This window comes from Streptomyces spinosisporus, from assembly GCF_022698145.1.
GTDB classification, from domain to species: domain Bacteria; phylum Actinomycetota; class Actinomycetes; order Streptomycetales; family Streptomycetaceae; genus Streptomyces; species Streptomyces spinosisporus.
In genome coordinates this window covers 228,400-338,786 of record NZ_JALDAX010000005.1, presented here as the reverse complement: position 1 = coordinate 338,786, position 110,387 = coordinate 228,400, and the positions used below count along the sequence as shown (strand labels likewise).

Below are 110,387 nucleotides of genomic sequence, written 5' to 3'. Positions count from 1 at the left end.
ACTCCTGGGCGCCGTTCGCGGTGTCGGTGAGGCGTTCCAGGGTGCCGACGTTGGACTCGTTGCCCGCGGCCGCGATGTAGAAGAGGACGAAGAGCAGGGAGAGTTCGCGGGGCTGGGCCGAGAAGATCGACGTACAGGCCACGTCCAGCAGGAACTTGGCCGAGGGCACGATCGCGTTGGCGTTCAGCCAGCTCTCGAAGGTCTGCTTGTCCCACTCGGCGGCCTTCGCCGCGGTCCAGGGCGCGTCCAGCGGGATCTGCTTGGCCATGTCGTCGAGGGAGGCCTGCACGATCGCCGCGTTGGCGAGACCGGCCGCGTCGATCGGCGGCACCGAGCCGAGGATGCCGTCGGTGGCGTACGGGGTCTTCTTGCCGTCCTTGTAGAGGAGGTTCTTGCCGGTGTTGTAGGTCGTGAAGGTCGCCACGCCCAGTGAGTCGGCGAGCGCCTTGATGCGGTCCTGGGTGGGGCCGATGAACTCGCCGCCGCCCTCGGTGACGCCGCCGTTGGCGAGCGGCAGGTTGACGACCCGGCCGCCGACCCGGTCGCGGGCCTCGAGGACGGCGACGGTCCTGCCGGCGGCCACCAGGTCGCGGGCCGCCGTCAGTCCGGCGAGCCCGCCGCCGACGATCGCGACGTCCACGGTCCGCGTGCTCGCCGCGGCCGCCGGGCCTGCCGCGGTGCCGGCGAGGGTGACGGCGCCCGCGGTGGCGGCGGCGCCGCCGAGCAGGGAACGCCGGGAGAGACCAAGGGGGTTGTGCTGTCTTTCGCGTGCCACGTGCATCCTCCGTGTGGAGAGAGTGTGGAGCCAGAAAGTGAGCAGTGTTCAGATTCTGGCCCCGAAAGGCGGCACGCTTCAACGCTCCCGTCACATCTGACGCATGGGCAACGGGAGCCGGGCAGCGACGGGTTGAGGGTTTCTACATCATCCGGGCGGCGACGGGTTGAGCGTTTCTACGTCACGCGGGCAGCCGGGACAGGGCGTCCCCGCGGCTCTTCACCACGGCCTTCGCGATCTTCTCGGCGTCGATCGCGATCTCGCGGAGATTGCCGCTGATCGGGTTGGTGTAGCCCTGGAAGTAGAGGCCGGGGGCGTTCTCCGGGGTGTGGGCGCCCCGGACGACCGGTCGGCCGCGGTCGTCCAGTACGCCGAGATGGCCGACGAGACCCTCAAGGCCGCGGACGTATCCGGTGGCGGCGATGACGGCGTCCGGCGAGATACGGCTGCTGTCGGCGAGGATCACCTTGCCGTCCTCGAAGCCGTCGACGGCGGCCACGATCTCGATGCGGCCCGCGCGCACCGCGTCGATGAGGCCGACGTCGAGCACCGGGATGGACCCTTCCTTGACCCTGCTGTACAGACCGGTGTCCGGGCGCGGCAGCCCGTGCGCCGACAGGTCCGGCACGCTGAGCTTCGCCACGGGCCGGGCGAGCCGGTCGACCAGGTGCACCGGCAGCCGCCGCACCAGGATGCTGGTGCGCTGTGCGGGCCATCCCGCGGTGGATCTGCGCACGATGTGCGGCACCGTCCGGACCGCCAGCCGCACCCGCGAGGCGCCGCCCTCCACCAGGTCGACGGCGATCTCCGCCCCGGTGTTGCCGACGCCGACGACCAGCACGTCGCGCCCGGCGTAGGGGCCTGCGTTGCGGTACTGACCGGCGTGCAGGAACTCGCCGCCGTAGGACTCCCGGCCGGGCCAGTCGGGAACGTACGGGGTGTGGTTGTGGCCGGTGGCCACGACGACGGCCGCGCCGGTCAGCTCCCGGCCCCCGGTGGCGTGCAGCAGCCAGCCGGAGCCGTCGGGTGCCTGCTCGACGCGTGAGACCTCGACGCCGGTGACGATCTCCAGCTCGTGGACCTCGGCGTACTTCTCCAGGTACCGCACCACGTCGTCCCGGGACACCCAGCGCCCGAAACGGCGCGGCATCGGCAGGCCGGGGAGGGCGGACAGGCGGCGGGTGGTGTGCAGGTGGAGGCGGTCGTAGTGGCCCCGCCAGGCCGAGCCGACCCGGTCGGACTTCTCCAGGACGACGGCACGTATGCCCCGGGCGCGCAGCGCGTGTGCGACGGCGAGCCCGCCGGGGCCGCCGCCGATGACGTGGACGGGGCGACCCGAGGGTCTTGCGGACGGTGTGGAGTCGGCCATGTGCGCGAGCGTAATCACGCACCAGGTTGATGGGTCTCGGTCAAGCCCGGAATTGGTTTCGGATTGATCACGTGTGTAGGAGGAGTGGGTGGGGCTTGTGACGTAGGCCACTTGGTTGTGGGGGTTCGAGGGTGGGGGTCTTCGCGCTGTGCGGTCGCGGGTGGCGTGCAGGGTTCCGGGATCGGCGTATCTGACGTACCGTCAGATTCATGGACTCGATCTGGCTCAGTGGCGCCGAGTGGCTGGCCGTGCTGCGCATCGGCCTCGGGTTGTGGTGGCTGGAGAGCTGGCGGCACAAGGACCGCAAGGCCTGGTTCGAGCGCGGGACCGGGATCCGGTGGGCGGCGTCGATCGCCGCGAAGCACCGCTGGAACGCCGTACGGTCCGGCTTCGAGGTGATGGTGGCGCCCCGGCCGCGCACCATGGCGTACGTCGTGGTGTACGCGGAGCTGGCGATCGGGCTGGGGCTCGTCGCCGGGTTCCTGACGCCGGTCGCCCTGGTGGGCGGGCTGCTGCTGAACGTCCTCTACTTCACGCTCATGATCCACGAGGTGGCCGAGCAGGGGCAGAACTCGATGATGGCGCTGATGTCGCTGGTCGGGCTGTTCGGCATGTCCTGGCAGAGCTGGTCGCTCGACGGCGCCCTGGGGCTCTTCGGATGAGCGGCCCCCGTTTCGACGTACCGGAGGCGGACGCCTTCACGCGGACGTACTGGGACGCGGCGGCCGGGGGCCGGCTGCTGATCCGCCGGTGCGGGGCGTGCGGGCGGGCCCATCACTACCCGCGGGAGTTCTGCCCGTACTGCTGGAGCGAGGACGTCGAGTGGGAACCGGCGAGCGGCCGGGCCGTGCTCTACACCTGGTCCGTGGTCCACCGCAACGACCTGCCGCCCTTCGGGGGGCGGACGCCGTACGTCGCCGCCGTGGTCGACCTCGCGGAGGGGCCGCGCATGATGACGGAGGTCGTTGAGGCACAGGAGAGCGGGCTGCGGGCGGGGATGGAGCTGGAGGTCGCGTTCCGGGAGGGGACGCCGGTGTTCCGCCCCCGCGAGTGACGCGGGCGCACGTACGGGCTTGAATGGGGCGATGGCCTCCACCGACGAACAGCACCTCGCCGCCCCCGTTCCCGAACTGCACGGCGACGGCATCCGGCTGCGCATGTGGGACGCGGACTCGGACGCCGATGTCGCGGACTGGCTGCGCGGGATCACGGACCCGGAGTTCCAGCGCTGGAACACCCCGCTCAAACCGGTCACCGACCTCGACAGCGCCCGGGAGTCCCTGCGCACGAAGGCGCGGGAGACCGTGGAGGGGACCTCGGTCACGTACTGCGTCGTCGACGCCACGAGCGGGGCGGTGCTGGGCAGCATCGGCCTCCAGGCCATCGAGCCCGTGCTGAGCGTCGGCCGCGTCGGCTACTGGGTGCTGCCCGAGGCCCGCGGCCGCCGCGTCGCCGTACGCGCCCTGAACCTGGCCTCCCGCTGGGCCCACACCCAACTGCGCCTGCACCGCCTGGAACTCGGCCACGCCCTCGGCCACGACGCCTCCTGCCGCGTCGCCGAGCTGTGCGGCTACCGCTACGAAGGCACCCTGCGGGGCGCGATGTTCGCGTCGGGCCGCCACGACGACTTCCGCGACGTCCACCTGCACGGACGGCTGGCCACGGATCCGGAGCCGTCGTAGGAGGGGCGGGAGTGGCCTGTTCCTGTTCCTACGGCCACAGTAGCTCGCGCGCCCAACCCCCGTCCGTACGGCGGTAGTTCAGCCGTACGTGGCGTCGGTCCGCGTCGCCCTGGAAGAACTCCACGGTGTGCGGGCGCAGGTGGTACAGGGTCCAGGAGGGGGCCGGGGCGTCCGGGTTCTGCCGGGCGCGGTCCCAGGCCGCCCGGGACTCCCGGGCCAACTCCTCCAGCGAGCCGAGGATTTCGCTCTGGCGGCCGGTCAGGGCGGCGGCCAGGGCGCCGGTGGAGCGGGCGTGCAGGTCGCGCCGGGACTCCTCGGACGGGGCGGCGGTGACCGGGCCGCGGACGCGGACCTGGCGGCCCAGGACCGGCCAGTAGAAGGCGAGGGCGGCATGCGGACGGACCGCCAGCTGCTCGCCCTTGCGGCTGGTCGCATGGGTCGCGAACGACCAGCCGTCCGCGTCCGCGCCGTGCAGCATCACGATCCGCACGTCCGGCAGGCCCGCCTCGTCGGCGGTCGCCAGCGACATGGTGTGCGGCTCGGGCTGGCCGGCCGCCACCGCCTCCGCGAACCAGGTGGTGAACAGGCCGAGGGGTTCGGCGGGGGCGGTCGCCGGGTCGAACGGCGGCAGCGCCGTCACCTCCGGGTCCCACACCCGCAGTGACCTCAGCAGCCCGTGCAGATCCTGTCCCATACCCCGATTGTCACGTGTGCCGCGGCTCAGACCGAGCCGAGGTCGGACGACAGCCACCGCTCGGGCCGCATCCGGACCACGACCTGCTCGCCACGCCGAAGGTGCGTTCGCAGTACGTTGATCTCCGGATCGCCGGGATACGTCGAGGAGAGGCGGGGGGTAACTGGTGCGGCGCCGACGGTGTTTCACGCGCCTGGCTCTCACCGGAGCCCTGCTGCTCGGTGCTCTCACCGCGTGCACCGGCGACGAGAAAGCGTTCTCCCTCTCCGCACCCGAGATCTTCTATGTTCCGACGAACGGCGGCAAGAAGGTCTTCCCGCTGCGTGTCGACGGCCCCGGCTCCTACGCCCCGGGCGCCCGGCGGCTGACCGTGGACGTCGAGGCCGGCTCGGAGGGCGCCGTGCGGCTGCGCGACGACAGCACGAACTGCCGGGGCAGTGCCACCCACGTCGTCTGCGAGGGTCCGGCCGCGCGCCTCCTCGGCCTCACCACGGACGCGTTCGCCCCGCTCCCGGCGAAGGGCAGCAAGCCCGGCGACACCGGGTACCTGCGCCTGACGTACGTCATGACGGACGGCGAGAAACTCACCGCGCGCACCCGGGTGGTCGTCGGCGAGCCGGTCCTCGAACTGCTGACTCCCGCCCCGGACAAGGGAGTTCGCCCCGGCGCCGAGGTGACGTACCCGGTGGTCGTCCGCAACACCGGCGACGTGACCGTGCGGGGGCTGGCGCTCGTCGTCAACGCCGGCGATCTCGCGTTCGTGCAGCGCCACGCCAACTGCCGGTACCCGGACCTGCAGCACGGCAGCCAGGCGGTGTGCAGCTTCCCTGGCGTGCGGATCGCGCCCGGAAAGAGCGTCGCCGTCCGGCCCGCCCTGCGCCTGCGCGCCTCCCGGACGACGATGTACGGCTCCTTCGGCCGCATGGTCTGGCCGCTGAAGGCAGGACCGGGACCGAACCAGACCGTCTCCGAGGGGGGCGAGCACGGGGACGGGCCCGCCCTGCGGGCCGAGGCCGTGAAGACGCCCCACGGCAGGTTCACCAAGGCGGGCGACTTCGTCGACGTCCGGCTCGCCACCGGCGCCGACTACGCGGTCTCCGGCGCCGACCTGCACGGCGACCCCGGCGACACCCGCAAGGTCGGCCTCACCGTCCGCAACAACGGCCCCGGCAACCCCGGCTACACCACCCGGCTCGTCTTCAGCCCGCCCCCCGGCACCGACGTCCTCAAAGAGCCCATGACGGAGATCGACGACGGCGTGTACGAGCCCTACTGCGACAACGACGGATACACGTACACCTGCGACGTCCAGGGCCTGGACCCGGGCAAGGCGCACACCTTCGAGTTCACCCTGCGGCTCGGCGAACCCTCCACCGGCAGCGTGCGCCTGGAGGACCAGACGTCCGGCCCCACCGCCTCGCCCGCTCCGGGCGGCGCATCCGGGCGGCACGATCCCGACGCGAGCAACGACAAGGCGTCGGTCGTCGTCACCGGGTGACGTCAGGACGGCGCCTCACCGCCCCAGCACCACCGTCCCCGAGGAGCAGAACCAGCCGCCCGTGCCGGACGCCACACCCAGCCTCGGCAACTGCCCGTCCGCGTCCCGCACTTGACGCGCCCCGGCCTCTCCCCGCAGCTGCCGTACCGCCTCCACCAGCAGGAACAGCCCCCGCATCCCGGGGTGCTGGGCGGACAGTCCGCCCCCGTCCGTGTTCACCGGCAGCTCGCCGCCCTCGACCCTGAGCCGCCCCTTCTCCACGAACGCCCCGCCCTCGCCCTTCGCGCAGAACCCCAGGTCCTCCAGCGTCACCAGCGTCATATAGGTGAAGGCGTCGTAGATCTGCGCGAAGTCCATCTCGCCGGGGCGCACGCCCGCCCGCTCGAACGCCAGCCGTCCGCTCACCGCCGCCGGGGACACCGTGAAGTCCTCCCACTGCGACATCGCGGCGTGCGAGACGTGCTCCCCGGTGCCGAGCACCCAGACGGGGGCGGTACGGCAGTCCCGTACGACCTCCTCGGCCGCGAGCAGCACCGCCGCCCCGCCGTCGGAACGGATGCAGCAGTGCAGCTTGGTGAAGGGGTCCGCGATCATCGGCCCCGACAGCACGTCGTCGACCGTGACCGGGTCGCGGAACATCGCGTCCGGGTTGAGGGCGGCGTTCGCCCGCGCCTGCACCGCGACCTCCGCCAACTGCTCGATCGTCGTGCCGTGTTCGATCATGTGGCGGCGGGCCGCCATGGCGTACTTGGCGATCAGCGTGTGGCCGTACGGCACCTCGAACTGGAGCGGGCCGCGGGCGCCGAAGGAGAGGTCGCCGGTGCGCCGGCCCGCCTTGATGTCGGCGCGGGCGGTGGAGCCGTAGACCAGCAGCACGGCGTTCGCGTGGCCCGCCGCTATCGCGTCCGCCGCGTGGGCCGCCATGACCTCCCAGGTGGAGCCGCCGACGGAGGTGGAGTCGACCCAGGTGGGGCGCAGGCCCAGATACTCGGCCACCTCGACCGGCGCCAGCGTGCCGAGCCCGGCGGAGGCGAAGCCGTCCACGACCTCGCGGCCGAGCCCCGCGTCCGCCAGCGCACGGCGGGCGGCCTGCGCGTGCAGGGTGTACGGCGTCGCGTCGTCCACCCGTCCGCAGTCCGACAGGGCCGCGCCGACCACGGCGACTTTCCGGCTCCCGCGACTCATGAGCGGCCTCCTGCCCCTGTGCATATCGCTCCGGCCCTCCTAATATGACGGACCGTCAGATCCGTAGGGAAGAGGGGGAGGGCCGCCATGGACGCCGGCTTCACCGCGGAGCAGGAGGAGATCCGCCGCACCCTGCGCGAACTGCTCCACAAACGCTGCGGGCCCCAGGAGTTGCGCGCCGCCCTCGACACCCCCGCCGGACACGACCCGGCGCTGTGGACCGCCCTCGCCGACCGGCTCGGCCTGCCCGGGCTCGCGGTGCCGGAGGAGTACGGCGGTGTCGGCTGCTCGGTGACCGAACTCGCCCTCGCGGCCGAGGAGACGGGCCGCGCGCTCGCGCCCTCCCCCTTCCTCGCCACCGCCGTCCTGGCCGCCCCCCTGATCCTCGCGCTCGGCACAAAGGCCCAGCGGGCCTCGCTCCTGCCTCGCATCGCCACCGGCGCCCTCACGGCCACGCTCGCGGCCCCCGGCACCGCGCTCGCCACCGCCCTCGCCCTGACCGGCGACAACGGCGGGGAGTGGGCGGGCGGCGGACGCGCCGGGGGCGTGCAGGCGCGGCGCGCGGGGGAGGGGTGGCGGCTGTACGGGCAGGCCGAGCAGGTGCTCGACGGGCACAGCGCCGGCCTCCTGCTGGTCGCCGCGCACACCGGGGGCTTCGCCCGCTCGCGGACCCTGCTCTTCCTCGTGCCGGGCGACGCGGACGGGGTCGTACGGACGCGGCAGACCGCGCTGGACGCCACCCGGTCCCAGGCGCGGGTCCAACTGCGCGATGTGGAGGCCGAGTTGCTGGGCGAGGACGGCGCCGACGTGCTCGGCGCGCTCGCCCGGGCCGGGGACACGGCCGCCGCCGTCCTCGCCTGCGAGGCCGTCGGAGCGGCCGACCGGGCGCTGGAGCGGACCGTGGGGTACGTGCGGCAGCGCGAGCAGTTCGGCCGCCCGATCGGCTCCTTCCAGGCGGTCAAGCACCGGCTGGCCGACGTGTACGTCCAACTGCAGGCGGCCCGGTCGGCCGCCTACTACGCAGCCTGGTCCACGGCCCACGACGAGCACGTGGGCCCCCTCGCCCTCGCCCAGTCGCTGGAGGCCCTGCGCACGGCCGCGGCCGAGGCCGTCCAACTGCACGGCGGCATCGGCTTCACCTGGGAACACGAGGCCCACCTGTACTTCAAGCGAGCGGCGGGCGACGACCTGCTCTTCGGGCCGGTGCACCGGTTGCGGGCGCATGCCGCGGATGGGGCGGGGCTGTTCGAGGGGCGGGAGGTGGCCGTGTGATCGGGGTGCGGGTGGTGCAGAAGGTTTCCTCGACGCGGGGTTTCGCGAAGGTCGCACCGCATGTCGTTCCGGGGCTCGACCGGGCCGTCCACCGGCTCACCCGCGGCAGGGTGCTGCTCAGCGCCCAGATGCTGCCGGGGGTCGTGCTCACCTCGACGGGGGCCAGGAGCGGGCTGCCGCGGCGTACGCCCCTCGCGTGCATGCCCGAGGACGGCGGCGACAGCTGGATCCTCGTGGGGTCCAACTTCGGGCGTACGGATCACCCGGCCTGGACCCACAACCTCCTCGCCCACCCCGACGCCGTCATCAGCCGGAAGGGCACGGACATCCCCGTACGGGCCCTCCTGCTGGAGGGCGAGGAACGGGCGGCCGTCTGGCAGCGGCTGCTCGTCTTCTGGCCGCCGTACGCCACCTACCAGGAGCGGGTGGAGCGGCAGCTGCGCGTCTTCCGGCTCACCCGGCGGCCGTCATAGCGCGTGCTGCGCCAGCAGGAACGCGCCGATGCCCAGCATCGCCGCCCCCGAGGTGCGGCTGACCGCACGGGCCGCGGTCGGGCGGGCGGCCAGCAGGGCGCGGGCCGTGACGCCGACGGTCAGATAGACGGCGGCGCAGCACGCCATGTGCAGCAGACCGAGTACGGCCGTCTGGGCGGCGACGGGCGGGTGCGTGCCCCGGGTGACCAGGAACTGGGGGAGCACCGAGAGGTAGAGCAGCAGGCCCTTGGGGTTGAGGCCGCTGATCGCGGCGCCGCGCAGGAAGAGGCCGCCGGAGCGCTGCGACGCGTCCGCCTCGGGGGCCATCGGGCGGCGCAGCACGCCCCAGCCCAGCCACACCAGATACCCGGCCCCCGCGACCGTCAGCGCCGTGAGCAGCCCGGACGAACTCGCCACCAGCACGGCGAGCCCCGCCACCGCCAGCGCGGTGTGCAGCGCGTACCCGGCGACCAGCCCACCCACCGCCCGCGACACGGAGCGCCCACGCACCCCGGCCGCGATCACATACGCCCAGTCGGCACCCGGCACGCACACCAGGAGCAGGTCGAGAGCGAGGAAGGAGAGCAGGGTTGCGGAGTTCATATGGGGGACATTAGGCGCGAACAGCCCGAAGGTGTTCCCGAAGTTTGCCCATGATCGCGTGATCGGTGGAAAAATCTGCCTCATGGACGACGTGGACAGGGAAATCCTTGCCGAGCTGCAGCAGGACGGGCGGCTGACCGTGACCGAGCTGGCCGCGCGGGTGCGGCTGAGTGTCTCTCCGTGCCACCGGCGGCTGCGGGAGCTGGAGCGCTCGGGCGCCATCAGCGGATACCGCGCCGTCGTCGACCCGACGGCCGTCGGGCTGAACTTCGAGGCCCTGGTCTTCGTCTCCATGCGGCAGGAGGACCGGGAGACGGTCGCCGAGTTCGAGCGGGCGCTCGGGCAGGTGGACGAGGTGCTGGAGGCGCAGCGGCTGTTCGGGGAGCCGGACTATCTGCTGCGGGTCGTCGCCGCCGACCTCGCCGCCTACCAGCGGCTCTACGACGAGCGGCTGGCCACGCTGCCGGGGGTGCAGCGGCTCACCTCCACCCTGGTGATGAAGCACGTGGTGAAGGACCGGCCGCTGCCGGCCCGGCGCAGCACGCGCTGATCCCCCAGCACGTGGTGCTCCATGCGACAGGCGGTGACCCACGGACGCTTCCGTGAATCACCGCCTGCCAGACAGGACTTGGGGGCCTGGGTACCGGAAAAAAGGGGGGCCTGCTACTTCGTCGGCTTCTTGCCGGTCACGCCGAGGTGGACCAACAGGGCCAGGTTGGGCTTGAGTTCGGCCTGCTTGACGCCCCAGGTCTGGAAGCCCTTCTGGTGCGAGGCGACCGCCGCGAGCATCGCGACCAGCGAACCGGCCACCGCGGCCGGGTTCACGTCCTTGTCGACGCGGCCCTTGGACTGGAGTTCGGCGACCGAATCCGCAAGGGAGTTGTTCACGGAGTTCAGGATCTTCATGCGGATCTTGTAGAACCGCTTGTCGCCCTCGGCCGCACCGAGGTCGACCACGCGCAGGATCGCGTCGTTCTTGCGCCAGAACTCCAGGAACCCGTCCACGAGTTCCTGTGCGGTCTGCCAGCCGGCCTTGCCGACCCAGGACCGCCCCTCGAGCAGCTCGGTCAACCCGGCGCCCTCGGTGGCCATTTGCTCGGCGATCTCCAGGACGGCGCCCTCGACGTCCGGGAAGTACTGGTAGAAGGTGGCGGGCGAAGTGCCCGCTTTCCGGGCGACATCGATGACTTTGACGTCCCGGTAGGGGGAGGAGCTGAGCATCTCGCTGAGGCAGTCGAGCAGCTTCTGCCGGGTCGCCTGCCCACGCCGGCCGGCCACGCGGCCGTCGACGGTACGCACTTGTCCTGTCATGTCGTCAGCTTACCGAGGGGTGATCGGAGCGCGATTCGGCCGACTGCAAATGGGGTGCATGAGCCGGCAGAGGCGGGTGCGCCGGGTCTGCGGACCGCGTGAGACGCCGTTAGTTTGGCGCCATGGCCGAAAACAGGGCATCCGCGTACGGAGAGGGCGTCCCCTGCTGGGTGGACGCGCAGCTCCCCGACGTCGAGGCGGGCAAGCGTTTCTACGGTGAACTCTTCGGGTGGACCTTCGAGGACCGGCCTGAGGTGGGCGGCGTATGGGCCTGTCTGGAGGGCGAGCGCGTGGCGGGCCTCGCGCGCAAGACGGACGGGCGGCTGCCCACCGTGTGGACCGTGTTCTTCGCGACCCCGGACGCCGAGGCGCTGGCCGACCGGATCCACGCCGAGGGCGGACAGGTCGTGACGGCACCCGTCCCGGTCGCGGACCTGGGCACCACCGCGCTGGTGACCGACCCGGAGGGCGCCGTCTTCGCCCTCTGGGAGCCGGACGGCCACCCCGGCTTCGGCCGACGGCACGAGACCGGCACCTTCGCCTGGGTCGAGCTGTACGCCCGCGACACCGAGGCCGCCAACGTCTTCTACGGCGAGCTCTTCCACGAGGCCCTGTTCGGGCCGGACGCCAGACCCGACTTCGGCCGGGCGCCCGTCTCGGACGTCTTTTCGGCCGAGATGCCGCCGCACTTCCTGGTCCACTTCGCGGTGGACGACTGCGTCGCGGCACTCGGTACCGTGAGCCATCTGGGCGGACGGATCCAGGCGCCACCATTCGAGACGTCGTACGGAAGGGTGGCCGTCGTCACCGACAATCAGGGGGCGTCGTTCGCACTATGGGAACGACTGGAACAGACCGAGCGATGAAACGTACCGTTTTGCGGTGAGACATCCCGACTCGACCCCGGGTTCGCAACCAGTGGCCGGGACAGGAAGAATCGGGGTGCGTGCCGCCAGGGCGGTGCGGTGGTGAGACGCTGCACGGGGTCGCGTGCAAAGGTGGGCGGCGCGGCCCGGACGGGGAGGTGGCAGGCAAGTGGTGGATCAGCTGACACAGCACGATCCGCGGCGTATCGGTCCGTTCGAGGTGCTGGGACGGCTCGGTGCCGGCGGCATGGGGCTGGTCTATCTCGCACGCTCGGCGTCCGGCCGGCGGGTGGCGATCAAGACGGTCCGTACGGAACTCGCCGAGGACCAGCTGTTCCGCGTCCGCTTCTCGCGCGAGGTCGAGGCCGCACGCGCGGTCTCCGGCTTCTACACGGCGGCCGTGGTCGACGCCGACGCCCGTGCCGCCGTGCCGTGGCTGGCCACCGCGTACGTGCCCGCGCCCTCCCTCGAGGAAATAGTGAACGAGTGCGGGCCGCTGCCGGCCCAGGCGGTGCGCTGGCTGGCGGCCGGCGTGGCCGAGGCGCTGCAGTCGATCCACGGCGCCGGGCTGGTCCACCGCGACCTCAAGCCGTCGAACGTCCTGGTCGTCGAGGACGGCCCCCGCGTCATCGACTTCGGCATCGCGTCCGGCGTCTCGAACACGCGTCTGACGATGACGAACGTGGCGGTGGGCACGCCCGCCTATATGTCCCCGGAGCAGGCCAAGGACTCCCGGAGTGTGACCGGCGCGAGCGACGTCTTCTCGCTCGGCTCGATGCTCGTCTTCGCCGCGACCGGACACCCGCCCTTCCACGGCGCCAACCCGGTCGAGACGGTCTTCATGCTGCTCAGGGAGGGCCCGGACCTGGAGGGGCTGCCGGAGGAGCTGCGCCCGCTGATCGAGTCCTGTATGCAGATGGAGGCCACCGCCCGCCCCAACCCGGCCGACCTCCAGGCCCAGCTCGCCCCGCATCTGTTCGGCTCCGGCTCCGACGACAGCGGTACGGCTTCGGCGTGGCTGCCCGAGCGGGCGGTGAGCCTGATCGAGGGGCGGCGCAACGGCCGTCCGGCGGCGAAGCCGGGACAGAGCGGCCGCAGCGGCGGCGGGCGCGCGCCCGTGCCGCCCCCGCCCTCGCACGACCCGGTGATCCCGGCACCCGTCGGCGTCCCCGACGCCGGCCCGGTCCGGCTGGCCGGCGCCCAGGTGCCCATCGGGCCCGGACCGCGCGTCTCCGACGTACGGGCGGCCGCCGTGAAGGCACCGCCGCCCGAGGCCGCCCTCGCCGCTTCCTGGTCCAAACCGCGCCCCGGCGTCAACGGCGCCGACCCCGTCGTGCTGCCCGCGTCCCCTCCGGAGGCCGCCGCGGGCTGGCGCCCCTGGCGCTTCCGTATGTCCAACGACGTCTGGGGCACCCCCTCGGTCGCCGGGGACCTCGTCTACGTCACCTCCTTCGAGGTCCACGCCCTGGACGTGGCCACCGGTCGGCGCCGCTTCAAGACGCGGGACGTGGCCTGGTCGATGGCGATCGCGGACGGCCGTATCCACGCCTCCGACGGGCCCACGCTGTTCGCCCTGGACTGCCGTGAGGGCGCGGATCTGTGGCGGCTGTCCACCGATGCCTGGGTGTACTCGCTGCACGCCGACCGCGGCACGGTCGTCACCGGCACCCGCGGCGGCGGCGTCCAGGCCTGGGAGGCCTCGGGCGGCCAGAAGCTGTGGGAGCTCACCGGCGCCCAGACCGACTTCGAGTCGCCGGAGGCCGGGCCCGCCGTCCACGAAGGCACCGTGTACGTCTGGCAGGACGCCCGGCTGCGCGCCCTGGACGCCCGCACCGGCGAGGAGCGCTGGTCCTACCCGATCGGCGACGCCGCCTCCTGCGGCGGGGTGCCGCTGCGGGTGACCCACGCACCCGACGGCTACGCCTACATCTGCGCGGGCAGCCGGGTCCTGGCGATCGACGTGGCGAGCGGCCATGTGAAGTGGCACTTCGAGGCGCCCGCGGTCTTCCTCAGCGCGCCCACCTTCGCGCCGGGCCCCGCGGTGACCGGCGGCGGCATCTATCTGGCCGACTACCTCGGCACGGTCTACGCCCTCGACGCCGCCGACGGCCGCGACCGCTGGCGCATCGCCACCGAGTCCCGGGCCTCGATCGAGCCGGTGCTGGTGGCGGCCGGGCATGTGCATGTGGGCAGCGGCAAGGGGCTCTACACCCTGGACGCGGTCACCGGCACGCCCAAGTGGCGCTTCCAGGCGGGCGGCGACATCGTGGGCGCCCCGGCGGTCGCGGAGGGCCGTATCCACTTCGGCTCGACGGACCATCTGCTCTACACGCTGAAGGCCGACGACGGGCGGCTGCGCTGGAAGCTCGCGACCGGCGGCGAGATCACCGGGTCGCCGGTGGTCCGCGACGGTGTCGTGTACGCCTGCAGCAAGGACCGGTGCGTGTACGCGCTGGACGCGGAGAAGGGCACGGGGACGGCCCGGACCACTTAGCCGCCGCGTGACGGCCGTCGCTACACCGGGTACGCGACGGATGTCACGCGGTGACATGACCGTGACAGGTGATCGATAGGGTCACGGCATGCATCTACGGGGGCGCAGTCTCAAATACACGGCAGTACTCGGTTTCGTGGTCCTCTCGCTGACGGGGTTCACCGGTCACGGTCACCACAGCAGCAGGGGCCACGGAAGCGGCGGGGGCGGCTGCAGCAGCTCCTCGCAGGACCACGACAGCTCGTCGTCGAGCGGCCACAACAGGTACTACGACGATGACGACTACGACGGCTACGACGATGACGACTCCTACGGCGGCAGCGGCTCCGGCGGCTCGTCCGTCTCCACGCCCAGCACCCCGTCCGGCCACGAGGACGGCACGGCACGGCTGGTGAGCTGCGCGACGGTGAAGGACCCGTACGCGACCATCGAGGTCACCAACCCGAACGCCGTCGAGAGCGGCTTCGACGTCCACATCGTCTTCGAGGACGCGGACGACATGACGGTCAACGGCACCATCAAGGAGGTCACCGTGCCGGCGAACGGCACGAAGACCTTCCGGATCCCGGTGGACAACGCCGAGGAGAGCGCGCCCGAGGTGGACCACTGCGACCTGGATCGGGTCGCGTCCTACCACTGGTGACCGACCGGGTCACCGTGTCCTGAATCCCGGACGGCGGGCGGTGAACAGTCCCGCCTGCCGTTCGTGCGGCAGATTGCCCAGCGCGATCAGGTGCGGCGCCTGGGCGAACCCGGCGGCGATCGCCTGCTCCTTGGCGGCCCACAGCGCTCGTACGGTTCCCTGCACACCCTCGGCCGGGTGTGCTGCGAGCACGGCGGCGCAGGAGGTCGCCGCCGCCAACGCCTCGCCGGGCGCGGTGAGTTCGGAGACGAGCCCGATGTCGTGGGCGCGCTGCGCGGAGATCCGCTCGGCCGTGCCCATCAGCATCATCCGCGCGACCTCGCCGTAGGGCATCCGCTGGGTCATGAGGACGGACTCGTAGGCGCTGACCATGCCGTAGGTGGTGTGCGGGTCGAAGAAGGCGGCGGTGGTGTCGGCGACGAGGAACTCGCTCTCGCCGAGCAGATAGAAGGCGCCTCCGCAGGCCATGCCCCGCACGGCGGCGATCACGGGCTTGAAGAGGTCGTTGGACTTCGGGCCGATCCTCAGGAGCGGATCGTCGCTCATGAAGGGGGAGCCGGGCTGCGGTACGACGGCGTCCCGGTCGAGGCCGGTGCTGAAGGCCCGCTCGCCCGCACCGGTCAGGACGATCGCCCGTACCGTGTCGTCGAACCTCAACTCGCGCCAGATTTCCTGCAGTTCGTCCCGCATGGTGAGGTCGATGGCGTTGAGGCGGGCGGGCCGGTCGAGGGTGACGACCGCGACGCCGGTGTCCTTGTCGGTGGCCAGGCGCACGGCGGTCGTCATGAGCGCTCCAGGACCCACTGCGGCAGACCGCCCTCGTGGAACACCACCTGCACCCTGGCGCCGATCCGGATGCGCTCGGGCGGCACGGAGTCCAGGCGGGCCCCGGCCTGGGCGACCAGGTTGCCGACGAGGCGGATGCGGGGGGCCTCGGCGAGTTCCACGACGACGACGTTGTACGGCGCCTGCTCGGCGTAGTCGGGCAGCAGGGGCGGGTGGGGCACGACGTAGGACCAGATGCGGCCCTGGCCCGAGACCCTGCGCCACTCGCTCGCGAAGGACTGGCAGTGGGGGCAGCAGGGGCGGGGCGGGAAGCGCAGCTCGCCGCAGGAGGCGCAGGCCTGGACGCGCAGTTCGCCCCGGCGTGCGTACTCCCAGAAGGGGGCGCCGTCGGCGTCGGTGACGGGGGAGAGCACCGTGGATCAACTCCTCAGGAGCAGTGCGGAGGTGGGGACGCCCTCGCCGGCGGTGACGAGGCAGGTGGCGGCGCCAGGGACCTGGGCGGTGCTGGTGCCGCGCAGCTGCTTGACGCCCTCGGTGATGAGGTTGAACCCGTGCACATAGGCCTCGCTGAGCCCGCCGCCCCCGGTGTTCAGCGGCAGCCGCCCGCCGATCTCCAGGGCGCCCTGCTCGGTGAACGCCCCGCCCTCGCCGCGGCCGCAGAAGCCGTAGCCCTCCAGGGAGAGCGGTATGAGCGCGGTGAACGCGTCGTAGATCTGGGCGACGTCCACGTCCTGCGGGGTGAGGTCGGCGTGCTTCCACAGGTGGCGGGCGGCGGTCCAGGCGGGGCCGGTGAGCGGGTCGTCGTTCCAGTAGTTGACCATGCCGTGGTGCTGGGCGGGCAGGCCCTGGGCGGCGGAGTGGACGTAGACGGGCGTGTGGCGGCAGTCGCGGGCCCGTTCCGCGGAGACGACCACGCAGGCCAGGGCGCCGTCCGTCTCCAGGCAGTTGTCGAACAGGCACAGCGGCTCGCTGATCCAGCGGGAGGTCATGTACATCTCGCGGGTCAGCGGGCGCTCGTACATGATCGCGGCGGGGTTCTGGTTGGCGCGGTTGCGGCAGGCGAGGGCCACGTTGAACAGGTGGTCGCGGGTGGCGCCGAACTCGTGCATGTAGCGGCGGGTGAGCATGGCGATCTCGTCGACGGGCCGCAGCAGGCCGTAGGGCCGGGTCCACTGGGCGGGCGTGGGGAGCTGGACGGTGGTGTTGCTCCAGGGGCGGGGGCCGCTGCCGCGTTTGCGCGAGCGCCAGGCGACGCCCACCGTCGCCTGACCGGTGGCGATGGCGGCGGCCAGGTGGGCGACGGTGGCGCACGAACCGCCGCCGCCGTAGCCGACCTTGCCGAAGTGGGTGAGGTCGCCGAAGCCGACGGCCTTCGCCAGCTCCACCTCGTCCGTGTCCTCCATGGTGTAGCTGGCGAGGGCGTCCACCTCGCCGGGGGCGATGCCGGCGTCGTCGAGGGCCGCGAGGACGGCGCGGCAGGCGAGCGTCCTCTCGTCGTCCGGGAGTTGTCGGGCAAACGTCGTCTGTCCGATGCCGACGATCGCGGTGGCGTCCTTGAGGCCGATGCCTGACGTCATGCTGCGCGCACCTCCGCATGCTGAAGCGGCTGCTGACAGGGCGTCAGGCTACAGCTAATCTGACGGGTAGTCAGCTAGTGGGTCTGGAGGCTGTGGTGCGCGGTGACTTGGAGTGGGGCAGCGTTCCGGAACTCGTCCGATCCGCGGCCGAACGGTACGCGGACGTCGAGGCGGTGGTGGAGGGGCGCACGAGGATCTCGTACGCCGAACTCGGCGCCCGCGTCGAACGCTCGGCGGCGGCCTGTATCGCCGACGGCGTCGCGCCGGGCGACCGGGTCGCCATCTGGGCCCCCAACTCGCTCGACTGGATCGTGGCGGCGCTCGGCGCGGTCTCGGCGGGGGCGGTGCTGGTGCCGCTGAACACGCGCTTCAAGGGCGGCGAGGCGGCCGACGTACTGCGCCGCAGCGGGGCGCGGCTGCTGTTCGTGACGGGCACCTTCCTCGGCACGTCGTACGTCGCCTCGCTGCGCCGCGAGATCGCCAAGGGGCCCGGGCTGCCCGCCCTTGAGCAGGTGGTGGTGCTGTCGGACGACGCGCCCGCCGACTTCCGCACCTGGAAGGACTTCCTCGCGGCCGGGGATTCGGTGAGCGGGGCGCAGGTGCGCTCGCGCGAGGCGGCGGTGCACGGCTCGCTGCCGTCGGACATCGTCTTCACCTCCGGCACGACGGGCCGCCCCAAGGGCGCCGTGATCACCCACGCGCAGACGCTCCGGGCGTACGAGATCTGGTGCGACCTCGCCGGACTCCGGCGCGGGGACCGCTATCTGATCGTGAACCCCTTCTTCCACACCTTCGGCTACAAGGCCGGGGTGCTGGCCTGTCTGATGCGCGGCGCGACGATGATCCCCCAGCCGGTCTTCAACATCGACACGGTGCTGGCCAACATCGCCTCGGAACGGGTGTCGGTGCTGCCGGGCCCGCCCACCCTGCACCAGTCCCTCCTGGACCACCCGGCCCGCGACAGCCACGACCTCTCGGCGCTGCGGCTGGTGGTGACGGGCGCCGCGGTGGTGCCCCTGCAGCTGGTGGAGCGGCTGCGCGGCGAGCTGGGCGTGGAGACGGTCCTGACGGCCTACGGCCTCTCGGAGGCCAGCGGCATCGTCACGATGTGCCGGCGCGGCGACGCCCCGGCGGTCATCGCCTCGACGTCCGGGCGGGCGATCCCGGGCACCGAGGTGCGCGTGGAGGCGCCGGTGGGCAGCCCCGGCGAGGTCCTGGTGCGCGGCTTCAACGTCATGCGGGGCTACTACGAGGACGAGGCGGCCACCGCCCAGACGCTGACGGAGGACGGCTGGCTGCGCACCGGGGACGTGGGCGTGCTCGACGAGGCCGGCAATCTGCGGATCACCGACCGCATCAAGGACATGTTCATCGTCGGCGGCTTCAACGCCTATCCGGCCGAGATAGAGCAACTCCTCGGCCTGCACCCCGCGGTGGCGGACGTCGCGGTCGTCGGTGTGCCGGACGCGCGGCTGGGCGAGGTGGGCCGGGCCTACGTGGTGCGCCGCCCGGACGCGGTGCTCACCGGCGACGACCTGATCGCCTGGGCACGGCGGGAGATGGCCAACTACAAGGTGCCCCGGCAGGTGGAGTTCCTGGCACAACTGCCGCGCAACGCCAGCGGCAAGGTGGTCAAGGGGGAGCTGCGGGGCCGCAGCCGCTAGCCGGGCCCGCCGTCGGGCCGGGCGCGGCGTCGGGCCGGGTGCGGACACACCACGACCGCGGCGGCTCCCCTCCGCGCCGCCGCGGTCGATCCCCGTGTCGGTGAGGCCTACTTGGCCGGCTTGAACGGCTCCGACGTGGCGTGCAGGTCCTTCGTCTCCAGGGGCTCGTCGGTGGCGTGCAGGTCGTCCGTCGTCACGGGCTGGTCCGTGGCGTGCAGGTCGTCGGGCTTCACCTCGCCGTCCGTGGTGCCCGTGGCGTGCAGGTCATCCGGCTCGAGCTTGTCGCTCATGGTCGTCAACTCCCCTTTGGTGCAGGTCACATGGATCGATGGGCGGGGCCCGCCCGGTCACTCCCCCGAGGGTGGCCGGACGGGCCCATCCGGGCCGCTCACCCTAGTTCGTGGGTGGCAGCCCCTCAGCAGTGACCCGTCTGCCCCCCGACGCGACGGATCGACTGCATCCAGCATGGCGCGAGGCGATAAACGAATGATGAACGCCTCGGCCGCTCGCTCAGGCAGCCCGTACGGGCGTCAGCAGCGCCCGGACCTCCTCGGCCTCGGGAGAGCCCAACTCCTCGTAGATGCTCATGGCTTCCTGCCAGCAGACCTGGGCCCGGCCGGTCTGGCCGATGCCGCCGAGGGCGCGGCCGAGGACGGTCAGGACGTTGCCCCGCCGCCATGCGCCGCCGATGCCGCGCAGCACCGTCAGCGCCATCTCGGCGCCCGCCGCGGCCTGCGCGGGACGCCGGGCGGCGAGATCCACCTCGGCCAGCCGGAACAGGCTCATGCCCTCCCACAGGCGCTGACGGCTGTCCCGGAACACCTCCAGGGCCTCGTGCAGCCGCTCGGCGGCGGAGTCCAGTTCGCCGCTCTGCGTGAGCGCCAGACCGAGCGCGTAGCGGGCGTTGGCGCCGCGCATGGTGTTGCCCATGGCGTCGTAGATGTCGATGCCCTCCTGGGCCAGCGCGACCGCGCTCGACGTGCGCCCGGTGGCGAGGTGGATACGGGAGAGGTTGCACAGGGCGCTGGCCTCGCCGGGCCGGTCCCCGAGGGTGCGGAAGTGCTCGATGGCCTGGGAGAGGTGCTCCTCGCCGTCCTGGTGGCGGTTCTGGTAGAGCGCGATGATGCCGAGGGCGTTGCTCGCCCAGCACACCGGCAGCAGGTCGCCCGCCTGCTGCGCGAGGAGCGTGGCGCGCTCGGCCTCCTGGCCCGCCTGCTCGAAACGGCCGCTGACGTGGTGGACGTTGACCAGGGTGGTCAGGGCGCGCGCCTCGGCCCGTGCGTCGCCGTGCCGGCGGGCCGACTCCAGCAGGGCCTTCGCGGTCGCCTCGTAGCCCTTTGAGTTGGCCCCCGACTCGGACAGGTCGTGCGCGGCCCACAGCAGGTCGATGGCGCGGGCGAGGGTCTCGGGGCGGGCCGCGGACTGCGCGACGCAGGACAGCAGGCAGACCGCCTCCGCGTACAGCCAGTCCTGCGCCTCGTGCCGGTCCGCGAAGTCGAGGCCCGGGTGGGCGGTCGGCTCCAGGTGGTCGACGAGGCGGTCGCCGGGGCGCTCCATCGCGTACACCCGGGCCGCCGTGGCCAGATAGAAGTCCAGCAGGCGGGACATCGCCGCGTCCCGTTCGCTCGGCGGCCACTCGTCGCGCTCGGCGCACGCACGCGCGTAGAGCCGGACCAGGTCGTGGTAGCGGTAGCGGCCGGGCGCCGCCGACTCCAGCAGGGAGGTGTCGACGAGGGACTCCAGCAGGTCCTCGGTCTCCTCCGGCGGCAGGTCGAGCACCGCCGCTGCCGCCGCGAGGGAGAGGTCCGGGCCGTCCGCGAGGCCGAGCAGGCGGAACGCCCGCGCCTGGGCCTGGTCCAGGGCGCCGTAGCCCAGTTCGAAGGTCGCCTTGACCGCGAGGTCGCCGGCCTGCAGCTCGTCCAGGCGGCGCCGCTCGTCGGCCAGTTTCGCGGCGAGCACCGAGACGGTCCAGGTGCGCCGGGCCGCGAGCCGGGAGGCCGCGATGCGGATCGCGAGCGGCAGGAAGCCGCACGCCGCCACGACGTCCAGCGCCGCCTCGCGCTCGGAGGCCACCCGTTCCTCGCCCACGATCCGGGTGAACAGCAGCAGCGCCTCGTCGGGTGACATCACGTCCAGGTCGACGAGGTGCGCGCCGGCCAGGTCGACCATGCGCACCCGCGATGTCACCAGGGCCGCGCAGCCCTCCGTGCCGGGCAGCAGCGGACGGACCTGTGCCGCGTCCCGCGCGTTGTCCAGCAGCACCAGCACCCGGCGCCCGTCCAGGACGGAGCGGTACAGCGCCGCGCGTTCCTCCAGGGAGTCCGGGATCGCCGAGTCCGCGGTGCCGAGTGCCCGCAGGAAGGACCCCAGGACCGTCTCGGGCTCCGCCGAACTCGCCCCGGCGCCCTGCAGGTCGACGTACAGCTGCCCGTCCGGGAACGCGGCCCGCGCCTGGTGGGCGACGTGCACCGCGAGCGTCGTCTTGCCGACGCCGCCGATGCCCGCCACGGCCGAGACGGCCATCACCCGGCCCTTGGCGGAGGCCAGCACCTCGCTCAGCTCGGTCACGAAGGACGAGCGGCCGGTGAAGTCCGGGACCGTGGCGGGGAGTTGGGCGGGGCGGACGGGGGTGGCGGCCGGTTCGGACTGCGGGGACGTGGGCTCGGCGAGGTGCGGGTCGGCCTGGAGGATCCGCTGCTGCAGCTCCCGCAGGCCCGGTCTCGGGTCCACCCCCAGCTCGTCGGCGAGCAGTTGCCTGGTGTCCGTGTACACGGCGAGCGCCTCGGCCTGCCGGCCGCTGCGGTACAGCGCCAGCATCAGCAGCTCGCGCAGCCGCTCGCGCAGGGGGTGCGCGGCGGTCAGGGCGGTCAGCTCCGAGACCGCCTCCGCGTGGCAGCCCTGCTCCAGGTCCATGTCGAGGCGGGATTCGAGGAGTTGCAGCCGCCACTCCTCCAGCCGCACCCGCTGCGCCTCGGCGTACGGACCGGGCACCCCGGCCAGCGCCTCGCCGTCCCACAGGGCGAGCGCTTCGGCGAGCGCCTCGCGGGCCCGGCACAGATCCCCGGCGCCCCGCGCCTTCTCCGCCTCGGCCGCCAGCTCCTGCGCGGCCACCAGGTCCAGCGCGCCCTCGCGCAGCCCGCGCACCGCGTAGCCGCCCGACTCGCTCACCAGGACCCCGGGGTCCAGCACCTTGCGCAGCCGGGAGGCGTACGTCCGCAGCGCGGCCAGCGCCTGCGACGGCGGCTCCTCGCCCCATACGGCGTCGATCAGTTCGGCCGCGGTCGCGGTGCGGCCCTCGCGCAGCAACAGGGCGGCGAGCAGGGCGCGTTGCTGCGGGGAGCCGGTGCTGATCGTCTCCTCGCCGCGCCGGGCCCGTACCGGACCGAGCACGGTGAAGCTCAGCGCGGCAGGCTCCGCCGAGGAGCCGGCACGCCTCTGCTCCGGCACTCGCGGTACACCGTCCATCGCCGTTCCCCTCAGACCAGTCGAGCAACTCCGTCAGTCTGCCTTGTCCATGGCCGATGCGTCAGCTGTGGAGAGCGCGCTCACAGCCAGACGCGCTGGATATCACAGGGCCCTCACCTGGTCTTCGCACACTTCCGGACAGACCCGAGCAACAAGATCCCCCCAACCGCATAGCTGACGGACCGTCAGATCAGCGCTACCGTGGCCGCCATGGACACCCAACCCAGCAACCAGGCCACGTTTCCCCTGATCATCTCCGTCGACGACCACACCGTTGAGCCGGCCGACGTCTGGAGCAGCCGGCTGCCGAAGAAGTACCAGGACACCGGGCCGCGCATCGTCCGCGCGCCGCTGAAGGAAATGACCTTCCTGGGCGGTCGGTTCAGGCCGGTCATGGGCAGGCCCGGCGACGACGGCCCCATCGGCGACTGGTGGGTCTACGAGGACCTGCACCGGCCCCTGACCCGCCTGGACACGGCGGTCGGCTACAGCAGGGACGACATCAAACTGGAGATCATCACCTACGAGCAGATGCGGCCCGGCTCCTTCGACGTGCCGCAGCGCCTGGCCGACATGGACGTCAACCACGTCCAGTCCGCCGTCTGCTTCCCGACCTTCCCGCGCTTCTGCGGCCAGACCTTCACCGAGGCCAAGGACCACGAGCTCGGGCTGCTGTGCGTGCAGGCGTACAACGACTGGATGGTGGAGGAGTGGTGCGGCCCCGACGCGCAGGGCCGGCTGATACCGCTCACGCTCATCCCGCTGTGGGACCCCGAACTCGCGGCGGCGGAGGTGCGGCGCAACGCGGCCCGCGGCGTCCGCGCGGTCGCCTTCTCCGAGATACCGCCCTACCTGGGCCTGCCCTCCATCCACGGCGACGACTGGGACCCTTTCCTCGCCGCCTGCGCGGAGACCGGCACGGTCGTCGCCATGCACATCGGCTCCAGCAGCCGTATGCCCTCGACCTCCAAGGACGCACCGCCCGCGGTCGGTTCCACGATCACCTTCGCCAACTGCTGCTTCTCCATGGTCGACTGGCTGATGAGCGGCAAGTTCGAGCGCTTCCCCGAACTCAAGGTGATGTACGCCGAGGGCCAGATCGGCTGGATCCCCTACATCCTGGAGCGCGCCGACGTCGTCTGGGAGGAGAACCGCGGCTGGGGCGGCGTCGCCGACAAGGTCCACCGACCTCCGTCCGAGCTGTTCGCCGAGCACGTCTACGGCTGCTTCTTCGACGACGCCTTCGGCCTGAAGAACCTCGACGCCATCGGCCTCGCCAACGTCCTGTACGAGACCGACTACCCGCACTCCGACTCCACCTGGCCCAAGTCCCGCGAGGTCGGCGAGGCACAGATGGGCCACCTGGCGCCGGACGTCGTGGAGCGGATCGTGCGGGGCAACGCCATCGACCTGCTCGGGCTCACCGAGGACGGGCTGTGGAGCGGGCCGCGGTGAGCGCCGGACTCGTGTACGGGATGCAGCTGCCCGTCCAGTCCCAGAGCACCATCTACGCCGAGGGCTGGGAGGACCGGGCCGGGCCCGCCGACCTGGTGGAGATCGCCCGCGCCGCCGAACGCGCCGGGTTCGACTACGTGGCCACCTGCGACCACGTCGCCATCCCGCACAGGCTCGCCTCCGCCATGAGCACCGTCTGGTACGACCCCGTGGCCACCCTCGGCTTCCTGGCGGGCGTCACCGAGCGGGTACGGCTGCTCAGCCATGTCGCGGTCGTGGGGCTGCGGCATCCGCTGATCAGCGCCAAGCAGTACGCGACGGTCGACCACCTCAGCTCGGGACGGCTGATCCTGGGCGTGGGCGCCGGGCATGTGAAGGAGGAGTTCGAGGTCCTCGGCGCCGACTTCGAGCGGCGCGGCGCCGTGCTCGACGAGTGCATCGACGCCCTGCGCGCCGCCCTCGGCCCGCAGGAGTTCCCCGAACACCACGGCAAGCTCTACGACTTCGAGGGGCTCGGCCAGCGACCGAGGCCGGCCCAGGAGAAGGTCCCGCTGTGGGTGGGCGGCTCCTCGCCCGCCGCCGTGCGCCGGGCCGCGCTCAAGGGCGACGGCTGGCTGCCCCAGGGCGACCCGCGCGACCGGCTGCCCGCCCAGATCGCCAAGCTGAAACGGCTGCGCGAGGAGGCCGGTGTCGAGGAGCCGATCACCGTCGGGGCCATCACCGAGCCCCTGTACGTCGGCAAGCCCGCCTGGGACGTCGGACGCCGCACCCTGACCGGCTCCCCGGAGCGGCTCGCCGAGTCCCTGCGGGCGTACCGTGCGATGGGCGTGGACCAGATCCAGGTGCGGTTCCGCAGCCGCGCCCGCAGTGAACTCATCGACCAGATCGCCGCGTTCGGCGCCGACGTGGCGCCCGACCTCTGAGGAGTACGGCATGGGCAAGCTGGACGGACGCGTCGTGATCGTCACCGGGGCGGCGCGCGGACAGGGGGAGCAGGAGGCCCGTCTGTTCGCGGTGGAGGGGGCCGAGGTCGTGGTCGCCGACGTCCTGGACGAGCAGGGCGGGGCGCTCGCCGAGGAACTGGGCGCCCGCTACGTCCACCTGGACGTGCGCCACGAGGACCAGTGGCAGTCGGCGGTGAACACCGTCAAGGACGCCCACGGCCGCATCGACGGCCTGGTCAACAACGCGGGCATCCTGCGCTTCAACTCCCTGCTCGACACGCCCCTCGACGAGTTCATGCAGGTCGTACAGGTCAACCAGGTCGGCTGCTTCCTCGGCATCAAGACCGTGGCGCCGGTGATGGAGGACGGCGGCACCATCGTCAACACCGCCTCCTACACGGCCGTGACCGGCATGGCGGCGGTGGGCTCCTACGCCGCCACCAAGCACGCCATCCTGGGCCTGACCCGCGTAGCCGCACTGGAACTCGCCGACCGGCGCATCCGGGTCAACGCGATGTGCCCCGGCGCCATCGACACCGCGATGTCCAACCCGGCCCAGCTGGACCCGACCGCGGACGCGGAGGGCATGAGCCGGGCGCTGGACGAGCTGTACCGCAAGCTCGTGCCGCTCGGCCGGATCGGGCGCCCGGAGGAGGTGGCCCGCCTCGCCCTCTTCCTCACCAGCGACGACTCCTCCTACATCACCGGGCAGCCGTTCGTGATCGACGGGGGCTGGCTGGCGGGGGTCTCGGTGATCTGACCCGTATCTGACTGGCCGTCAGCTATTGACGGTGCATGCGGGCGGTGCAACAGTTCGGCGGCAGAGAATCTGACGGTGCGTCAGGAACGTAGGGATGGTGACCCGCCTTGGAATTCGGGCTCTTTGTACAGGGATACGTGGGCAAGCGCGCCGAGACCGATCCGCTCGCCGAGCACAAGGCGCTGATGGAGGAGACCGAGTACGTCATCCAGGCGGACAAGTCCGGCTTCAAGTACGCCTGGGCCTCCGAGCACCACTTCCTGGAGGAGTACTCGCACCTCTCCGCGAACGACGTCTTCCTGGGCTATCTCGCGCACGCGACCGACCGGATCCATCTGGGCTCCGGCATCTTCAATCCGCTCGCCCAGGTCAACCACCCGGTGAAGGTGGCCGAGAAGGTCGCCATGCTCGACCACCTCACCGGCAACCGCTTCGAGTTCGGCAGCGGGCGCGGGGCCGGGTCGCACGAGATCCTCGGGTTCATACCGGGCGTGACCGACATGAACTACACCAAGGAGATCTGGGAGGAGACGATCGCCGAGTTCCCGAAGATGTGGCTCCAGGACGAGTACGCCGGCTTCCAGGGCAAGCACTGGCAGCTGCCGCCGCGCAAGGTCCTGCCGAAGCCGTACGGGAAGTCGCACCCCGCGATGTGGTACGCCGCCGGGTCGCCGCCCTCGTACGCGATGGCCGCGAAGAAGGGGCTCGGGGTCCTCGGCTTCAGCATCCAGAAGGTCTCCGACATGGAGTGGGTGCTGGAGCAGTACAAGACGGCCATCGTGAACGCCGAGCCCATCGGCGACTTCGTCAACGACAACGTCATGGTGACGACGACGGCGATCTGCGCGCCGACGCACGCGGAGGCCGTCGATATCGCGGTGCGGGGTGGGTTGCACTATCTGCCGTCCCTGGTGTTCCGGTACCACGACACCTTCCCGCGGCCCGAGGGTTTCCCGGTGTGGCCGGAGACGCTGCCCGAGTACAACGCGGAGTTCGTGGAGCTGCTGATCGAGGAGGAGCTGTTGATCTGCGGCGATCCGGACGAGGTGACGCGGCAGTGCAAGCGGTGGGAGCAGGCGGGGGCGGATCAGTTGAGCTTCGGGCTGCCGGTGGGGGTGCCGAAGGAGGAGACGTTGCAGACGATCCGGTTGATCGGGGAGCACGTGATTCCGAAGATCGATACGGATCCCGTGCATCGGACTTCGCGGTTCCGCCAGGCAGTCTGAGGGGGGTCACGTTCCATGCTTGATCACGTCATCAAAGGGGCGACGGTTGTTGACGGGACCGGGGCGCCCGGATTCGTCGCCGACGTCGGTATCCGGGACGGGCGGATCGCTGTTGTCGGGGCTGTCGCCGAGGAGGCGCGCAGTTCCGAGGACGCGTCGGGGATGGTCCTCGCCCCCGGGTTCGTCGACCCCCACACGCACTACGACGCCCAGCTCTTCTGGGATCCGTATGCCACGCCCTCCCTGAACCACGGAGTGACGACCGTGGCCGCGGGCAACTGCGGGTTCACGCTCGCGCCCTTGAATCCGTCCCGCCCCGAGGACGCCGACTACACGCGGCGGATGATGTCCCGGGTGGAGGGGATGTCGCTGGTGGCGCTGGAGGAGGGGGCGCCGTGGAGTTGGAATGCGTTCGGGGAGTATCTGGACGCCCTTGAGGGGCGGATCGCCGTCAACGCCGGGTTCATGGTGGGGCATTGCGCGCTGCGGCGGTATGTGATGGGGCCCGACGCCGTCGGTGGGCAGCCCAGTGAGGAGCAACTCGCCGAGATCGTACGGCTGTTGCACGAGGCCATGGATGCCGGTGCGTGGGGGTTCTCCACCACGCAGTCCTCCACCCATTCGGACGGCGACGGACAGCCCGTGGCCTCGCGGCATGCGAAACCCGCGGAGCTGCTCGCGCTCTCGCGGGCCGTCGGTGAGCACGAGGGCACGCAGATCGAGGCGATCGTCGCCGGCTGCCTGGACCAGTTCAGCGACGCGGAGATCGAGCTGTTCGCGGAGATGAGCGCCGCCGCCGGGCGGCCCCTGAACTGGAACGTGCTGACCATCGACGCGGCCGTCCCCGAGCGGGTGCCCCGGCAGCTGTTCGCGAGCGAGCGGGCGCGCAAGGCGGGCGGCCGGGTCGTCGCGCTGACCATGCCGATCCTCACGCCGATGAACATGTCGCTCGGCACGTTCTGCGCGCTGAACCTGATACCCGGCTGGGGCCCGATCCTCGCGCTGCCGGTCCCGGAGCGCATCGCCAAGCTGCGCGACGCCGACGTACGCGCCGAGATGCTGCGGCGCGCCGAGTCGAAGGAGGCGGGCGTCTTCCGGCGGCTCGCCAACTTCGGGCGGTACGTCATCGGCGACACCTACAGCGAGGCGAACGCCGGGCTGACCGGGCGGGTGGTACGTGACATAGCACAGGAGCGTGGCCAGGACCCCTTCCACTGCCTGGTCGAGATCTGCGCCGCCGACGATCTGCGTACGGTCCTGTGGCCGATGCCCACCGACAACGACCCGGCGTCCTGGGCGCTGCGGGCGGAGACCTGGCAGCACGAGGACGTGATGCTCGGCGGGTCCGACGCGGGCGCGCATCTGGACCGCATGTGTGGGGCGCCGTACACGACGCGCTTCCTCGGCGACTGTCTGCGCCGCCGCAAGCTGGTCGGTCTCGAACAGGCCGTCAAGATGCTCACCGACGACCCGGCGCAGCTGTTCGGGCTGCGCGAGCGCGGCCGTGTCCAGGAGGGCTTCCATGCGGACCTGGTGCTCTTCGACCCGGAGCGGATCGACGCGGGCCAGGCCACCCTGGTGCACGACCTGCCGGGTGACAGTCCGCGGCTCGACGCCAAGGCGATCGGGATACGGGCCGTGTGGGTCAACGGCACCGAGGCGATCCGGGACGACGTGGTGAGCGGTGCCGTACCGGGCAGGGTGCTCAGGTCCGGGCGGGACACGAGGACGGTGAGCACCCGGTGAGCGGAGCGGCCGACGGGCAGCGGCTGTTCGTCGGGGGTGCGTGGGTCGAGCCGGACGGCGGGCACTACGCCGTGGTCGACCCGGCGAGCGAGGAGACCGTCGGCTGGGCCCCGGAGGCCTCGCGGGATCAGGTGCACGCGGCGTGTGCCGCGGCCCGCGAGGCCTTCGGGCCGTGGTCGAGGACGTCACCGGAGGAGCGGGCGGCAGTGCTCGGCCGGGCGGCGGAGATCATCGGCAGCCGCTTCGGGCCCTACGCCGAGCTGGCGCAGGCGGAGACCGGTGCGACGACCGGGACGGCACGGGCGATGCAGGTCGGGGTGGGCATGGCCCGGTTCCGGCGGTACGCGCGCGTGGAGCCCGCCGAGTGGGCGGTCGCGCCGCAGATCAATGAAGCGGGGCCCATGGGCGAGGCCGGTGTGATGGGTGCGCTCGCCGTGCGCCAGCCGGTCGGCGTCGTCACCTGCATCACGTCGTACAACAACCCGTGGGCGAACCCGGCGGGCAAGATCGCCCCCGCGCTCGCCATGGGCAACACCGTGGTCGTGAAGCCGGCCCCGCAGGATCCGCTGTCGGTCTTCCGGATGGCGGAGGCCCTGGAGGCGGCGGGCGCGCCGCCGGGCGTGGTGAACGTGGTCTGCGGGCAGTCGGCGGAGGTCGGCGAGGCGGCGGTGGAGTCGCCCGACGTCGACATGGTGAGCTTCACCGGCTCCACGGCGGTCGGCCGGCGCATCGCCGAGGCGTGCGGCCGTGACATGAAACGCCAGTTGATGGAGCTGGGCGGCAAGGGGGCGGCGCTCGTCTTCGACGACGCGGACCTGGCGTCGGCGGTGGCGGGAATCGGCACCACCTTCTCCTTCTACAGCGGTCAGATCTGCACGGCCCCGACGCGGGTGCTCGCGCAGCGCGATGTGTACGACCGGCTCGTGGAGCAACTGGACGGTTATGCGCGCCGGTTGAAGGTCGGCGATCCCAGGGACAAGAACACCGCGGTCGGCCCGGTGATCTCCGCGGCGCACCGGGAGCGGGTGGAGTCGTACGTCGAACTGGGACGCAAGGAAGGCGCAGTGGCGGTCACCGGCGGCGAACGCCCGCCGCACGAGCACGGGTTCTACGTCGCACCGACCCTGCTCGCCGACTGCACCAACGAGATGCGCGTGGCCCGCGAGGAGATCTTCGGGCCCGTCGTCGTGGTCGTCCCCTTCGACGACGAGGACGAAGGCGTCGCCCTCGCCAACGACAGCGACTACGGCCTCATCGACTACGTCTGGTCCGGCGACGTCGCCCGCGCCTTCCGCGTGGCCCGGCAGCTGCGGTCCGGCGGGGTCGGCATCAACACCGTCGGCCGCAACATGGAGGCACCCTTCGGCGGCTTCAAGAAGAGCGGGGTGGGCAGGGACGTCGGCTCGTACGCCCTGCACGCGTACAGCGAGGTACAGGCGATCGTGTGGCCGGGGTGAAACGGGGCGCGCCGGGCGCGCACGCCCTTCCCGTCCTCGTCCGGCCTCAGTCCGCCAAGTCCACCCGCACCGTCAGCAGGCCCGCGCCGACCGTGCGTACGGCCAGGCTGTTCATGCGGGGCAGGGTGCGCAGGCGGGTCAGGGGGTCGTCGTCCGGGAGGAGGTGGGCGGTGCCGGTGTGCCAGTGGCCGTGCAGGCGGATGCGTACGTGCGGGTCGGCCTTGATGTTGCGCACGTACTGGGAGCGCTCGCCGAACTCGGAGACCAGCCAGAACGCGTCGCCGACCCGGCGCCCGCCGACCGGTGTGCGGCGGGGCAGGCCCGAGGTGCGGCCCGTCGTCTCCAGCAGGGTGTGACCCGGCAGGCGGCGCACGAGCGCGTTCAGCCGGCGCTGGAACGTCGTGACGAGGCGGTACTTGGTCTCCGAGTGGCGGGGCATGTTCGCGGTTCTCCTGTCGCGGGGACGTTGATGCCTTTCAATGTCTCCCATGCGCGTGGTGACCTGGAATCTGTGGTGGCGTTTCGGTCCCTGGGCCGAGCGGCAGAAGGCCGTCCTCGCCGTGCTGGAGGAGCTGCAGCCGGACGTCGTGGGGCTGCAGGAGGTGTGGTCCGCCGACGGCGAGAACCTCGCCGAGTGGCTGGCCGGCGAGCTCGGACTGCACTGGACCTGGGCCGCCTCGCCCGCCCCCGAGCGCTGGCAGCGGCGCATAGCCGAGCCGGGCGTCGAGATCGGCAACGCGGTGCTCAGCCGCTGGCCGGTCCTGCAGCGTGAGGTGCTGCGGCTGCCCGCCCCCGAGGAGCTCGACGACGGCCGCCTCGCCCTCTACGCCCGCCTGGACGCCCCCGGCCACCCGGTGCCCTTCTTCACCGCCCACCTGTCGTCGCCGCTGCACGTCTCCGCCGTACGTCGCACCCAGGTCACCGCTCTCGCCGAGTTCGTCGCCGCCCACCGCGGCGGCACCGCCTTCCCGCCCGTCGTCACCGGCGACTTCAACGCCTGGCCCGACTCCGACGAGATCCGCCTGTTCGGCGGGCTGCGCACCGCCCCCGTCGTCCCCGGCCAGGTCTTCTTCGACGCCTGGGACTACGCCGACCCGGCCGCCCCGTCGGTCACCTGGGACATCGCCAACCCCTACGTGCACCCGGGCCTCGGCCCGAGCCTGCGCATGGACTACATCCATGTCGGCGGCCCGGCCGGCCCCGACGGCATCGGCACGGTCCGCCACGCCCGCCGAGCGGGCGACGGCCCGGTCGACGGGGTGTGGCCCTCCGACCACGCGGCGGTCGTCGCGGACCTCACCTTCCGCTGACCGCACGGGACTTCAGCGCGTCGAGTGCGGTGAAAGTCAGGTGGCGCCGGGCACCCGCGCAGCGGTCAGGCGGCCGTCATGCTGATATTCGATCAGGAATCCCTCATCGACGACGAACACCCACACGTCGTCGCTTGTACAGAGGATGTCCTCCGCATGCTTGGCGGCACTACCCCCGGGCATCGCCACGGCAGGCACCCTGATATTCCCCCAGAAGACGACAACAAGGCTGTCCGCGGGCAGCCGGGACAGCCAGCCACCCATCACTACAGCGGCTTCCGGCTCATCCGCGGTAAAAACCTGCTCGGAGAAATCGGATCCGGCCCAGTCGATCCCGGTCCAGTCGGAGTGCGGGAATCTGTTCAGGCTTGCGTTCTCGAATTCATCGTTTTCCGAAGCGTCAAGGATCATCACCTGTCCACGCTCTTCCGGATCCAGACGCTCCAGGAGATCGTCCAGACGGGCCCTGGCGGTCCCGTATGCCTTGGACGTAGCCACTAGGTGTTCCCCTTCAGAATGCGCAACATGTCCGCCTCGGTTCCGTTCCAGCGAACGGCATATCTCTGGCCGCCTCTCCCCACAGCCACATTGATGTGCGGACCCTTAACTGGATCGTAGTCTATTCGGAACTGCTTCCACACGCCGTCAACGCGAGTTTCGAAGCCAACGACACGCCCGAAAGCGGCAGATTTACCCATACGCCCCTCGTAAGGCGTTCGAGTATGCGGATCTATGTCACCCAGGATCTCCAGCGCCTTATTCCTCGCCTGCTCATAGGAATCAAAAGGAACGTTGCCGTTGGGGTCCTTCCCGACTGTGATCTCCGGGATTCGTTTCGCCGCATCGTATTCCGGGGCCAGGCCCAGAGGATCGACCCAGATATGGGGATTTTGAACATAAGTTACCGGATTGAGTGCCGGTTCAAGCCCTAGCGGATCCGTACTGAAATATCGACCGGTAGCGGGATCGTAGTGCCGAAAGTAATTGTAGTGTAGGCCGGTCTCGGGGTCGTAGTATTGCCCCGGAAAGCGCAGGGGTGTGTAGGTGGTGCTGCCCGATGCCCAGGCTGTGGCGCCCCACAGCGTGCTCCGTGCGCGCCAGGCAATCTCGCCCTGCTCGTCAACGAGTTCAGTGGGCGTACCCACAAGGTCGGTGACGATGGCGAAGAAGCGTGAGTCGATCTCCGGCTGGCTCGAATCCGAGCCGATGATGCGCTCGGTTTGCGCGACGGGCTGCAGGCCCTGATGGTCCCAGGTAAGCGCAACGGGGTGGGCAAACTGCGCGTTCATGCTGGTCTCTTCGCACAGTGTTGTGCCGTCCCAGGTGAAGTCGACGCGTTCGGTGACGGTGCCATCCTCGTCGGCCATACGGACTTTCGCCGTGCGGCGGCCCAGCGGATCGTAGGTGTAGCACCACCGGGTGCCGTCCGGTGTGACCACCGAGGTCAGACGATCCTCTACGTCCCACTCGTAGCGCCATGTCTCCGGCTTACGAGAGAGCCGGGCCTTCTGCCGCAGAACGATGCGGCCCAGGGCATCATGTTCGTACCGGACATTCCCTGCGTGGGAGATGCGGGTGCCATCGTACGTCCGGCGGCCAGTGGCCTCACCGCCGAGGTGGGCTGTTGGCCAGGTTGCCGCGGTCTGGTTGCCCGTCGCGTCGTAGGCGTAAGTCTCCGTCCAGTTCGCCGCGTGCACGGCGGTTACCCTGCCTGGCGTTTCCACGTCGAAGTGACGCGGTCCGGTGAGCAGGTCGCCAACGGCGGCCAGAGCGCCGTCGGCGCGGTAGGTGTAGGTCCGGCGCTGGGCCACGCGGCCGCTTCGACCTGATACGCACTGGGCGGTCAAGCGCCCCAAGGGATCATAGGCGCGGGTGAGGGTGACCGACTCGCCCGCGCTGCAGGCCAGTTCGCGTCCTGCCTGGTCATAGCTGAAGTCCAGGCTTCGCCCCGACGTCATCAGTCGCGTGCGATGGCCTGCGGCGTCGTACGTCCAGTTGCTCTGGGCCCCGGTGGGCGTGGTCCGGCCTGTGCGGCGGCCCAACTCGTCGTAGGTGTAGGTCACCGTTCGGCCGTTGACCGTCTCCGAGAGCACACGTCCCAAGTCGTCGCGCACGAGGCAAAGGGTGGCGTCCGGGCCGACGGCGCCGACGAGTTGGCCCGCCGCGTCGTAGGCATATGTCGTGATCCGTCCGCCGGAGTTCTTGCGGGTCACCTGACCAAGCACGTCACGTTCGAGCCTGATGGTCTGGCCCAGAGCATCAGTACGGCTCATCAAGCGGCCGCCCCGGTCGTAGCCGTAACGGCGAGTACAGCCGTCGAAATCGGTTTCGCGAACCAGGTTGCCTGCCGCGTCGTAGTGATAGGACCATCTCAGTCCCTGCGGATTCGTGACTTCCCTCAGACGCAGCTCGCTGTCGTAGACGAACTCGTATCGGGCGCCGTCGGGTCCGATGCGCGCAGACAACAGGTCGAAGTATGTGTACTCGAAGCGTGATACGGCGCCCAAGGCATCGGTATGGCTCGTGCAGTTGCCGTCGCCGTCGTACTGCCACGACTCGGCAGTCCCGTCCGGGGCGACACGGCGCGTCGGCTTCCCTTCAGCGGTCCACTCCAACTGCGTCACATGGCCGAGCGGATCAACAAAGGCGACGAGCTGCCCGAACGTGTTCCGGTCATATCGGATCGTCGCACCGAGCGGGTCGGTGACGGATTCGGGGAGCCCCACAGGATTGCAGCGAATCTGCGTCGTGTGCCCGAGCGCGTCAACGAACGCGGTGATATGTCCGGCCGAGTTGTATGCGGCCCTGGTGACAGCTCCTGAGGGATCCGTGGCACGGACCAGATTGCCGCGTTCGTCGTACTCCCTTCGGTACACCGAGCCGTTCGTCTCGGTGATCGACGTCGGCAGTCCCAACTCGTTGTATTGAGCTCGAGTGGTTCGGCCGTCCGGGCGTATGACCATGGCCACGCGACCTTGCTCGTCGTAGCCGTACCGTGTCGTGCAGCCGAGTGGGTCGGTGGCGGCTACGAGTCGCGAGCTTTCGTCCCATTCCTGCGTCGTGACATTGCCCAGGGGGTCGGTCTCCCGGACCAGACGCAGGTGCTCGTTGTGTTCGTAAGTGCGGGTGTGGCCGAGGGAGTCGGTGACGTGGGTGGTGCTACTGGCGTCGTCGTAGGTCAGGGTGGAGGCCAGAGCGTTGCCGGTGCCACCGGTGGTGGTCACGCGGCCCCGGTCGTCGTACTCGTACCAGTAGAGGTTGGTGTTGCGGTCGGTCCAGGAGGTGATGCGGCCTTCGGTGTCGTAGGTGTACCGCATGGGCAGGCCGGAGGAGTTGAACTCCTGGGTCAGGTGGCCGTGTTCGTCGTAGCCGAAGGTGAGCAGGGTGGTACCGGGGCGGCTCGGGTGGGCCGGGTCCAGCAGGCGCAGGCCGGTGATGCGGGAGCGGGCCGGGTCGTGGTCCAGGGCGATGTGGTAGCCGCCCGAGTGCGTGACGGCAGTGGGGATGTCGCCCTCGGTGTAGACGATGGTGATGCGGTTGTTGTTGCGGTCGGTGATGTGCTGCAGCGGCAGGTCGACCGCTTCCTCGCCGGCCGCCGCGATGGGGGTGTGGAAGACGTAACTCAGGCCGCTGTCCGGGTCGGTGATGCGCACCGCGCCGTCGGTCTCGTCGTCCCAGGCCAGCATCAGCCGCGAGCCCGGCGTCACCGGGCGCACCGGATCGGTGGCCTCCGGGTCAAGGGGTGGGAAGCACAGGCGGGCGCCGTCCGCGGCCGCGAACACGAAGCCCTCGTCGTCGGCCTGGACGCGCTGGTCGAGGGTGGAGGCCCAGCTGGGGCCGAACCAGCCGCCCCACCGGTAGGAGGAGACGTGGGTGCGCTCCAGGATCAGCGGCAGCACGCCAGAGAGCCGGACGTCCACGAGGGGAAGCACCATGTCGCCGGTGGCCACGTCGATCGGGTCCCGGACGAACGTCTTGACCAGGTTGCGGATCGACGCGGGCAGCTTGTTGAAGCCCGGGTTCAGCCTCAGCCGCTCGAACGCCGCGCAGTCCAGCCCCATCGACTTGCTCAGCTTCGCCAGCGCCGCCGGACCCAGCGCCTTCAGCCCCTTGCCGAGCGCCTTGCCCAGCACCCCGAAGCCGACACCCAGCACCGCGCCCTCGGTGAGGATCCCGGCCAGCTTGCCCGGGTCCTTGAACGCCCCCGGATCCTTCAACAGGGTCTCGAAGGCGGAGAACGCCATGCCGCCCTTGGCCATCTTGGCCACCTCGGCGACCCCGCGGACCTCCTTGAGCGCCTGCAACGCCCGCTCGATGCCCCGGATGACCTCCATCACCCCGCGGATCACCGACCCGAGCGCGGTGCCCTCCTCCTCGATCCGCCCGACCAGCGCCACCACCTTCAGCGCCCGCTCGCCGGCCATCAGCGTGGAGGCCACCTCCGAGGCACCCGCGGTCAGGATCGACAGGGCCAGACCGGCGATCTCGAACTCGGCGATCTCCGCCAGCATCACCCCGATCTCGGACAGCAACTCGTGCGCCTTGTCCGCGAAGTCGTCCAGCGCCTTGGCGCCCTCGCGCAGCGCGTGGGCCATGTCCGTGGCCTGCTTGCGGGCCGTCCTGGCGCGCTTGGTGAACGCCTTGGCCGCCTTGCCCTGCCACTGCACACCGGCCAGCGACTTCCGGGCGGCCTCCGCCGCGTCGTCCAGACCGGTCGCCAGGTGCCGCCACTTCTTGGCGATCTCGCGGACCCCGTCCGGGTCCACCGCCGGATCGGTGATGCCCAAGAACTCCAGACCGCTGGCGACACTGTCGCCGAACATGTGGTTGAACTTGTTGACGTAGTGCAAAGGGTTGAGATCGACCATGACGCCGCCGCTCAGCCCTTCTTTTCCTGCGCCGCGGCCGCGATCAGCACATCCAGCAGATCGAACGCGGCGGAGACGTCACCCATCAGCTTCGCCTCCGCCTCCCACTCCTCCTCCAGGGCCTTGGTCAGCTTGACCAGGGTGGTCATGCCTTTCTCGATCTCACCCTTCGCGCCCAGCAGCGACCCCAACGCACCCAACGCCCCCAGGTCATGCGACTGCGCCCGGAACTCCTGCAACGGTTTCGCCGTGTGATGCCCCACCCCACGCAGCCCCGACGCCGCCTTGTGCATCGACGTCGCTTCCTTCTTCAGGTCCGACACGCCACTCAGCCCCCGTACTTCACCCTGTGCACATGCCAACCCCACGACACTAGGCAGAGCACGCATAACACAGGTAATGGGGACGCCAAGGGAGGGCAAATGTCGCTGCTCCTGAACCCCGTCAGGCTGGAGACCTAGCCACGCCCCAAGAAGATCGGGTTGGTGAACGCCGCCAGTGCCCCCGGTAGCGGTCCCGCCGCTGTCTCGTGTCTCAACTCCGCGCGTACGTAGGCCGCGTACGACGGAGTCGTCTGCCACTCCACCGTGCCCGAGCCCCCGACCGGTAGGGGATCGGAGGTGAGCAGGACGCCCTGGTCGGTGACGAGGCGGATGGTGCAGCGGGGGGCGCCGGTGGCTTCCACGCGGACCGTGACGGGGGTGTCGGGGGCGACCTCCAGGCGTTCGCCGATGCCCGCGTGCTGCCCCCTTCCGCCGGTCGCGGTGAAGGTGAGCGAGACGTTCTTGGACTCGGCGACGTAGGAGCGGCCCGCGCGGATGCCGTCCTGGATGGCCTCGCGGGTCAGGTCCTCGGCGAGGACGACGGTCTGCGGCAGCCCGACCGCGTCCGGGTCCCGGTGCGCGTCGCTGTTGCCCATGGCGGGCAGCCACTCCTCGCGCCCCTCGCGCACGGTCGCGACCAGCAGGTTGTCCCACTCCGCGAGTGTCACCTCGTCGTCGGGCGTGTACGGGCCGTTCCACACCTCCACCGCGTCCGCCTCGCCGAACCCGAACTTCCATCCACAGCCGATGCAGGTGGCGTGCGGGTGGGCGGGGACGACCAGGCCGCCGGCCCGGCGGATCTGGCGGGCGTACTTGGCCCAGCGGTTGTCGCGGGCCCGGTAGCGCCAGTCGACGAAGGTGCCGGGCTCGGTGCCGAGCGCGACGACATGGCCGTTGCGGGTGGTGATCTCCTCGCCCAGCATGATCAGCAGGTCGTCGCCCGCCTCGGAGGCCCAGTGCGCATGGGCCGAATGCGTGTTGTGGTCCGAGGAGTTGATGAAGTCAAGCCCGGCGGCCCGGGCGAGCGCGGCGATCTCCGCCGGGGTGCGGCGCCCGTCGGAGTACCAGGAGTGCAGATGGCAGTCGCCGCGGTACCAGGCGCGACCCCGCCCCTTGGCCCGCTCCGGCGGGTAGACGGGCGCCGGCGTCCTGCCGGGCTCCCCGTACGTCAGCGTGACGGTGAGCTCGTACGACAGCCCCTGCGGGGCGACCGTGTACGGCCCCAGCGCCACGTACCAGGTGCCCTCCCGCACCGGCCCGGGCACATAGCCCGGCGTCGCGTCGTCCGCGCGGATGAAGAACTCCGAGCGCGCGCCGCCCGACCAGCCGCGAAAGCCCCGGCCGCCGAGATCGGTGCCGCGCTCGTCGAAGATGCCGATGTCGAGGGCGTTGCCCTGGGTGCCGGCCGGGACGGACGGCTTGTCGTAGGTGTAGGCGACCTTGATCTCCCGTACGCCGGAGGGGACTTCGACGGGTACGTACACGAAGTCCGGCGAACCGGTGGGCAGGGTGCCGCGAATCGTCCTGGTCTGCTGGTCCTGGCCGTCGGCCGCCGCGAAGCTCACGCTTCCCAACGTAAGCGCGGCGGCCGCGCCCGTCACGAACAGAGCGCGTCGTCCGATGCCATGGGCGTCCTCACACATGCGAGCCACCTTTGTGTCCGGGTGTGAACTTCCGTGAAAGGGGAGGGAATCGGGGCCCGACGATATGGCATGTACATGGATGCGGGTCCAGGGGCGCGACGGTTCTTCCGGTGTGATCGGTCGCTGTGATCGGCGCTGTGATCGGTCGCTGTGATCCGTGAAAACGAGGCCGACTGGTCGGTATGGACATTTGAGGGGGTGCCGGGTAGAGAAGGGCCATGCGTATCGCTGTCACGATCTTCCTCACTGACGAGACCGTCGCCCCCGTCCGACTCGCCCGTGAGCTGGAACAGCGCGGCTTCGCGGGCCTGTATCTGCCCGAGCACACCCACATCCCGGTGGAGCGCGCGACGCCGTACCCGGCGGGCGGCGAGCTGCCGCCCGAGTACGGCCGCACCCTCGACCCCTTCGTCGCGCTCGGCCAGGCCGCCGCGGTCACCGAGCGGCTCGGCCTCGGTACCGGCATCACGCTGGTCGCCCAGCACGACCCGATCGCCCTCGCCAAGCAGATCGCGACCCTCGACCACCTCTCCGGCGGCCGCTTCACGCTCGGCCTCGGCTTCGGCTGGAACGTCGAGGAGGCCGCCGACCACGGCGTCGAGTGGCGTACCCGGCGCGACCTGGTCAAGGACCGCATGGCGCTGATGCGCGCCCTGTGGTCGGAGGAACCGACCGCCTACGAGGGCGAGTTCGGCAGTGTGCGGGCCTCCCACGCCCACCCCAAACCGGCCCAGAAGCCGCGCGGCCCGGTCACCGGCCCGCGCACCCTCGTCGGCGGGGCGGCAGGCCCCAAGCTCTTCTCCCACATCTGCGCCTACGCCGACGGCTGGATGCCGATCGGCGGGCGCGGCCTCACCGAGTCGCTGCCGGTGCTGCGGGCGAACTGGGCGGACGCGGGCCGCGACCCCGATGCCCTCCAGATCGTCCCGTACGCCGTCTACCCCAGCTCCGGCAAGCTCGCGCACTACGCGGACCTGGGCATCGAGGAGGTCGTGGTCCAGCTGCCGCCGGCCGGGGAGGCGGAGGTCCTCCGGGTGCTTCAGGGGTACGAGGCCTTCCTGGGCTGACCTCTCGGCGCCTTCCCGGGCTGACCTCTCGGCCCTGATCAGCTCGACCGTATGCTCGAAGGATGACGACTTCCGTGAGCTCCGGAACCGGCTCTTCCGACCGCCCCGGCGGCACCGGCCCGACCGGGAACTCCATGCGTCGTGCGCTCAAACGCGCCCGGGACGGTGTGGCGCTCGACGTCGCCGAGGCGGCTGTTCTGCTCCAGGCGCGCGGCGCGGACCTGACCGACCTCGCCGCGTCCGCCGCCCGGGTCCGTGACGCGGGCCTCGAGGCGGCGGGCCGGCCCGGTGTCATCACGTACTCCAAGAGCGTCTTCATCCCCCTGACCCGGCTGTGCCGAGACAAGTGCCACTACTGCACCTTCGTCACCGTGCCCGGCAAGCTGCGCCGGGCCGGGCACGGGATGTTCATGTCGCCGGACGAGGTCCTCGACATCGCCCGCAAGGGCGCCGCGCTGGGCTGCAAGGAAGCCCTGATCACCCTCGGCGACAAGCCCGAGGAGCGGTGGCCCGAGGCCCGCGAGTGGCTCGACGCGCACGGCTACGACGACACCATCGCCTACGTCCGCGCCATCTCGATCCGCATCCTGGAGGAGACCGGGCTGCTGCCCCACCTCAACCCGGGCGTCATGTCCTGGACGGACTTCCAGCGGCTCAAGCCCGTCGCCCCGAGCATGGGCATGATGCTGGAGACGACCGCGACCCGCCTGTGGTCCGAGCCCGGCGGCCCGCACTACGGCTCACCGGACAAGGAACCGGCCGTACGGCTGCGGGTGCTGGAGGACGCCGGCCGCTCCTCGGTCCCCTTCACCTCCGGCATCCTCATCGGCATCGGCGAGACGTACGAGGAGCGGGCGGAGTCGCTGTTCGCGCTGCGGAAGATCTCGCGGGCGTACCACGGCATCCAGGAGCTGATCATCCAGAACTTCCGCGCCAAGCCGGACACCGCGATGCGCGGCATGCCGGACGCGGAACTGGACGAGCTGGTGGCGACGGTCGCCGTCGCCCGGCACATCATGGGGCCGTCCGCCTGCCTCCAGGCCCCGCCGAACCTCGTCGACGCCGAGTACGAGCGGCTGATCGGCGCCGGCATCGACGACTGGGGCGGGGTGTCCCCGCTGACCATCGACCACGTCAACCCCGAACGCCCCTGGCCGCAGATCGAGGAGCTCACCGAGCGCTCCGCGGCGGCCGGCTTCGAGCTACGTGAACGCCTGTGCGTCTACCCGGAGTTCGTGACCCGCGGCGAGCCCTGGCTGGACCCGCGGCTGCGCCCGCACGTCGGCGCCCTGGCCGATCCGGAGACGGGCCTCGCCCGCCCGGACGCGGTCGTCGAGGGCCACCCCTGGCAGGAACCGGAGGAGGTCTTCGTCCCCTCCGGCCGTACCGACCTGCACACGGCCATCGACACCGAGGGCCGCACCTCCGACCGCCGCGACGACTTCGACGAGGTCTACGGCGACTGGGCCGAACTGCGCGCGGCGGCCGCCCCCGGGATGGTGCCGCAGCGCATCGACACGGACGTACGGGCGGCGCTGGCGACGGCGGCCGACGACCCGACCCGCCTCACCGACGACGAGGCCCTCGCCCTGCTGCACGCGGACGGCCCGGCCCTGGACGCGCTCACCCGCATCGCGGACGACGTGCGCAAGTCGGCCGTCGGCGACGACGTGACGTACATCGTCACCCGCAACATCAACTTCACCAACGTCTGCTACACCGGCTGCCGCTTCTGCGCCTTTGCCCAGCGCCGCACCGACGCCGACGCCTACACCCTTTCCCTGGAGCAGGTCGCCGACCGCGCCCAGCAGGCCTGGGACGTGGGCGCGGTGGAGGTGTGCATGCAGGGCGGCATCCACCCCGACCTGCCCGGCACGGCGTACTTCGACATCGCGAAGGCGGTCAAGGAGCGCGTGCCCGGCATGCATGTGCACGCCTTCTCCCCGATGGAGGTCGTCAACGGCGCGACCCGCACCGGCATGTCGATCCGCGAGTGGCTGAGCGCCGCCAAGGAGGCGGGCCTCGACACCATCCCGGGTACGGCGGCCGAGATCCTCGACGACGAGGTCCGCTGGATCCTGACCAAGGGCAAACTGCCCACCGCCACCTGGATCGAGGTGGTCACGACGGCCCACGAGCTGGGCATCCGCTCGTCCTCGACGATGATGTACGGCCATGTCGACCAGCCCCGGCACTGGCTCGGCCATCTGCGCACCCTGGCCGGCATCCAGCAACGCACCGGCGGCTTCACCGAGTTCGTGACCCTGCCCTTCATCCACACCAACGCCCCGGTCTACCTGGCGGGCATCGCCCGCCCCGGCCCCACCATGCGCGACAACCGCGCCGTGACGGCGATGGCCCGCCTGCTGCTGCACCCGCACATCCCCAACATCCAGACCAGCTGGGTCAAGCTCGGCACCGAGGGCGCGGCCGAGATGCTCCGCTCCGGCGCCAACGACCTGGGCGGCACCCTCATGGAGGAGACCATCTCCCGCATGGCGGGCTCCTCCTACGGCTCCTACAAGTCCGTCAAGGACCTGATCGCCGTCGCGGAGGCCGCCGGACGCCCCGCGAAACCGCGCACCACCCTCTACGGCGACGTACCCGAGGAACGGCAGCGGGCGGCGGCGGCATCCGATGGGCACCTCCCCGAGCTGCTGCCCGTACTGGACTGAGGAGCGGAAGCATCACAGTACGATGATCGGACCCCTGTTCCGACGGGTCCGGGGGGATCGAGGGGCCCGAGGGTCCTGTGACCGAGGAGATGCGAGCCGTGCCAGCCTCGAAGGTCTGGGTGACCGGCCTGACGGTGGGAGCGATAGCCGCTGTCACCGTCCTGGCCGTGCAGGCCGACAAGGGACCGAAGCCGCACGCGGTCGCGGCCCGGCCGAGCGCGTCGGCGTCGGCGCATCCCAAGCCCACCGCGTCCAAGCCGCCGGCCGCGGTGCCGGACGGCTCGGGGACGGGGCGCCGCATCGTCTACTCGCTCGGGCAGAAGACGGTCTGGCTGGTCGACGCGAGCGACGCGGCCCGGCGCACCTTCGCCGTCTGGCCCGGGACGGTCGCCCCGGACCCGGGCACCTACACCGTCGGCACCCGCACCGAGGGCCCGATCACCGGCTCCGACGGCGTGCAGATCGAGCACATCGTGTACTTCTCGGTGAAGTCCGGCTCCAACATCGCCTTCTCCAACGCGCTCGACGGCTCCTCGCCGCCGCCCGCCTCCGGAACCCCGACGGGCGGTATCCGGATGCGGACGGCGGACGGGACGGCGATGTGGGCGTTCGGGACGGCCGGGACGAAGGTCACGGTCGTGAAGTAGGCGGGACCTGAAGCAAGCCGGACGCGAAAAGGCCGGACTGCCGGTCAGTCCTCGCTCCCGCGGCCGGTCAGCTGCACGACGATCAGCACGACCCCGCTGAGCACGAACACCCGCAGCGCGGCGTCGAGTCCGTTCCAGGTCTTCGACTGCCACATGGAGAACCACTCGCCGCCGACCGCGATGAACCCGGCGCCGAACAGCAGCAGAAGCATCAGCAGGCCGTACGTGGAGACGGCGCGGGCGCGGGCGTTCTCGCGCCGGGCCCAGAGCCAGGTCCCGTAGACCAGGACCAGCGCGGCGACGGTCTCCCAGACGATGATGGCGACGTAAGCGGTGTTCTGCAGGCCCTTGTTGGTGATGGCTCTCCACATCAGGTCGTCGTCCTTGAACGTGGTGTCCATGGCCAGGACGTGCTGCACGAACGCCTGATTCGTGCCGAAGTCGGTGATGTTGCCGAAGGCGACGAGAGCGATGTAGAGGGCGACCGTCGCCGTGAGCAGCGCGGCCGTGACGGTCAGGGGGTTTCGGGGGGTGGTGGTCATGACAGCCATTCTCCCTGTGGCGATCAGTGGGCCCGCCACGAGGTGAGCCAGAATGGGGGGTCAGGGTTCGCGGGCGAGAGGACGTACCGGTGGCGCAGTCGGATCCGTCGCTGCAGGAGCTGAACCGGCAGAGCGTGCGGGCCGGTTTCGTGGGCCGGGAGTCCGAACGGGCCCTGTTCGCGCAGAACTTCGACATCCCGCCCACGGACGCACGCCACCACTTCCGCTTCCATGTGCACGGCCCGGCAGGCGTCGGCAAGACCTCGCTGATCCGGGAATGGCACCATCTCGCGCGCGAGCGCGGCGCGCTGACCGTGTACGTCGGCGATGGCGCGGGCAGCGTTCCCGAGGCCCTAGACGTGATCTGCCGTCAGTTCGCGGACCAGGGGCGCCGGTTGAAGGCGCTGGAGCGCAGGCTTGCCACCTACCGCGACCGGCGGCGCGAGGCCGAGGCGGCCGCTGCCGCCGCGTCGTCCCCCGAACCACCGACGGCGTCGGCCGGCAGCACGGCAGCCGTACAGATGGGTATCGGGCTGGTCGACGCCACCGTCCCGTTCGCCGGTGTGGTCACCCGAGGCATCCCCGCGGACCGGCTCGCCCAGGGCGCGGACCGCCTGTGGGCCGGCCTCGGCGCCCGCTTCCGCAACGAGGAGGACCGGGACCTGGTCCTGACCCCGGAGAAGGTGCTCACCCCGCTGCTGCTGCGCGAACTGCGGGACGCCGCCTCGGGGGGCCGGTGGGTCGTCCTGTTCTTCGACACGTACGAGCGGACCGGACCGTATCTCGAACCGTGGCTGCACGAGATGCTCACGGGCGACGAGGAGGAGCGCCGGCTGCCCGCCACGCTCGTCGTGGTCACCGCCGGGCAGCGCGCCCGTGACATCGGCCGCGGCGGCCTGTACTCCGTCGCGGACGTACCGCTGGAGCCGTTCACCGACGCGGAGGCACGGCAGTTGCTCGCCACACGCGGCGTGGTGGCCGAGCCGGTCGTCGAGGCGGTGCTGCGGATCACCGGCGGCCTGCCGGTCCTCGTGTCGACGCTCGCGACGAACGCCCCGGTCGGCCCGGAGGGCGTACGCGATCCGAGCACCGCCGCCGTGAAGCGCTTCCTGGACGGGGAGCCGAAGGCCCGCCGGGACGTCGCCACGCTGTGCGCCCTGCCGCGGTGGCTGGACGCCGACGTCTTCCGGGTCCTGGTCGACCGCCCGGACGAGGAACGGGACGAGCTGTACGAGTGGGTGACGTCGCTGCCGTTCGTCGACGCGGGCGGTGAGCGCACGCAGTACCACGACGTCGTACGGGCGCAGATGCTGCGTCTTGAGCGGCGCGAGCATCCGCGGACCTGGGCGCCGCGGCACCGGAAGCTGGCGGAGGCCTACGGGGAGTGGCGCGCGGACTGCGAGGCGAGCTGGGGAAACGGCAGCCTGTGGAAGGACGAGGAGTGGCGGGCGCTGCTCCTGGAGGAGACCTACCACCAGCTCTGTGCCCGCCCGCCCGCGGCGCTCGCCGACGCCCTGGGCAGGTTCGTCGAGGCCTGTTACAACGCGGACGAGGTCACGGGGCGTCGCTGGGCGCGCATGCTGGAGGACGCGGGCAAGGCCACGGACCACCCGGTCCTGCTCGACTGGGGCCGGGACCTGGGCGAGGCGCTCACGGACGAGGAGTTGGGCCTGACCAGGGCGGCGGATCTGCTCCTGGCCCGCCCGGGACTCGACGCCGAGGGCCGCGCGCTGGCCCATGTGCTGCGGGCCAGGGAACTGCGCGTCCGCCGCGAGTACGCACGGGCCCTGACGGACCTGGATCACGCGATCGAGCTCGATCCGGAGCAGCATGTGGCCCACTACTGCCGTGGTCTCACGCTCCGGCTGATGGAGGAGCTCCCGGCGGCGCTGGCGGCCCTCGACCGGGCGGCCGAACTGTCCCCCGGCACCAGGTGGATCCTCACCGAACGCGGGGAGACCCACCGGATGGCGGGCCGTTTCGAGGAGGCCGTGGCCGACTTCGACCGGGCCCTCGCCCTCGATCCGACCGACACGGCCGCGCTGACCGGGCGGGCCGTCTCCCGGCACGGCCTCGGACAGTACGACGCCGCGCTGGCCGACTTCAACCGCTCGCTGAGCATCGCCAACGACCTGTGGGCGCTGGTGCGCAGGGCCCGTCTGCACGGCAGCAGGGGAGAGCCGGAGCAGGAGTTCGCCGACTTCGACCTGGCGGTCTCCCGCGCTCCCGACGTGGCCTGGATCGCGTCGGAACGCGGCGACGCCTACCGTCGCGCGGGCCGCCTGGAGGACGCCGTCGCCGAGCTGACCCGGGCCGTCTCCCTCCGGCCCGACTACCCGTCGGCGCTCGCGAGCCGGGGAGAGGCCCTGCTCGCGCTCGGCCGGAGCGAGGAGGCGCTGGCCGACCTCGACCGTGCCTTCGAGCTGAAGCGCGACTACTCCTGGGCCCTGTGGGTGCGCGCCGAGGCCCGCGACCGGCTGGGCGACCGGGCGGGCATGTACGAGGACCTGCGACGGGCCGTCGAACTCGACCCCGGGGTCGACGCCTTCAGCCACCAGCTGGGGGAGCAGTACCGACGCGACGGCCGTTACGAGGAGGCCGTCGCCCTCTTCCACCGGGTCCTGGAACTGAGCCCCGACTACGACCCCACACTGGCCAGTCTCGGAGCGGTGCACCGCGCGCAGAAGAACCACGAGGAGGCGCTGCGCTGTCTCGACCGGGCCCTGGAGCTGGATCCCGAGGACGGGTGGGCGCACGGCCAGCGGGCACGGGTCCTCGTCGCGACGGGGCACGTCGACCGGGCGCTGGCCGACCTCGACCGGTGCGTCGCCCTCGGCACGGAGGCGGACTGGGCCCGCCGCAGGGCCGTCGACGTGCTGCAGCTGGCCGGCCGCTGGGACGAGGCGGACGCCCGGCTCGCCGACGCGGAACGGGCGGCGGGGCCCGGCCCCGAACTGGACGAGTGCCGCATCGAGACGCACCGCCACCACGGACGATGGGCCGAGGCCCGGCGGACGGCCGAGGCACTGCGCACGGCCGAACCGATCGCCGGCACCTTCCACCTCGCGATGGTCGTCAGCCGCTCCGAGGGACTGCACACCGCCGAGCCCCTGTGGCGGGAGCTGACCCGGCTCCTGGACGAGGGCGAGGACCCCGACGAGCTGGAGCGCGCGCAGGGGCGGTGCTTCGCCGGGTGCGCCCTCGCCGACTGGGCGGAGGCCGACCGGGGCCTCGCGGACTTCCTGGCCGCCGGCAGCGACTGGGACGACCTCGCCTACCTCACCGGCATCCTCACCGAACTGCAGCAGAGCCCCGACGCCGACCGGGAGCGCATCGGCCACTACCTGACAGTGGTCACCGAACAGTGATCACCGACGCCGACACCTGACCGCCACGGATCATTCGGCCAACATTTCGCATATCACTCTGCCCTCTCAACCCACCGTTCCCGTTCGATTACAGTGCTGAGCTGTCATGCGTCGGGAGGTGCCGGAGGGGAGGTCTTGGTGGACGTGACGACCGGGGCCGTCTGGGGCCGTGTCGAGCAGCAGGACTTCCGGAGCCGGGTGCGCGGCACCCTGCTGGGATCCGCCCTCGGGGACGCGCTGGGAGCGCCCGTCGACGGGCTGCTCTTCGACGAGATCCGGGAGACGTACGGCGCCGAGGGCGTCGTCGATCTCGCCTTCGCCTACGGCAGACGCGGTGCTGTGACCCATCTCACGCAGCTCACCCTGTTCAGCGTGGACGGGCTGATACGGGCCCAGGTCCGCCGCGACACCGGCGCCTGGCATCCGCCGACCGATCTGCACCGGGCGTATCTGCGCTGGGCGGCCACCCAGCGCGACTGGGGGCCCGACGAGCGCCGCAAGGACGACGGCTGGCTGGCGCGCGAGGAGTGGCTCTACGCTCGCCGGGACCCCGCCCGCTCCCTGCTTATCGGGTTCGGCGACGAGACCATGGGCACGCTGGACGTGCCCAAGAACCCCGGCGAGGTCGGGCCCGAGGCGGTCGCCCGTTCCGCGCCCTTCGGACTGCTGGTCGGCTGGGAGCCGCAGCTGGTGGTGCAGCTCGCGGTGGAGTGCGCGGCGCAGACCCACGGGCACCCCATGGGCTATCTCTCGGCGGGGGCGTACGCCGTGATCGTGCACGCTCTGGCCCGCGGCGAGAGTCTCGACGGGGCCGTGCAGCGGGCGCTCGCGCTGCTCGCCGCACGGCCCGGGCACCAGTCGGTCGGGGCCGCGCTGCAGCACGCGCTCGGCGCGGTCCGCCAGGGCATGCCCACACCGGCCCGGGTGGCCGAACTGGCGGGGGACGGCACGGCGGAGGGCGTGCTGGCCGCCGCCGTGTACTGCGCGCTGGTGGGTGAGGACGTCCGCCACGGCCTGTGCCTCGCCGTCAACCACGACGGCCCCTCCGGCGCGACGGCCTGCCTGACCGGCGGCCTCCTCGGCGCCCTGCACGGCGAGACGGCCCTCCCCCCGGCCTGGCTGGCCGAACTGGAAGGCCGCCCCACCCTCCTCGAACTGGCCGACGACTTCGCCATGGAAATGACCCAGGGCCCGGCCCTCCACGGCCCCGCAGGCTCGGCCCCGGGCTGGCTGGCCCGCTATCCCCGCGCCTGACCACGGCCCTACGACGCCCGGCGCACAGGCCCTACTACGCCTTGAACGCGAAACCTACGGCGCCCTGCGCGCAGCCTCCTCGGCGACCTGCTCCAGCCGGTCCCGGTACCGCTTCCACCACTCCGCGTCGTCCGACGGCAGGTTGGGGCTGTTCTCGCGCCAGCCCGCCGCGCCGTCGATCGTCTCGCGCAGGATGTCGGCGTGTCCTGCGTGGCGGTGCGTGTCGGCGATGACGCGGACCAGGGCGTGGTGCAGCGTCACTTCGCTCTGCTCGTCCGGCCACCACGGCACCTTGCCGACCGTGTCCAGCGGCAGTGCCTCGACGGTCGCGTCCGCGTGGGCCCACGCCCTGCGGTAGCGGTCGGCGACGTGCTCGCGCGACTCGTCGGCGGTGGCCCACATGTCCGCGTTCGGGTCGTCGGCGTGGGCCTCCTCGGCCCAGGGGCTCGGCTCGCCGGAGGGGCGGCCGAACGTGTCGCCCAGGTAGCCCAGTTCGACGAAGGTCACATGCTTGACCAGGCCCAGCAGATTGGTGCCGGTCGGCGTCAGCGGGCGGCGGATGTCGTACTCCGGCAGGCCTTCGAGCTTCCACAGCAGGGCGTCGCGGGCGTCCTGCAGATAGCGGAGGAGGTCGGCCTTGGGGTCGGTCGGTGTCATGCGGCCAGTCTGCACGTCTGCACGCAGAAGGGCCCGGACCGCATGTCACGGCCCGGGCCCTCACGCATTGCTGACGGGACGTCAGTCCTTCACCGCCGTACGCCCGGTGACATCCTCCACCTCGCCCGCCGGCGCCGGAACGGCCACCGCCGCGCTGTCGTCGTCGGTGTTGATCTTCTCGATGACCACCAGCCGGTCGGGGGTGTCCTCCGGCTTCAGGTAGCCGACGAGGATGTACAGCACCAGGGAGACGGCCAGCGGGATCGACACCTGGTACTGGAGCGGGACGCCCCCGTCGACGTTCCAGCTGATCGGGTAGTTGACCAGCCAGAAGGCCAGCAGCCCCATCGCCCAGCTGACGAGCGCCGCCGTCGGGCCGGAGCGCCGGAACGGCCGCAGCAGACCCAGCATCATCGGGATGGCGATCGGACCCATCAGGCCGGCGACCCACTTGATGACGACGGTGATGATGTCCTTGAACGTCGGCGAGTTGACCTGCGTCGCCACCGCCATCGACAGACCGAGGAACACCACCGTGGTCACCCGCGCCGCGATCAGACCGGAACGCTCGTTCCAGGCCCGCGCCGCGCGCGACACCACCGGCGCCACGTCACGGGTGAACACCGCCGCGATCGCGTTGGCGTCGGAGGAGCACATGGCCATGGTGTGGGAGAAGAAGCCGACGATCACCAGGCCCAACAGGCCGTGCGGCAGCAGCTGTTCGGTCATCAGGCCGTAGGAGTCGGAGCCGTCCGGCTTCTGGGCGTGCACCAGCAGCGGCGACATCCACATCGGGAAGAAGAGGACGACCGGCCAGACCAGCCACAGCACCGCCGACAGCCGCGCCGACCGCTCGGCCTCACGGGCGCTGCCCGTCGCCATGTAGCGCTGGGCCTGGTTGAGCATGCCGCCGTTGTACTCGAAGAGCTTGATGAAGAGGAACGCCAGCAGGAAGACCGTGCCGTAGGGGCCCACCAGCGGCTTGTCGTGGCCGTGCAGGGCCGGCTGGTCGAAGGCGTCGAAGAGGCCGATGCCCTTGTCGTTCAGCTTCAGCACCACCGCGACGAACATCGAGATGCCCGCCAGCAACTGGATGATGAACTGTCCCAGTTCGGTCAGCGCGTCCGCCCACAGGCCGCCGATCGTGCAGTAGATGGCGGTGATCGCGCCGGTGATCAGGATGCCCTGGTTGAGCGTGACGCCGGTGAAGACCGACAGCAGCGTCGCGATCGCGGCCCACTTCGCGGCGACGTCCACGATCTTCAGCAGCATGCCCGACCAGACCAGCGCCTGCTGGGTCTTGAGGTCGTAGCGGTTCTTCAGGTACTCCAGCGGCGAGGCCACATGGAGCCGTGAGCGCAGCCGGTTGATGCGTGGCGCGAACAGTTTCGAGCCGATGGCGATGCCCAGCGCGATCGGGAACGACCAGGTGACGAAGGACGTCACGCCGTAGGTGTAGGCGATGCCCGCGTAACCCGTGAACAGGACCGCGCTGTAGCCCGACATGTGGTGCGAGATGCCGGACAGCCACCACGGCATCTTCCCGCCGGCCGTGAAGAAGTCGCTGACATTGCCCACTTGCTTGTGGGACCAGATGCCGATGGCCACCATCACGCCGAAGTAGCCGATGAGCACGGCCCAGTCGAGACTGTTCATGAGCCCCCTTCCAGGGTCCGCCTTGTGAACCGCGCTCAGTTGGTTGGCACTTCGCCTGAGCGGGGTAGGGGCGAGGCAAGCCGGGAGAGGCCGCGAAGTGCCCGCTCATCGTGGGTGCGGTTGCGCGGACACGACAAGCGGACGTAGGGTCAAGAGCAAGTAAAGATGTTCGTCTTGCTGACCTCTGTTCACTCACATGAACAAATGGTGATGGTGCAGGTGACCCGTCAGCGCATCAGCTCCCCGGCGTTGACCAGCAGCGACTGCCCCGTGATGGCCCGCGCGCGGTCCGAGGCCAGGAACACCGCGGCGTCCGCCACATCCCCGTCGGTCGCCAGGTCCGGCAGCGCCATCCGGCCGGTGAGGCGCCCCAGCACCTCGGGCTCGGGCACGCCCTCCGTGTGGGCCGTGAACTGCACGTACGCCTTGACCGGCGGGCCCCACATCCAGCCCGGCAGCACGGTGTTGACCCGGATGCGGTGCGGGCCGAGCTCCCGGGCGAGGGAGTACATCGCACTGGTCAGCGCGCCCTTCGAGGCCGCGTACGCCGCCTGCCGGACCTGGCTGGGAGCCGCGACCGACGACTGCGTCCCGATGAACACCACCGCGCCCCCGTGCGCCTTGAGCGCCGGCAGACAGGCCCGGGTCATCCGCAGCGAACCCAGCAGGTTCACGTCGATCACCGACTGCCAGGTGGCGAAGTCCGCATCCTCCAGGCCGCCGAAGTAGCTGTCCCAGGCGGCCACATGGACGACCGCGTCGATCCGCCCGAACCGCTCCCGCGTGAGTTCCGCGAGCTGTTCGCACTGTGCCTCGTCCGTGATGTCGGTCGGCCGGTACGCCGTGTGCGTGCCGTCCGGATCGATCTCGGCGGCGCTCTTGGCGAGGTTGGCCGCGGTGCGCGCCCCGAGCACCGCGTTCCCGCCGTCGCGCACGACGGCCGCCGCGACCTGATGCCCGAGCCCCGCGCCGACCCCCGACACGACGACCGTCTTGCCCGCAAGCAGTGACATGACCGACCTCCGCACTGACCCTGGCGCATTTTCTGACGGAGCGTCAGAGTATGGGCGAGCGGCCGACGAAGGAAGGGATACGCCCATGTCCGAGGAGAGCGGCACCCGCAGCGAGACGTATGCGGAACTGGCCGCGGTGGGGCCCTACGGGATCCACCCGGGCCACGCCCTGATCACCATGGTCGAGCCCCACCCCGGCCATGAGTACGCCTACAACCGCTGGTACGAGGACGACCACTACTACGCCGGCGCGATGGCCATGCCCTGGATGTACGCCGGACGCCGCTGGGTGGCGACCCGCGACCTCCAACTCCTGCGCTACCCCGAGAAGTCGGCGATCGCCCAGCCGGTCACCGCGGGCTGCTACCTCTCGACGTACTGGATCACCGACGGCCGCTACGACGACCACATGAAGTGGACCGTCGCCATCAACAAGCGCCTCAACCGCGACGCCCGGGTCTACCAGGACCGTACGCATGTCTTCACCGCGTTCCAGGACCACGAGGCGACGGTCTACCGGGACGGGGCCGCGGGGCCCCGCGACTTCCACGCCCTCGACCATCCCTACGCGGGGCTGGTCGTCGAGGTGATCCACGCGGAATCGGCCGAGCAGCGCCGGGAGTTGCTGGCATGGCTGCGCGCACGGCATCTGCCGAAGCGGGTGGCGGGCTCCCCGGCCGCGATGGTGACCGTCTTCCGGCCCACTCCGCTGCCCGGCGACCGCATGACCTACGTCAAGCAGGTCGAGGGCGTCGACACCAGGCTGACCCTGCTGTGGTTTCTGCAGGCGGACCCGCGGGAGTGCTGGGAGGGGTACTTCGCGGATCTGGGCGCGCCCGTTCAGGAGGCCGGGCTGGGGAGGGTGGAACTGGTGGCGCCGTTCGTCCCGACCGTGCCCGGGACGGACAAGTACGTCGACCGGTTGAGGTGAAGGAAACCGGCCTGCTGCGGCCGGGCACAAGCCGAGCCCCCTCGGCAAGGACGGCGAACTGGACGAGAGGGCTCTTCATGTGGTGCTTGTGAAGCGGTGGTGCTTGTGCAGTTGTGGAAATCGAATGCGAGGATCAGGAAGATCCTCCCCTTACGCCTTGATCGAACCGACGAAGGCGTTCCACGCGTCGGCCGGGAAGGCCAGTACGGGCCCCTCGGGAACCTTGGAGTCCCGGACGGCCATGGCCGCGCGGATCGGTGACTTGATCTCGACACACGCGCCGTTGCCCGTGGAGTACGAGGACTTGGTCCACGTACGCGTGGCGCCCTGACGAATTGCCATTTTTGCTCCGAATTGCCAGTTGTTGAGTTGCTGTCACCGCACACCGGATCCGGCTCCGGACCCACAGCACGGTTTGCGCCAACCTCTGGTGTGTGGTGGCGTGATCGACGCTACTCGCCAACCCCGGCGTACGAAGTGACCATTCACTCGACCGGGTGGCATATTCCAGATGAGTCTTCCAGTAATGCCCAAAGAAGGTGTACTGTGCGTCGCTTCAGCGGGCGTACTCCTTCGCGATGTCCGCGATGAACTGCCGTGACTGGTCCGGATTCAGGGCCTGGGCGCGCAGATGCTCGTACATCACGCTGTACTTCTGCACGTCGTTGGCCTTCTCCAGATACAGGTCGCTCGTGACGCCCTCGATGTAGACGACGCTGGAGTCGGCCGCGTCCGGGAACTCCAGGATCGCGTACTGGCCGTTGAGGCCGGGATGCGCCCCCATCTCGAAGGGGATGACCTGCACGGTGACGTGCGGCAGCTGCGACTGCTCGACGAGCTGCTCCAACTGGTCGCGCATCAGGGAGCGGTTGCCCACCACGCGGCGCAGGGCCGCCTCGTCCATCACCGTCCACAGCCGCAGCGGGTTGTCCGGGGCGGTGATTCGTTCCTGCCGGCGCAGGCGCACCTGGACGCGCTTCTCGACGTCGGTCGCCGCGGTCTCGGGGAGCGCCCCCGTGATCAGGGCCTCCGCGTACTGCCTGGTCTGCAGCAGACCGGGCACCACCTGGGGGTCGTAGACACGCAGGCTCGCCGCGTCCGTCTCCAGGCCGATGTACACGCTGTAGGGGATGTCGCCGAAGGAGTGCCACCAGCCCTGCTGGCGCGAGTCCTTGGCCATCTGCATCAGCGAGTCGACGATGCGGTGGTCCTCCACCTCGTAGACACCGCACAGATCGCGTACGTCGCGCTGGCTGATGCTGCGCCGGCCGTTCTCCAGCCGGCTGATCTTCGACTGCGACACCAGCAGCCGCTCCGCCACTTCCTCGGCCGTCATGCCCTTGAGCTCACGGAGCCGGCGCAGCTCCTGGCCCAGCCGGCGTCGCCTGACGGTGGGATTGACATTGGACGCCACGGGACGTGCACCTCCGGCTGCGTGACTCGACTTGCCACTTTGCGTATCTGCTGTTGAGCAGACTGCCACCAAGGTGCTCCGTGCCGCTGGCAAACGGATGGATATGCGCTGCATACGCGCCAGTCGGCCGCCGCCGCGACATGCGGCCGCGCGGGACGGCGGACCGCTGCGGCATCCGTGGGCACGGATGGACACAGCGGTTCGCCGCCCCGCGCGGACCAGCGGCTCCCGTACCGGGTCTTGGGGACTGCCTGTTCAGGCTCGGTGCGGCGCTCGGCGGTGCGTGGTGCTGCGGTGCTGCGGTTGTGCACGTACGTGCTGTACGCGTGCGGTTTCGTGCCGCCCGTCGTGGTGCGCGGCTCAGTGCGCCACGACGCGCGCCATGGAACCGCGGCGCGGCTGCATCGGAACACCGCGGGCGGGTTCCGCTGCGGACCTGGACGGTCCGGCCGGCTGGCGCCCGGACGGCGAGGCCGGGCTGCGGCGCGGCTGGGCGGCCACGCCGTTCTGGACATCCATCACGGCGTGCGCCACGAGGCCGCCCATGGGGTCGTGCCTGATCAGATCCCGCAGCCGGGAGCGCGAGGACCGACCCTCGTTGCCCGGATACAGGTGCTTGCCGAGGCCGACCGCGTGCGCCAGGGCGGCGAGCGCCGCGGTCCGCGGGTCCGGCGGTACGCCGGTACGGATCGCGGAGTCCAGCCGGGCCCTGATCTCCCGGCTGATCTCGGTGTCCGTCGCCTGGTAGCGAGTCGTCGGCAGCACTCCGCACATCTGGCCCGGCACGGCATGCACCATGCCGCACCGCTCCAGATGCGAGAGATAGGTCTGGCGCAGCCCTAGCCGGGGCCCGCCGATCCAGTGGACGGCACGCACGGGAGCGCCACGCCTTCGCAGCAACTCCAATGCGCAGTCCAGAGTTGGATCTCCAGTCGGCCGTGGGGCCACCACGGCGATACGATCCCCGTCTGGGGCTATCCGTCCGGCCAGCGCCAGCTCCACTAGCTGTGCTCCGGCCAGACCGAGGTCGAGCGACTGCGGCTGTGCAGTGGTACCCGTGGTCGGGTCCAATGCCAGCAGCAGAAGCTCCTCCGGAATTGTTCTGCGGCTCCTGCCCATCCATGCCTCCCCGCGTGGATGAAAGACAGGGTGACCCCTCTCACATTGGTCTGTCGAGAGTGCGTGACCTCTTTGTGAGGGAACCGGTAGGTATGTCGTTCTCGTCTACCGCAGGGGTTAAGCCCGCACACAGGACACTGGTACATGGTTCGGACAGCGCGTTTGAGCGGTGTTCCGGGCGGCGGTTCACGGTTCGGTAGCGCACGCGGGGCGTGCGGCAGGAGGAGGCATCGGTGGCGGGCGAGTCCCCCGACAGGTCGAAGAAGCGCGCGTCGTCGGCAGAACCGACGTCGGGGAGCACGGGCCCGGTTCCCGAGGCCCGCACAGAGAACCAGACCACACGCGACCCACGCCTGGCGGTGGCCCAGGACATCAGGGGCGGCGTGGACACGGCGACGCGGGTGTTCTCGGTGCGGGGCGCGACAGGGGTCGACGCCGGCGCCGGCGTGAGCGCCGACCGCGGGGAAGGTGCCGCGAACGCGGGCGGCAACCGCGATGGTGGTGCCGCAGGAGCGGACGAGGACCGCGGGGAAGGTGCCGCGGGCGCGGGCGGGGACGTCGAGAAGGGCGCCGCGAGCGGGGACGGTGATCACGATGGTGGTGCGGCGGGCCGGGACGAGGACCGCTCGGAAGGTGCCGCGGGCGGGGGCGGGGACCGCGAGGAACGTGCCGTAAGCGCGGATGAGGACCGCAGGGAAGGTGCCGTAAGCGCGGACCAGGACCGCGAGGAAGGTGTCGGGAGCGGCGGAGACGTTTCCGCGGATGGTGCGGCAGAGGGTGACGAGGGCGGCGCGTCGAGTGACGTCCCGGGCGGCTCGTCGGGCGACGACCGCCTGCGCGCGGCTGTGGCGGCCTGGGTCCGCTCCGGCGACTCCAAGGACGCTGAAGCCGCCCCGGGCCGCGAGAAGCCCGCCGAGGGCGCCGGAACGGATGATTCCGGCGACGCGGAGGGCGGGAGCGACTCCGCGAAGGACGCCTCCGGCGCTGCTACGGCCACTGCTTCCACGCCGGCCGATTCCAAGGCGGCCGACTCCGCGGACGCCGGGCCCGAAGAACCGAAGCCGGCCACCCCCGCTGACGACTCGGAGGCGGGCTCCGAAGCAGATGCTCCTGCCGCTGGCGAGAGCTCAACCCCGGCGACCGACGCCCCTGCGACTGGTGCAGGCGCCGCCCCCAAGGCCGACGCCCCCACCACCGGCGACGCCCCTGCCTCTCAGGCGGGCGTGCCCGCGGCCGACGCGGCTACCGCCTCCAAGGCGGGCGCGCCCGCTGCTGGTGCGGACCCTGGCCCGAGGGCCGATGGCCCCGCGGCCGGTACGGGTGCTGCCCCCAAGGCCGACGCCCCTGCCTCCCGGGCGGGCGCGTCTGCGGACGGCGCGGCCACCGCTTCCGAGGCGGGCGGTCCTGCCGCTGGTGCGGACCCTGGCCGGAAGACCGACGCCCCCGCGACCGGTACGGGCGCTGCTGCCAAGGCCGGTGCTCCGGCCGACGGCAAGGATGCCGACAGGACCGACGGCGCCTCGGACGAGCCCGAGCCGTCGAGTGCCAAGCCCGCGGACGAGCCCAAGCCGTCTGGGGCCACCCCCTCCGGGAAGCCTCAGGCCTCGGAGGGCGATCCCTCCGGGAAGTCCCAAGCCCTGGGAGGCGCCCCCTCCGAGAAGCCTCAAGCCTCGGAGGACGCCCCCTCCGGCAAGTCCCAGGCCCCGGGAGGCGCCCCCTCCGCAACGCCCAAGACCCCCGGAGGGGACCCCTCCGCAAAGTCCAAGCCCCCGGCGGGCAAGCCCGTCGATCAGCCCACCGCTGTCTTCAAGCGGCCGCAGGCCAAGCCTCAGGTGGATCAGCCGACCACGATGCTGAAGCTCGGGGATGTGCCGAAGGGGCCCGAGAAGGAGGCGCCCGCGGCGGAGCGGACCAGTAAGTTCGTGGCGCTCAGGCCGTTGGACGAGCCGGGGACGCGGAGGCCGGCGGATGCGACGGCGCAGGTTCCGCAGGTCGGTCCGGAGCGCACGGCGCAGCAGCCCCTGCCGCCGAAGCCGCCGATGGATCTGCTGGCCGAGCTGACGAACACCCCGCCCCCGCCGCAGACCCCGGTCCGCACGCTCGTCCGCCGCGTCAAGATCTGGACCCCGCTGGTCCTCCTCCTGGTGATCGTCTTTGCGATCGTGCAGGCCGTCCGCCCCCTGCCCACCCCCACGCTCGCCCTGACCGCCGAGGACTCCTACACCTTCGACGGCGACAACGCGGCCCTCCCGTGGCCGAACGAGGGCCAGGGCTGGATGGACGTCAACGGCATCGGCACGATGGGGAACTTCGGCAAGCAGACCCCCGTCGCGATCGGCTCCGTGGCGAAGGCGATGACCGCGTACCTCGTCCTCAAGGACCACCCGCTGAAGCCGGGCGCCGAGGGCGAGAAGATCACCGTCGACGCGCTGGCGGAGAAGGAGGGCGGCTACGACAAGGACGGCGAGTCCACCCTCAACACGGTCAAGAAGGGTGACGTCCTCACCGAACGCCAGGCCCTGTCGGCCATCATGATCCCGTCCGCGAACAACATCGCGCGTCTGCTGGCCCGTTGGGACGCGGGCTCCGAGGCGGCGTTCATCAAGAAGATGAACGACACCGCCAAGGACCTCGGGATGAAGAACACGACGTACACGGACGCCTCCGGCCTGAAGGAGTCCACCGTCTCCACCGCCCAGGACCAGGTGCTGCTCGGCAACGAGCTGGTGAAGATCCCGGCCCTGATGGAGATCACCAAGCTGCCCAACTGGATCGACCCGTCCGGCCACAAGTGGCGCAACTACAACGCCCTGGTCCCCTTCAACGGCGCCCTCGGCATCAAGACCGGCACCACCACCAAGGCCGGCGGCAACCTGCTCTTCGCCGCCACCAAGGAGGTCGGCGGTGAGACGGTCACCGTCGTCGGCGCGATCCTCGGCCAGCACACCGCGCCGATCATCGACACCGTCAACGCCGTCAGCAAGACCGCGATGCTCGCCGCCCGCGACGCCCTGACCTCCACGAAGATCCTCAAGAAGGGCTCCGTGGTCGGGTACGTGGACGACCGGCTCGGCGGCCACACCCCGATCGTGCTGACCAAGGACGTCACCGCGGTCGGCTGGGCGGGCCTGAAGGTGAAGCTGTCCTTCGAGGGCGACGACGTACCGCACTCCGCGAAGGCCGGCACCCAGGTGGGCACCCTCACCGTGGGCGACGGCTCGAACGGCGCGGTCAAGGTCCCGGTCGCGCTGCAGAAGGATCTCGCCGAGCCCGGCTTCGGCGCGAAGCTGAAGCGCCTCGGCTGACCCGGGCCCACCCCGGGTCACGAGCGCGACACCGCGGCACCCCGCCGAGGCGCCCACCAGGGAGCCCACCGGCGGGGTGCGTGCTAGCGTCACGAATCGGGGCAGGACGTCGCTCGCGGTCACGCGACTGGGAACCCCCGGGGACGCAGCCGCGAACGGGCGGACAACGGGACGCGTCCAGAACAGAAGACGGGACACCACGGGGAGTGCCTTCAGGTGGCCACTGCGGAGCCGACACGCGCCGACGACGCCGATCCGGGCCCGGGAACCGGCCCGCGAATACGCGTGCCCGCACCGCGCGCGGACGGACGTGACTCCGGCCGTACGCAGGACGGTGCACAGGGCGGTCCGTCACGCGTGATGTCCGCCTTTCTCGCCCTGCGCGAGCGTCTGCTGCGCCACCCGGTGCTCTCCGTCACCGCCCTGTCGGGCATCCTGCACATCGTCTGGTTCTTCACGTCCGCGAACAGCGGCGGCGACCTCGCCGCGCAGGATGCCTGGGCCGAGTTCGTCGGCCGGCACCCGGACTCGGCGTACAACCTGGCCTGGTACGGCGGGATGCACCCGGTGTCGTACAGCATGGTGTCGCCGTATCTGATGTCGGTGCTCGGTGTCCGTACGACGATGATGATCTCGGGGACCGTCTCGGCCGGGCTGCTGACGATGATCCTCATCCGCAGCCGTTCGGTGAAGAACCCGCTGTGGGCGTCGCTGGCGGGCGTCTTCGCGTTCCTGTGCAACGCCGCCTCGGGCCGGGTGACCTTCGGCCTGGGCACCGTGTTCGCGCTCGGCGCGGTCGCCGTCGTCTTCTGCTGGCCCCACAAGTGGCGCTACAAGCGCTGGGCGAAGGCCCTGTGCGCGGCGCCGCTGGCCGCGCTGGCGACGATGTCGTCCCCGGTCGCGGGTCTGTTCGTGGGCCTCGTCGCGGTCGCCCTGTTCCTGCAGAAGCGCCGTCCCGGCGCCTGGGCCCTGGGCATCGCGCCGACGCTGGTCGTGGCGGTGTCGGCCTGGCTGTTCCCCTTCTCGGGCACGCAGCCGATGGAGTTCGCCTCGGTGATCCTGCCGTTCCTGTGCTCGGTCGTCGTCTTCATGGTCGTACCGAAGAACTGGACGACCGTCCGGCTGACCTCCGCGGTGTACGCCCTGTCGGTGCTCGCGGTGTGGCTGGTCAGCTCGCAGATCGGCTCCAACATCACGCGTCTGGCGATGCTCTTCGCGGGGGTGGCGCTGATCGCCGCGCTGCCGTTCACGGTGCCGCGCTCGCGCAACTGGTACGTCACCGTGGTGACCTTCGTCGGCTTCACCTTCTGGATCGGGTTCAAGGCGGTCGACGACGTCGTCCACACCACGCCGGCCGCGTCCTGGGCGCGCGAGCTGGCGCCCCTGGTCAACGAGTTGCAGGACGTCGGCGCCGAGCGGGGCCGCGTCGAGGTCGTGCCCGCCGCCTCCCACCGCGAGGCCTCCGCGCTCGCGCCCTACGTCAACCTCGCCCGCGGCTGGAACCGCCAGGCCGACATGGAGCGCAACCCCCTCTTCTACGACGACACCCTCAACTCGGCGAACTACCACGAGTGGCTGCAGCGCTGGTCCGTCCACTTCGTCGTGCTGCCGAAGGGCGCGCCCGACGGCGACGGCGGTGAGCGCGAGCGGGAGCTGGTCCAGCGGGGCATGCCGTATCTGAAGCAGGTCTGGGGCGACGCCAACTGGCAGCTGTTCAAGGTCACCGACCCCACCCCGCTCGCCGACCCGCCCGCCGTCGTCGACCGTGCCGAGCAGGGCGAGCTGACCATCGAGGTCAAGAAGCCCGGCCGGGTGCTGATCCGCGTCCCCTACTCCCCGTGGCTCGGCCTGGTCGACGCCAAGGGCAAGGGCGTCAAACCGCCGAAGGAGACGGAGGCCTCCAAGCACCGCGCCGACGGCATGCCCAAGTCCTACGACAACGTCAACGGCTGTCTGATGCAGACGGAGGAGGACGACAAGGGCGACAAGTGGACGCTGCTGGTGGCGCCCAAGGCGGGGACGTACCGGCTGGGGGCGCCGTACCAGCTGCCGCGGGGCACCCCGTGCCCGGACGAGCTGAAGTGACCGCGCGCCGCCCCCTGCCGTCCGTCCGGCTCCGCTAGGCGAGGGCGCTCTCCACCGCGGTCACGACCTCCGCCGCCTCCGGCTCGGTCTGCGGGGAGAAGCGGGCGACCACCTTGCCGTCGCGGCCGATCAGGAACTTCTCGAAGTTCCAGCGGATGTCGCCGGTGTGGCCCTCGGCGTCGGCGAAGCCGGTCAGCCGCTGGTAGAGGGGGTGCCGGCCGTCGCCGTTCACCTCGACCTTCTCGGTCATGGGGAAGGTCACGCCGTACGTCGCCGAGCAGAACTCGGCGATCTCCTCGGCGCTGCCCGGCTCCTGGCCCATGAACTGGTTGCAGGGCACGCCGAGGACGGTGAAGCCCTGGCCGGCGTAGCGCTCGTGGAGGCGCTCCAGGCCGGAGTACTGCGGGGTCAGCCCGCACTTGGAGGCCACGTTCACGATGAGGACGGCCTGTCCCGCGTACTGGGACAGGTCGGCGGAACCACCCTGGAGGGCGCCGATCTCCACATCGAGGGGAGCGGCGCCGTTGCTGTCTGCAGTCGTCATGAGCGGATGCTAACTCCGCTCCGTGTCACGCCGGTTCTGCGCCTCCGTCAGGACGTCACCGGCCGTCGTCCGTGCGTACAGGACCGAGCGGCCCGCCCGCCGCCGGTCCACCAGGCCTGCGTCGAGCAGCACCTTCAGATGCCGGCCCACCGAGCCGAGGCCCTGCCCGGTCACGGCGGTCAGCTGGGTCGTGCTCATGGGGGAGGAGAGCAGGACGAGGACCTCGGCGCGGTGGGCGCCGAGCAGGGCGCCGAGCGACTCGGGGACGGTGTCCCCGGGGCCGCCGGCCAGGGCGCCCAGACACGGGTAGACCTTGGCGTACCGCTCACGCCCCTCCCAGGACACCCAGCCGTGCCGCTGCGGGGTGACCGGCACGAAGATCAGCTCGGCGCCCGAGAGGTCGCGCGGCGGATACTCCTGCTCATTGACCTGCAGCCGGTTCTCGCCGAGCCAGCGCGTCCGGCCGGGCCGCAGCCCCTCCAGTACGGCCGCCCAGCCGCCCTGACCGACCTGCGCGGTGCGGGCGGCCACATCGGCCTCGAGGACGCGTCGGCGCCGCGGCCAGTCGGGCCGTACCGCCGACTCCCACACGAACTCCAGCAGGGCCGCCGCCCGTTCGGGCAGGTCGTCCCGCTGCAGTTCGGCGGGGAGCGGGGCGCCCATGAGGGAGACGACGAGATGCGCGCGGGCCGCCTCGGGACGGGCCGCCCGGACGCGCGCCACTCCGTCCTCGAACGTCTCCCCGTCCCTCGGCGTCGGCGTGAGGAAGTCCGCGATCCAGCCCCGCCCCAGGCCCGCGCGCACCAGCAGCGCGGTGACCGGGTCGGCCGCGATCCTGCGCCGGTAGGCGGGCAGGTGGTCCCGCAGCCAGGCCTGCTCGCCCGGGTGCCCGCCCACGCCCGAGTGCAGGAGCTTCAGGCTCGCGAAGGTCTCCGCGAGCGGTGAGAGCACGAACCGGCTGCGGGCGAGGGTGTCGGCGCTGATCTGCCACCAGCCCATGGCGTCCTGACCTTTCGCGTGTCGGCGAAACAGTACCCGCGCTCCGAGGGCGTTCCCAGACTCACGGCATGCGCAGCTACCGAGATCTGTTCCGCACCCCGGAGTTCACCCCGTTCTTTCTCGCCTCCGCCGCCCAGACCGCGGCCCAGACGATCGGCGGTCTGGCGCTCGGCACCCTGGTCTACGGCGTCACCGGGTCGCCGCTGCTGTCGGCGGTGAGCATGTTCGGGCCGCAGCTCGCGCAGGTGCTCGGCGCCACGGTCCTGCTGTCGGGCGCCGACCGGCTGCCCCCGCGGACGGCACTGACCGGCATCGCCCTCGCCTTCGCCGCCGCGACGACGGTCCTCGCGGCCCCCGCCCTGCCCATCTGGGGCGTCTTCACCGTCATCCTCCTGGAAGGCCTGGTCGCCTCGCTCGGCGGCGGTGTGCGCTGGGGGCTGCTGAACGAGATCCTCACCAAGGACGGCTATCTGCTGGGGCGTTCGGTCTTCAACATGCTCTCCGGGCTCATGCAGATCACCGGGTTCGCGACCGGTGGCGCCCTGCTGACGGTCCTGTCGCCACGCACCTGTCTGCTCCTCTCGGCGGCGCTGTACGCCACTTCCGCCCTCGGCACGCGCCTCGGCCTGAGCGCCCGCCCACCGCGCTCCTCGGGCCGCCCGTCCGCCCGCGAGACCTGGCGCACCAACGCCCTGCTGTGGTCCTCGCGCCCACGCCGCCTCACCTACCTCGGCCTGTGGCTGCCCAACGGCCTGGTCGTCGGATGCGAGTCCCTCTACGTCTCCTACGCCCCCCACGCGGCCGGCGCGCTGTTCGCCTGCGGGGCGCTGGGCATGTTCGCCGGCGACGTCACGGTGGGCCGCCTCGTACCGCCCACGCTGCGCCCCCGGCTCGCCACCCCGCTGCTGACGCTGCTCGCCACGCCGTACCTGATCTTCGCGCTGCATCCGGCGCTGCCCCTCGCGGCCCTCGCGGCGGCCCTCGCCTCGGTCGGCTTCGGCGCGAGCCTGGTCCAGCAGGAACGCCTGATGACACTGACCCCGGACGAACTGAGCGGCCACGCCCTGGGGTTGCACTCGTCCGGCATGCTGACGATGCAGGGCGTGGCCGCAGCCGTGGCAGGCTCGATGGCCGGCCTCACCTCACCCGCCACGGCGATCACCGCGATGGCGCTCGCATCCCTCGGGATGACGCTCGCGCTGGCCACCGCCGGTCGTCGGACGCGTGCACGTGAGTCGGCGGCCGCTCTGCAGGAGTCGTAGGGGCCGACAGGGGCCGCAAGCGGATAGAAGGGGCTATACGAGGGGTTCGTCGCCGAGTTGGAGCAGGGAGCGGGCGCTCTGGGGGGCGCCTGCCTGGGTGGTGGTGGCCGCGGCTTCCGGGAAGAGGCGGCCCCAGGCGCGGGCTCGGCCCAGGGCGCCGAGGCGCCAGGCCTGGCGGAGGGCGCGGCGCAGGTCGTGGGGGGTGTGGCCGTTGCCGGTCCAGGGTTCGAGATAGGCGTCCCGCAGCCGGGGCAGCACCTCGGGGCCGTAGCGCTCGACGGCGTGTCCGGCGGGCACCACGAAGCTGCAGAAGGGGTGCGAGACGTTGGCGTCGCCCCAGTCGAAGAAGGTGAACCGGCCCGGGGCCGGCACGAAAACCTGTCCCGGGTGCACGTCCGCGTGGTCGAGCGAGTCCGCGATCCCGAGCCCGGCGAGCTCCTCGCACCAGCGCACCAGACGGGGCCGCAGCCCGTGCAGCACCGCGCGCTCCTCGTCCGTCAGGGCGCCGTTCTCCGCCACGAGCCGGTCGAAGAGGCCGGGCAGCGCGGCCGTACGGGCCCCGGGCACCCCGAGGGCCTCGATCTTCCCGGCGTACGGCACCAGGGAGCGCTGCAGGTCGGCGTACTGCCGCAGCAACTCCTCCCAGGTGCGGGGGTCGTCCGGCCCGTTCTCCAGCACGTCCGCCAGTCGCGGTCCCCCGTCGGGCAGCAGCGCCCAACCCCGGCCCGCGTCCACGGCGACCGGCTTCAGCACATGCTCCGGCACCCATCCGGCGAGCGCCTCGGTGAGCCCCGCCTCGAACAGACCGGCCGGCGGACTGGCCTTGAACCACACCGCCCCGGCCCCCTCGACCGGCAGCCGCACCAGCACCGACCAGGGCCGCAGCCGTACCCGCCGCGGTCCGCACACACGCAGCCCGTGCGCGGCCAGCTCGCCGGCCACCCACTCCAGGGCAGCCGTACGCCACTCGGGCCGCTCCCAGGGCGTCACGACATCCGTGTGCCGCCCGCGGTCGACGACCTCGGCCGTCGTATCACCGTCCATCGCTCCATCCCATCACCGCGGGCAGCGGCGAAGCATCTGCATTAGCGTCGACACAGGGCGACCATTCGGGAGGCGGCGCACCATGGGCGACTACGTGGAACTGCCCGGCGTCAGGACGTGGTACGAGACCGACGGCGCCGCGGACGCCGAGCCGCTGCTCCTGCTGCACGGCGGCCTGTGCACGAACGAGACCTGGGCGGCCCAGCGCCCCGGGCTCGCGGCGGCGTACCGCCTGTTCCTCCCGGAGCGGCGCGCCCACGGCCACACCCCCGACGTCGAGGGCCCGCTGTCGTACACGGACATGGCGGGCGACACCGTCGACTTCCTCGACACGGTCGTGCGGGGCCCCGCCCACCTCGTCGGCTGGAGCGACGGCGGGATCGTCGCCCTGCTGGTGGCGCTCGCCCGTCCCGACCTGGTCCGCAAGGTCGTCGCCGTCGGGGCCAACTTCCGCCCCGCCCCCGAGATCCTCGCCGACCCGGCGATGATCGAGCACATGGCGGACGACGGTCCCGAGATGGCGCCGCTGCGCGACCTGTACACCGCCGTGACCCCCGACGGCGCCGACCACTGGCCGGTCGTCCTGCGCAAGATGGCCGCGATGTTCGCCGTCGAGCCGACGCTGACGACGGCGGAGCTGTCCCGCATCACCGCGCCCACCCTGGTCGTGGCCGGCGACGACGACATGATGACGCTGGAGCACACGGTCGACCTCTACCGCGCCGTCCCCGACGCACAGCTCGCGGTCGTCCCCGGCGCCTCGCACGCCGTACCCCTGGAGAAACCGGAGCTGCTGAACACCCTGATCCTGGACTTCCTCACGAAGGACGCCGCTCCGACGATGTTTCCGGTGCGCAGAGGGCGGGCGGACGCGTCCTGAGGTCCGCTCAGCTCTCGGCGCTGAGGGTCCGGTGGGGAGCGTGGTGGTAGGTCTCGCGGTACAGGGAGGCGAACCGGCCCGGGTGGTGGAAGCCCCAGCGGGCGGCGATCTCGGTGACCGTGACATCGGTGGTGGGGTCGGCGGCCACCAGGTCACGATGGGCCAGCGCCAGCCGCACCCGGCGCAGATGGGCGAGCGGCGTCGTGTCCAGATGGCGCCGGAACGCGTACTGCAGGGCCCGTACGGTGACATGGGCGGCCGCGGCGATCTCGGCGACGGTGACCGGCTCGTCGGCGTGGTCGTCGATGTGGGCGAGGGCGCGGCGCAGGACCGCCGGATGCCCGTCGCGCGAGTCGGTGTCCGGCCCCTCGGCGAGCGCGGTGCTGGGGAACGTGGACAGCACCACCGCCGCCAGATGCTGCGCGGCGGTGGACGCCACCAGGGGCTGCTCGGCGAGGGCCGGGTCGTTGAGCACGTGGTCGCGCAAGTAGCCGATCGTGCGCACCAGTTGCCCGCCGGCCTCGGCGGACAGCGGCCGGTGCCCGGTCAGCCGTACCGGCTGCTCGCCGGGGCCCGCCGCGACGCCCGCCACCTGGGACAGCAGGGCGGGATCCAGCATGGTGACGTCGTAGCGCGCGTTGCATATCCGCCCGCTGAACGGCAGGTCGGGCGGGGCCAGCAGCACCGCGTCACCGGGGCCGAAGGAGTCCTCGACACCCCGGACGGCGTGGTCCCGGACGACGCCCTCGTGCACGACGCACAGGCAGAATCTGCCGAGCGGCGTGACCGAGTACCTCATCTCGAAGTCGAGGTCGATCTCGTCGATGCTCACCGGGGCGATGCCGGTGCGGCGGACACGGACACGGCTGGGACCGGGCACGTTGCTGCCGATGCGCATGGTGGCGTAGGCACGGCTGAGGAAGTCTTCGGTCACCGCCAGGTCGTCGCTCTCGAAAGTCAGCCTCTCCATGGATGTCACTTTCCCGTGAAGGTTCCATGCATGTACGCGCTGATCAGGCCCTTTTCGTTTTCTGTACGAATCCGGGTGAGGCTGTTCGCCTGAGGGCTGTCGCCGGCGCCCGGCTGCGCGGAGGCTTCGGACATGATCGGAGACGACGAAGGCGCGGACCGGGTGGCGTCGCTGCAGGCGGAGGTGCTCCAGCTCCGGCGCGCCGTGGAGTCGCACGCTCTCGTCGATCAGGCCATCGGTGTCGTCATCACCGTGGCCGGACTGCGCCCCGATCAGGGCTGGCAGGTCCTGAAGCACATCTCCCAGCACACCAACCTCAAGCTGCGCGAAGTCGCCCGCTGCCTGGTCGGCTGGCCCTCCGGCAGCCCCCTGCCCGACGTCATCCGCCGGGCCCTGCCCCACGCGGTCGACCACGCACGCCGTGTGGGGGCCGACGGTGCGGTCGCGGTGGCGGCAGTCGCATGTGGTTCACCCTGAGGTCACCCGGACGTTGTTGCAGAGTTGTCGAACAACAGTGTGGTGAACCTTTGGCCAACGGCATACGCTCCCACTGATCAACTGGCCACTCAGGCCGGTTGAGGACTCAGTGGGGGGATCCATCCATGCGCGCATCCATGCGCCTCGGCCTGCTCGGCACCAGTGCCGCGCTGGTCGCCACCGCCCTCGGTGCCACCGCCGCCCAGGCGGAGGACGGCGGCTCGGGCGACATCACGATCGACAAGGTCGTCGTCAACGGCGGCAAGCCGGTCGTGGTCGGTACCACCAACGTCGTCTCCGCCAAGGTCTCCGTGACCGCGTCGGACGACTCGGGCATCGCCGAGACCACGTACATCAGCGCCTTCGGCCCGAGCCCGAACTACGCCCAGATCTGGGCGGACGACGGCGACATCACCTGCGTGAAGGTGAGCGCCACCACGTCGACCTGCTCGGGCACCCTGACGTTCGACCCGAAGGCCTCGACGGGCTTCGTCAACAACGCCGCGGCGGCCACCTGGGACCTGCGCACGCTGGTCTCCGCCAACGACTACGACTACATCCACCGCGACGCGGCCACCACGTTCAAGGTGCAGCGCTACTCGAAGCTGACGGTCAACGCCGCCCCGGAGCCGGTGAAGAAGGGCAAGACCATCACGGTCACCGGCAAGCTCTCCCGGGCCAACTGGGAGGACAACCAGTACCACGGCTACACCAACCAGTCGGTGAAGCTGCAGTTCCGCAAGAAGAACAGCAGCACCTACACCACGGTGAAGACGATCAAGACCAACTCGACGGGCAACCTCAAGACGACCGTCACCGCCTCCACCGACGGCTACTACCGCTACAGCTTCGCGGGCACGGCGACCACTCCGGCGGTCAACGCGGCGGGCGACTTCGTGGACGTGCAGTAGCTGTGCACTGAGTGACGTCGCTAGTAGACGATGGAGAGAACCCGGCACGCCGCTTCGGCGAGCCGGTGTTCTCCTCGCACATGGGCACGGGCCAGGGCATCCGCAGGATCGACGGCCCGGGTGGACACCCGCCAGAGGGTCTCCGTATCCAGCTCTACGGCCGCGGTGGGGCGGCCGTTCGGTGCCTCGCCCAACGACCACCGCTCTGCCGTCGCCGTCACGGTCCAGCTGCCGCCGCCCGGACCGTCGGCGATCACCTGGACTTGCGTCCCCGTTGGCGCCGGCGTGTGTCGCAGCGTGTGGGGCAGGGCCCGCATGAACGTGTCGAGAACCGTGCCCAGGGCCCGCGGCTCCGGGTCCGTGCCCAGACCGGTGGCGTAGCGGATCTGCTGCCGGTGCGTCCAGTACTCGGTGAACTCCCGGGCGATGTCCAGCCACGCCGGCGCGGGATCGATCCCCGCCCACGAGACCCCCAGGGCGGCCGCGTCCAGATCGGCCACGGCGAACTGCCGGGCCAGCCGGCCGCCCTCCCGCTCCAGGTCGCCGATGAGCGCAGCGGGACTGTCCTCGGCGTGCAGCTCCACCCACTCCTGATTCGTACGGTGAATGAACCCCTCCAGCGACTCACCGTCGGCGAATCCACCCCGGTAACCGTGGCCAAGACGCCCGTAGTAGTCACCAAGAACATGAGCGGCCACGTCATGCACCGTCCATTCCCCGGCGGCCGCCCTGCCCCAGTCCGAGGGCGCCAGCCCCCGCAAGGTGTCGACCAACGCCCGCCCCTCGGCCTCGAACGACGCCCGCGCGTCGATCGGCCGGCCCAACCAGGTCGGTCGCATGCTCAAGCGCCTCTCGTCGCGGCATCGCCCCCGAGCTGCCACATCTCGTAGTTCCCGCATTCCGCGGTGATCTCGGCCGTCGAGCGGGCCGCCGTGACGAAGTCGTCCACCACCGGTGAGGTGTGCGAGGCCGAGACCGCGAGGCACACCTGGTCGGGTGCCAGGGTCGGGATCGGCACGTAGACGACGTCCGGATGGGAGTAGAAGACGGACGCCGAGCGGGCCAGGAAGGAGATGCCGCGGCCGGCCGCGACATGCTCCAGCGTCTCGTCCACCCCGCGCACCGGATACCCGGCATTGCGGAGCGGGCGTTCGGTGGGCTGTGTGCTCGGGTCGCCGTGCCAGACCAGCGGTTCACCGGCGAGGTCGGCCTCGGTGATCTCCTCCTTGCCGGCGAGCCGGTGCCCTGCGGGCAGCACCGCGACCCGCGGCTCGGTGTACAGCGGGGTGATACGCAGACCGGACTCGTCGATGGGCAGCCGTACGTAGCCGACGTCGATGCGGCCGTCGAGCAGCATCGCGGCCTGGTCGTCCCCTTCGATCCGCTGCACGTCCACGATCACGCCCGGATGCCGCTCCTCGAACGCACGGGCCGCCGGCGTGACGGCGATACCGGCCCGGAAACCGACCATCAGGCGTCGCTTGCCGCCCGCGGCCGCGGACACCCGGCGGCGGAGCGCGTGCGTCGAGGCGAGCAACGGACCGGCGTCGGCCAGCAGTTGCCGCCCCGCCTCCGTCAGCTCCACGCCGTGGCGATCCCTGGTGAACAGCGCGGCGCCGAGGTCCTGCTCCAGTGCGCGGATCTGCCGGCTGAGCACCGGCTGCGCGATGTGGAGCTCCTCGGCGGCACGGCCGAAATGCAGCTGGTCGGCCACTGCGACGAAGTACCGCAGTTTCCGCAGATCCAGGTCCGAATTCAGATTCATAAAACCCCCAGCCCGTGATACCTCCAGGGTATCACCACGCATTCAACAGGTCTTGGACGTCACTCGAGCGCGATGGCAGCCTGAATGGCAGGCCCTCAAGGGCGCCGAATCGAATTCGGCACAGTAATGCCGCACCGGCATTTCTCGAAAACACCACATCGCTGAGAGCAGGAACACCGATGACCAACAGCATCAGCATTGTCGGACTGGGGCACATGGCCCGTGCTCTGGCCGGCCGCGCGCTCGCCGGCGGCAACACCGTCGAGCTCGTCGGCCGCGACCAGGCCAAGGCCAAGGAACTGGCCGCCACGCTCGGCGGCGCCACGGTGGGGACGTACGGGACCGCCCCGGCCGGGGACCTCGTGATCCTCGCCGCGCCGTACGCCGGCGCGGTCGCGGTGGTCAGGGAGTACGGGGACGCACTGCGCGGCAGGACCATCGTCGACATCACCAACCCCGTAGCCCCCGACCTGCGAGGATTCGTCGTCCCGCGCGACAGTTCCGGCGCACAGGAGATCGCCGGGGCGGCTCCCGGCGACGCGCACGTCGTCAAGGCCTTCAACACGGTGTTCTCGCACGTTCTGGCGTCCGAGACCGCCGAGGGCCGCCCTCTGGACCTGGACCGTCCGCTGGACGTGTTCATCGCCGGCGACGACGCGCAGGCGAAGGCGCGGGTGTCGGAGTTCGTCGAGAGCCTGGGCCTTCGCCCCTGGGACACCGGGGAACTGTTCATGGCGCGGGCATTGGAGAACGTAGGCCTGATGGAGCTGGGCCTCATGAAGAACTCCGTGAAGCACGTCAATTTCTCCCTCGGAATCACCCTTCTCGGCTGAACACACAAAGGACAAAGGAAAGAGAGAGATGCACGTATTCGTCGCCGGGGGGACCGGGCATTCCGGCTCGTACATCATCCCCGAGCTCATCGCCGCGGGACACGAGGTCACCGGCCTGGCCCGGTCGGACGTTTCCGCGGCGGCCCTGTCCGCACTCGGCGCGAAGGTGCGTCGCGGCGACCTCCAGGACCTCGACGGGCTCAAGGAGGCGGCCGCCGACTCCGACGGCGTCATCCACGTCGCCCACCGGCAGGATCTGCTGCCCTCCGGCGGGATGGACGCCGTGGCCGCCGCCGAGCTCCCGATCGTGCACGCGTACGGCGAGGCGCTCGCGGGCACGGGAAAGCCGCTGGTCACGGCGGGAAGCATCGGCTCGCCCGGGGACCTGAGGCGGCCGCTCACCGAGGAGGACCCGGCCCTCCCCTCCGGCGCGGAGCACAAGGGCACCCTGCGGGTCCGCAACGAGGTGGAAAGGGCCGTGATCGACCTGGCCGAGCAGGGCGTACGGTCCTCGGTCGTGCGGATCGCCAACATCGCGCACAGCACGACCGACCGGGCCGGCTTCCTCCCCACGCTGATCGCACTCGCGAAGGAGAAGGGGTTCGTCGGCTACCCCGGCGACGGCGCGAACCTATGGAACGCCGTACACATCCGCGATGTCGCCACCCTGTTCCGTCTGGCGGTGGAGAAGGGGCCGGCCGGCAGGTACTGGCACGCGGTCGCGGACGGGGGCATCCCGTTCCGCGACATCGCCGAGGCCCTCGCCGGCCGCCTGGGCCTGCCCGCCGCGAGCGTTCCCGACGATGCCCTGATGACGCCGGGGTACTTCGGATTCCTCACCAACATCGTCACGCAGAGCTACCCGGCGTCCAACCTCATCACCCGCCGGACCCTCGGCTGGGAGCCCACCCGGGCCGGTCTGCTCGCCGATCTGGACAACGGTCACTACTTTCCGGCGGATTGACGGCAGAAAGCCCGGATCCGGGAGCACATCAAGGTCATGACCCGCGAAAGCTGCACTTGGCGAGTTCGATCTGTTTGCCGGGCCCGCCGGGGGCTACGCAGACAGCAGGCCCGTAGCCCATGGCCCGTCGGAGGAGCCCTCATGCGAGACACCCACCACGGACGCACCACCTCGATCCCGCACGCCCATCCCGGGCCGACCGGAGCGACCAGGTCGACCCACGGCCGCCGGCCGCGCACCGGCACGGAACCCGCGACCGCCCGCAGCGCCCTGGGGCTGCGGTTGGCGCTGTCCGCCGTCTTCCTGCCGCTCTTCGCCGCGGCGACAGTGGCTTTCGCGGTCTGGGCCGCGCATCAGGGTCCCGGCGAGAGCCCGGGCAGTGGCCCGCTGACCGTGCTCGCCGTGGTCTGTGGCGTTCTCGCCCTGATCGCGGCCGCCGACATCGCGGTGGTGACAGTGCGCAGGCGCCGATGCGAGCGCGCCGAACCCCCCGTACGTTCGTAGGCACGACCCGTTCTACAGAGGCGGGAGTTCACTCGTGCTTGCTGTGCCTGCAGCCGACGCAGCCCTCGGTTCCTGGCCCGCCGCCGTCCTCGCCGGGCCGGCCGGCCAGGGAGACCTGCCCGCTGCCCGCGCGCAGATGGGGTTCTCCCTGGCCTGGCACATCGTCGTCGCCTGCCTCGGCGTAGGGCTGCCGGCCCTCACTCTTCTCGCCGAATGGCTGGGCATCCGGCGGAACGATCCGGCGCTGAAGCTGCTGGCGCGCCGCTGGGCGCGGGCCATGGGTGTGCTGTTCGCGGTGGGGGCGGTGTCCGGCACGATCCTGAGCTTCGAGATGGGGCTGCTGTGGCCCGGGCTGATGGGCCGGTTCGGGCAGGTCATCGGACTGCCGTTCGCGCTGGAGGGCATCGCCTTCTTCATCGAGGCGATCTTCCTCGGCATCTACCTCTACGCCTGGGACCGGATGCCGCCCCGCCGGCACCTGCTCACCGGCATCCCCATCGTGGTCGCCGGCATCGCGTCGGCGTTCTTCGTCGTGTGCGCCAACGCCTGGATGAACCAGCCCCGCGGCTTCACCCTGCGCGACGGCAAGGTCGTGGACGTGGATCCCTGGGCGGCGATGCTCAATCCGGCGAGTCCGCCGCAGACGGTGCACATGATCCTGGCGGCGTTCATGGTGGCCTCGTTCCTGACCGCCTCCGTGTACGCGGTCGCCCTGCTCCGCGGCCGCCGCGACGCCTACCACCGGGCCGGATTCGCCATACCGTTCACGCTCGGCGCGGTGGTGGCGCCGTTCCAGATCGTGGTGGGGGACTGGGCCGCCCGCTTCCTGGCGGACTATCAGCCGGTCAAGCTCGCCGCGATCGAGGGCGTCTACCACACGGGCTCGCACGTTCCCCTGACCATCGGCGGCGTCGCGGGCGAGAACGGCCTGGAGTACGGCCTGGAGGTGCCCAACGGGCTCTCCCTGCTGGTCGGTTATCGCACGGACACGGTGGTCGAGGGACTCGACCGGGTACCGCGAGACCAATGGCCCGCGGTCACCGGGGTGCACTGGGCCTTCGACCTCATGGTCGCCGTCGGCTTCTTCCTGCTGGGACTCGGCCTCTGGCTGCTCCTCGCATGGTGGCGCACCCGGCGACGCGGCGGCGGCCTGCTCGACCGGCGCGGCTCCCGGCTGCTGCTCGCCCTGGTGGCGCTCGCCGGTCCGGCGTCCGTGGTGGCACTGGAGAGCGGCTGGAGCGTGACCGAACTGGGCCGGCAGCCATGGATCGTGTACGGGGTGATGAGCGTACGGGACGCGGTGAACCCGGCGCCCGGACTCATGACCGGCCTGTGGCTGGTCCTCGTGGTGTACGCCGCGATGACGGTCGCGACCGTGTACGTACTGCGCCGCCTTGCCCGGGGCACCGCCGTGCCGGTCGCGCCACAGGAGGCGGACGTGCGCGACTATCCCGTGGTCTGACCCGCCTCGCCCGCCTTGCCCGCCTCACCAGTCTGATCCGGATGACCTTGGAGGCCCCGTGCTCGTCGACACCGCCCTGGCCGTCATGTGGATCGGGCTGACCTGTTACGCGCTGTTCGCGGGCGCCGACTTCGGTGCCGGGGTGTGGGACCTGTTCGCCGGGGGTCCGAGCCGGGGTGCGCGGCAGCGCCGGGTCATCGAGCACAGCATCGGGCCGATCTGGGAGGCCAACCACGTCTGGCTCATCTTCGTGATCGTCCTGCTGTGGGCCTGCTTCTCACCGGTCTTCGCGGCCGTGATGTCCACGCTCTACGTGCCGCTGACCCTCGCCGCGCTGGGCATCATCGCCCGTGGCGCCGCCTTCGCCTTCCGCAAGGTCAGCACCGAACTGTGGCAGCAGCGGCTGTTCGGCGCGTCCTTCGCCCTCTCCTCGCTGCTCACGCCGTTCTTCCTGGGAGCCGTCGCGGGCGGCGTCGCCTCCGGACGGGTACCGGCCGGCCTCGCCGAGGGCGATGTGATCACCAGCTGGCTCAACCCGACCTCGGCACTGGGCGGCGTCCTCGCCGTACTCACCTGCGCACACCTGGCCGCCGTCTACCTGTGCGCGGACGTGGCCCGCGAGGGCGACACGGAACTGGCCCGGGCGTTCGCCCGGCGGGCCATCGCCACCGGGCTCGCGTGCGGCGCGGTCGCTCTGGCGGGGATCGCGGTGCTGCACGCGGACGCCCCCGAACTCTTCCACGGCCTCACACACCGCGCCCTGCCGCTGGTGGTGCTCAGCGCGGTCAGCGGCGTGGCCGGCCTCGTACTCCTGGCGACCCGCCACTACCTCACCGCGCGCGTGACCGCCGCACTCGCGGTCGCCGCGATCCTGTGGTCCTGGGGCGCCGCCCAGTACCCGTCCATGCTCGTAGGCAGCCTCACCGCACCCCAGGCCGCCTCCCACCCATCCGTACTCTCCGCCTGCCTCATCTCCCTGGCCTGCGGAGCCGCCCTACTCCTCCCTTCCCTCTGGCTGCTGTACGGCACGTTCCAGCGCACGAGCACGTCGGAGGCGGACCGGGGGGTGGGGCGGTGAGTGGTGGGGGTGCTGAGCGGAGGGGGCTGTTGAGCGGCGAGGGCTGCTGAGCGGCGGGGGCTGTTAGGCGGCGAGGGCTGCTGAGCGGCGAGGGCTGTTGAGCGGTGAGGGCTGCTGAGCCGCGACGGGGTCAGATCTGGCTGAGGTCGATCTCCACCGGGAAGGGCGCCGCCACCTTGAGGACGCCGGTGAACACGTCTCCGTCCCGGTAGGTCTTCGTCGCGGGGTCGAGAACGTAGGTGTACACGAGCGGAACGCCCGTCGCTGCCTGCTCGATCCGCCAGTAGAAGCCGATGCCTGCCTTGGCGTACTGGTCGACCTTGACGATCCGGTCGGTGGTCTCCGAGCCCGGCGACACCACCTCCGCGACCAGCAGGACGTGCTCGGGCCGGGTGGGGGTGATGTCGATCGTGTCTGCACGGTATACGACGACGTCCGGGCGGCGATTGGTGAGCGGGACATCCTGAAGCCGGACGTCGAAGTCCGTGTCGGCGTTCCACTCCGGGCCCGCGGCGGCATCCAGGGCATTCGTCAGAATCCGCGCCAGCCGGTTGTGCCGCTTGGACGCACTCGGACTCACGACGACCATCCCGTCCACGATCTCGATACCGGCGCACTGCTCCTCGGACCAGGACTCGTACACCTCGGCCGTGATCTGCTCATGCATCCACGCCGGGGCCACCATCTCGGCCGTCATGAAGCACCTCCCGGACACTGCGCCACGGATCCGATCCCGCCGGACTCAGCGTACTGTCTGCTCTCCGTCCGGCGTGCTCTTCACCTTCGCCGATCCCTCAGCGGAACAGCCCGGCGAGTACTCTCCTGAAGACCAGGAATGGGGACCCCGCATGATCTCCCGGGAACTGGAGGAGCTGTTGGCGGCTTCACGCTCCCTGCTCTCCGAAGACCACGAACTGGGCATGATGCACAACGCGCCCGTCGGGTACTCCGGCCGCCCTGTCGGGCCCGACCTCCCCGCCGACTACGCGGACTTCCTGAGCAAGTCGGACGGGGGGATCTTCGGCCGCGTCGTCGTCTTCGAGGCGAAGGTCGTCGTCGACGCGCAGTTCTACGCGGATCCCATGGAGGGGGCTCCGGTGCAGCTGAATCGGGACGACTGGTTCTGCTTCGGGAAGATCGACGAGAACCCTGTTTTCCTGCATCGGCCCACCGGTGAAGTGTGGGGATTTCCTGACACCGGTATGACGTGGTGGCAGAGCGAAGCTTTCCGGAAGCTGGCTGACGACCTCGACAGCTTCCTGCTCGACAAGGCCTTCAGCAGCGGCTATCCGGACATCTTCGGGGAGGATCCCGACGACACGTGGCTGAGGGTCCTCCGCGAACTGAACCGCATTCCATAGACGCTACGAGAACGCTTGGGCCTCGCCTACTCCAACTCGCCTCCTCCCACAGGCCAGGCATGGATGGCCGAACCTGGTAAGCTCGGAAGCCGGTCCTCCTGGCGCCGCATCATTGTCAGTGCTGCCTGCTAGTTTGCCCGGTGGAGTGAGACCGGTCAGAGAACCTTCGAGGTCCGCGGTCAAGGGGGGTGGGCACAAAGGTCCCCGGGAGCCACCTCGGGACTATGTTGAAGGCCGTAGATCCCCACCCCCCTCATCCTCCACGAGAGAAGCGGCCGGCACTGCTCGAACCAGCAGAGAGCTGCAACCCAGCCGGCCGCACGAGCCGCGAGCCACACGGCCCGGTCGCTAACGCGCCATCCGCGAGGCACCCGAGAGATCGCTGCCGTCAAAACGGCCCGAACCACGATCGGTCCGGGCCGTTCTGCCTGGTGCCCCCGGCAGGATTCGAACCTGCGACACCCGCTTTAGGAGTTCGATCACTCCTCGGCCCTGCCGGGGAGCCACATGGCCACGCTGGCCATGCCAGGTCGCCTAGGAGTGCTGGCGTCCGGCGCCGTTGATGTCACTTATGGATGTCAGAGCGGCCCAACTGCGCGCGCTCGCTGGCACGATGGTCCCGTGGTTGACCTGGAGCGAATCGCGGCAGAGATCATGGCGTATCTGCGAGCACTCGACGAGAGCGCCACGCTGCGGCACCACTTCCGCCACGCTGACGAAGAAGGCGGCCTCTGGTACATCGAGGCCGTACCCGACCGCGGCGAGTTGATCGTCATCAAGCAGGCCGAGCTGACCTTGGCCGGCGAGCTCCACCGGTACAGCTGGGAGCACCTGGAGGACGAACACGGCGGCCTGACAGACCAAGCGATCGATCCTGAACAGGATCCGCTGGAGGCCATCCCGGCCGAAGAGTTCCTGCGGGTATGGACTCGATGAGCGTGGACAACCACTTTAGGAGCGAGGTTGGGCGACCTCGGGCGTGACCTGGGGTTCCCTGCCTCCAGCGGGATCCGGTGGGAGGCGCTTTGGTGCACCCCGAGTCCCCGTGAGTCCCCGCCTGTTCTGGCACGGATGTGGCACGGCAGCTCTACACACCCAGCGACGCGGCCAGCCGAGCCGTCAGTTAGAGGCTCGCCACTTCGCGTTCTTGGATCGTGGCCTACCGATCATCGTGACCTGACCCTTCTCTCTCAGGCTTTGGAGTGCGGCGATCACCTGATGCTGGGCGAGCCCTGTACGCCCCTCAATCTCGGAGCGCGAAACTTCTTCTCGCCCGATGGCATTTAGGACCTGTTGCTGCAAGGGAGAGAGGCGGATATCTTCTGGTGGCTCCGCATGGCGAATTTCTTCACTTTCTTCCGGCTCGTTAACGGAGAACTCGCCTTGAGAGGGAAGTGTGCCAGCTAGATGATAAGTGGCAGCGCCACGTGTCCCTTGCAGTTCGATCAAATGCCGGTCGACTAGTTCTTTTAGCTCCCGGGTGGCGGCGCGGCTGTCTTGAATTCCTGTCGCCATTCGATATGCACTATTAGTCATGATCGCGCCATTTCGCATTGTGACAAGCGCGGTCATCTGCGATCGAGTAAGAGGGAGGTTGTCCAGGCTTTGCAGCCATGTCAATGCCTCTTCATCAAGCAGAGTGTGGTTCGGGAATTCGGCCGTAAACGAGGCAATGTCATCAAGGAAGCGCGGTGGCTCCATACCTGCCTCGATGAGCGCTACTCGAATACGAGTGATTCCGCTGCCGCGATTTTCGCACACCATGTGACCGTCTCCGTATGGTGTGTCCTCAAGAATCTTGAGCAATGCCTTGTTGCGAGATGATGAGACGGTGCTAGTGCCAAGGGAGCTAACTTCGACAGGTCCATATAGACCGCCGGGGTTGCGAATGACTAGCCGGTCAGGATACATCTCCACCTGAACCTGCATTCCTCGCGCATGCTCTGAGTAGTCACGGTGAACCAGAGCGTTCACCAGGGCCTCTCGAAGGACTTCCTCGGGATACTCCCACTCATCTACGCGGTAGATGCCTGTAACGATGCTCCGGCGCTTCATGTTCCGCTTCAAGACGCGGATACACTCACTGACCATCGTAGGAATGGGGCCGTCGATTGCCCGATTTTCCGTGAATCGCTCGCCAACTGCGCCGAGGATTCCAGGCTCACTGGTCGGATATGCCACGAAGGTCAGATCGAGCTGGGGCTCGTATGTCTGAGGATACTCGCCGAATGCGAGCAGGCCGGCTAGGGTTGGAACGATCCTCCCTTCGTGTGACCTGAGAACGTTGAGCATTGTCAAGGCCCGCTCATCGTCGACCCTTCGGAAGATCTCCCCCTTGGTGTCTCGTACGCGACGCAGGAATGAGGAGAGCAACTCTTGATTCATGTCTGACGGACTTGCCGTGGGAATTGGGGCCGTATCGTGGCGAGGCTCGGTACGATTGGATAGAAGGACTGACACTTCGTAGTCAGTAAACTTCCTATCCCCGTCGGCAACTCGTATGCGCGACCCTGCATACGGGCCGAGATTCCGTTTGTAGCAAGGTCGCTGGTCGCGGGGAATCGGCGGAATATAGCTAGTGATTACGGATCTGTCGTCGACCTGGACGGTGGCGATTTCAGATCTGACGGGCGGCTCCATTTCTGAGCACACCGCAGCAAGTTGGGATTCGATTTGTGCAGGCGCATCAACTCCGACGATCCGGAAGTCCCGCTTCTCATCTACTCCGAGAATGATCCAGCCGCCCTGGGCATTCGCTAGAGCGCTAATGCTTTCCCACAAGGTGTGCGGAAATCCGTGTTGCGACTTCTTGACCTCGCAGGTGCTGTGATCTCCGCCAAGGTTCCTGCACTCTTCTAGCAGTGCCTCCAGCTCTGCTGTGTCCATCTTGCCTCCCGCTCTGCCCGACCAGGGTGCACCCAGGGGTGCATCTGTAGACTCTACAGATAGATCTGTAGTCGTCTGTAGACGCCAGCAGGTCACACACGCTCTACACAAGCTTCCTAGGTCGGCGGAGCGGCTTTGGGCTGGAGCTGCTTTGGCGCGAGTGATCATGGCCCCGTAAGCTTCCGGCGCGTCGGGCAGTCTGTGGACCTGCCCGGTAAAGCACGACGTTGGGGCCATGATCTTCGAGGCTCGCGCCAAAGTGGCTGCCTAAAGCCGTGGAGCCGACCGCCCCGGCCACGACGTGTTCTGACCTCATGCCGCCAGGCCAACCTTCACCAGGGCGCGCGTCGGCGCAGCGCGGGCGGAGCGGGCCGAAGGCAGGAGCGGCGCCCGGAGCGGAGCCGGGAAGCGCGCCCGGCGGAGCGGAGCGCAGCCGGGGCTTGAACCAGTAGAGAAAGTTGTAACTCAGTCGGTTGCGTGAGTTGCGTGGGGCTTGAAGTCGTATGCGCAGGCTGGGAGTTCGCCGTCTTGGCGGTGTGCGAGCGGCAGGAAGAACACGGGGCGAATCGTCCAGGCGATGCGAGTGCTGGCCTGGGTTACTGACACCTCGCACGGCTCGGCACGCATGAGGGCCTTCCTCGTTGCTACGCGGCCGTCATACAGCCACGTCCATGCCTCCTGGGAGGCATCGGTATCGAGTGCTGGTGAGAGGGCGCGGAGTGCTACCGCGATCCATCGGTCTGCCTGGGCGGCGCTGTAGGCGTCGAAGGATGCCCGGAGTGCCGGCCGTATCTCGTCGCTGGTGAGGTCCTCGGTCCAGCACTCGCACCAGTAACCCCACTGCGGTTTGTCCATCAGCACGGGTGGCCCCCTCGGCGCTGGCCCGCGAAAAGCTCCGCGGTGACCGTATGGCCGTTGTCGCTGTCGTGGACCACCACCCGGTGAGCGATGACGCTGACCATGCCCAGGCCCCGGCCGTGCTCAGCCTCCTGGTCCTGGTGCTCGACCTTCGGGGCCGTGCCGGTGCCGCCCTCGTCTGTCACCGAAAGGGCGATCACCTGCGGCGATACCGCCACCGCCAGATGGAAGCTGCCGCGCTCCCGTCCACTCGCCGTGTGCAGGATCGCGTTCGCGCTGAGCTCGCTCACGATCAGTTCGGCGTCCTCCGCCAAGGGCGAGCCGCGCAGGATGTCGCGGGTCCAGCGGCGGGCTCGGCTGACCTCTTCCGGAAATCCTGGGCAAGAGAGGCCCCAGACCCGGGCTGTACTCGTATACTCGTGCATACAAGTTCCTTCATGCTGGTAGGCCGCCATGTGCAGCGGGTTCGGGCTAGACGAGTTTCACGCCATCGTGGGCGCGGATGGCCGGCGGGGATGCCGCGTCGAGTGCGTCCAGGACGCGGATCGCGTATGCCTCGTCGGCAAGGTCGGAGACTTCTTCGCGGGTGGCCCAGCGCAGGGCGCGGGTCTCGTCGCCGGTGGTGGGCACGCCGTCGGCGGCTTCGCAGCGGAAGACGAGCGAGACGATCAGACCCGTCATGTTCTTGTAGACGCCGGTCAGGGTCGCGGGAAGTGCGATCTTGATGCCGGTCTCTTCGAGGACTTCGCGCTGGAGGGCCTCGGGGATGGTCTCCTCGGGTTCGAGGACGCCGCCCGGGGGTTCCCACTTGCCGTTGTCGCGGCGCTGGATCAGGAGGGCCCGGTTCTGGGCGTCGACGATCACTCCGGCGACGCTCACGGAGTGCGGACGGTCGGTGCTCACGTTCCTCGGCCCTCTCGGCTGGCTAGGCTCTCCACCGTAGCAACAAGACTCGCCCACACGTCTAGATACCTAAAGGAGTACGCGCGTGAGCCCTCTTCCTTCCGGCCTCCTCGGCGACCTGGACCCCACGAGCGATCGTGCGGTCTTCCGGCAGATCGCCGACCAGCTGCGCGAGGCCATCGACCGCGGGCGATTCCACGAGGGCGACAAGCTGCCCTCGGAAGCCGACCTTGTCGATCACTACGGGGTATCCCGTATGACGGTCCGAAACTCCTTCTCCATCCTCCAGGGGGAAGGGCTCGTGCATGCCGAGCACGGCAAGGGCGTCTTCGTCCGGCCCCGTCCGCCCGTGCGGCGTCTCGCCTCCGACCGGTTCGCCAGGCGGCACCGGGAGCAGGGCAAGTCCGCCTTCATCGTGGAGGCCGACGCCGCCGGCAGTCACCCGCAGGTCGACTCGCTGGAGGTCAAGGAGGAGAAGGCCAGTCCGGACGTCTCCGCACGGCTCGGTTCCGTGCGGCGGGTGCTGGCCCGGCGGCGGCGGTATCTGCTGGACGGGCGGCCGGTCGAGTTCGCCACGTCCTTCCTGCCGCTCGACATCGCCCGCGGTACGCAGATCGCCGAACCGAACCCCGGGCCTGGCGGCATCTATGCCCGCCTCGAAGAACTGGGCCACCGCCTCGACCACTTCGAGGAGGAGATCCGCGCCCGGATGCCCTCTCCGGCCGAGGTGAAGACGCTCCGGCTGGCCTCCGGCGTCCCGGTCATCCACCTCATCCGCACCGCCTTCGACGGTGAGGGGCGAGCTGTCGAGGTCTGCGACACGGTGATGGCTGCTGACGCATACGTGCTGTCGTACCAGCTTCCGGCGACCTGACTCATCCTGGTTTGCGGTGGTGCGCGGGGGCGATTCCCGGACTCGTACACCCCAACACGCTTACTCGTATAGACGAGTGGGCAAGTTGTGATGCATAGTGGTCCACGCGTTCCCGGCATCGGGTTCGCAGGATGCTACATGTATAGACGAGTAGATAGGGGAAGTTCCTTGCGTACCATCCGTGTTGAGACCTCGGCCGCGACGATCCTGCTGACCGAAGCTCCCGAGAAGAAGGTCCGCGACCGGCAGACGGGCGAGATCGCCAAGGACGCCGTCAGCGGGGAAGCGCTCATGACGATCGGCGTCGTCCACATCGAGGACGGCGAGTCGTCGCTGTTCAAGGTCACCATCCCGGAGAGCGGGGTGTCCGAGGGGCTGGCGCTGGGTTCGCCGGTCTCGCTGCCGGGGCTGGTCGCCCGGCCGTGGGAGAGCGTCTTCAACGGGCAGAAGCGGCACGGGATCGCCTTCCGCGCCGCCGCTGTCACCCCGGCCGCCTTCCCGGTGGTCACCGAGGCGCCCGCCGAGGACGCCGCCTGATGTCCGACCTGACGACGCTCCTGGAGGTGGGTGGTCCCCTCGCCGCGCTCGGCGGCGGGGCCGCCTACGCCCGGGCCAAGCACCCGGGCGTGTACTGGTCCACCGTCGGCCTGCCGATATCCACGGTCCGGCTCCTCGGCTCGTACGGCTCGGTCATGGAGGCGTGCGGGCTGACCGTGGCGCCGTCCCGGCTGCGGGTCCTCGCGGTCAAGGCCACCACTCGGCGGGAAGTGCGGCCCGTTCCGCCGCGCCGGGGCCTGATCCGGCCCACCTCGACCGGGCTGCGGATTCGACTCCGCCTCGCTCCCGGGCAGGAACCCGCCGACGTCGCCGCCTCGGCCGAACGGCTGCGGCACGCCTGGGGCGTGCACGCCGTGTACGTCTCCACCGTCAAGCCGGGTGTCGTCGAACTGCGGCTCGTCGGCTTCGACGTCCTGCGGCGCGTACGGATGCCCCGCAAGGTCGGCGGCGGGCACCTGCGCATCCCGGTCGCCCTGCGCGAGGACGCCACGCCCTTCGTCCGCGACTACCGCACCATTCCGCACCAACTCACCCTCGGCGCCACGCTGTCCGGCAAGTCCATGTACCTGCGCCACCTGATCACAGGACTCGCCCGGCAGCCGGTCGCCCTCGTCGGCATCGACTGCAAGCGCGGTGTGGAGCTGGCGCCGTTCGCGGCCCGGCTCTCCGCCCTCGCCACCGACCCGGAGCAGGCGGCCGAGCTGCTGCCCGCTCTCGTCCAGGAAATGGAGGACCGATACGACCTGATCAAGGCCCGGCAGGGCATCGCCCCGAGCACTCCCGACGAGGAGATCACCTCCGACATCTGGGGCCTGCCCGAGCGCGAACGCCCCACGCCGATCGTGCTGTTCGTCGATGAGGTCGCCGAACTCTTCCTCGTCGCCACGAAGAAGGACGAGGAGCGGCGCGATGAGATGGTCACCCAGCTCATCCGGCTCGCCCAGCTCGGCCGCGCCGCCGGCGTCTACCTGGAGGTCTGCGGCCAGCGCTTCGGCGCCGAACTCGGCAAGGGTGCCACCATGCTCCGGGCCCAGCTCACCGGCCGCGTCTGCCACCGCGTCAACGACGAAGCCTCCGCCAAGATGGCGCTCGGCGACATCGCCCCGGAAGCCGTCACGGCTGCCTGCGGCATCGCCCCCGAACGTCCCGGCCTGGCCGTCGCCGGGGACACCTCCGGCGGCTGGTCCCGCATCCGCACCCCGTACCTCTCCCTCGGCGACGCCGCCGAGATCTGCCGCGCCTCCGCGCACCTGGTCCCCGAACTGGCCGCACTCAAGCCCTTCCGACCCGAGGTGCCCGTAGGACCGATCGAGGCCCCGGCCCCGCTCGTGAAGCGGCGCCCGGTGACCGACTGATCCACCGTTCCCACCCGGTCGGCGTGACCGCCTCGCGCCATGTCCCTACCCCTGCCATGCCTGAACCCGAAAAGGAGCCGCATCATGCGCGCCCTGCTGGCCCGTGTCGACGCGGTGCTCGTCCAGGCGCTCATTGCCGCCGCGCTGTCCTTCGCCCACCTGCACGACATCGCTGCGGCGGCCGGACAGGACGGGTGGAAAGCGTGGGCCTACCCGGTCTCGGTCGACCTGCTCCTCGTCGCCGCCTGGCGCCGACTGCGCTCCGGGGGAGGCAAAGCGTCGTCCTGGTGCTGGTTCGTCATCGCGCTCACCGCGTCCCTCGGCGCCAACGTCGCCACCGCCGGACTGCTCGACATGCACCAGGTGCCGGCCTGGCTGCGCATCCTCGTCGCGGGCTGGCCCGCGATCGCCTTCCTCGGCGGCACGCTGCTCGCCCACTCCGCCCCGGCCGTCGAGCCGGACGACGGCCCCGAACCCGCCGTCGAGGTCGTCGAAGGCCAGCAGGACGCACCCGAATCCGCCCCTGAGCCACCCGCCCAACCGGCCATCGAAGCCCCGTCCGAGCGTCCGACCGTCTCGGTCCCGACCGTTCCGGTCCCGGCCGCCCTGGTCGAACATGCCCGCAAGGTCGCCGCCGAACACCACACACGTACCGGCACGCCGATCGACACCCCAACCCTCCGTGCCCGCCTCGGCGTCCCGGCTCCCGTAGCCGAAGCCATCGCCGCCCGACTCGCCTGAACAGGGAGGAACCATGCGACTCTTCTGCTTCAACACCGCCGCCGACAACGTCGAAGCGGCCCGACAGATGGCCGCTACCGGCCGCCCGGCCCTGGCCCGCCTCCTCGCCGAAGAGGCCACCGACCGCGCCTCCGATCCCGCCGAATCCGCCCGCATCCTGCGCGAGTTCCCCGGCCCGAGCCTGCGGCAAGAGGACTGACCATGACCGCCAACCGCCGCTTCCGCAGCGTCACCCGCATCGGCCCCGTCCAGGTCGGCACCTCCTACGACGGCCGGGGCCGGGAGAAGCACACCGCCGCCTGCACCGCCCCGCGCTGCGGCTTCTCCGCCGACTACGACAGCCGCGCCGCCGCCGAACTGGCCGCCCGCACCCACCGCTGCCCCGTCCGCTGAAAGGACCAGCCGCCCCGTGACCGTCAGCCTCCCGCTCGTCTTCGTCCTCGGCTTCTTCGCCTGGGGAGCGGTCAAGTTCCTCGGCGTCCGTACCTGGGTCGTCGTCCTGATCGCCCTCTTCGGCTTCTGGCTCTCCCACACCTTCATGGCGCCCGCCATCGAGTCCGGCACACGCTCGGGCGTGGACGTCATAAACGGCTCGCATGACTAGACGAGTAGATGAGAAAGGGTTCGCCGTGTTCCTGCCCAAGTACCCCGACAGCCCGACCCCGCCGCCCGCGCACACCCACACACCGACCGACCCGACGCCCGTACAGCGCCCGCTGCCGTCGGTGTCCATCGACCGCAACGCCGGGGCCGCGCTGGTCGTCGGCGGAGTCGTCCTCACCGCGCTCCTGGCCACCGTCGCCGTCACGGCCATCTCCGTAGCCGTCGCCGCCGTCGTCCTGCGCTCCCAGCTCCGCGAACACCACCGGCGCTGACCGGACTTCCGGCCGCCGGGGCGACGGCATACGGCCAAGCATTTCGCCGCCCCGGGGCCGTTCCTACCGACCGAGCCAGTCAGAAGGAGAACGCCATCTTCACCCGCTCCACTCCGGCCCCTCTCCCGGAAGTCGCGAACCTGGCCGCACAGGGCACGCTCCCGGGTATCCTCCGCCAGCTCTCCGGCCTCGGCGGCTGCACGCATCCCATCCGCCTGGACGGCCACCGCACCGAGTACGGCGTCGACACCACCACCGGCGAGATCGGCGCCGTCCTCCACCACCTCGACTCGACCAGCCTCCCGGCCGGCCAACTCCTCGTCCGCTGCAACAACCGCCGCACCACCCGCTGTGCGGCCTGCGCCGAGGTCTACCGCCGCGACACCTTCCACCTGATCACCTCGGGCCTACGCGGCGGCAAGGGCACCCCGGAACACGTCGCCGCCCACCCCCGCGTGTTCGCCACCTTCACCGCCCCGAGCTTCGGCCCGGTCCACAACCGCCCGTCCAGCGGGCGCACCTGCCGCTGCGGCATCCACCACGACCAGGACGACGACGCACTCGGCACCCCACTCAACCCAGACGCCTACGACTACGACGCTGCCGTGCTCTGGAACGCACACGCGGGCGCACTGTGGCGGCGCTTCTCCATCGCCCTGCGCCGCGAGGTCGCCAAGCGGGCGGGCCTGTCGCAGCGCCGGTTGCGCGAACACGCCCGGGTGTCCTTCGCCAAGGTCGCCGAATACCAGAAGCGCGGCGCCGTCCACTTCCACGCGGTCATCCGCATCGACGGTTCGACCGGCGGAGACTCCCCGCCCCCGCCCTGGGCGACCGCCGAGCTGCTGACCGACGCCATCCGCACCGCCACCGCCAAGGTCCGCGTGGACGGCCCGGCCGTCGACGACCGCACCCACACCTTCACCTTCGGCCGCCAACTCGACGTCCGCACCATCCGATCCGCCGACTTCAACGACGGCCAGGAACTCACCGAACGCGCCGTCGCCGCCTACATCGCCAAGTACGCCACCAAGGGCGCCGAAACCGCGACGGGAGCTCTCGACCGCCCCCTGAAGTTCGCCGCCGAACTCGCCCAGCTCGACATCAGCGACCACGCCCACCGTCTCGTCCGAACCGCCTGGACGCTGGGCGCCCGCAAGAGCCTCGAACACCTCCGCCTACGCGCCTGGGCCCACATGCTCGGCTTCCGCGGCCACTTCTCCACCAAGTCCCGCCGCTACTCCACCACCCTCGGCGCCCTCCGCAACGCCCGCGCCGAATGGCGCCGGGTAGAAGCCGCAGCAGCCACGGCCAACGGCCGCGAGACCGAGACGACATACGTCCTCGCCCACTGGGTCTTCGCCGGAACCGGCCTGTCCTCCGCCGAAGCCTGGCTTGCCGCATCCCTCGAACCCGCCCCCGGAACGGAAGGAGAACCCACCCGTGCATGACGAAGAGCTGCTGACCGTGGCAGACGTCATGACTCGTCTGAAGCTCGGCCGATCGACGGTCTACGACCTGATCCGTTCCCGGCGGCTTCCTTCCATCACGATCGGCCGTTGCCGACGCATTCCGGCGCGGGCCCTGCGCGACTACATCACCAACGAACTGGAGGCGGCCGCCTGATGGCCAAGCAGCGCAAGAAGAATCCCAACGGCGCCGGCACCATCACCAAGCGCAAAGACGGCCGTTTTCAGTGCGCGGTCTACGTGCTCCAGCCGGACGGCACCCGCGCCCGGAAGTTCGCCTACGGCAAGACCTGGGCGGAGTGCGACGCGAAACGCCGCGAGCTGCTCGACAAGGTCGACCAGGGCGTGCCCGTGCCCACTCGATCGGCCAAGCTCGGGGAATGGCTGCCGTACTGGCTGGACAACGTCATCAAGCCGCGCCGGAAGCTGAGCACGTACGACAAGTACGAGGCGCACGTACGCCTCTACCTGGTGCCCCACCTCGGCGCGAAGCGGCTCGAATCCCTGGCCGTCGCCGATGTTCGTCGCTTCCTCGTCCGCATGGAGAAGGAGACCACCGCGGCGACTGCCAAGGAATCGCACCGAATCCTCCGCTCGGCTCTGTCCTCAGCGTGCCGAGAGGAACTGATCGCCCGCAACGTCGCCAAGCTCGTCGAGCCGCCCCGCACCGACACGAAGGAGCTGAATCCCTGGACCCTCGACGAGACGCTCGACTTCCTCGCCGCCTCCCGCAAGGACCCGCTCTACGCGGCCTTCGTCCTCGCCATCGCAATGGGCCTCCGCCGGGGAGAGATCATCGGCCTTCGTTGGGCTGACCTCGATCTCGACAACACGTCCTCTACGTCCGTCACCAGACTCAGCGTCGCCGTGGCGTCTTGTACGACGACGACCCGAAGAGCCGCCGTCGCCGTGTCGTACCGCTGCCCGCCCTCTGCATCGCGCCCCTGCGCTGGCATCGCTTGAAGCAGGCGGACGCCCGAGCCAAGGCGGGGGAGAGGTGGCGGGAGTCGGACTACGTCTTCACCACCCGCACCGGCCGCCCGGTCGAGCCGCGCAACGTCTACCGCTCCTTCACCCGTGTCGCCGAGTCCGCCGGCCTCCGCGTCATCCGGCTGCACGACGCTCGCCACGGCACGGCCACCCTCCTCACGGCGGCCGGGGTCGCGCCCCGGGTCGTGATGGAGATCCTCGGGCACTCTCAGATCAGCATCACCATGGACGTGTACACGCACGTCGTCCAGGACACCCAGCGCGAGGCCATGAGCCACATGGACCGGCTTCTGCGAACGCGGCGCCCCGGTCGTGAGTGATCGCCCTCGTTGATGTCAGAAGTGGATGTCAAAGGCCCCGGACCATGATCGGTCCGGGGCCTTTTGCCTGGTGCCCCCGGCAGGATTCGAACCTGCGACACCCGCTTTAGGAGAGCGGTGCTCTATCCCCTGAGCTACGAAGGCGGGGCTTGCGTGAGGCGTTGGTGGGGGCACTGGGTGAGTGTCCACCCTCGCTGCGGCAAGGTCGGCGACCGTCGCTGAGGGCGGTCCCTGACAGGGTAGCGGATCAGCGTGGGGTGGTGGGGTGGGGCTGGGGGGCTCGGTCCGTCGGTGACTCCGAGCCTGTCGGCGACTCTGCGCCTGTCGGCGGCTCTGAGTCTGTCGGTGACTCTGAGTCCGTTGGCGACTTTGAGTTCGCTGTGTTGGATGCTCCCCGCAACCCCCCTCCTAGTGATACCTTCTCGAAGGAATTTTTTCGTGAGCTCGGCCGTGCGCCGGGCGTCGAGGGGGAGGTCGTCTGAATGGCCGTGGTGGCAGGCGGGGGGCGTTGGCCCGCGTATCTCGTGTTCTGCGATGTCGACGAGACGTTGATCGGCTGCAAGAGCATGTTCGAGTTTCTGCGGTTCCAGTTGGTGCGGCGGTACGGGCAGGAGGGGGAGGAGCGGTACCGGTGTGTCGCGGGTGAGTTGCGGCGGCAGTCCGCCGAGGGGGCGCCCCGGGAGGACGTCAACCGGGCCTACTACCGCTCGTACGCCGGTGAGAGCGCGGCCGAGATGGCGGTGCTCGGGCGGGAGTGGTTCTCGCTCGCGTCCGTCGACCCGGGGTTCTTCATCGCGTCCACCGTCGCCGAACTGGAGCGGCACCAGGCCGCCGGCGCCGAGGTCGTGCTCGTCTCCGGCTCCTTCGCGCCGTGCCTCGATCCGGTCGCCGAGCGCGTCGGCGCCCAGCACGTCCTGTGCACCTCGCCCCTCGTGGCCGGCGGCCGCTACACCGGCGACGTGTCCGAACCCGTGATCGGCGAGGGGAAGCGGGCGGCCGTGCTGCGCATGCTCGCCGAGTACCCGGGGGTCAACCCGCGCGACTGCTACGCCTACGGCGACCATCCCTCCGACTTCCCCATGCTCGACTGCGTCGGACACCCCCGGGGCGTCGGCGACGCTCCCGCCGTACGGGCCTATCTCGACCGGCGGGCGGAGCCGGTCGACGCAGCCGTCTCCGGGTGCGCTGTCGCCTGCTGGTCCATGGGCCGCGACGAGCACTCCGAGGCCTGCTCGCAGGAGTGTGCGCTGCCACTGGGGTGAGGCGCCGATCGGTGAAGGGCGGTTGGTTCGGGGACGGTCGGGCTCAAGCCCCCCCGTCCCCGAACTCGTTTGCCGCGCTTGCCGCGCCGCCGCGCTTGTTCGTCTGCTTCATCTGCTTCGTCTGCCTCGACTGCGCTCAGTCGATGCTCCGGCAGATGTGCGGCTCCAGTCCGGCGTCGTCGGCGTCTCCCGCCAGCCGTAGAACGGGCCTCTCCGGCTCCGGAACGGTACTCGGCAGATACCGGTTGCCGTCGTGGTGCGCAGAGGCGGGACCTCCGTTGGTGGCCATCATCCTTCTCCTTCTCCAGGTGCGGCAGTACGGCCGCGCTACCTCGGTCCGGCCAGTGCGGGCTCCCGATCCGGGGCCGGGGCGGTTGTCCGGCCGGGGATCCTCGGCGGGAGGGCGTGCCGGGTCGGGGCCCAGCGGAGGAGGGCCGAGCCCACCGACATGCCGCCGCCGAAGGCGGACAGGACGGTCAGGTCGCCCTCGGTGAACAGGCCCCGGCGGTGCGCCAGATCGAGGGTGATGGGGACGGAGGCGGCGCCCGTGTTGCCGTGCAGGGCCAGCGCCAGGTGCATACGGGCCGAGTCAAGGCCGAGCGTGGGCCAGACCTCGGCCAGCATCACGCCGTTGGCCTGGTGCGGCACGAAGTGGCGGACCGCGCGGGCCGGTACGTCCGCCTTGGCCAGCAGCGCGCGGACCGCACCGGGCAGGTTCTCGTGCACGAAGCCGCGCACCCCGCGCCCGTCCATCGTGAACCAGTGCGCACCCTCCGCCAGCGTCTGCGCCGACGCCGGCCGCCTGCTGCCGCCCGCGGGCACGCTGATCAGCCGGTGCTGGTCGCCGCGCGTGGTCAGGCTGGTGGTGATGCCGCCGGTGGCCGCAGGCACCGGGCCGAGCACCACCGCCCCGGCCCCGTCCCCGAACAGGATGGCCGTCTTGCGGTCCGCCGGGTCCAGGATGCGGGAGTAGACGTCCGCGCCGATGACGAGGGCGTACGGCCCCTGCCCGGCGTTCGCCGGTTCGGCGCGCAGCATGCGTTCGGCCGCCGTCAGCGCGAACATGAAGCCGCTGCAGACGGAGTTGACGTCGAAGGCCGCGGCCCGGCGGGCCCCGATCAGGTCGGTCACGATCGCCGCCGTGGCCGGTTGCGGGTGGTCCGGTGTGGAGGTGGCGACCACGACGTACGTGATCTCGTCGGCGTGCAGGCCCGCCTGGGCGAGCGCCTGCCGGGCCGCCTGCGCCGCCAGGTCCGAGGTCGCCTCGTGGGTGGCGGCGCGGTGCCGTCGTCGTATGCCCGTCTTGCGTTCGATCCACTCCGCGGTCACCCCCGCCGCCGCGCCGACCTCGTCGTTGTCGACGACGGTGGCGGGCAGGTAGGAGCCGGTCGCGATGATGCCGATCGGGTTGTGGTCCATGCTCGGTCTCTCCTGAGAAGTGTCGGACTGTCGATGTGCAGGACTGTCGGTGTGCAGGACTGTCGAAACGTCGGACTGTGCGAAGGGGTGGGTCAGTTGGCCGGTGTCGTGGTGAACTCGCCGAAACTCGGGCCCTGCAGCTTCAGTTGGGCGTGGATGTCGCCGCCGAGGCCGAAGTGGCCGATGGCGCCGCCGTAGTTCTGCTGGTAGCTCATCCACAGCACGACGACGTTGATCACCCGGTTCGCGCCGGGGGTGCCCGGCGCCGGGAAGGGGTGGGGCAGGGTCGCCCGGTAGTGGGCCATGCCGTTGCTGTCGCTGATGAAGGCGTTCGGCACGCCGAGCGGGCCGGGGCGGGTCGGGCCCGCCGGGTCGAGGTCGTGCTCGCGCAGGGACATGACGGTGTAGAGGCTGTCCGGGATCAGGCCGGTGAAGGCGAAGGAGAAGTCGGCGCTGCGCCGGTGCGCCGGCACATGCACCTCCAACTGGCCGCGTGCCTTGGCCCATTGGCCCAGCGTGATCGGTTCGCGCACCTTCGGCCCGTCCTCCTCGCGCAGGTCCGGGATCGGCGCGCCGTGCAGCGGGTAGCTGGGGCGCCGCACGTCGTGGGCGTCGGGGCGCTGCTCGGGGGCGAAGAGCATCGGGTAGTTGTTGCAGGGCAGGGGGAGGGGCAGGGTGTAGAGCTGGACCTGCGCGTCCGGGCCGATGGGGTCGGTGAGGTCGAGTTCGCGGACGATGTCGTACGGCAGGTTGCGGCCGAGCGGTGGCAGGGGGCTGTCGGGGGAGACCACGGCGCCGCCCCACTCGGAGACGGTGGTGCCGTCGGGGCCGGGGCGGTTGACGCGGCCGATGACGACGAAGTCGCCGTTCTCGTCCACGATCTCGCTCGGCGGGTACAGCGGGCCCTGGGTGGTGACGCTCAGGTCGTAGGTCCGGGTCATGGGGGCGGCCGCGACGGGTGCGGCGGTCATGGGTGAGACGGTCATGGCGGGTGCTCCAGGAAGAGGGGCGGGTGCTCCAGGTGGAAGGGCGGGTGGTCCAGGTGGAGGGGCGGGTGCTCCAGGTGGAGGGCGGCCGGTGAAGGGTGGGCCGGCCGGCGGGGCCGTATGCGAGCGGCCGGCCGCGGGACGCCTTGCTGGAGGGTCGCGTGGCCGGCCGTCGGGGGGAGGGGCACAGTGGGTCAGGCGGCGGTGACGCGCTCGTAGATGCGGGTGTACAGGCCGTTGTCGCCCCCGGTGATGTAGGTGTCGCCGGCCTCGCGGACGATCTGCTGGTAGCGGGGGGAGGTGAAGGCCTCCAGGTACGTCGCCGGGTCCGCGTCGAAGCCGGACACGAACATCACGCCGGGCTCGGTGCTGGCCAGCGAGTGGAAGGCCTGGAAGCTCTTGACCTCGTCCGAGGTGCGTACGACGTCGAAGATGGTCTCCTCGCGCCAGGCCCGGTACTGCCGGTAGACGCGCGGCACGACCTCGACGTGCCGCATCTGCACGTACCGCGTGTCCGGCAGGGCGCCGGCGGCCGGCTTGGGTGCCTCGACGAACTGCAGGAACTGGCGTCGGAAGTCGCCCTCGCCCAGCGGGCCGACGGCCTCCCACAGCTTCCACCAGTCGGCGCGCAGTTCCTCCATGCGCTCGAAGCCGTCCAGCGGGGCGAGTTCGAGGACCGAGTTGCTCTCCAGTCCGCGGTAGAGGACGCGGCCCGCGAAGCCGGACGCGTCGTTGTGACGCTGCCAGGCCTCGGCGACGGCGTCGATCTGCTCGGGCTTGGCGAACAGCTCGGTGGCGGTGATGAGGGCGGCGGAAGCGGACATGACGTTTCTCCTTGGATGTGGGTCCGGCTGCGTGAAGGGGTGGGTCTTGCTCTGCAAGTGCTGTGCGTACGTGGGGAGTTGAGCGAAAGGCGGCTCAGGCGCCGACCAGCACCGGGTGTCCGGTGGCCGCGGCCCCCGCCGCCGCAGCCGCCTGCTGCGCGATGCGTACCGTGTGCTCGACGGCGTGCTGCGCCCTGCGGTGCTCCTTGGCCTCGATGACCGGCGCGTCGAAGGCCGTGTAGGTCACGGTCGTGATCGAGGCGCGGCGACCCGCCTGGTGCAGGGAGATCTCGGCGGCGAAGGAGAGCCGGTCCGGGTCGTCCAGTTCGGCCCGGAGGGTGTGGTAGACGATCGTGGCGTCGAGCGGGAAGAGGAAGTTCTCGAAGTCGGTGTTCAGGGACTCGATGACGTAGTAGTACGACCGGTCGAGATGGCGCGAGGCGTGGTAGCGCTCGCTGACCGCGAGGAACATCTGCCGGGCCGCCTCGACGGCGACCATGCCCTGGACGTGCTCGCCGGTCTGGTGGTCGATGAGCAGCTCGTTGTCGTTGTGGACGCGCAGGGTCGCGGAGAACAGGTCCTCGCCGTCCCGCCTGAGGTCGGCTATGAGGGTGTTGCAGCTTCGGTGCTTGTGGGCCTCGCCGCGGGCGGCCAGCGCCGGCTCGCGGAAGTCGAAGTCCAGCCGCTCGGCGAGGCCCAGCAGCAGGGCCTGTTCGCGCACCAGCTCCCACTCGTGGCGGGTGACGCCCTGACCGGCGCGGACGCGGATCGGATGGGTGTCCCAGGAGTACACCCCGAGGCGCATCTCGTCGGTGAACTGCGTGACCGTGAGCACGTCTGCGTGCGCGGCGAATCCGGCAAAACGGTCACCGACGAGCAGCAGCGTCCTGGGGTTGGCTGTGGCTGACATGCGTTTCTCCTTGATGGGGCGGCCGGGCCCGACGGGTGGCCGCAGACGGGAGGAGTCTCGAAACAGATACAGCTGACATGCGGGCCTGCCGCCTCTTCCGCACCGGTTTCTCCGGGGTGGCGGGGCCGATGTGAAGAACGTAGAGCACCCCGGGCGTCGACGCAACCATCTAGTTGGTTTTTTAGAACTATCCAGTTGGTTTCCCGGTGGACTAGTCTCGTCCCATGGCTGAGACACCCAAGGGACAGCAGACCCGCGCCAAACTGCTGGAGGCCGCCGAGGCGGAGTTCTCCGAGCACGGTCTCGCGGGTGCGCGCGTGGACCGCATCGCGGAGCGCTCCGGCGTCAACAAGCAGCGGATCTACGCCTACTTCGGCAACAAGGAAGCCCTGTTCGCCGCCGTGATGGCCAAGGTCTACGCGCACATGTCCGAGGCCGTCCCCATCCCCACCACGGAGGAGGGGCTGCGCTCCTACGTCGGCGAGGTCTTCGACTACCACCGGCAGTCCGACCTGGTGCGGCTGCTGGCCTGGGAGGGGCTGCACTACCGCGACCGGCCGATCCCGGACGAGAAGGAGCGCGAGGCGTACTACGTCCACAAGACGGCCGCGCTCAGCCTCGCCCTCGGCATCGACGACCCCACCTCGGCGGCCCGGGCGCTCATCGCCCTGATCGGCGTGGCGTCCTGGCCGTTCATCGTGCCGCAGCAGCGCCGGCTGATGCTGGGGCCGGACGGCGACACCGAGTCGGGGTGGGCGCTGCTGCGGGCCAGTGTCGTCGCGCACGGGCACTCGATCATCGACAACGTCCTGCAGGGGTCGGTCTGAGGGTCTGGCTGCGGCAGGGGCCGCCGGGGTGACCTCACGGGCCCGCCGGGGTGACCTCAAGGGACCGTGAAGCAAGGGAGTTCGGCAGCGTCCGGGCTCCCTTTTGCGTTTCTTTTCTGTGTCCGTCCCTGCTGGTCAGGAGCGTGCAACCATCTAGTTGGTTCTCAAAAACCAACTAGATGGTTGCATGCATTCCCGAACCCGGCTACCTTCTTCCTCGTCAGGCGAACCCGATCGACCCGGGCCGCCCGATTCATCTGACACCTCGTCAATCAGGGGCGCTGCCCCGGGAATTGAGGAAGCCGTGGACAGCACCGCCCCCGCCACCAACCCCGCCACTGCCCCCGTCATCGTCGTCAGCGGCGCCACCGGCGGCATGGGTTCCGCCGTAGTGGAGGAGCTGGCCCGGTCCGATGCCACCGTCGTGATGCTCGGCCGGGACGCGGGCCGCCTGGAGCGGACCCGGACCGAGATCGACGCCCGCACCGGCGGCGCCGGCCGACTCGTGGCGTACGAGACGGACATCAACTCCGCCGCCTCCGTGGACGCCACGGCCGCCGCCCTGGTCGCCGAGCTCGGCCGGGTCGACGGGCTGGTGCACACCGCCGGCGACGGTCCGCTGGCGCCGCTGGAGGAGGCCACCGACGCGATGTGGCAGGCCACCTTCAACGGCAAGCTCATGGGTGCGGTCCGGCTCACCCGGGCGCTGGCCGGTCCGCTGGCCGCGGCCGACGGCGGTTCGGTCGTGCTGGTCAGCGGGGTCTTCCGCAAGGACCCCGACCCGCTCTTCCCGGTGAACAGCGCGGTCAACGCCGCCCTCGCGGCCTTCGCGAAGGCGGTCTCGAAGGATCTGGGGCGCAAGGGGGTCCGGGTGAACGTGCTCGACCCCGGCGCCGTGCGCACCCCGCTGTGGGACGAGATCGCCAAGGCGATCGGCGACCGCACCGGCGCCACCGCCGAGGAGGTCAGCGCCCAGGTCGCCGCCGGGACCCCGCTCGGCACGCTCGCGGAGCCGGCCGACGTCGCCCGGCTGACCGCCTTCCTTCTCTCACCGGCCGCCCGTCACATCACGGGCGCCGCGCTCACCCTGGACGGCGGTGCGTCGGCCGGCCTGTGACCGCCCACCCCACGTCCGGCACACCCCGCCTCACGTCCGGCACACCCCTCCGCACACCGCGCACTTCTCCGTAGGCCGCGCACCTCTCCACGCGCCGCGCACGCCTCCGTGCCGCGCATCCCCCCGAGCGCTGCGCATCCAACCGAGCGCCGCGCACGCCTCCGCGCTTCGCACATCACCGCGCGCCGGCCCGGACTCCGTACGCCCGGAAACACCCGCACACCCGGAATCACCCGCACACCCGGAATCACCCGCACACCCGGAATCACCCGCACCCCCGACCCACCCGAGCCCAACTCCCGTACACCCGAAGGAGCTTCGCCATGCCCATCCTCTCCATGACCACCTGGCCCAACCAGACCGACGAGAAGTGCCAGGAGCTGGTCGAGGAGCTCACCGCGACGGTGCACCGCGTCATCGGCGCACCCCTCGACAAGATCACCGTCTACATCCAGGAGATTCCGCAGAACCGCTGGGGCGAGGGCGGAGTGCTCGGCACGAACCCGGAGTTCGCCGAACTCAGCCGCCGCCGCGCCGCGCCGGCCGACGCCTGACCGCACGCCGCCCCCGCTCTGCTTCCGCTCCTCCCCCCACCAACCCGGCCTTTTCCAAGGAGAGTTCTTATGGCCATCCTGACCCGGTCCGCGCGGACCGACCGGACCGACCGGACCCCGGTCGTACCGGCCGGTGAACCGTCCACCCCGCGGCGGTCCTCCACCACCACCGTCCTCGCGGCGGCGCTGCTCGCCTTCTTCGTCATCTCCCTCGACGGCTCGGTCGTCAACGTGGCCCTGCCGGCCATCTCCGACAGCCTGCGCGGCTCCATGGCCGACCTGCAGTGGATCGTCGACGGCTACACCCTGATGTTCGCGGCGTTCATGCTGTCGGCCGGCACCTTCTCGGACCGGATCGGCGCCACCCGCGCCTACGCCTGGGGCCTGGCCGCCTTCACCGTGGCCTCCCTGGCCTGCGGCGTCGCGCCCAACCTGGCCACGCTGATCGGCGCCCGCATGGTGCAGGGCGGTGCCGCCGCGCTGATGGTGCCGGCCTCGCTCGCGCTGATCCGGCAGACCTACTCCGACCCGGGCAAGCGGGCGCGGGCCATCGCGATCTGGACGGCCGCCGGTTCCGTGGCGGTCGCCGTCGGCCCGGTCGTCGGCGGCATGCTCACCAGCGGACTGAACTGGCGCGCGGTGTTCTACCTGAACCTCCCGGTGGGCGCCCTCGGCCTCGCCCTGCTGACCCGTATCCAGGCCTCGCCGCGCCGCGAGGCCCCGGTCGACCTGATCGGCCAGTTCTCCGTCGTGGCCTCCCTGGCCGGTCTGACGTACGCCGTGATCGAGGGCGGGCGCGCGGGCTGGGGCAGCCCGGACGTGCTGGGCACGCTGGCCCTGGCCGCCGTGGCGACCGCCGTGTTCGTGTGGACGCAGTCGCGGCGGGAGCGCCCGATGGTGCCGCTGAGCATCTTCAAGTCCCGCACGGTGGTGGTCTGCCTGGCGGCCGGCTTCACCATCAACGCGGTGTTCTACGGCGCCATCTTCCTGCTCGGCATGTACTTCCAGCAGGTGCGCGGCGCCTCTCCGGTCAGCACCGGAGTGATGTTCATCCCGATGTGCGCGCTGATCTCCGTGGTCAACATGGTGGGCGTGAAGCTGGCGGCGCGCAAGGGCGCGTGGGTGCCGATGACGATCGGGCAGCTGGTCATGACCGGGGGGTCGCTGCTGATGCTGACGGTCACCGACCACACGTCGTATCTGATCCCCGTGCTGCTGCTGGTCCCGATCGGCCTGGGCGGCGGGCTCGCGGTGCCGTCGCTGACGGCGGCGATCCTGGAGAACATCGACGGCGAGCGGGCGGGCACGGCGGCCGCCGTGCTCAACACCTTCCGGCAGGTGGGCAGTTGCATCGCGGTGGCGGCGTTCGGTGCGCTCATCGCGGACACCTCGCACTTCCAGCAGGGCTTCGACACCAGCTTCGTGATCAGCGTGGTGATGCTGCTGACCACCGCCGCGGCCACGGCGCTTCTCCTGCGGGTGCGCAAGCGGGCCGAAGGCAAGGCGTAAGCGCCAGGCGGGCCGGTGCCCCGCGTCCCCTTCCGGGGGCGCGGGGCTTTCGCGTGTCCGGACGCGCTTCAGGCAAAGCCCGGTTAAAAAACCTTCACGAAGGAATTTAAATGCTCCATGATGGACCACATGACCGTGATGGAAGAACGAGCCCTCCCGCAGCCCCCGCCCGCAACCCCCCGCTCCCGTCTCGCCGAACTGGAGGTCATACGCGAGCTCGCGTACGAGGGCCCCGGCCCCGGCGCGAGCGACCAGCAGCACGCACGAGGCAAGCTGACCGCCCGCGAGCGTGTCGAACTGCTCCTGGACGAGGGGTCGTTCACGGAGATCGAGGCCCTGCGCCGGCACCGTGCCACCGGATTCGGACTGGAGGCCCGGCGGCCCTACACGGACGGTGTGGTCACCGGCTGGGGGACCGTCCACGGCCGTACCGTCTTCGTCTACGCCCATGACTTCCGCATCTTCGGCGGCGCCCTCGGCGAGGCGCACGCGGCCAAGATCCACAAGGTGATGGACCTGGCACTCGCGGCCGGGGCCCCGCTGGTCAGCCTCAACGACGGCGCGGGGGCCCGGATCCAGGAGGGCGTCTCGGCGCTCGCCGGCTACGGCGGCATCTTCACCCGCAACGTCGCCGCCTCCGGGGTGCTGCCCCAGATCAGCGTGATGCTCGGGCCGTGCGCGGGTGGTGCCGCCTACTCGCCCGCCCTGACCGACTTCGTCTTCATGGTGCGCGGCATCTCGCAGATGTTCATCACCGGCCCGGACGTGGTCAAGGCGGTGACCGGCGAGCAGGTCACCCATGACGGGCTCGGCGGCGCCGACGTGCACGCCGCGGTCTCCGGCGTGGCCGCCGCGGCCTACGACGACGAGGCGAGCTGCTTGGAGGACGTACGCCATCTGCTGTCGCTGCTGCCGTCCAACAACCGCGAACTGCCGCCCCACGAAATACCGTCGGACGATCCGGAGCGGCGCTGCGACGCGCTGCTCGACCTGGTGCCGGCCGAGCCGAACCAGGCGTACGACATGCGCCGGGTGATCGAGGAGGTCGTCGACGACGGTGACTTCTTCGAGGTGCAGCCCGCGTGGGCGGCCAACCTCGTGTGCGCGCTGGCCCGGCTGGACGGGCACGTCGTCGGTGTCGTCGCCAACCAGCCGTCGGCGACCGCCGGGGTGCTGGACATCGCCGCCTCCGAGAAGGGCGCGCGGTTCGTGCAGTTCTGCGACGCGTTCAACATCCCGCTGGTGACACTGGTCGACGTGCCCGGGTTCCTGCCCGGGGTCGGCCAGGAACACGCCGGCATCATCCGGCACGGGGCCAAGCTGCTGTACGCGTACTGCAACGCGACGGTGCCGCGGATCTCGCTGGTGCTGCGCAAGGCGTACGGCGGCGCGTACATCGTGATGGACTCGCGCTCCATCGGCGCGGACCTGGCGCTGGCGTGGCCCACCAACGAGATCGCCGTGATGGGTGCCGAGGGCGCCGCGAACGTCGTCTTCCGCCGGGAGATCGCCGCCGCCGACGATCCCGAGGCGGTGCGGGCGCGGCGCATCGCGGAGTACAAGTCCGAGCTGATGCACCCCTATTACGCCGCCGAGCGCGGCCTCGTCGACGATGTGATCGACCCGCGCGACACCCGGACGGTGCTGATCCGCTCGTTCGCCGCGCTCCGCGCCAAACACGCCGACCTGCCCTCCCGCAAGCACGGGAACCAGCCGGTATGAGCGAACACGCCGAGCGCACCGAGGAGTTCGTCGTGCGCGTACTGCGCGGCGAGCCGACCGCGGAGGAACTCGCCGCGGCCACCGCCGTATTGCTGGAACTGGCCCGGCGGACGCCTGCCGCGGAGGAGCCCGCGCCCGTCCGGTCCGTACCCACCTGGCACCGCCCCGCCCTGACCACGCACCGCGCCGCCACGTCCTGGCGCCACTGACCGGAGGACCATCATGTCCACGACCGAAGCCCAGACCCATGACAACCGTCCCACCGCGTACGCCGCCCCGCACGCCGAGACGTACTCCCTGGAGGAGGTGGTCCGCATCAGCGGCCTCGACGCCGGGACGCTGCGCTGGTACGAGGAGCAGGGGCTCATCGAGACAGCCGCGGAGGACCCGTACGGCGTGCGCGCCTACAGCCCGGTGCATCTGCGCTGGCTGGAGTTCCTCAACCATCTGCGCAGCACCGGGATGTCACCGGCCGCGATGAACCACTACGTCGAGCTGTACCGGGCGGGCGACTCGACGATCGCCGCCCGCCGCGAACTGCTGCAGGCACACCGGGAGATGCTGCGTGCCGGGGCCCGGGACTGCTCCGCCACGCTGCGCTATCTCGACTGGAAGATCGGCTTCTACCTGGAGCGGGAAGCGGCGCTGGAGCGGGCCGGCGCGTCCGCGGCGAGCGTGGCCGAGGCGTAGGCGGCGGCCACCGGCTCCAGCCGCAGCACCCCGTGCGAGGCCACCGTGTGGACATCACGCCACAGCCGGTTGAGATCGCCGCTCCCGTCGCGCAGATGGGCGCCACCGGTACGGAAGAGACGGTCGACCGCGTCGGCGAGCAGCCGGGCGGCCACCGCGGCGTCCCGCTGGTTGCCGGCGACGAGCGCCGCGCCAACCGGTTCGGTGTCGGCGCGGCGGGCCGCCCGCCGCAGCAGCAGCCCGGCCGCGTCGATGTGCGCCGAGGCGAGGGCGAGCGTCTCGCGCACCGCCGCGCTGTCGTGGTGCGGCCGCCCGCTGCCGGGCGCCTTCCCCGCCGCCCACGCGGACCACAGCGCCAGCGCGCGGCGGGCGGCACCCAGCGCCGGCGCGCAGAACATCAGGCCGCCGGCCAGCTGGGCGGGGACGGAGTGGCAGCGGGCCAGGCCCGGGGTGTCGCCGCCGCGCAGCAACTCGGCGAGCGGGACGGAGAGATGGTGCGGGACGAAGGCGTCCCGCACCACGGCCGTGTGGCTGCCGGTGCCGCGCAGTCCGGTGGCGTCCCAGGTGTCGAGCACCTCGACCGCCTCGGCCGGTACGGCGAAGACGCGCACCCCTTGCGCCTCCGGGGCCGCCACGAGCACCCACTGCGCGCTGCCGATCCCGCTGACGCACTCCCAGGTGCCCGTCACCCGCCACCCGCCGTCGGCCGGTTCGGCCCGTCCGGCCGGTGGCATCAGCGCCGCCGAGATCCGTACGTCGGGCGTGGTGCCCCATATCTCCCGCTGCCCCTCCTCGGGCAGCAGCGCGGCGAAGCGTCCGTGCGCGGCCCAGAGCATGCCGACCCAGGCGGCGGAGGTGCAGGCCTCGGCGAGGTCGGCCACCTCGTCGAGCAGGGCGCTGAACTCGCCCTCCGCGCCGCCCCATCGGCGGGGTACGAAGTGGCGGGCCAGTCCGGCGGAGGTCAGTTCGGCGACGACCGCCGTGGCCAGCGTGCGGTCCGCGTCGGCGCGGCGGGCGTGTTCGGCGACCGTGCTCAGAGCGGGGGTCGAGGGCATGGCTGCTCCTTGTCGGGATCGGGGTAGCAAAAAAGTGCGTTCAAGAAGGTATTATTTGGAGATCCTGGCCGCCCCCACCTCTCGCACCAACCGAAGGGACGCGCGATGGCGAAGCAGGCGCGCTCGCTCCGCACTCATGAACTGGTCCTCGACGCCGCCGCCGCCGAGTTCGCCCGCCATGGCTACCCGCGTGCCAACCTCCAGCACGTGGCCGAGCGCACCGGGCTGACCAAGGGTGCGCTGTACGGCCACTTCGCCTCCAAGGAGCAGCTGGCCCGGGCGCTGACCGGACATCTCGACGCGGTGGCGGCCGAGATCCTCGCCCGGTACGCGGACCCCGAACCCCCGGCGCGCGAGCGGCTGCGCGCCCTGTGCTGCGAACTGGCCGGACGCGTCGAGTCGGACGTGCGCTTCAACGCGGCGCTGCGGCTGATGCTGGACGAGGCGCCCGCGGCACCCGAGACCCCCGGGCTGCTGGCGGACCTGCGCGCCCTGGGCGAGCCGGCCGCGGGCGCACTGGCCGACCTCGCCACCGTGATCCTGGTGGGCGCCTACTGCACGGCTCCCGATCTGGAGCGGCGAGGTCTGGCCGAGCGGGTGCGCGCGTTGTGGGACGCGGCGGCGGCGGAGGAGAGCGCTCAGGCGGGCAACGGGACGGCGGCGCGGTGAGCCACGGCGGCCCACATGCTGCGGCAGGTGGCGAGCGGGGTGCCGCCCTGCACGGCGTCCAGGGTGAGGCGGGTCCTGCCGCTCGCCGGGTCCGGCACGCGCTCGCGGACCACCAGGTCGATGGGCTGGTCGAGTTCGCCGAAGGCCAGGCAGTCGGCCTCCATGCCGAGCAGGGTGTACCCGGTGCCGGACGCCTGGGCGGCGGGGTGCAGCAGCAGATGGCCGAGCTGGCGGAAGCCCTCCAGGGTGACCATCAGCGGCACGTGGTCGCAGGGGTGGTCGAAGAAGATCGGGTGCTCCACGTCGATGAGCAACTGCCAAGGGCCGTCGGTGCGTTCACGCACCAGCACGCTGTCCTTCGCGCGCAGCCGGCCCACCGCCGAGGGGTGCACCCGCTGGAGCGTGCGTGGTGCGGGACCGGCCGCCGCGCCGTCGCGCGGTACGGCGCCCCGGCCGCGCAGCATCGCGTACCGCTTGTCGTCGACGGCGACGACGTGCAGCGCACCGCGGCCGCAGGCGCGGTCGCCGACGGTGAGGACGACATCGAGACGCATGCCGAAACGGTTCGGCGGGCGGTTGCCGACCCAGGTCCACCGTGCCTCCAGGACCAGGGGCGCGGGCTCGCCGCCGACGCGCAGGGCGGCCGGGTCGGTGATCTCGAACTCCGCGTCGAAGCCGATGAAGCGGTGGGTGAGCGGGACGTCGTAGTGGGCGTGTGCCAGGTAGACGAGCGCCTGGCGGATGGTCTCCATGAACAGCAGCGGATCGCTGGTGCCGTCGCTGCCGGGGGAGTAGAGGGCGTGGTCGCGCGGCCACTGGGCGGCGACCAGGAAGCTGTGCTCGCCGGTGCGGACGGCGTCGGTGAGGAAGACCTCGGCGATCGCGGCACGGTGCACCATGTGCCGCGGCACGGCCTGGAGATAGCTGAGACGCAGCCGCTCCGGCAGGGCCGGGCGGGCGGAGGAGAATGCGGCGACGGGTAAAACGGCAGGCTGATGCATGGTCTGACCCCCAGTGAACGTATTCCAGACAGCAACATCGGCACGAGGCTTCCGCTCATCGAGCCGCAACTTACAATACATTCCCGAAGGTATATTTCAAGGAACAGAGGATGGACGCCATGGCCGTGGAACGCAGCGCCCCCAGGTCCCGGCCTGCCCGGGACACCGCCCCCCGCCACCGGGACACGGGCCTGAAGCAGGAGCGCGCCGTACGCACCCGGGGGCAGGTGCTCGACGCGGCGGCAAAGGCGTTCGCCACCAAGGGATTTCCCGCGGTGACCGTGCAGGACGTGGCCGAACTCGCGGGCGTGACCAAGGGGGCGGTCTACTTCCACTTCGCCAACAAGGAGGCGCTCGCCCAGGCGGTGGCCGAGGAGTTCTACCACGTGCTCGGCGTCATCGGGCAGGAGGTCGAGGAGGCCGGACTGCCGCCGCTGCAGGCGGTGTCGGAGCTGCTGGAGCGCACCGCCGTCGCCTTCCGCGACGACACCATGGTCCAGGCGGGCGCCCGCCTCCAGATCGAACGCTCGCTGATCGGCGCCGAGATGCCCATGCCCTACCTCGGCTACACCGAGTCCCTCACCACCTGGCTCCGCCAGGCCCGGACCGAGGGCCACCTCGCCGCCGGTACGTCCCCCGAGGCCACGGCGCGCGTCCTGGTCTCCGCCTTCTTCGGCGCCCAGCACATCTCCTGGGTCCTCAACGACCGTGCGGACATCGCCGACCGGGTGCAGGAGATCCTCACGGCGGTGGTGCCCCTGGCGGCGGCCTAGCTCTGCCCTCCGGTCAGAACATCGGCACCCGGGCGAAGCGGCCCGCCACGCGCAGGTCCTCCTCGATGCGGTCGGCCGTGGTGCGCAGGGCGGGCAGGAGGTCGCGTTCGCACTCCTCGACGGTGTGGCGGGCCACGTGGGTGGCCACGTTCAGGGCGGCGACGGCGCGGCCGGTGCGGTCGCGGACCGGGACGGCGATGGAGCGCAGGCCCTCTTCCAGTTCCTGGTCGGTCACGGCGTGGCCGCGGGTCCGTACGGTGTCGAGGAGGCGGGAGAGCGCGTCCGGGTCGGTGAGAGTGTGCGGGGTGAACGGGCGCAGCGGCCGTGGCAGCGGGCGGTCCGCCGCCGGCAGGTCCGCCAGCAGGACGCGGCCCATCGAGGTCGCGTACGCCGGAAGCCGCGTACCGACCGTGATGTTCACGCTCATGATGCGGCTCGTGGCGACCCGCGCCGTGTACTGGATGTCGGCGCCCGAGAGCACGGCCAGCGAGGTCGACTCGTGGACGTGCCGGGCGAGTTCGGCCATGTGCGGGGCCGCGATCCCGGGCAGCGAGGTGCGGGACAGGGGCGGGTAGCCCAGCGACAGGACGCGCGGCGTCAGCTCGAACACGCGGTCCCGGGCCCGTACGAGTCCCAGGTGCTCGTAGGTGATCAGCGCCCTGCGCGCCGTCGCGCGCGCGAGTCCCGTCGCCTTCGCCGCATCCGTCAGGGTCAGTTCCGCACGCCCCTCCCCGAAGGCCGTCAGCACGGTCAGGCCCCGCGCGAGGGACTCGACGAACTCGCGGCCCAGTTCCTGCTTGGACGCCCCGGTCCAGGCCGCCAGGCCCAGGGGCGCGGCGGCCGGCTCCGCGGGCGGCGCCGCGCGCAGGTCGTCCTCCATCGCCCGCACCGCCTCCCGCAGTCGCGGCAGCAGCGTGTCGCGCAGATCGGCGGCGGTGTGCCGGCTGGTGTGGCTGACCACGTTCGCCGCACACACGATCCGGCCGGTGCGCGGGTCCCGTACCGGCACCGAGACCGCGACCAGCCCCGGCTCGATCAACTGGTCGTCCAGCGCCCAGCCGTCCGCGGCCGCCGCGGCGGCCCTGCGCTCGAACTCGCCCTCCCCGCCGCCGGGTTGACGAGGCGGTACGGCGGGAAAACCCCGGTCCTCCGGATCCGCCCCCCGGCGCTCGCGCCACGCCCGCCAGTCCTGCCGCGTCCACTGCGTCGCGAACAGCGGGCCCGGCGCGGTCCGTTCGGCCGGCAGCAGGTCGCCGATGCGGAAGCTCAGCGACATCGCGCGGCGGCGGGTGGCCTGGTGGATGAAGCGGATGCCGTCGCGGTCGGCGACCGCCAGGGACACCGACTCGTCCAGCTCGTCGGCGAGGGCGTCGGCGCGCGCGTCCAGCAGCGCGGGCAGGCGCAGGGCGGACAGGTAGGCGTTGCCCAGTTCCATCAGCCGGGGGGTCAGGACCACGTCACGGCCGTCGAGGCGGACGTAGCCCATGCGGGCGAGGGTGGCGGTGATCCGGTCGACCGTGGAGCGGGCGAGGCCCGTGGCCCGCTCCAGCCCGCTCGGGCTCAGCGTCCCGCCCGCCTCGGTCAGCCGCAGCAGCACGGCGACCCCGCGCACGAGCGGAGCGACCGCCTCGACCGGTACGGCGGCAGACACGATGTCGGACGCGGCGTCGGCGTCCGTCCTGGGCTTCGCGGGCATCGAATCTCCGGTACGGCGGTCGGGGCACGCCCACCGTAATGCGCAAACGGGCGGCTCCCCGCACTGCGGCCGGAACGGCGGCCTCACCCCCGAGTGACCCGCACCCGGTAACTCCCTGCCTCACCACCCCGCGCCACCGACACCCGCACCCCCCGCTTCGGATCCTTGAAGACCTCGCCCGGGGTGAAGGGCGCGTCCGAGAGTTCCGCCTGGACGTTGGGGCTGCGGGTGCAGCCGCCGCTGTTGCGCCGGGAGTCGAAGACCCGCACCGGTCCCATGCCGGTGTCCACGGCCGCGTCGACCTTGTAGATCAGCACGCCGGGCCGGCACACGGCCTCGTCGTTGCCCGCGCGGACGCGCACCTCGACGGCGTACAGGGTCCGGGCCCCGAGCGGTACGAAGACCAGCTTGGGGCCGCCCGCGCGCTCCAGCGGCGTCAGGGTGTACTCCGTCGTGCCGGGCCGGGCCGCGCAGCCGACCTGGGACGCGTCCAGCCAGCCGAGCTTCCACTTGTGCCAGCCGAGGAGGTCGTTGTTGGCGCCCCAGTCCTCGCTCATGATGTCCCAGTGCCCGACCGCGCTGCCGCCCTCCTGGGTGTAGAGGTCGGGCAGGCCGAAGACATGGCCGTTCTCGTGCGGCAGCACCCGGTAGCCGGTGCGGGCGTAGGAGCCGGAGCCGTCGTCCTGGCGGGAGTAGACGAAGGACGCGTTGGCCACCGGGACGCCGTCGGCGATCGGGGCCTCGGCGTTCCCGGCGAACGTCACCGACAGGACCGTGTCCAGCGCGGACGGGCCCGCGTTCGGCGTCACCAGCACGTTCAGGAAGTCGTAGTCCCGGAAGTCCACTTCGGGGTCGGCGGCGCTCACGATGTCCTGGACGAGCCGGCGGTAGCCCTCCTCGAAGGGGGCGCCGCGCTCTATGCCGTACTCCTTGAACGACTTCGGCATGCGCAGCCAGTGCGGGACGGGGGTCTCGGGGCGGTAGTCGAGGCGGCCGTAGGAGGCGGTGCGGAACCACTGGCGGGTCTTGGGGAAGAACTCGCGGAACCGGTCGAGTGCCTTGCCCTCGCCGGGGGCGTCGGAGAAGTCGACCATCAGGGTCAGGGCCCGGACGGTGCCCGTGGAGCGGGAGTAGCCGGGACCGGTCGGCACACCCTCCGACAATTGGACGGAGCGGCTGCCGTCGATCATGCAGGGGCCGAGTGCGGTGGTGCGGGCCGGTGCGATCGGGGCGGCCCCGGACGTCGTGCGTGCCGCCTTGTGCCCGCTGCCGGCCGCGGTGCTGACCGCGAGGGTCAGGACGGCCACGGTCGCGAGGGCGGCCGCGCGGCGAGGGCGTATGCGACGGCTGAGCTGCATGCACGGGCCCTTCGTCCTGGCAGCCGCCGGTCTTTTGGCTGCCCCCTTTCGATCACCCTGATCGGGGGGCTGCGCGGGCGCGCGCTGGATGGGCCGAACGTGGGTCGCGGGCTGTGAGCCAGGTCACGGGAAAGTTTTTCGAGTCCGGGAAATAACCGGGGAACCTCTCCCCGTTTAACCAAGCGTCCGAGCGAAACGGGGAAAGCCTCCCCGGATCGCAGCAAGCCACTGATGGAGGAGTACGCCGTGCAGACCGCGACCCCCGTGCAGACCAAGGTGCCCCGGCCGCGCGCCGACGCCCTGCGCAACCGGGAGCGGATCGTCACCGCCGCCCGCGAGATGTTCACCGAGTTCGGCCCCGAGGTGCCGCTCGACGAGATCGCGCGCCGGGCCGGCGTCGGCAACGCCACGGTGTACCGCAACTTCCCCGACCGCGACGCCCTCGTCCGTGAGGTCGTCTGCTCCGTCATGGACCGCACGTCCGAGGCGGCCGAGCTCGCGCTCGCGGAGACGGGGGACGCCTTCGGTGCACTGGAGCGCTTTGTGCACACCGCCGCCGACGAGCGGATCAGCGCCCTGTGCCCGATGATCCAGACCACCTTCGACCAGAACCACCCCGACCTCGAAGCGGCGCGCGAGCGCGTCGAGCAGCTCGTGGCGGCGCTCATGGACCGGGCCGTGCGGGCCGGTCAGTTGCGCCCCGACATCGGCGTCGGGGACCTGATGATCGTCGTGGCCCAGCTCAGCCGGCCCCCGGCCGGCACCGACTGCGACGTCAGCGACCGCTTCGTCCATCGCCATCTGCAGCTGTTCCTGGACGGACTGCGGGCTCCGGCCCACTCCGTCCTGCCGGGTACAGCCGTGACCGTGGAGGATCTGCGCCGGCCCTGCACCGATTAGTTCAGGACTCTCAGCGAGTCGACATTCACGAAACTCACCGGCCGTCTCGGTAGGCGAGCCGTCCCCTTACGACACCTTTTTTCCGTCACGAAGTCCCGAAGTGGGTATCCCCATGTCTGAAACAGCCGCAAAGGCTCGCGGACCGGTCGAGCAGACCGGTGACGCCAACCGCTGGAAAGCGCTCGTCTTCATAGCGCTCGCCCAGCTGATGGTCGTGCTCGACGCGACCATCGTGAACATCGCCCTGCCCTCCGCCCAGGCCGACCTGGGCATCTCGGACGGCAACCGCCAGTGGGTCGTCACGGCCTACGCCCTCGCGTTCGGCGGACTGCTCCTGTTCGGCGGCCGGATCGCCGACCTGTGGGGCCGCAAGCGCGCCTTCGTCATCGGCCTGACCGGCTTCGCCGCCGCCTCCGCGCTCGGCGGAGCGGCCACCACCGGCGCCATGATGTTCGGCGCCCGTGCACTGCAGGGCGTCTTCGGCGCCATGCTCGCGCCCGCCGCGCTCTCCCTGCTCGCCGTGATGTTCACGGACGCCAAGGAGCGCGCCAAGGCGTTCGGTATCTACGGTGCGATCGCCGGTGGCGGCGGCGCCGTCGGCTTCATCCTCGGCGGCGTGCTCACCGAGTACCTGGACTGGCGCTGGACGTTCTTCGTGAACATCCCCTTCGCCATCGTCGCCGCGCTCGGCGCCTACTTCGTCATCCGTGAGCCGGAGGGCGGCCGCAACCGCAACCCGCTCGACATCCCCGGCGTCCTGCTGTCCACCCTCGGTCTGGTCTCGCTGGTCTACGGCTTCACCCGCGCCGAGTCCGACGGCTGGGGCGACTCCCTGACGGTCGGCCTGTTCATCGCCTCCGCGGTGCTCCTGCTGGCCTTCGTCGTCACCGAGTCCAAGGTCAAGGCCCCGCTGCTGCCGCTGCGCGTGATCACCGACCGCAACCGCGGCGGTATCTACCTCTCGCTCGGTATCGCGATCATCGCGATGTTCGGCACGTTCCTCTTCCTGACCTACTACCTGCAGGTCATCAACGGGTACTCGCCGATCAAGACCGGCTTCGCCTTCCTGCCGATGATCGCGGGCATGATGATCGGCTCGACCCAGATCGGCGCCCGGCTGATGACCCGGGTCCCGGCCCGGGCACTGATGGGCCCCGGCTTCCTGGTCGCCGCCGTCGGCATGCTGCTGATGACGCAGCTGGAGATCGGCTCGTCCTACGCCTCGACGATCCTGCCGTCGATGCTGCTGCTGGGTCTCGGCATGGGTACCGCGTTCATGCCGGCCATGTCCCTGGCCACCCTGGGCGTCGAGCCCCGGGACGCCGGTGTCGCCTCCGCGATGGTCAACACCTCGCAGCAGGTGGGCGGCGCGATCGGTACGGCGCTGCTGAACACGATCGCCGCCTCCGCGACGACGGCGTACATCAAGGACCACATCGCGGGTGCGACCTCCAAGTCGCAGGCGCAGCTGGTCCAGATGCAGGGCGCGGTGCACGGCTACACCAACGCGATCTGGATCGCGGTCGGCATGCTGGTGCTCGCCGCGGTGGTCGTCCTGACGCTCGTCAACGCCGGCCGCCCCGGCTCGACCACCGTGGTCGGGTCCGAGGAGGGCGCCGAGGACGAGGTGGCCGTCCCGGTGGTCGCCCACTGACGACGACCGTCGGTCGTACCCCTTCGGAGAACCAACCGTACGCGTGAGGAAGGGGACGCCTTACGCGTACGGCCCCCAGGATCTGCCCTGGTCTGCTGAGTGAGCGGCTCAGCGGAGCCAGGGCAGGTCCGCGCCCGCATCGCCGGGCTGCAGGCCCTCGGCGACGATCTGCATGATCTCGCCGAGGGCCTTCTGCTGCTCGGGGCTCAGCCGCTCGAACAGCGCCTGCCGTACGGCCGCCACATGGCCCGGGGCGGTCCGGGCCAGCACCTCGGCGCCCGCGTCCGTCAGCACCGCGAACTGGCCCCGCTTGTCGGAGGGGCAGTCCTCGCGCCGCACCCAGCCGTTCTTCTCCAAGCGCGCGATCGCGTGCGAGAGGCGGGAGCGGGTGATCTTCGACTGCATGGCCAGTTCGGTCATCCGCAGCCGCCGCTGCGGGGCCTCGGCGAGGGCGACCAGCAGGCCGTAGTAGATGTGCGGCATGCCCGCGTCGCGCTGCAGCTGGCGGTCGAGGTGGTCCTCGAGGAGCGTGGTGGCGTGCAGATACGAACGCCAGATGCGCTGTTCGTCGTCGCTGAGCCAGCGTGCGGGTGCCGTGTTCATGCTTCCACTGTAACCAGCCTCTTCTTGAAACTTAAACAAACGGAGCGTAGGATCCAGCAGGGAAGTTTTAGAGTTCAAGCACCTGAGTCCGAGCACCTGCTCCGGAGGGAGTCGCCCCCATGTCCGCCGCCACTCAGGAGCGCATGCCCGCCCTCTACCTCAGCCACGGCGCCCCGCCGCTCGCGGACGACCCGGTCTGGCCCGGCGAACTCGCCGCCTGGTCCGCCACGCTGCCCCGGCCCAAGGCGATCCTGATCGTCTCCGCCCACTGGGAGGAGGCCCCCCTGGCGCTGGGCGCGGTGGAAACGGTCCCGCTCGTGTACGACTTCTGGGGCTTCCCCGAGCACTACTACCGCGTGACGTACGGCGCACCGGGCGCTCCCGAACTCGCCGAGTCCGTACGGAAGTTGCTGCGCGCCCCCGGCACTCCCGTGCAGGACATCCCCGACCGGGGCCTGGACCACGGCGCCTATGTCCCGCTCGTCGAGATGTTCCCGGCCGCCGACATCCCCGTCCTGCAGATCTCCATGCCCACCCTCGATCCGGTGCGGCTGATGGAGATCGGACGCAGGCTGGCGCCGCTGCGCGACGAGGGCGTACTGATCGTCGGCTCCGGCTTCTTCACCCACAACCTCGCCGCCCTGCGTCACGCGGGCACCGGGGTGCCGGTCTGGTCGGCCGAGTTCGACGAGTGGGGCCACCGCATGCTGGACGACGGCGACGTGGACGCGCTGCTCGACTTCCTCCACAAGTCCCCGGCCGGACACCTCGCCCACCCGCGCACCGAGCACTTCGCCCCGCTGTTCGTGACGATGGGCGCCGCGGACGCGGCCGGTGAGCTGGACACCCAGAAGTCGGTGATCGACGGCTTCTGGATGGGGCTCGCCAAGCGGTCGGTGCAGTTCGGCTGAGGACCGGGCTTGTTTGCTAGAGCTCCTTCTCGTACCAGGCCACGTCCCAGTACCGTCCGAACTTGCGGCCCACCTCGCGGTGGGTGCCGAGATGACGGAACCCGAAGCGTTCGTGCAGCCGCGTGGACGCTTCGTTGGGCAGGGCGATGCCCGCGTACGCGCGGTGCAGGTCCTCGCCCGCGAGCGCCGCGAAGAGCGCCTTGTACAACAGCGTGCCGATGCCGCGCCGGCCCGCGTGCGGGGCGACGTACACCGTGACCTCCACCGAGGTCTGGTAGGCGGGTTTGGTGCGGTAGGGGCTCGATGTGGCGTAGCCCAGAATCTCCTGTGTGTCACCGTCCGTGGCAACCATCAGGCGGTGCGGGCCGTCTTCAGGGTGGGAGAGCAGCCACGGGCGGCGCTCCTGCGGGGTGAACACGGCGGTGTCGAAGGTGATGGCCGTCTCACGTACGTAGTGGTTGTAGAGGTCGGTGAGGGCTTCGAGGTCCCCCTCGACTCCCGGCCTGACCTGCACCTCTGCTTGGTTCGCCGACACCGGCCCACCTCCTGTGGCCGGACAGGGTACTGCAAGATCAGAAAATTCGGGGGGCGGGTTGGGAATTCTGTCCGGATTCCAGTCGTTGTTTCTCTCGGATGCAGGGCACCCGAGAAAGGTGCTCAGCGGCACTCGACGGCGAGTGCCGGCGTCTGAGTGACCACCCGCCAGCCCACCATCGCAAGGGAGCACGCATGGCAACCCGTGCCGTCGCCCGTCGTAAGTCCGCCACCGGCGAGACGGCCGACGCGGCAAGCAGTGTTCGCGCCCACGCCGGCGAGATCGCCGACCGTGACCTGGTCGGCATGTACCTCGACGAGATCGCGCGCACACCGCTGCTCGACGCCGCCAAGGAGGTCGAGCTGTCCCAGATCATTGAGGCGGGTGTGTTCGCGCGACAGGTTCTCGACGGGTACGAGGAGTCCAAGGCCGAGGCCTCCCGCGAGGAGCTCCAGGCCCTCGTGGACGACGGCGAGCGGGCGAAGGACATCTTCATCCGCTCCAACCTCCGCCTGGTCGTGGCGGTGGCCCGGCGCTACCCCCGTAGCGGCCTGCCCCTGCTCGACCTGATCCAGGAGGGCAACGCCGGCCTGGTGCGGGCGGTCGAGAAGTTCGACTACCGCAAGGGCTTCAAGTTCTCGACGTACGCGACGTGGTGGATCCGTCAGGCCATCACCCGCTCGATAGCGGACCAGTCGCGGACCATCCGC

Annotated in this window: 107 protein-coding genes, 1 tRNA gene and 1 pseudogene (2 of these 109 only partly in view); 62 read left to right on the top strand and 47 right to left on the bottom strand. The window is 70.8% G+C overall.

Annotation, left to right across the window (positions count from 1 at the left end):
• A protein-coding gene (locus MQN93_RS16095) for a flavin monoamine oxidase family protein (protein ID WP_242709999.1) crosses the window boundary here: on the bottom strand, positions 1 to 781 show its 5' portion. It extends 731 nt beyond the left edge of the window; the window shows 781 of its 1,512 coding nt (coding positions 1–781); the start codon lies at positions 779 to 781; its stop codon lies off the left edge, out of view.
• A 175-nt stretch (positions 782 to 956) separates the two neighbouring features.
• Complete coding sequence (locus MQN93_RS16090) at positions 957 to 2,144, bottom strand: flavin-containing monooxygenase (RefSeq protein WP_242709998.1); 1,188 nt, start codon at positions 2,142 to 2,144, stop codon at positions 957 to 959.
• Between the two features lie 209 nt (positions 2,145 to 2,353).
• Here MQN93_RS16090 and MQN93_RS16085 point away from each other — a divergent pair, with 209 nt between their 5' ends.
• The 3 genes from MQN93_RS16085 to MQN93_RS16075 are packed head-to-tail and all read left to right on the top strand — an operon-like array spanning position 2,354 to position 3,826.
• Positions 2,354 to 2,806, top strand: a complete 453-nt coding sequence (locus tag MQN93_RS16085; protein WP_016436584.1) for a hypothetical protein — start codon at positions 2,354 to 2,356, stop codon at positions 2,804 to 2,806.
• Positions 2,803 to 3,198 (top strand): Zn-ribbon domain-containing OB-fold protein, encoded by a 396-nt coding sequence (locus tag MQN93_RS16080; protein ID WP_242709997.1) that lies wholly within the window; start codon positions 2,803 to 2,805, stop codon positions 3,196 to 3,198. The genes MQN93_RS16085 and MQN93_RS16080 overlap by 4 nt, the downstream gene beginning before the upstream one ends.
• A 31-nt stretch (positions 3,199 to 3,229) precedes the next feature.
• Positions 3,230 to 3,826 (top strand): GNAT family N-acetyltransferase, encoded by a 597-nt coding sequence (locus tag MQN93_RS16075; RefSeq protein WP_242709996.1) that lies wholly within the window; start codon positions 3,230 to 3,232, stop codon positions 3,824 to 3,826.
• Between the two features lie 28 nt (positions 3,827 to 3,854).
• Here MQN93_RS16075 and MQN93_RS16070 read toward each other — a convergent pair whose 3' ends face one another.
• Entirely contained in the window at positions 3,855 to 4,520 is a 666-nt protein-coding gene (locus MQN93_RS16070; RefSeq protein ID WP_242709995.1) for a pyridoxine/pyridoxamine 5'-phosphate oxidase, read from the bottom strand.
• Between the two features lie 166 nt (positions 4,521 to 4,686).
• Between MQN93_RS16070 and MQN93_RS16065 the strand changes: the two genes are divergently transcribed.
• Positions 4,687 to 6,018, top strand: a complete 1,332-nt coding sequence (locus MQN93_RS16065; protein WP_242709994.1) for a COG1361 family protein — start codon at positions 4,687 to 4,689, stop codon at positions 6,016 to 6,018.
• A 15-nt stretch (positions 6,019 to 6,033) separates the two neighbouring features.
• Here the strand turns inward: MQN93_RS16065 and MQN93_RS16060 are convergent, their stop codons facing one another.
• Complete coding sequence (locus MQN93_RS16060) at positions 6,034 to 7,203, bottom strand: thiolase C-terminal domain-containing protein (protein ID WP_242709993.1); 1,170 nt, start codon at positions 7,201 to 7,203, stop codon at positions 6,034 to 6,036.
• An 87-nt stretch (positions 7,204 to 7,290) separates the two neighbouring features.
• Here MQN93_RS16060 and MQN93_RS16055 point away from each other — a divergent pair, with 87 nt between their 5' ends.
• Both MQN93_RS16055 and MQN93_RS16050 read left to right on the top strand, forming a co-directional pair.
• Positions 7,291 to 8,475: an acyl-CoA dehydrogenase family protein gene (locus tag MQN93_RS16055; protein WP_242709992.1), complete on the top strand. Its 1,185-nt coding sequence runs from the start codon at positions 7,291 to 7,293 to the stop codon at positions 8,473 to 8,475.
• Positions 8,472 to 8,948 (top strand): nitroreductase family deazaflavin-dependent oxidoreductase, encoded by a 477-nt coding sequence (locus MQN93_RS16050; RefSeq protein WP_242709991.1) that lies wholly within the window; start codon positions 8,472 to 8,474, stop codon positions 8,946 to 8,948. The genes MQN93_RS16055 and MQN93_RS16050 overlap by 4 nt, the downstream gene beginning before the upstream one ends.
• Here MQN93_RS16050 and MQN93_RS16045 read toward each other — a convergent pair.
• A complete protein-coding gene (locus MQN93_RS16045; protein ID WP_242709990.1) occupies positions 8,943 to 9,551 on the bottom strand; it encodes a LysE family translocator in 609 nt (202 codons plus the stop codon). The genes MQN93_RS16050 and MQN93_RS16045 overlap by 6 nt on opposite strands.
• 82 nt (positions 9,552 to 9,633) lie before the next feature.
• Here MQN93_RS16045 and MQN93_RS16040 point away from each other — a divergent pair, with 82 nt between their 5' ends.
• The gene (locus MQN93_RS16040; protein WP_016436575.1) at positions 9,634 to 10,101 is read left to right on the top strand and encodes an Lrp/AsnC family transcriptional regulator; all 468 of its coding nucleotides are present in this window, start codon (positions 9,634 to 9,636) and stop codon (positions 10,099 to 10,101) included.
• 113 nt (positions 10,102 to 10,214) lie between these two features.
• On the opposite strand, the gene MQN93_RS16035 is transcribed toward MQN93_RS16040, so the two are convergent.
• Positions 10,215 to 10,850 carry a TetR family transcriptional regulator gene (locus tag MQN93_RS16035; RefSeq protein ID WP_037783139.1) on the bottom strand — a complete coding sequence of 212 codons (636 nt, stop codon included), beginning with the start codon at positions 10,848 to 10,850 and terminating at the stop codon, positions 10,215 to 10,217.
• 134 nt (positions 10,851 to 10,984) lie between these two features.
• Between MQN93_RS16035 and kbpA the strand changes: the two genes are divergently transcribed.
• From kbpA to MQN93_RS16020, 3 genes are all read left to right on the top strand, one after another.
• A complete protein-coding gene (gene kbpA / locus MQN93_RS16030) occupies positions 10,985 to 11,728 on the top strand; it encodes an AfsK-binding protein KbpA (protein WP_242709989.1) in 744 nt (247 codons plus the stop codon).
• Positions 11,729 to 11,897: 169 nt separating this feature from the next.
• The gene (locus MQN93_RS16025) at positions 11,898 to 14,222 is read left to right on the top strand and encodes a serine/threonine-protein kinase (protein ID WP_016436572.1); all 2,325 of its coding nucleotides are present in this window, start codon (positions 11,898 to 11,900) and stop codon (positions 14,220 to 14,222) included.
• Positions 14,223 to 14,310: 88 nt separating this feature from the next.
• Positions 14,311 to 14,865, top strand: coding sequence for a hypothetical protein (locus tag MQN93_RS16020; RefSeq protein ID WP_016436571.1), 555 nt, complete (start codon positions 14,311 to 14,313; stop codon positions 14,863 to 14,865).
• A 9-nt stretch (positions 14,866 to 14,874) separates the two neighbouring features.
• Here the strand turns inward: MQN93_RS16020 and MQN93_RS16015 are convergent, their stop codons facing one another.
• Genes MQN93_RS16015 through MQN93_RS16005 form a run of 3 tightly spaced genes read right to left on the bottom strand, consistent with a single transcriptional unit; the run spans position 14,875 to position 17,228 of the window.
• A complete protein-coding gene (locus MQN93_RS16015; RefSeq protein ID WP_242709988.1) occupies positions 14,875 to 15,651 on the bottom strand; it encodes an enoyl-CoA hydratase/isomerase family protein in 777 nt (258 codons plus the stop codon).
• Entirely contained in the window at positions 15,648 to 16,064 is a 417-nt protein-coding gene (locus MQN93_RS16010; RefSeq protein WP_242709987.1) for a Zn-ribbon domain-containing OB-fold protein, read from the bottom strand. The genes MQN93_RS16015 and MQN93_RS16010 overlap by 4 nt, the downstream gene beginning before the upstream one ends.
• A gap of 6 nt (positions 16,065 to 16,070) precedes the next feature.
• Positions 16,071 to 17,228, bottom strand: a complete 1,158-nt coding sequence (locus MQN93_RS16005) for a lipid-transfer protein (RefSeq protein WP_242709986.1) — start codon at positions 17,226 to 17,228, stop codon at positions 16,071 to 16,073.
• 95 nt (positions 17,229 to 17,323) lie between these two features.
• On the opposite strand from MQN93_RS16005, the gene MQN93_RS16000 reads away from it, so the two are divergent.
• Entirely contained in the window at positions 17,324 to 18,892 is a 1,569-nt protein-coding gene (locus MQN93_RS16000) for a FadD3 family acyl-CoA ligase (RefSeq protein ID WP_242709985.1), read from the top strand.
• A 107-nt stretch (positions 18,893 to 18,999) separates the two neighbouring features.
• Here the strand turns inward: MQN93_RS16000 and MQN93_RS15995 are convergent, their stop codons facing one another.
• On the bottom strand, positions 19,000 to 19,182 hold the full coding sequence (locus tag MQN93_RS15995) for a hypothetical protein (protein ID WP_016436566.1): 183 nt from the start codon (positions 19,180 to 19,182) through the stop codon (positions 19,000 to 19,002).
• 220 nt (positions 19,183 to 19,402) lie between these two features.
• Entirely contained in the window at positions 19,403 to 22,357 is a 2,955-nt protein-coding gene (afsR, locus tag MQN93_RS15990; protein WP_242709984.1) for an SARP-family global regulator AfsR, read from the bottom strand.
• A 210-nt stretch (positions 22,358 to 22,567) separates the two neighbouring features.
• On the opposite strand from afsR, the gene MQN93_RS15985 reads away from it, so the two are divergent.
• From MQN93_RS15985 to MQN93_RS15960, 6 genes are all read left to right on the top strand, one after another.
• Entirely contained in the window at positions 22,568 to 23,812 is a 1,245-nt protein-coding gene (locus tag MQN93_RS15985; protein ID WP_242709983.1) for an amidohydrolase family protein, read from the top strand.
• A 20-nt stretch (positions 23,813 to 23,832) separates the two neighbouring features.
• Entirely contained in the window at positions 23,833 to 24,735 is a 903-nt protein-coding gene (locus MQN93_RS15980) for an LLM class F420-dependent oxidoreductase (protein ID WP_242710169.1), read from the top strand.
• A 10-nt stretch (positions 24,736 to 24,745) separates the two neighbouring features.
• Positions 24,746 to 25,516, top strand: a complete 771-nt coding sequence (locus MQN93_RS15975; RefSeq protein WP_242709982.1) for an SDR family NAD(P)-dependent oxidoreductase — start codon at positions 24,746 to 24,748, stop codon at positions 25,514 to 25,516.
• 107 nt (positions 25,517 to 25,623) lie between these two features.
• Entirely contained in the window at positions 25,624 to 26,742 is a 1,119-nt protein-coding gene (locus MQN93_RS15970) for an LLM class flavin-dependent oxidoreductase (RefSeq protein WP_278190809.1), read from the top strand.
• Between the two features lie 15 nt (positions 26,743 to 26,757).
• Complete coding sequence (locus MQN93_RS15965; protein WP_242709980.1) at positions 26,758 to 28,488, top strand: N-acyl-D-amino-acid deacylase family protein; 1,731 nt, start codon at positions 26,758 to 26,760, stop codon at positions 28,486 to 28,488.
• Positions 28,485 to 29,945 (top strand): aldehyde dehydrogenase family protein, encoded by a 1,461-nt coding sequence (locus tag MQN93_RS15960; RefSeq protein ID WP_242709979.1) that lies wholly within the window; start codon positions 28,485 to 28,487, stop codon positions 29,943 to 29,945. Before MQN93_RS15965 ends, MQN93_RS15960 begins: the two co-directional genes overlap by 4 nt.
• 46 nt (positions 29,946 to 29,991) lie before the next feature.
• Here MQN93_RS15960 and MQN93_RS15955 read toward each other — a convergent pair whose 3' ends face one another.
• On the bottom strand, positions 29,992 to 30,384 hold the full coding sequence (locus MQN93_RS15955; RefSeq protein ID WP_242709978.1) for a nitroreductase/quinone reductase family protein: 393 nt from the start codon (positions 30,382 to 30,384) through the stop codon (positions 29,992 to 29,994).
• A 49-nt stretch (positions 30,385 to 30,433) separates the two neighbouring features.
• Here MQN93_RS15955 and MQN93_RS15950 point away from each other — a divergent pair, with 49 nt between their 5' ends.
• Positions 30,434 to 31,255: an endonuclease/exonuclease/phosphatase family protein gene (locus MQN93_RS15950; protein ID WP_242709977.1), complete on the top strand. Its 822-nt coding sequence runs from the start codon at positions 30,434 to 30,436 to the stop codon at positions 31,253 to 31,255.
• A gap of 36 nt (positions 31,256 to 31,291) precedes the next feature.
• On the opposite strand, the gene MQN93_RS15945 is transcribed toward MQN93_RS15950, so the two are convergent.
• From MQN93_RS15945 to MQN93_RS15930, 4 genes are all read right to left on the bottom strand, one after another.
• A complete protein-coding gene (locus MQN93_RS15945; protein ID WP_242709976.1) occupies positions 31,292 to 31,753 on the bottom strand; it encodes a CDI toxin immunity protein in 462 nt (153 codons plus the stop codon).
• Positions 31,753 to 36,123, bottom strand: a complete 4,371-nt coding sequence (locus MQN93_RS15940; RefSeq protein WP_242709975.1) for an RHS repeat-associated core domain-containing protein — start codon at positions 36,121 to 36,123, stop codon at positions 31,753 to 31,755. Before MQN93_RS15940 ends, MQN93_RS15945 begins: the two co-directional genes overlap by 1 nt.
• 11 nt (positions 36,124 to 36,134) lie before the next feature.
• On the bottom strand, positions 36,135 to 36,446 hold the full coding sequence (locus MQN93_RS15935; RefSeq protein ID WP_242709974.1) for a hypothetical protein: 312 nt from the start codon (positions 36,444 to 36,446) through the stop codon (positions 36,135 to 36,137).
• A gap of 134 nt (positions 36,447 to 36,580) precedes the next feature.
• On the bottom strand, positions 36,581 to 38,089 hold the full coding sequence (locus MQN93_RS15930; protein WP_242709973.1) for a CehA/McbA family metallohydrolase: 1,509 nt from the start codon (positions 38,087 to 38,089) through the stop codon (positions 36,581 to 36,583).
• Between the two features lie 218 nt (positions 38,090 to 38,307).
• Between MQN93_RS15930 and MQN93_RS15925 the strand changes: the two genes are divergently transcribed.
• The 3 genes from MQN93_RS15925 (at position 38,308) to MQN93_RS15915 (ending at position 42,478) form a co-directional block, all read left to right on the top strand.
• On the top strand, positions 38,308 to 39,156 hold the full coding sequence (locus MQN93_RS15925; protein WP_242709972.1) for an LLM class F420-dependent oxidoreductase: 849 nt from the start codon (positions 38,308 to 38,310) through the stop codon (positions 39,154 to 39,156).
• 62 nt (positions 39,157 to 39,218) lie between these two features.
• A complete protein-coding gene (locus MQN93_RS15920) occupies positions 39,219 to 41,831 on the top strand; it encodes a bifunctional FO biosynthesis protein CofGH (protein WP_037783133.1) in 2,613 nt (870 codons plus the stop codon).
• 89 nt (positions 41,832 to 41,920) lie between these two features.
• Positions 41,921 to 42,478 carry a L,D-transpeptidase gene (locus MQN93_RS15915; RefSeq protein ID WP_037783267.1) on the top strand — a complete coding sequence of 186 codons (558 nt, stop codon included), beginning with the start codon at positions 41,921 to 41,923 and terminating at the stop codon, positions 42,476 to 42,478.
• A gap of 44 nt (positions 42,479 to 42,522) precedes the next feature.
• Here MQN93_RS15915 and MQN93_RS15910 read toward each other — a convergent pair whose 3' ends face one another.
• Entirely contained in the window at positions 42,523 to 43,020 is a 498-nt protein-coding gene (locus MQN93_RS15910; RefSeq protein WP_242709971.1) for a DUF2165 domain-containing protein, read from the bottom strand.
• A gap of 89 nt (positions 43,021 to 43,109) precedes the next feature.
• On the opposite strand from MQN93_RS15910, the gene MQN93_RS15905 reads away from it, so the two are divergent.
• Complete coding sequence (locus MQN93_RS15905; RefSeq protein ID WP_242709970.1) at positions 43,110 to 46,388, top strand: tetratricopeptide repeat protein; 3,279 nt, start codon at positions 43,110 to 43,112, stop codon at positions 46,386 to 46,388.
• 138 nt (positions 46,389 to 46,526) lie between these two features.
• Positions 46,527 to 47,642 (top strand): ADP-ribosylglycohydrolase family protein, encoded by a 1,116-nt coding sequence (locus tag MQN93_RS15900; protein WP_016436547.1) that lies wholly within the window; start codon positions 46,527 to 46,529, stop codon positions 47,640 to 47,642.
• 54 nt (positions 47,643 to 47,696) lie between these two features.
• Here the strand turns inward: MQN93_RS15900 and MQN93_RS15895 are convergent, their stop codons facing one another.
• From MQN93_RS15895 to MQN93_RS15885, 3 genes are all read right to left on the bottom strand, one after another.
• Complete coding sequence (locus MQN93_RS15895) at positions 47,697 to 48,299, bottom strand: DinB family protein (RefSeq protein ID WP_016436546.1); 603 nt, start codon at positions 48,297 to 48,299, stop codon at positions 47,697 to 47,699.
• 81 nt (positions 48,300 to 48,380) lie between these two features.
• A complete protein-coding gene (locus MQN93_RS15890; RefSeq protein WP_242709969.1) occupies positions 48,381 to 49,955 on the bottom strand; it encodes a sodium:solute symporter family protein in 1,575 nt (524 codons plus the stop codon).
• A gap of 227 nt (positions 49,956 to 50,182) precedes the next feature.
• Positions 50,183 to 50,968 (bottom strand): SDR family oxidoreductase, encoded by a 786-nt coding sequence (locus MQN93_RS15885; RefSeq protein ID WP_242709968.1) that lies wholly within the window; start codon positions 50,966 to 50,968, stop codon positions 50,183 to 50,185.
• An 85-nt stretch (positions 50,969 to 51,053) separates the two neighbouring features.
• On the opposite strand from MQN93_RS15885, the gene MQN93_RS15880 reads away from it, so the two are divergent.
• Entirely contained in the window at positions 51,054 to 51,899 is an 846-nt protein-coding gene (locus MQN93_RS15880) for a hypothetical protein (RefSeq protein WP_242709967.1), read from the top strand.
• Positions 51,900 to 52,049: 150 nt separating this feature from the next.
• Here MQN93_RS15880 and MQN93_RS15875 read toward each other — a convergent pair whose 3' ends face one another.
• The 3 genes from MQN93_RS15875 to MQN93_RS15865 form a co-directional block, all read right to left on the bottom strand.
• On the bottom strand, positions 52,050 to 52,241 hold the full coding sequence (locus MQN93_RS15875; protein ID WP_242709966.1) for a DUF397 domain-containing protein: 192 nt from the start codon (positions 52,239 to 52,241) through the stop codon (positions 52,050 to 52,052).
• Between the two features lie 214 nt (positions 52,242 to 52,455).
• Positions 52,456 to 53,313, bottom strand: a complete 858-nt coding sequence (locus MQN93_RS15870) for a helix-turn-helix domain-containing protein (protein ID WP_016436541.1) — start codon at positions 53,311 to 53,313, stop codon at positions 52,456 to 52,458.
• A gap of 360 nt (positions 53,314 to 53,673) precedes the next feature.
• Positions 53,674 to 54,432: a GOLPH3/VPS74 family protein gene (locus MQN93_RS15865; RefSeq protein WP_242709965.1), complete on the bottom strand. Its 759-nt coding sequence runs from the start codon at positions 54,430 to 54,432 to the stop codon at positions 53,674 to 53,676.
• Between the two features lie 233 nt (positions 54,433 to 54,665).
• Here MQN93_RS15865 and MQN93_RS15860 point away from each other — a divergent pair, with 233 nt between their 5' ends.
• Positions 54,666 to 57,737: a D-alanyl-D-alanine carboxypeptidase gene (locus MQN93_RS15860; RefSeq protein WP_242709964.1), complete on the top strand. Its 3,072-nt coding sequence runs from the start codon at positions 54,666 to 54,668 to the stop codon at positions 57,735 to 57,737.
• A gap of 216 nt (positions 57,738 to 57,953) precedes the next feature.
• Positions 57,954 to 59,822, top strand: a complete 1,869-nt coding sequence (locus MQN93_RS15855; RefSeq protein ID WP_016436538.1) for a DUF8823 domain-containing protein — start codon at positions 57,954 to 57,956, stop codon at positions 59,820 to 59,822.
• Positions 59,823 to 59,856: 34 nt separating this feature from the next.
• Here the strand turns inward: MQN93_RS15855 and MQN93_RS15850 are convergent, their stop codons facing one another.
• Both MQN93_RS15850 and MQN93_RS15845 read right to left on the bottom strand, forming a co-directional pair.
• On the bottom strand, positions 59,857 to 60,366 hold the full coding sequence (locus MQN93_RS15850; protein ID WP_016436537.1) for a glutathione peroxidase: 510 nt from the start codon (positions 60,364 to 60,366) through the stop codon (positions 59,857 to 59,859).
• 9 nt (positions 60,367 to 60,375) lie between these two features.
• A complete protein-coding gene (locus tag MQN93_RS15845) occupies positions 60,376 to 61,365 on the bottom strand; it encodes an ArsR/SmtB family transcription factor (protein ID WP_242709963.1) in 990 nt (329 codons plus the stop codon).
• A gap of 68 nt (positions 61,366 to 61,433) precedes the next feature.
• Between MQN93_RS15845 and MQN93_RS15840 the strand changes: the two genes are divergently transcribed.
• Positions 61,434 to 62,627: an MFS transporter gene (locus MQN93_RS15840; protein ID WP_242709962.1), complete on the top strand. Its 1,194-nt coding sequence runs from the start codon at positions 61,434 to 61,436 to the stop codon at positions 62,625 to 62,627.
• 33 nt (positions 62,628 to 62,660) lie between these two features.
• Here the strand turns inward: MQN93_RS15840 and MQN93_RS15835 are convergent, their stop codons facing one another.
• The gene (locus MQN93_RS15835) at positions 62,661 to 63,671 is read right to left on the bottom strand and encodes a phosphotransferase (RefSeq protein ID WP_242709961.1); all 1,011 of its coding nucleotides are present in this window, start codon (positions 63,669 to 63,671) and stop codon (positions 62,661 to 62,663) included.
• Positions 63,672 to 63,753: 82 nt separating this feature from the next.
• On the opposite strand from MQN93_RS15835, the gene MQN93_RS15830 reads away from it, so the two are divergent.
• The gene (locus tag MQN93_RS15830; RefSeq protein WP_242709960.1) at positions 63,754 to 64,551 is read left to right on the top strand and encodes an alpha/beta fold hydrolase; all 798 of its coding nucleotides are present in this window, start codon (positions 63,754 to 63,756) and stop codon (positions 64,549 to 64,551) included.
• Positions 64,552 to 64,558: 7 nt separating this feature from the next.
• Here the strand turns inward: MQN93_RS15830 and MQN93_RS15825 are convergent, their stop codons facing one another.
• A complete protein-coding gene (locus MQN93_RS15825; RefSeq protein ID WP_242709959.1) occupies positions 64,559 to 65,521 on the bottom strand; it encodes a helix-turn-helix transcriptional regulator in 963 nt (320 codons plus the stop codon).
• Positions 65,522 to 65,526: 5 nt separating this feature from the next.
• Positions 65,527 to 65,655 (bottom strand): hypothetical protein, encoded by a 129-nt coding sequence (locus tag MQN93_RS43930; RefSeq protein WP_278190808.1) that lies wholly within the window; start codon positions 65,653 to 65,655, stop codon positions 65,527 to 65,529.
• Here MQN93_RS43930 and MQN93_RS15820 point away from each other — a divergent pair.
• Together MQN93_RS15820 and MQN93_RS15815 are read left to right on the top strand one after the other, a co-directional pair.
• Positions 65,654 to 65,998: an ANTAR domain-containing protein gene (locus tag MQN93_RS15820; protein ID WP_242709958.1), complete on the top strand. Its 345-nt coding sequence runs from the start codon at positions 65,654 to 65,656 to the stop codon at positions 65,996 to 65,998. The genes MQN93_RS43930 and MQN93_RS15820 overlap by 2 nt on opposite strands.
• A gap of 125 nt (positions 65,999 to 66,123) precedes the next feature.
• A complete protein-coding gene (locus tag MQN93_RS15815; protein WP_016436530.1) occupies positions 66,124 to 66,909 on the top strand; it encodes a single-stranded DNA-binding protein in 786 nt (261 codons plus the stop codon).
• A gap of 20 nt (positions 66,910 to 66,929) precedes the next feature.
• Here the strand turns inward: MQN93_RS15815 and MQN93_RS15810 are convergent, their stop codons facing one another.
• Both MQN93_RS15810 and MQN93_RS15805 read right to left on the bottom strand, forming a co-directional pair.
• Positions 66,930 to 67,748 carry a maleylpyruvate isomerase family mycothiol-dependent enzyme gene (locus tag MQN93_RS15810; RefSeq protein ID WP_242709957.1) on the bottom strand — a complete coding sequence of 273 codons (819 nt, stop codon included), beginning with the start codon at positions 67,746 to 67,748 and terminating at the stop codon, positions 66,930 to 66,932.
• A 2-nt stretch (positions 67,749 to 67,750) separates the two neighbouring features.
• Positions 67,751 to 68,674, bottom strand: a complete 924-nt coding sequence (locus tag MQN93_RS15805; protein ID WP_242709956.1) for a LysR family transcriptional regulator — start codon at positions 68,672 to 68,674, stop codon at positions 67,751 to 67,753.
• 179 nt (positions 68,675 to 68,853) lie between these two features.
• Between MQN93_RS15805 and MQN93_RS15800 the strand changes: the two genes are divergently transcribed.
• The 5 genes from MQN93_RS15800 (at position 68,854) to MQN93_RS15780 (ending at position 73,515) form a co-directional block, all read left to right on the top strand.
• Positions 68,854 to 69,507 (top strand): NADPH-dependent F420 reductase, encoded by a 654-nt coding sequence (locus tag MQN93_RS15800; protein ID WP_242709955.1) that lies wholly within the window; start codon positions 68,854 to 68,856, stop codon positions 69,505 to 69,507.
• Between the two features lie 28 nt (positions 69,508 to 69,535).
• Positions 69,536 to 70,471 carry an SDR family oxidoreductase gene (locus MQN93_RS15795; RefSeq protein ID WP_242709954.1) on the top strand — a complete coding sequence of 312 codons (936 nt, stop codon included), beginning with the start codon at positions 69,536 to 69,538 and terminating at the stop codon, positions 70,469 to 70,471.
• 141 nt (positions 70,472 to 70,612) lie between these two features.
• Positions 70,613 to 70,975, top strand: a complete 363-nt coding sequence (locus MQN93_RS15790) for a DUF6343 family protein (RefSeq protein WP_242709953.1) — start codon at positions 70,613 to 70,615, stop codon at positions 70,973 to 70,975.
• A gap of 34 nt (positions 70,976 to 71,009) precedes the next feature.
• Positions 71,010 to 72,437 (top strand): cytochrome ubiquinol oxidase subunit I, encoded by a 1,428-nt coding sequence (locus MQN93_RS15785; RefSeq protein ID WP_242709952.1) that lies wholly within the window; start codon positions 71,010 to 71,012, stop codon positions 72,435 to 72,437.
• 58 nt (positions 72,438 to 72,495) lie between these two features.
• A complete protein-coding gene (locus MQN93_RS15780; RefSeq protein ID WP_242709951.1) occupies positions 72,496 to 73,515 on the top strand; it encodes a cytochrome d ubiquinol oxidase subunit II in 1,020 nt (339 codons plus the stop codon).
• Between the two features lie 130 nt (positions 73,516 to 73,645).
• On the opposite strand, the gene MQN93_RS15775 is transcribed toward MQN93_RS15780, so the two are convergent.
• Positions 73,646 to 74,212 (bottom strand): Uma2 family endonuclease, encoded by a 567-nt coding sequence (locus MQN93_RS15775; RefSeq protein ID WP_242709950.1) that lies wholly within the window; start codon positions 74,210 to 74,212, stop codon positions 73,646 to 73,648.
• Positions 74,213 to 74,285: 73 nt separating this feature from the next.
• Here MQN93_RS15775 and MQN93_RS15770 point away from each other — a divergent pair, with 73 nt between their 5' ends.
• Positions 74,286 to 74,876: a hypothetical protein gene (locus MQN93_RS15770; RefSeq protein WP_242709949.1), complete on the top strand. Its 591-nt coding sequence runs from the start codon at positions 74,286 to 74,288 to the stop codon at positions 74,874 to 74,876.
• A gap of 621 nt (positions 74,877 to 75,497) precedes the next feature.
• On the top strand, positions 75,498 to 75,812 hold the full coding sequence (locus MQN93_RS15765; RefSeq protein WP_242709948.1) for a hypothetical protein: 315 nt from the start codon (positions 75,498 to 75,500) through the stop codon (positions 75,810 to 75,812).
• Positions 75,813 to 75,995: 183 nt separating this feature from the next.
• Here MQN93_RS15765 and MQN93_RS15760 read toward each other — a convergent pair whose 3' ends face one another.
• From MQN93_RS15760 to MQN93_RS15745, 4 genes are all read right to left on the bottom strand, one after another.
• A complete protein-coding gene (locus MQN93_RS15760; protein ID WP_242709947.1) occupies positions 75,996 to 77,762 on the bottom strand; it encodes an ATP-binding protein in 1,767 nt (588 codons plus the stop codon).
• Between the two features lie 465 nt (positions 77,763 to 78,227).
• Complete coding sequence (locus tag MQN93_RS15755; RefSeq protein ID WP_278190855.1) at positions 78,228 to 78,617, bottom strand: hypothetical protein; 390 nt, start codon at positions 78,615 to 78,617, stop codon at positions 78,228 to 78,230.
• The gene (locus tag MQN93_RS15750) at positions 78,617 to 79,045 is read right to left on the bottom strand and encodes an ATP-binding protein (RefSeq protein WP_242710168.1); all 429 of its coding nucleotides are present in this window, start codon (positions 79,043 to 79,045) and stop codon (positions 78,617 to 78,619) included. Before MQN93_RS15750 ends, MQN93_RS15755 begins: the two co-directional genes overlap by 1 nt.
• Positions 79,046 to 79,091: 46 nt before the next feature.
• On the bottom strand, positions 79,092 to 79,499 hold the full coding sequence (locus tag MQN93_RS15745; RefSeq protein ID WP_242710167.1) for an NUDIX hydrolase: 408 nt from the start codon (positions 79,497 to 79,499) through the stop codon (positions 79,092 to 79,094).
• A gap of 109 nt (positions 79,500 to 79,608) precedes the next feature.
• Here MQN93_RS15745 and MQN93_RS15740 point away from each other — a divergent pair, with 109 nt between their 5' ends.
• The 11 genes and pseudogenes from MQN93_RS15740 to MQN93_RS15690 all read left to right on the top strand — a co-directional run bounded on the left by MQN93_RS15740 (position 79,609) and on the right by MQN93_RS15690 (position 86,702).
• Positions 79,609 to 80,397: a GntR family transcriptional regulator gene (locus tag MQN93_RS15740; protein ID WP_242709945.1), complete on the top strand. Its 789-nt coding sequence runs from the start codon at positions 79,609 to 79,611 to the stop codon at positions 80,395 to 80,397.
• 168 nt (positions 80,398 to 80,565) lie between these two features.
• Positions 80,566 to 80,934: an SCO3933 family regulatory protein gene (locus MQN93_RS15735; RefSeq protein ID WP_242709944.1), complete on the top strand. Its 369-nt coding sequence runs from the start codon at positions 80,566 to 80,568 to the stop codon at positions 80,932 to 80,934.
• Complete coding sequence (locus MQN93_RS15730) at positions 80,934 to 82,310, top strand: FtsK/SpoIIIE domain-containing protein (RefSeq protein ID WP_242709943.1); 1,377 nt, start codon at positions 80,934 to 80,936, stop codon at positions 82,308 to 82,310. Before MQN93_RS15735 ends, MQN93_RS15730 begins: the two co-directional genes overlap by 1 nt.
• 84 nt (positions 82,311 to 82,394) lie before the next feature.
• The gene (locus MQN93_RS15725; protein ID WP_242709942.1) at positions 82,395 to 83,051 is read left to right on the top strand and encodes a DUF2637 domain-containing protein; all 657 of its coding nucleotides are present in this window, start codon (positions 82,395 to 82,397) and stop codon (positions 83,049 to 83,051) included.
• A gap of 13 nt (positions 83,052 to 83,064) precedes the next feature.
• A complete protein-coding gene (locus MQN93_RS15720) occupies positions 83,065 to 83,250 on the top strand; it encodes a hypothetical protein (RefSeq protein ID WP_242709941.1) in 186 nt (61 codons plus the stop codon).
• A 2-nt stretch (positions 83,251 to 83,252) separates the two neighbouring features.
• A complete protein-coding gene (locus MQN93_RS15715) occupies positions 83,253 to 83,444 on the top strand; it encodes a mobile element transfer protein (protein ID WP_030673588.1) in 192 nt (63 codons plus the stop codon).
• 16 nt (positions 83,445 to 83,460) lie between these two features.
• On the top strand, positions 83,461 to 83,655 hold the full coding sequence (locus MQN93_RS15710; RefSeq protein WP_240869941.1) for a hypothetical protein: 195 nt from the start codon (positions 83,461 to 83,463) through the stop codon (positions 83,653 to 83,655).
• 25 nt (positions 83,656 to 83,680) lie between these two features.
• Positions 83,681 to 83,926 carry a SpdD protein gene (locus tag MQN93_RS15705; protein ID WP_242710166.1) on the top strand — a complete coding sequence of 82 codons (246 nt, stop codon included), beginning with the start codon at positions 83,681 to 83,683 and terminating at the stop codon, positions 83,924 to 83,926.
• Between the two features lie 140 nt (positions 83,927 to 84,066).
• On the top strand, positions 84,067 to 85,374 hold the full coding sequence (locus tag MQN93_RS15700) for a replication initiator (protein ID WP_242710165.1): 1,308 nt from the start codon (positions 84,067 to 84,069) through the stop codon (positions 85,372 to 85,374).
• Entirely contained in the window at positions 85,367 to 85,549 is a 183-nt protein-coding gene (locus MQN93_RS15695) for a helix-turn-helix domain-containing protein (RefSeq protein ID WP_242709940.1), read from the top strand. Before MQN93_RS15700 ends, MQN93_RS15695 begins: the two co-directional genes overlap by 8 nt.
• A pseudogene (locus tag MQN93_RS15690) lies at positions 85,549 to 86,702 on the top strand (tyrosine-type recombinase/integrase). Before MQN93_RS15695 ends, MQN93_RS15690 begins: the two are co-directional and overlap by 1 nt.
• 68 nt (positions 86,703 to 86,770) lie before the next feature.
• Here MQN93_RS15690 and MQN93_RS15685 read toward each other — a convergent pair.
• Positions 86,771 to 86,846 (bottom strand) — tRNA-Arg (locus tag MQN93_RS15685).
• Between the two features lie 338 nt (positions 86,847 to 87,184).
• Between MQN93_RS15685 and MQN93_RS15680 the strand changes: the two genes are divergently transcribed.
• Positions 87,185 to 87,964 carry an HAD family hydrolase gene (locus tag MQN93_RS15680; protein WP_242709939.1) on the top strand — a complete coding sequence of 260 codons (780 nt, stop codon included), beginning with the start codon at positions 87,185 to 87,187 and terminating at the stop codon, positions 87,962 to 87,964.
• Positions 87,965 to 88,100: 136 nt separating this feature from the next.
• On the opposite strand, the gene MQN93_RS15675 is transcribed toward MQN93_RS15680, so the two are convergent.
• The 5 genes from MQN93_RS15675 to MQN93_RS15655 form a co-directional block, all read right to left on the bottom strand.
• A complete protein-coding gene (locus MQN93_RS15675) occupies positions 88,101 to 88,256 on the bottom strand; it encodes a hypothetical protein (protein WP_158693335.1) in 156 nt (51 codons plus the stop codon).
• Between the two features lie 35 nt (positions 88,257 to 88,291).
• Positions 88,292 to 89,383: a 3-oxoacyl-ACP synthase III family protein gene (locus MQN93_RS15670; protein ID WP_242709938.1), complete on the bottom strand. Its 1,092-nt coding sequence runs from the start codon at positions 89,381 to 89,383 to the stop codon at positions 88,292 to 88,294.
• Positions 89,384 to 89,475: 92 nt separating this feature from the next.
• On the bottom strand, positions 89,476 to 90,369 hold the full coding sequence (locus tag MQN93_RS15665) for a hypothetical protein (RefSeq protein WP_242709937.1): 894 nt from the start codon (positions 90,367 to 90,369) through the stop codon (positions 89,476 to 89,478).
• Between the two features lie 194 nt (positions 90,370 to 90,563).
• Positions 90,564 to 91,193 carry a hypothetical protein gene (locus tag MQN93_RS15660; protein ID WP_016436516.1) on the bottom strand — a complete coding sequence of 210 codons (630 nt, stop codon included), beginning with the start codon at positions 91,191 to 91,193 and terminating at the stop codon, positions 90,564 to 90,566.
• A 94-nt stretch (positions 91,194 to 91,287) separates the two neighbouring features.
• Positions 91,288 to 92,103, bottom strand: a complete 816-nt coding sequence (locus MQN93_RS15655; RefSeq protein WP_016436515.1) for an AfsA-related hotdog domain-containing protein — start codon at positions 92,101 to 92,103, stop codon at positions 91,288 to 91,290.
• A gap of 224 nt (positions 92,104 to 92,327) precedes the next feature.
• Between MQN93_RS15655 and MQN93_RS15650 the strand changes: the two genes are divergently transcribed.
• The 7 genes from MQN93_RS15650 (at position 92,328) to MQN93_RS15620 (ending at position 98,522) form a co-directional block, all read left to right on the top strand.
• Positions 92,328 to 92,930, top strand: coding sequence for a TetR/AcrR family transcriptional regulator (locus MQN93_RS15650; protein WP_016436514.1), 603 nt, complete (start codon positions 92,328 to 92,330; stop codon positions 92,928 to 92,930).
• 304 nt (positions 92,931 to 93,234) lie between these two features.
• Positions 93,235 to 94,047, top strand: coding sequence for an SDR family NAD(P)-dependent oxidoreductase (locus MQN93_RS15645; protein ID WP_242709936.1), 813 nt, complete (start codon positions 93,235 to 93,237; stop codon positions 94,045 to 94,047).
• A 323-nt stretch (positions 94,048 to 94,370) separates the two neighbouring features.
• Positions 94,371 to 94,601 (top strand): tautomerase family protein, encoded by a 231-nt coding sequence (locus MQN93_RS15640; protein WP_108008478.1) that lies wholly within the window; start codon positions 94,371 to 94,373, stop codon positions 94,599 to 94,601.
• Positions 94,602 to 94,670: 69 nt separating this feature from the next.
• The gene (locus MQN93_RS15635) at positions 94,671 to 96,110 is read left to right on the top strand and encodes an MFS transporter (RefSeq protein ID WP_242709935.1); all 1,440 of its coding nucleotides are present in this window, start codon (positions 94,671 to 94,673) and stop codon (positions 96,108 to 96,110) included.
• A 129-nt stretch (positions 96,111 to 96,239) separates the two neighbouring features.
• Entirely contained in the window at positions 96,240 to 97,832 is a 1,593-nt protein-coding gene (locus MQN93_RS15630; RefSeq protein WP_242709934.1) for an acyl-CoA carboxylase subunit beta, read from the top strand.
• Positions 97,829 to 98,041: an acyl-CoA carboxylase epsilon subunit gene (locus MQN93_RS15625; protein WP_016436509.1), complete on the top strand. Its 213-nt coding sequence runs from the start codon at positions 97,829 to 97,831 to the stop codon at positions 98,039 to 98,041. The genes MQN93_RS15630 and MQN93_RS15625 overlap by 4 nt, the downstream gene beginning before the upstream one ends.
• A gap of 13 nt (positions 98,042 to 98,054) precedes the next feature.
• Entirely contained in the window at positions 98,055 to 98,522 is a 468-nt protein-coding gene (locus tag MQN93_RS15620) for a MerR family transcriptional regulator (protein WP_242709933.1), read from the top strand.
• Here the strand turns inward: MQN93_RS15620 and MQN93_RS15615 are convergent.
• The gene (locus MQN93_RS15615; RefSeq protein ID WP_242709932.1) at positions 98,456 to 99,577 is read right to left on the bottom strand and encodes an acyl-CoA dehydrogenase family protein; all 1,122 of its coding nucleotides are present in this window, start codon (positions 99,575 to 99,577) and stop codon (positions 98,456 to 98,458) included. The two genes, MQN93_RS15620 and MQN93_RS15615, sit on opposite strands and share 67 nt — an antisense overlap.
• Positions 99,578 to 99,682: 105 nt before the next feature.
• On the opposite strand from MQN93_RS15615, the gene MQN93_RS15610 reads away from it, so the two are divergent.
• Entirely contained in the window at positions 99,683 to 100,246 is a 564-nt protein-coding gene (locus MQN93_RS15610; RefSeq protein WP_242709931.1) for a TetR family transcriptional regulator, read from the top strand.
• On the opposite strand, the gene MQN93_RS15605 is transcribed toward MQN93_RS15610, so the two are convergent.
• Entirely contained in the window at positions 100,216 to 101,247 is a 1,032-nt protein-coding gene (locus MQN93_RS15605) for a ScbA/BarX family gamma-butyrolactone biosynthesis protein (protein ID WP_242709930.1), read from the bottom strand. The genes MQN93_RS15610 and MQN93_RS15605 overlap by 31 nt on opposite strands.
• 110 nt (positions 101,248 to 101,357) lie before the next feature.
• Between MQN93_RS15605 and MQN93_RS15600 the strand changes: the two genes are divergently transcribed.
• Positions 101,358 to 102,020, top strand: a complete 663-nt coding sequence (locus MQN93_RS15600) for a ScbR family autoregulator-binding transcription factor (protein ID WP_016436504.1) — start codon at positions 101,358 to 101,360, stop codon at positions 102,018 to 102,020.
• A gap of 13 nt (positions 102,021 to 102,033) precedes the next feature.
• On the opposite strand, the gene MQN93_RS15595 is transcribed toward MQN93_RS15600, so the two are convergent.
• On the bottom strand, positions 102,034 to 103,716 hold the full coding sequence (locus MQN93_RS15595; RefSeq protein WP_242709929.1) for an IclR family transcriptional regulator domain-containing protein: 1,683 nt from the start codon (positions 103,714 to 103,716) through the stop codon (positions 102,034 to 102,036).
• 83 nt (positions 103,717 to 103,799) lie between these two features.
• A complete protein-coding gene (locus MQN93_RS15590) occupies positions 103,800 to 105,074 on the bottom strand; it encodes a M6 family metalloprotease domain-containing protein (protein ID WP_242709928.1) in 1,275 nt (424 codons plus the stop codon).
• Between the two features lie 246 nt (positions 105,075 to 105,320).
• On the opposite strand from MQN93_RS15590, the gene MQN93_RS15585 reads away from it, so the two are divergent.
• Positions 105,321 to 105,974: a TetR/AcrR family transcriptional regulator gene (locus tag MQN93_RS15585; RefSeq protein ID WP_242709927.1), complete on the top strand. Its 654-nt coding sequence runs from the start codon at positions 105,321 to 105,323 to the stop codon at positions 105,972 to 105,974.
• 112 nt (positions 105,975 to 106,086) lie between these two features.
• Entirely contained in the window at positions 106,087 to 107,628 is a 1,542-nt protein-coding gene (locus MQN93_RS15580) for an MFS transporter (RefSeq protein WP_016436500.1), read from the top strand.
• Between the two features lie 108 nt (positions 107,629 to 107,736).
• On the opposite strand, the gene MQN93_RS15575 is transcribed toward MQN93_RS15580, so the two are convergent.
• Positions 107,737 to 108,231 carry a MarR family winged helix-turn-helix transcriptional regulator gene (locus tag MQN93_RS15575; protein WP_242709926.1) on the bottom strand — a complete coding sequence of 165 codons (495 nt, stop codon included), beginning with the start codon at positions 108,229 to 108,231 and terminating at the stop codon, positions 107,737 to 107,739.
• A gap of 119 nt (positions 108,232 to 108,350) precedes the next feature.
• Here MQN93_RS15575 and MQN93_RS15570 point away from each other — a divergent pair, with 119 nt between their 5' ends.
• Positions 108,351 to 109,142, top strand: a complete 792-nt coding sequence (locus tag MQN93_RS15570) for a dioxygenase family protein (protein WP_016436498.1) — start codon at positions 108,351 to 108,353, stop codon at positions 109,140 to 109,142.
• Between the two features lie 16 nt (positions 109,143 to 109,158).
• On the opposite strand, the gene MQN93_RS15565 is transcribed toward MQN93_RS15570, so the two are convergent.
• Positions 109,159 to 109,677, bottom strand: a complete 519-nt coding sequence (locus tag MQN93_RS15565) for a GNAT family N-acetyltransferase (RefSeq protein ID WP_242709925.1) — start codon at positions 109,675 to 109,677, stop codon at positions 109,159 to 109,161.
• Positions 109,678 to 109,871: 194 nt separating this feature from the next.
• Between MQN93_RS15565 and MQN93_RS15560 the strand changes: the two genes are divergently transcribed.
• Positions 109,872 to 110,387 carry the 5' portion of a sigma-70 family RNA polymerase sigma factor gene (locus MQN93_RS15560; protein WP_016436496.1) on the top strand. 483 nt of this gene lie beyond the right edge of the window, so 516 of the gene's 999 nt are visible here — the first part of the coding sequence; the start codon lies at positions 109,872 to 109,874; its stop codon lies off the right edge, out of view.

What these genes read in the sequence shown, in the direction of transcription:
- MQN93_RS15800 (WP_242709955.1), top strand. Translation starts at nt 68,854, where the DNA reads ATGACCAACAGCATCAGCATTGTCGGACTGGGGCACATGGCCCGTGCT.
- MQN93_RS15975 (WP_242709982.1), top strand. Translation starts at nt 24,746, where the DNA reads ATGGGCAAGCTGGACGGACGCGTCGTGATCGTCACCGGGGCGGCGCGC.
- MQN93_RS15755 (WP_278190855.1), bottom strand. Translation starts at nt 78,617, where the DNA reads ATGGACAAACCGCAGTGGGGTTACTGGTGCGAGTGCTGGACCGAGGAC.
- MQN93_RS15620 (WP_242709933.1), top strand. Translation starts at nt 98,055, where the DNA reads ATGTCCACGACCGAAGCCCAGACCCATGACAACCGTCCCACCGCGTAC.
- MQN93_RS15880 (WP_242709967.1), top strand. Translation starts at nt 51,054, where the DNA reads ATGTCCGAGGAGAGCGGCACCCGCAGCGAGACGTATGCGGAACTGGCC.
- MQN93_RS15570 (WP_016436498.1), top strand. Translation starts at nt 108,351, where the DNA reads ATGTCCGCCGCCACTCAGGAGCGCATGCCCGCCCTCTACCTCAGCCAC.
- MQN93_RS15660 (WP_016436516.1), bottom strand. Translation starts at nt 91,193, where the DNA reads ATGTCCGCTTCCGCCGCCCTCATCACCGCCACCGAGCTGTTCGCCAAG.
- MQN93_RS15650 (WP_016436514.1), top strand. Translation starts at nt 92,328, where the DNA reads ATGGCTGAGACACCCAAGGGACAGCAGACCCGCGCCAAACTGCTGGAG.
- MQN93_RS16060 (WP_242709993.1), bottom strand. Translation starts at nt 7,203, where the DNA reads ATGAGTCGCGGGAGCCGGAAAGTCGCCGTGGTCGGCGCGGCCCTGTCG.
- MQN93_RS15630 (WP_242709934.1), top strand. Translation starts at nt 96,240, where the DNA reads ATGACCGTGATGGAAGAACGAGCCCTCCCGCAGCCCCCGCCCGCAACC.
- MQN93_RS15750 (WP_242710168.1), bottom strand. Translation starts at nt 79,045, where the DNA reads ATGCACGAGTATACGAGTACAGCCCGGGTCTGGGGCCTCTCTTGCCCA.
- MQN93_RS15595 (WP_242709929.1), bottom strand. Translation starts at nt 103,716, where the DNA reads ATGCCCGCGAAGCCCAGGACGGACGCCGACGCCGCGTCCGACATCGTG.
- MQN93_RS15865 (WP_242709965.1), bottom strand. Translation starts at nt 54,432, where the DNA reads ATGGGCAGGAGCCGCAGAACAATTCCGGAGGAGCTTCTGCTGCTGGCA.
- MQN93_RS15665 (WP_242709937.1), bottom strand. Translation starts at nt 90,369, where the DNA reads ATGACCGTCTCACCCATGACCGCCGCACCCGTCGCGGCCGCCCCCATG.
- kbpA (WP_242709989.1), top strand. Translation starts at nt 10,985, where the DNA reads ATGGCCGAAAACAGGGCATCCGCGTACGGAGAGGGCGTCCCCTGCTGG.
- MQN93_RS43930 (WP_278190808.1), bottom strand. Translation starts at nt 65,655, where the DNA reads ATGTCCGAAGCCTCCGCGCAGCCGGGCGCCGGCGACAGCCCTCAGGCG.
- MQN93_RS16080 (WP_242709997.1), top strand. Translation starts at nt 2,803, where the DNA reads ATGAGCGGCCCCCGTTTCGACGTACCGGAGGCGGACGCCTTCACGCGG.
- MQN93_RS15895 (WP_016436546.1), bottom strand. Translation starts at nt 48,299, where the DNA reads ATGACACCGACCGACCCCAAGGCCGACCTCCTCCGCTATCTGCAGGAC.
- MQN93_RS16020 (WP_016436571.1), top strand. Translation starts at nt 14,311, where the DNA reads ATGCATCTACGGGGGCGCAGTCTCAAATACACGGCAGTACTCGGTTTC.
- MQN93_RS15995 (WP_016436566.1), bottom strand. Translation starts at nt 19,182, where the DNA reads ATGAGCGACAAGCTCGAGCCGGATGACCTGCACGCCACGGGCACCACG.
- MQN93_RS15615 (WP_242709932.1), bottom strand. Translation starts at nt 99,577, where the DNA reads ATGCCCTCGACCCCCGCTCTGAGCACGGTCGCCGAACACGCCCGCCGC.
- MQN93_RS15835 (WP_242709961.1), bottom strand. Translation starts at nt 63,671, where the DNA reads ATGGACGGTGATACGACGGCCGAGGTCGTCGACCGCGGGCGGCACACG.
- MQN93_RS16085 (WP_016436584.1), top strand. Translation starts at nt 2,354, where the DNA reads ATGGACTCGATCTGGCTCAGTGGCGCCGAGTGGCTGGCCGTGCTGCGC.
- MQN93_RS16055 (WP_242709992.1), top strand. Translation starts at nt 7,291, where the DNA reads ATGGACGCCGGCTTCACCGCGGAGCAGGAGGAGATCCGCCGCACCCTG.
- MQN93_RS15910 (WP_242709971.1), bottom strand. Translation starts at nt 43,020, where the DNA reads ATGACCACCACCCCCCGAAACCCCCTGACCGTCACGGCCGCGCTGCTC.
- MQN93_RS15675 (WP_158693335.1), bottom strand. Translation starts at nt 88,256, where the DNA reads ATGATGGCCACCAACGGAGGTCCCGCCTCTGCGCACCACGACGGCAAC.
- MQN93_RS15840 (WP_242709962.1), top strand. Translation starts at nt 61,434, where the DNA reads ATGCGCAGCTACCGAGATCTGTTCCGCACCCCGGAGTTCACCCCGTTC.
- MQN93_RS15635 (WP_242709935.1), top strand. Translation starts at nt 94,671, where the DNA reads ATGGCCATCCTGACCCGGTCCGCGCGGACCGACCGGACCGACCGGACC.
- MQN93_RS15775 (WP_242709950.1), bottom strand. Translation starts at nt 74,212, where the DNA reads ATGACGGCCGAGATGGTGGCCCCGGCGTGGATGCATGAGCAGATCACG.
- MQN93_RS15640 (WP_108008478.1), top strand. Translation starts at nt 94,371, where the DNA reads ATGCCCATCCTCTCCATGACCACCTGGCCCAACCAGACCGACGAGAAG.
- MQN93_RS15760 (WP_242709947.1), bottom strand. Translation starts at nt 77,762, where the DNA reads ATGGACACAGCAGAGCTGGAGGCACTGCTAGAAGAGTGCAGGAACCTT.
- MQN93_RS16040 (WP_016436575.1), top strand. Translation starts at nt 9,634, where the DNA reads ATGGACGACGTGGACAGGGAAATCCTTGCCGAGCTGCAGCAGGACGGG.
- MQN93_RS15885 (WP_242709968.1), bottom strand. Translation starts at nt 50,968, where the DNA reads ATGTCACTGCTTGCGGGCAAGACGGTCGTCGTGTCGGGGGTCGGCGCG.
- MQN93_RS15920 (WP_037783133.1), top strand. Translation starts at nt 39,219, where the DNA reads ATGACGACTTCCGTGAGCTCCGGAACCGGCTCTTCCGACCGCCCCGGC.
- MQN93_RS15655 (WP_016436515.1), bottom strand. Translation starts at nt 92,103, where the DNA reads ATGTCAGCCACAGCCAACCCCAGGACGCTGCTGCTCGTCGGTGACCGT.
- MQN93_RS15950 (WP_242709977.1), top strand. Translation starts at nt 30,434, where the DNA reads ATGCGCGTGGTGACCTGGAATCTGTGGTGGCGTTTCGGTCCCTGGGCC.
- MQN93_RS15815 (WP_016436530.1), top strand. Translation starts at nt 66,124, where the DNA reads ATGCGCGCATCCATGCGCCTCGGCCTGCTCGGCACCAGTGCCGCGCTG.
- MQN93_RS15810 (WP_242709957.1), bottom strand. Translation starts at nt 67,748, where the DNA reads ATGCGACCGACCTGGTTGGGCCGGCCGATCGACGCGCGGGCGTCGTTC.
- MQN93_RS15925 (WP_242709972.1), top strand. Translation starts at nt 38,308, where the DNA reads ATGCGTATCGCTGTCACGATCTTCCTCACTGACGAGACCGTCGCCCCC.
- MQN93_RS16015 (WP_242709988.1), bottom strand. Translation starts at nt 15,651, where the DNA reads ATGACGACCGCCGTGCGCCTGGCCACCGACAAGGACACCGGCGTCGCG.
- MQN93_RS15850 (WP_016436537.1), bottom strand. Translation starts at nt 60,366, where the DNA reads ATGACGACTGCAGACAGCAACGGCGCCGCTCCCCTCGATGTGGAGATC.
- MQN93_RS15980 (WP_242710169.1), top strand. Translation starts at nt 23,833, where the DNA reads ATGCAGCTGCCCGTCCAGTCCCAGAGCACCATCTACGCCGAGGGCTGG.
- MQN93_RS16070 (WP_242709995.1), bottom strand. Translation starts at nt 4,520, where the DNA reads ATGGGACAGGATCTGCACGGGCTGCTGAGGTCACTGCGGGTGTGGGAC.
- MQN93_RS15680 (WP_242709939.1), top strand. Translation starts at nt 87,185, where the DNA reads ATGGCCGTGGTGGCAGGCGGGGGGCGTTGGCCCGCGTATCTCGTGTTC.
- MQN93_RS16005 (WP_242709986.1), bottom strand. Translation starts at nt 17,228, where the DNA reads ATGACGTCAGGCATCGGCCTCAAGGACGCCACCGCGATCGTCGGCATC.
- MQN93_RS15820 (WP_242709958.1), top strand. Translation starts at nt 65,654, where the DNA reads ATGATCGGAGACGACGAAGGCGCGGACCGGGTGGCGTCGCTGCAGGCG.
- MQN93_RS15605 (WP_242709930.1), bottom strand. Translation starts at nt 101,247, where the DNA reads ATGCATCAGCCTGCCGTTTTACCCGTCGCCGCATTCTCCTCCGCCCGC.
- MQN93_RS15575 (WP_242709926.1), bottom strand. Translation starts at nt 108,231, where the DNA reads ATGAACACGGCACCCGCACGCTGGCTCAGCGACGACGAACAGCGCATC.
- MQN93_RS15845 (WP_242709963.1), bottom strand. Translation starts at nt 61,365, where the DNA reads ATGGGCTGGTGGCAGATCAGCGCCGACACCCTCGCCCGCAGCCGGTTC.
- MQN93_RS15725 (WP_242709942.1), top strand. Translation starts at nt 82,395, where the DNA reads ATGCGCGCCCTGCTGGCCCGTGTCGACGCGGTGCTCGTCCAGGCGCTC.
- MQN93_RS16045 (WP_242709990.1), bottom strand. Translation starts at nt 9,551, where the DNA reads ATGAACTCCGCAACCCTGCTCTCCTTCCTCGCTCTCGACCTGCTCCTG.
- MQN93_RS16075 (WP_242709996.1), top strand. Translation starts at nt 3,230, where the DNA reads ATGGCCTCCACCGACGAACAGCACCTCGCCGCCCCCGTTCCCGAACTG.
- MQN93_RS15795 (WP_242709954.1), top strand. Translation starts at nt 69,536, where the DNA reads ATGCACGTATTCGTCGCCGGGGGGACCGGGCATTCCGGCTCGTACATC.
- afsR (WP_242709984.1), bottom strand. Translation starts at nt 22,357, where the DNA reads ATGGACGGTGTACCGCGAGTGCCGGAGCAGAGGCGTGCCGGCTCCTCG.
- MQN93_RS15600 (WP_016436504.1), top strand. Translation starts at nt 101,358, where the DNA reads ATGGACGCCATGGCCGTGGAACGCAGCGCCCCCAGGTCCCGGCCTGCC.
- MQN93_RS15715 (WP_030673588.1), top strand. Translation starts at nt 83,253, where the DNA reads ATGACCGCCAACCGCCGCTTCCGCAGCGTCACCCGCATCGGCCCCGTC.
- MQN93_RS15580 (WP_016436500.1), top strand. Translation starts at nt 106,087, where the DNA reads ATGTCTGAAACAGCCGCAAAGGCTCGCGGACCGGTCGAGCAGACCGGT.
- MQN93_RS15670 (WP_242709938.1), bottom strand. Translation starts at nt 89,383, where the DNA reads ATGGACCACAACCCGATCGGCATCATCGCGACCGGCTCCTACCTGCCC.
- MQN93_RS15825 (WP_242709959.1), bottom strand. Translation starts at nt 65,521, where the DNA reads ATGGAGAGGCTGACTTTCGAGAGCGACGACCTGGCGGTGACCGAAGAC.
- MQN93_RS15930 (WP_242709973.1), bottom strand. Translation starts at nt 38,089, where the DNA reads ATGTGTGAGGACGCCCATGGCATCGGACGACGCGCTCTGTTCGTGACG.
- MQN93_RS15915 (WP_037783267.1), top strand. Translation starts at nt 41,921, where the DNA reads ATGCGAGCCGTGCCAGCCTCGAAGGTCTGGGTGACCGGCCTGACGGTG.
- MQN93_RS15985 (WP_242709983.1), top strand. Translation starts at nt 22,568, where the DNA reads ATGGACACCCAACCCAGCAACCAGGCCACGTTTCCCCTGATCATCTCC.
- MQN93_RS15625 (WP_016436509.1), top strand. Translation starts at nt 97,829, where the DNA reads ATGAGCGAACACGCCGAGCGCACCGAGGAGTTCGTCGTGCGCGTACTG.
- MQN93_RS15610 (WP_242709931.1), top strand. Translation starts at nt 99,683, where the DNA reads ATGGCGAAGCAGGCGCGCTCGCTCCGCACTCATGAACTGGTCCTCGAC.
- MQN93_RS15965 (WP_242709980.1), top strand. Translation starts at nt 26,758, where the DNA reads ATGCTTGATCACGTCATCAAAGGGGCGACGGTTGTTGACGGGACCGGG.
- MQN93_RS15790 (WP_242709953.1), top strand. Translation starts at nt 70,613, where the DNA reads ATGCGAGACACCCACCACGGACGCACCACCTCGATCCCGCACGCCCAT.
- MQN93_RS15940 (WP_242709975.1), bottom strand. Translation starts at nt 36,123, where the DNA reads ATGGTCGATCTCAACCCTTTGCACTACGTCAACAAGTTCAACCACATG.
- MQN93_RS15805 (WP_242709956.1), bottom strand. Translation starts at nt 68,674, where the DNA reads ATGAATCTGAATTCGGACCTGGATCTGCGGAAACTGCGGTACTTCGTC.
- MQN93_RS15830 (WP_242709960.1), top strand. Translation starts at nt 63,754, where the DNA reads ATGGGCGACTACGTGGAACTGCCCGGCGTCAGGACGTGGTACGAGACC.
- MQN93_RS15590 (WP_242709928.1), bottom strand. Translation starts at nt 105,074, where the DNA reads ATGCAGCTCAGCCGTCGCATACGCCCTCGCCGCGCGGCCGCCCTCGCG.
- MQN93_RS15730 (WP_242709943.1), top strand. Translation starts at nt 80,934, where the DNA reads ATGTCCGACCTGACGACGCTCCTGGAGGTGGGTGGTCCCCTCGCCGCG.
- MQN93_RS15955 (WP_242709978.1), bottom strand. Translation starts at nt 30,384, where the DNA reads ATGCCCCGCCACTCGGAGACCAAGTACCGCCTCGTCACGACGTTCCAG.
- MQN93_RS15875 (WP_242709966.1), bottom strand. Translation starts at nt 52,241, where the DNA reads ATGGCAATTCGTCAGGGCGCCACGCGTACGTGGACCAAGTCCTCGTAC.
- MQN93_RS15720 (WP_242709941.1), top strand. Translation starts at nt 83,065, where the DNA reads ATGCGACTCTTCTGCTTCAACACCGCCGCCGACAACGTCGAAGCGGCC.
- MQN93_RS15890 (WP_242709969.1), bottom strand. Translation starts at nt 49,955, where the DNA reads ATGAACAGTCTCGACTGGGCCGTGCTCATCGGCTACTTCGGCGTGATG.
- MQN93_RS16090 (WP_242709998.1), bottom strand. Translation starts at nt 2,144, where the DNA reads ATGGCCGACTCCACACCGTCCGCAAGACCCTCGGGTCGCCCCGTCCAC.